The organism is Verrucosispora sp. WMMD1129 (genome assembly GCF_029581255.1).
GTDB lineage: Bacteria > Actinomycetota > Actinomycetes > Mycobacteriales > Micromonosporaceae > Micromonospora > Micromonospora sediminimaris.
On record NZ_CP120741.1, the window covers coordinates 3,951,317 to 4,064,274 of the forward strand.

The window sequence follows — 112,958 nt, forward strand, 5'->3', positions numbered from 1 at the left end:
GGACGCGCTGCTGGCCGACGCCCGGGATCGCTCGACCGGCTACCAGGTGCTGTGCTGGCGCGGGTACACCCCCGACGACCTGGCCGCCGACGTGGCGTACCTCGACGGACGGCTGCTGGCCGACGCGCCGATGGGCGATCTGGCGTGGGAGCCGGAGCAGGTCGACGCCGACCGCCTGCGCGCCACCGAGTCGGCGCTGGACGCGCGGGGCCGGCGGCGTTACCACGTCGGCGTCCGCCACGAGGCATCCGGTCGGCTGGTCGCGTGGACGCTGTTGGACGTCGGTGCCTCCGCGGACTGGCACTCGTTCCAGCAGATCACAATCGTCGACCCCGAGCACCGGGGACACCGGCTGGGCCTGCTCGCCAAGATCGAAAACTTGCGGCACCTGCTCGCCCACGAGCCGGGCGTACGAGTGATCGACACCTTCAACGCGGCAAGCAACGACCACATGATCGCCATCAACGAGCAGCTCGGTTTCCGGGTGCAGGACCGGTGGAGCAACTGGCAGCTCAACGTGTGACAGGCGAAAACCGGTGGCGGTGGCCGGGCGGTGCCGGCACGCTCACCGCCATGGACATCGCCGTCATGCCGTACGAGTCCACCGACGAGGCAGCGCTCGACGAGGCGTACCGCGTTGTCGCGGCGGCGCAGGCGGTCGACCTGCCCGATCTGCCGGTGGGAGACCGTGCCGAGTTCGGGCTCCTGGTCGCCCATCCGCCGCACGGCAACGTGATCCATCAGGCGTTGGCCCGGCGGGACGGCGAGGTGGCCGGTCATCTGCGGATGCGGCTGCCGCAACTGGAGAACACCGGCATCGCCACCGTCGAGCTGACCGTCGATCCGGCGCAGCGGCGGCGGGGAGTGGGCCGAGCACTGCTGGCGTACGCCCGGAAGGTGGCCGCCGAGCACGGCCGCGAGCGGTTGATCGGTGAGACCCCCGGGCCGCTACCCGGCGGACCGGGGCGGGAGGCGCCCGGGGCGGCCTTCGCGGCGGCGGCCGGCGCGCAGGCCGCGTTGGCAGAGGTGCGGCGTCGACTGGACACCACGCGGCTCGACCCGGCGGCCCTGACCGCCCTGCACGATGCAGCCCGCGTCCGCGCCGCCGGTTACCGGACGGTCGCCTGGCGGGGGCCGGTGGCCGAGGAGTACGTGGTCGACATCGCCAGGCTGGAGAGTCGGCTGCTCGTCGACGCGCCGATGGGGGATCTCGCGATCGAGGCGGAGCAGGTGGACGCCGCGCGGCTGCGGGAGATCGAGCGGATCCAGCGATTGCGGGGCCGACGGCGTTACCACGTCGGCGCGGTGCACGAGGCGACCGGCCGGATGGTCGCCTGGACGATGATCGACAGGGGCCCGTCGACGCCGTGGCACGCCTGGCAGGAGATCACCATCGTCGACCCCGCACACCGGGGCCATCGCCTCGGCCTGCTCGTCAAGGTCGAGAACCTTCGGCACGCACTTGCCCACGAGCCGGCCCTGACCGCGATCGACACCTGGAACGCGGCGGTCAACGATCACATGATCAGCATCAACGAGCAGCTCGGGTTCCGCCCGGTCGACGCCTGGACCGATTGGCAGCTGACCATCTGAAGTTGTGACACGCCCCTACTGATCTGAGGGCTTCGTGTTGCATGATGGCGAGCATGACGGAGACCCCGCACCCCCGCTACGACAGGCACGCCGAGACCCTCAACCGCGCGCTGACCGCGATCACGGAGCGGGGATACTGGTCCGCCTACCCGGAATCACCAAGCCCACGGGTGTACGGCGAGACCGCCACCGCCGACGGCAAGGCCGCCTTCGAGGCGTACCTGGGCGGGGACTTCCCGCTCGACCAGCCGGGTGACGGCGACCGGGTCGCCACCGAGCACAGCCCGTTCGGCGTCGCCCTGAACGTCCGCTACCCGCACGTCGACGCCGAACAACTGGTCACCGCCGCGTCAGCGGCGCTGCCCGCCTGGCGGGACGCCGGCCCGCAGACCCGGGTGGGTGTCTGTCTGGAGATCCTCGACCGGCTGCACAAGAACATCTTCGAGCTGGCCAACGCGGTGCAGTTCACAAGTGGTCAGGCTTTCGTGATGGCCTTCCAGGCCGGTGGTGCGCACGCCCTGGACCGCGCGCTGGAGGCGCTGGCCTACGCGTACGCGGAGATGACCCGGCACCCGGGCACCGCCGGCTGGGAGAAGGCCGCCGGCAAGGGCGACCCGCTGCGGATGTCCAAGACCTTCCACGTGGTGCCCCGGGGCGTGGCCCTCGTCATCGGCTGCAACACCTTCCCGACCTGGAACTCGTACCCGGGACTGTTCGCCTCGCTGGTCACCGGCAACCCGGTCGTGGTCAAGCCGCACCCGCGCGCCGTGCTGCCGCTGGCCATCACCGTGCGGTACGCCCGGGAGGTGCTCGCCGAGGCCGGCTTCGACCCGAACCTGGTGCTGCTGGCCGCCGAGGCCCCCGGCGAGAAGCTCGCCTCGACGCTGGCCCTGCACCCGGCGGTGAAGATCGTCGACTTCACCGGTTCCACCGAGTACGGCGACTGGCTGGAGGCGAACGCCCGCCAGGCGGCGGTGTACACCGAGAAGGCGGGGCTCAACACGGTGGTGATCGACTCCACCGACGACTTCGCCGGGATGTGCCGCAACCTGGGCTTCACGCTGACGCTCTACAGCGGGCAGATGTGCACCACCTCGCAGAACATCTTCATCCCCCGCGACGGCATCGACACCGACCAGGGGCACAAGAGCTTCGACGAGGTGGCCGGTGGCATCGCCGCGGCGGTCGGCAAGCTCACCGGTGACCCGGCCCGCGGGGTGGAACTGACCGGCGCGATCGTCAACGACGGGGTGCTGGAGCGGCTGAATGAGGTGACCAAGGTCGGTTCGCCGGTGCTGGAGTCGCGTACCGTCGAGCACCCCTCGTTCCCGGACGCCGTGGTGCGTACGCCGGCCATCGTGAAGTTGGACGCGGGCGACACCGAGACCTACTCGCGGGAGTGGTTCGGGCCGATCTCCTTCGCCATCGCCACCGACTCCACGGCGCACAGCCTGGAGATCCTGCGCTCGACCGTGGGCGAGAAGGGCGCCCTCACCGCGGCGGTCTACTCCACCGACGACGCGGTGCTGGACGCCACCGAGGCGGCGGCGATCGAGGTCGGGGTGCATCTGTCAGCCAACCTCACCGGCGGCGTCTTCGTGAACCAGTCAGCGGCCTTCTCCGACTTCCACGGCAGCGGAGCGAACGCGGCGGCGAACTCGGCATTGACCGACGGGGCGTACGTGGCGAACCGGTTCCGGGTCGTGCAGAGCCGCCGGCACGTCTGAGAGCTGATGCGGCTCCGGGGTCTTCCCCGGAGCCGCCCCGGGTCGGCGATCGTCCGTCGGGGTCTACGCGGCCCTGCGCATCTGGAGTTCGCGCAGGGTGGGGATGTTGGGGTGCGGGACGCGGACACCTGTGTCGACGAAACCCAGCCGCTGGTAGGCCCGGTAGGCGAGGTCGTTGCCGACCACGACCTCGAGCATCAGCTCGTTCCGTCCGCAGGCCCGGGACCAGTCCGCCACCCCACCGACCAGCTCCGCGAGCAGGCCGGTGCCCCGCCAGCTCGGAGTGATGTAGACGGCGTAGAGCACGGTCACTCCCGGCTCGGCCGGGTGTGCCATGCCACCGACGTGCCCGACGAGCCGGCCGCCCGGATCCGCCACGAACTGCGCCGTGTCGGGGCCGGCGGAGACCCGGGCGACCCGGGCGGCGTACTCGGCGTGTGGTCGGGCCGCGGCCTCGGCGATCGTCTCCAGGAAGGCCAGCGGCGCGTCCGCGAGCATCTCCAGGCGCAGCGCCCGCATGCGAGCTGTGTCGGCTGGCTCGACTCGGCGGATGACGGCCCGGCGCAGGGCCGTCCCGTCGGTGACGCTTGTCATGCCGGAATGCTTATCACAATGACGTACGACGATACGGACGACTGTAATACGCCCGATTTGTGGTCGTGCGCCGTCGTCACTCCTCGTGTAGCGTGCGATTTCGGTCACCCGTTTCAGTGGTCGTCGCCGACCGCCGAAACCGGTGGTTTCCGGGTGCCGGTTCGCTGGCGACCCGAGGTAGTGGAACGCCGTGCAGAGTGAGGAAAACACCGTGGCACAAGGCACCGTGAAGTGGTTCAACGCCGAGAAGGGCTACGGCTTCATCGCCGTCGACGGCGGGCAGGACGTCTTCGTTCACTTCTCCGCGATCGAGATGGACGGCTACAAGGCGCTGGACGACGGTCAGCGGGTGGAGTTCGAGATCGCCCAGGGCCAGAAGGGGCCACAGGCCGAGCGGGTGCGCGTCATCGCCTGAGCGCCGACCACCCACCCCCCACCGACCGATCGTCGTCGGGGTGGCGTGACCATCGCCGGAGGGGGCAGCGGTGCCGGCGCCCCACAAGGGAAGATCATGGGCCGAGCCAGCCGTCGCTGAGGAGGTCCCATGTCCGACCAGCCGCCCCCGACAGGTCCGCCCTCTCCGCCTCCGGGTGAGCCGCAGCCGCCCGCCGGATGGGTCGGTCAACCACCCCTCCCGGGCCAGCCCGCGTACGGTGCGCAGCCGGCTCATCCCATGCAGCCGTCCCACCCCGGCATGACGCCGTATCCCGGCCAGCCGTTCTACGGCTGGTACCCCCCGGGCGGCTACGGCCTCGACCCCTCCGACGCCCTGGTGACCCCGCCCGGGGCCGGGCTGGGCGGCTGGTTCGCCCGATGTGTGGGTGCCGCCCGCCGGGGGTGGCGACCCCTGCTGCCGATCCTCGTACTCACCCAGGCGCTGCCGGCCGCGGTGCTGTCGGTGCTCGTGTTGGCCGTGGACCCCTCGGCCCGCTGGGACGCCCAGCTCGCCAGCGACTCCGCCGCGCTGCCGGCGAACTTCTGGTCCGATCTCGCGACGCTCCTGGTCGTGGTGCTCGGTGGCAGCCTGCTGCTCGGTGTGGTGCAGGCCGTCGGCTGGGCCGCCGGCACCTGGGTGATCGCCCGGCAGGCGGTCGGCGAGTCGGCCGGCCTCGGTGCCGCCCTGCGCTACGGAGCGCGTCGGGCGCTCGGTCTGTGGGGCTGGACACTGCTCATCACCCTGATCATCACCTTCGGATTCTGTCTGTGCTTCCTGCCCGGCGTGTACGCGGCGTTCGCGCTGGCCCTGGCCGGCCCGGTCTACCTCTTCGAGCGGCACGATCCGCTCAGCAGGTCGCATCGAATGCTGCGTGACCGGCTGGGGCTGCTGCTCGGCCGGGTGGCGCTTGTGGGTGCCGCCGTGATCGGTTTCTCACTGGCCGCGAGCGTGCTGGAGTCGCTGGCGATCCTGCCGTTCGGCACCACTCCGTTGGACTCGCCGGGCACGGCGGTGGGCGCGGTGCTGACGATTGCGGTGGTCGCGGTGCTGACGCTGCCGGCGTACCTCGCGCAGCTGGTCGGGCTGGTCGTCACCTATGCCGAGCAGCGGGCACACGAGGGTCCGGTGAACGCCGCCCAACTGGCAGCCGAACTCGGCTGACCCGGGCCATCGTGCTTGCACTCGGCAGGGCAGAGTGCTAAACAAGTCATTGGCACTCGCATGGCGTGAGTGCCAGCTGGTCGGGACGGTGGGGCTGCGGTCGCGCTCGTGACATAACCACGGGTGGGGCACGTGGCCGGTCGTCGCGGGCTATCCGGCCCGGCCGAGGAGACGTCGCCGTCGCCAGGTGGCGACGTCCCAAGGTGCGTACACCAGACGGCCCATCCGGGGCACACACTCGGGTGGCCCGTGAGTGTCCAGGAGGACAACGCCGTATGGCCAAGATGATCGCGTTCGACGAAGAGGCGCGCCGCGGCCTCGAGCGGGGCATGAACCAGCTCGCCGACGCCGTGAAGGTGACACTCGGCCCCAAGGGCCGCAACGTCGTGCTCGAGAAGAAGTGGGGTGCCCCCACCATCACCAACGATGGTGTGAGCATCGCCAAGGAGATCGAGCTCGAGGACCCCTACGAGAAGATCGGCGCCGAGCTGGTCAAGGAGGTCGCCAAGAAGACCGACGACGTAGCCGGTGACGGCACGACGACGGCGACCGTCCTGGCCCAGGCACTCGTTCGCGAGGGCCTGCGCAACGTGGCCGCCGGTGCCAACCCGATGGCCCTGAAGCGGGGCATCGAGGCTGCGGTCGCCAACGTCTCGGAGGAGCTGCTGAAGCTCGCCAAGGACGTCGAGACCAAGGAGCAGATCGCCTCCACCGCCTCCATCTCCGCTGGTGACGCCAGCGTCGGCGAGATCATCGCCGAGGCGATGGACAAGGTCGGCAAGGAAGGCGTCATCACCGTCGAGGAGAGCAACACCTTCGGGCTGGAGCTGGAGCTCACCGAGGGTATGCGCTTCGACAAGGGCTACATCTCGGCCTACTTCATGACCGACCCGGAGCGTATGGAGGCCGTCTTCGACGACCCGTACATCCTGATCGCGAACAGCAAGATCTCGTCGGTCAAGGACCTGCTCCCGATCCTGGAGAAGGTCATGCAGGGCGGCAAGCCGCTGCTGATCATCGCCGAGGACCTGGAGGGCGAGGCCCTGGCCACGCTGGTGGTCAACAAGGTCCGTGGCACCTTCAAGTCGGTCGCCGTCAAGGCGCCGGGCTTCGGTGACCGCCGCAAGGCCATGCTGACCGACATCGCCATCCTCACCGGTGGCCAGGTCATCAGCGAGGAGGTCGGCCTCAAGCTGGACGCCGCCAGCCTCGACATGCTGGGCCGGGCCCGCAAGGTCGTGGTGACCAAGGACGAGACCACCATCGTCGACGGTGCCGGCGACGCCGAGCAGATCCAGGGTCGGGTCAACCAGATCCGGGCCGAGATCGACAAGAGCGACTCCGACTACGACCGGGAGAAGCTGCAGGAGCGGCTGGCCAAGCTGGCCGGCGGCGTTGCGGTGATCAAGGTCGGCGCGGCCACCGAGGTCGAGCTCAAGGAGCGCAAGCACCGCATCGAGGACGCGGTCCGCAACGCCAAGGCCGCCGTCGAGGAGGGCATCGTCCCGGGTGGTGGTGTCGCGCTGGTCCAGGCCGGCAAGACCGCCTTCGACAAGCTCGACCTGGCCGGCGACGAGGCGACCGGCGCGCAGATCGTGAAGATCGCGCTGGACGCCCCGCTGCGGCAGATCGCCGTGAACGCCGGCCTTGAGGGCGGCGTCGTGGTGGAGCGGGTCCGCAACCTCGACTCGGGTCACGGCCTCAACGCCGCGACCGGCGAGTACGTCGACCTGCTGGCCGCGGGCATCATCGACCCGGCCAAGGTGACCCGTTCCGCGCTGCAGAACGCCTCGTCGATCGCCGCGCTGTTCCTCACCACCGAGGCCGTCGTGGCGGACAAGCCGGAGAAGACCCCGGCCGCACCGGCTGGCCCGGGCGGCGGGGACATGGACTTCTGAGTCCAGCTCCAACGCCGGAAGGGGCGGGCCGCGTCAGCGGTCCGCCCCTTCCGCTTTGTCGGCGGTGGCCGGCCGACCCTGCGTCGGCGGTGGCGGCTGGTCGCTACGTCGGCAGTGGCCGCTGGTTCCGTCGCTTCCGCGCCCGGTCGTACGGTGGTCGGTGCTGAACCGGCTCGTCCACCAGGATGAGCGGCTCCTCGGGTGGCTCGTCCACACCGGTCATCTCGGCCAACTGCTCGGCGTCGCCGTAGTCGAGCCGGTCGATCGGCAGTTGGCCGGGGACTCCGTGGACCGCAGCCCCGGTGGTTGGTGGGGCTTGCCGGGCCTGATCGTCGTCCGTGCTCATCGCTGCCTCCTCTACCGAAACGGTAGGGGCGTGCCGAGCACCGGGATGGGCGATTGGCATTATCGGGATCTATTTGCTATTTGCGCTTTTGCGGTGGCCAAGGGCGCTACGTCCGGAAGAAGACACGTCCGGTCCGAACGCCGCTACCGCCCGAATGACGATCAGTCACGGGCCGCCGACACGGCCGCGTACGCGTCGACCAGACCGGCACCCACGATGTTCGCCGGGCCGCCACATTCGTCGGTCCGCGCCCGGGCCGGGTCGTTGGTCTCGATCGGGTCGGCCGTGTCGCGGAGGATCCGCCGCGTCCGGTCAAGGTCGCCGACGAGTTCCGGGTTGGCTGACCACATCAACGCGACCACACCAGCCACCTGTGGTGTGGCCATCGAGGTGCCGTCGAGCACGGCGTACCCGCCGCCGGGCATCGCGGAGAGGACCTCCGCCCCCGGTGCCATCAGATCCGGTTTCGTCACTCCGGCGATCGTCGGGCCACGTGAGGAGAAGGCGGTGACCCGCCGCCGGTCGTCCACCGCGCCAACGGTCAGCACGTCCGCGTACGGTGCGGGCGGGTCCTGCACGGAGCCGCAGAACGGGCCGGTGTTGCCGGCCGCCGCGACGACGAGAATCCCGGCGGCCTCCAGCGCTGCGGTGGCCGGCCGCAGCGCCGAGGGATCGCAGCCTTCGATCGGTGGGCAGCCCCACGAGTTGGTCAGGATCTCCGGCGCCCGGGCGGGCCGCCCCTGTCGGAACGGGTCGCCGCCGAGCGGGAAAGGCGCCAGCATGAACTGGAGGCAGTCGAGGTAGGCGGCCGGGTTCCCCAGATTGCGGTCGAGGTTGACGCAGCCGACCCACCGCGCGCCGGGGGCCACACCGATGCCGTCCCGCCCGACGGCGCTGCCCATCGTGTGGGTGCCGTGTCCGCTGCGGTCGGTCGGTGCCCCACTGCCGTTCCACGGGTCGAACCACGAGTCGTCGCCGCCCCGGAAACCCTGGGCCAGGGTCGGATGCCGCCCGTCCACTCCCGAGTCGGAACTGCCCACGGTCACGCCGTCGCCGGTCACGCCGAGTTCGGACCAGACCCGATCCGCGCCGATCATGGTGATGTTCCACGGTGGGCCGGACGGGGGCGGGGCGCTGCCGGTGGCGCTGTCGGCGGGCGCCGGCAACGGACGCAGTTGCTGGCTGACCAGTACCCGGGCCACCTCGGATCGGCTGGACAGCCAGGCCCGTACCGCCGGCCCACCAGCCACCTCGATCGCGTTGACGAGATAGTAGGGGGTGTGTGGCAGTCGAGCCCGCCGCAGATCGCGCCGCAGGTCGGCCTGGGTCCGGTCGGCGGTGTCGACCAACCGCCGGTAGACCTCCTCGGCGCGTGCGTCCCGGCCCGCCCGCCCTGGCTCGCCGCGCACACCGCTCAGGTCCGCCTGTTCGCGGAGCAGTACGAAGAGTCGCTCCCCGTGCAGCCCGGGCTGTCCGGCGGTCGCGCCGACCAGACCGACCGTGACCAGTAGCGTCAGGGCGCTCGCTGCGGCCAGCACCCGGCTCGGCGTGCGGGCCGATCGGCGGGCCAGCAGCAGGCCGTACCCGACCGCCAGCACCAGTCCGACGGCGAGGCCGACACCGGTCGCGGCCGCGACCCAGAACGGCACGTCGCGGTTGCCGACCAGCAGCAGGCTGACCTCCTCCGGGTCGGTGAAGGCAAGCGGGCCGAACACACCGAGCCCGACCAGCCAGGTGGTCGGCGTCCGACCGCCATCCCCGGCCGAATGGTGGGCCACGACGCCCCCGGCGATCGGTTGATCCGGCAGAACGCGGCGGGTGCCCGGGTGGGCGACACCACGTCCGGTGGCCGGCTGGCGGCTCATGGCCCGCAACGCGGCCAACGCGAAACCGGCCGGCGGCAGCGTCACCAGCAGGGGCAACTGCGCGCCGGAATGGCCGGTGCCGGCACCGATCAGCAGCAGCAAAACCCCGGCGACGAGCCCGCCCAGCAGCACCAGCCGGGCCGGTCGAGGTGGTTCGTCGGCCCCGAAGTGGCCCCAGAACCGAACGTCGAGCAGCGTCGCCGCCAGCACGCCGACGGCCACCGCAGCCAGCCCGGCGAGCACGGTCTCCAACAGCCCGCCGAGTGCGCCCCACCAGACCCAGGGCAGTAGCAGGGCGAGCCCGGCGGCCACCGCCAGCAGGGCCGCCACCGACGGCCGTCCGTCCAGTCGCGCCTGACGCCCGGTCGGGGCACCCACACGGACGTCCGATGCGGGCGGATGCGCCTGCCGCCCGGTCTCGGCTTGCCGGCCGGGGCCGAGGACGTGGGAGGGCAGCCGGGTCGTCACCACCGCCAGCAGCGCGGCCACGAGGGCCAGCGCGCCGAGGTACGCCTCGTGGTGCACCGGGGGGATCGTCCGCAGCAGCCCGAGCAGACCGAGTACGAGCGCACCGGCGAACCAGAGCCGGCCGGTGACGCGGACCGCCGCCGAGCGGGGAACGAGGGCCAACGGCAGCGTCGCGGCGGCGATCAGCAGCACGGTTAGCAGGCAGGCCACCGGCCAGAGCGGCACCAGCCGGTCCAACCCGCCGATCAGCACCACCTGGTCCACGGCCCAGCCGCCGGTCTGCGCCAGGACCGTGACCGCGACCGTCCAGCAGCCGGCGAGTACCGCCGCGACGATCGCCCAGGGGCTGGCGGTCGAGCCGGGTGTGGTGGGTTCCGCCCGCATCCGCACACAGTACGACGCAGCCGCCGCGCCGTCGGACGGATCTGGCGGGCAACGGATCCGAGGCCCCCGGGCCGGCACGTGTCGGGGGAGGACCGGGCCGGTTAACGTGGACGGGTGCGTGATCCGAACGTTCTGCGGTCCGTTGCCGGGCAGCTGTCGCCCGCCCGCCGCGCCGCCGACCTGCGTCGGCTGCGGGCCGAGCGGTTCGACGTGCTGGTGATCGGGGGTGGGGTGACCGGTGCCGGCGCGGCCGTCGACGCCGCGTCCCGGGGCCTCAAGGTGGCCCTGGTGGAGGCCCGCGACTTCGCCGCCGGCACCTCCAGCCGGTCCAGCAAGTTGATCCACGGTGGCCTGCGCTACCTGGAGCAGTTGGAGTTCGGCCTGGTGCACGAGGCGCTGACCGAGCGCGGGCTGCTGGCCACCCGGCTGGCGCCGCACCTGGTGCGGCCGGTGCCGTTCCTGGTGCCGCTCCCGGCTGGGCAGGGCGTCCGCGACCTGCCCGCCCGACTGCTGCGGCGGGCCTACTACGGTGCCGGGGTGGCCGCGTACGACGCCTTCGCCGGCCTCTTCGGCGGCGGTCGGGGCATGCCGCTGCATCGGCACCTGAGCCGGGAGGGTGCCCGCCGGGTCTTCCCGAGCCTGCGCTCGGAGGGCCTGGCCGGGGCGATCCGCTACCACGACGGGCAGGTCGACGACGCCCGCCTGGTGGTCACCCTGGCGCGCACCGCCGCCAGCCTGGGCGTGACCGTGGTGAGCAGTGCCCGGGCGGTCGGGCTGATCCGGCAGGCCCGGGAGGTCACCGGGGTCCGGGTTCGTGACCTGGAGGCGCCCGCCGGTGCACCCGAAGCCGAGTTCGAGGTACGCGCCCGTACGGTCATCGCCGCCACCGGTGTCTGGACCGACGACATGTCCCGCATGCTCAACGACGTCGGGCTGCGGCCCGGGGTCCGGGTCCGGGCGTCCAAGGGGGTGCACCTGGTGGTGCCCCGCTCGGCGATCACCGGCGAGACCGGGCTGATCCTGCGTACGGCCACCAGTGTGCTTTTCGTCATCCCGTGGGGCGGGCACTGGATCATCGGCACCACGGACACCGACTGGCGGCTGGACCGTTCGCACCCGGCGGCCTCCGCCAGCGACATCGACTATCTGCTCCGGCAGGTCAACACGGTGTTGGACCGCCCGCTGACCACCGCCGACATCGAAGGGGTCTACGCCGGGCTACGTCCGCTGCTGGCCGGTGAGGCGGACTCCACCTCGAAGCTCTCCCGGGAGCACGCCGTCATCGAGCCGATGCTCGGGCTGCTCCTGGTGGCCGGCGGCAAGTACACGACGTACCGGGTGATGGCCGCCGACGTGGTCGACCGGGCGATGCGTCGGCTCGGTGGCCAACGGGTGTCGCGTACGGCTGATCTGCCGCTGCTCGGCGCGGACGGGTACGCGGCCATGTGGCGGGACCGGGCGGACCTGGCCCGCCGCCACGGCTTGCCGGTGGGCGTGGTGGAGCATCTGCTGGAGCGCTACGGAAGCCTGACCCTCGACCTGCTCGCCCTGATCGACGCCGACCCGTTGCTGGCCTCCCCGCTGGCGGGCGCGCCGGAGTATCTCGCCGCCGAGGTGACGTACGCGGCCCGCGCCGAAGGGGCATTGCACCTGGAGGACGTGCTGACCCGGCGTACCCGGATCTCGATCGAGACCGCCCACCGGGGCCTGGAGTCGGCCGAGCACGCGGCCGAGCTGATGGGCGCGGTGCTGGGCTGGGACGCGGCTCGGCGGGCACGGGAGGTCACCCACTACCGGGGCCGGGTGGAGGCCGAGCGACAGTCCCAGCTGATGCCGGACGACGCGACCGCCGACGCCGCACGACTCGGCGCGCCGGACGTGCGCGGCTACGCTGCGGATCGGGGCGCCGACGACGGCGCGGCGGGTGTGGCCCGCTGAGATCCACTCTGGAGATCGTCGAGCATGGATATCTCTTCGACGGGTTACGCTTCCTACCTACGGTGGGGTAAGTTCCGCGAGTGATGGCGCTTTCCCGATCACGACTGGCATTCCTGCCCGGCATCGTCCTGCTGGCGGTCGCTCTCGGCGGCTGTGCGCCCTTCGGCGACAACTCCGAACCGCCCGTGGAGGCGAGTGCGCCGGCCGCCGGGCAACCCGGCGGCGCGGGGGCCACCACAACCGGAAAGGGCCGGGTCAGTCTGCTCCAGAACGACGGGGCCGACGGTCCGCTGCGCACCCTGAACGTGGAGCCGGACGGGCGTTGGGAGTGCATAGACTGTGCCGGCGACGGAGTCACCTCGACCGGCGCGTTGACCGAGGAGCAGCGGGAGCGGCTGCAGCAGCTGCTGGCCGAGCCGGACTTGGCGCGGGAGACCGACGAGGCCCGCGGCTACCGGGTCAGCTGCGTCGGCGCGCTCACCTCCAGCCTGCTGACCGCAGCCGGTCTGATCACCTCGCAGGACTGTCCGGGGGAGGAGCGACCGCCGGTGGCCGAGGAGATCCTGCTGCTGCTCACGCAGAACACGCCCGCCGAGATGGTCGGCTGAACCGCCCCGACGGTCAGAGGACCTTTCCGGGGTTGAGCAGGCCGGTCGGGTCGAGCGCCGCCTTGATCGCCTGGTGCACCCGTACGCCCACCGGACCGATCTCCCGGGCCAGCCAGTCCCGCTTCAGCAGCCCGACGCCGTGCTCACCGGTGCAGGTGCCGCCCAGGTCCAGCCCCAACCGCATGATTTCGTCGAAGGCCCGTCGGCCACGCTCCAGGCTCGCCGGATCGGCTCGGTCGACCACGATGTTGGGGTGCATGTTGCCGTCACCTGCGTGACCGACCACCCCGATCGGCACCTGGCACTCGGCCGAGATCCGGGCCACCCCGTCGAGCAGCGCGGCGAGCGCTCCCCGGGGCACCGCCAGGTCGTCGATGATCAGGCCGCCGCTGCCGCCCGGGTACGCCTCCGCGGCGTACTTCTCCATGGCCGGGTGAGCCGACCGGCGGGCCTGCAACAGCGCGGCGGCCTCCACGGCGTCGCTGGCCGCGTACACCTCCTCGGCGCCGGCCGCCTCGCAGACCGCAGCCAACTCGGCCAGGTCCGCCGCCGCTCGGGGACCGGTGTCGGCGGCGGCCAGCAGCAGCGCCTCCGCGTCGGTGCGCAACCCCATCGGCCGGTACGCCTCGATCGCCCCCAGATGGGTGCGGTCGAGCAGTTCCAGCAGGCTGGGGGAGAGTCCCTGGGCCGCGATCCGGGCCACCGCCTCGCCGGCGCCCGCGGTCGAGCCGAACACGGCCACCAGGGTCAGCGACTCCGCGGGCGCGGGTCGCAGCGCCACGGTGACCTCGGTGATCACTCCGAGGGTGCCCTCCGAGCCGACGAAGAGCCGGGTCAGGTCGTAGCCGGCCACGCCCTTGGCGGTGCGCCGCCCAGTACGCAGCACCTCGCCGGAGGCGAGCACCACCTCCAGGCCGAGCACGTACTCGGTGGTCACGCCGTACTTGACGCAGCACATGCCGCCCGCGTTGGTGGCGACGTTGCCGCCGATCGTGGACGACTCCCAGGAGCCCGGGTCGGGCGGGTACCACAGACCCTGCTCACCCACGGCGGCGGTGAGCACGGCGTTGACCACCCCGGGCTGGACGACCGCGATCCGGCTCACCGGATCGATCTCCAGGATCGCGTTCATCGAGGTGGTGCTGATCACCACCGCGCCGGCGACGGAGTTCGCCGCGCCGGCCAGCCCGGTACGGGCACCCTGCGGCACCACCGGCACGCCGTGCCGCCCGGCCGCCCGGACCACCGCGACGACCTCCTCGGTGCTGCTCGGCCGGGTCACCACCAGCGGCGTGGCCGAGGCACACAGGTCGGCCTCGTCCCGCTCGTGCCCGCGCAGCAGGTCAGGATCGGTGAGCACCGCGTCCGGCCCGAGGGCGGCACGCAGGTCGTCGAGGAGCGGGGAGGTGGCCATGCGGCCGAGGTTACGACCGGCCACTTGTGATCATCAACCTGAGTCGGCGGCGGGTACGGTGGCGGGGTGATCTACGTGGACCGGCCGGCCTGGCCGGGGCGCGGCCGGCTCTGGTCGCACCTGATCAGCGATGTCGCCCTGGCTGAACTGCACGTCTTCGCCGAGATGCTGGGCGCCCCCGGGCGAGGCTTCGACCGGGATCACTACGACATTCCCGCCGAGCGCTTCCCGATGGCTGTCTGGCTCGGTGCTCAGGTCGTACCCAGCCGCGACATCGTCCGCCTCCTGCGCGCTGCCAACCTGCGCCGCCCGAAACACCTCTCCCGCCCCACTCGCCCCTCCCGCCCGCCGCTTCCCCCGACCGCCCCCGCCGCCGATCATGCAGGCGTGGTACGCATCAAAGCGGACGAAGCATCCATAACGCCTGCCGTAACTGCATGATCGGGGCGGGGCGGGGTGGTGGGGCTTGTCAGGGGGTGAGGTGGGTCAGTTCGCGGGTGAGGTTGGTGTGGGCCGGGTGGGTCCAGCGGGCGGCCAATGCGGGAATGCGGTACAGGGAGGGCAGGGCGAGCAGGCCGGAGAGCACCCGGGCCCGGCCGGCCCGGTAGTCCGGCTCGGGCACGTGGGCGTACTCCCGGCGGATCGCGGCGGCGTACCTGTCGTACTCCGGTGGTGACGCGGCCAGCACGGCCAGGTCGGCGTCGCAGAGCAGCGCGCCGTCGGCGTCCGCCGGAGCCACCACGTGACCAGCGGTGAGCAGGACCAGTCGCTTCACCTCGGCCACCTCGGCGGGAGGCAGCCCCAACCGGGTGAGCAGGGCGTCGGCGAGCGCCGCGCTGTCCTGCTCGTTCCGGTCACCCGCCGCGCGGGGGTCGTACACCGCGTCGTGGCACCACGCGGCGAGTCGCACCAGGTCGGGTCGCGACGCGGTCGAGGCGTACCGGTCGACCACGTCGAGCACGGCGGCCAGGTGCGCGATCGTGTGGTAGTGCCGATGCGGCTCCCGCCACCGTTCGAGCAACTCCGCCCCGGCGGCGTCGACCGACGCGGGGTCACCCGCTCCGGCAGCCCGGGCGGCGGTACGCCATCGCGCGATCAACCCTGTCACCGGCCCGAGTCTGCCCGATCCCGGCGACGAGCCGTGATCCGGTGCCGCCGTCCGGAGTGATGTGCCGCTTCGGCGGGAATGTCCGGGCGTCAGGTGGGTAGTCCCGGCCATGACGGTGGCCCGGCGCGGACTTTCTCGGCTGCTGCGCCGAGACGGCGCGCGCGACGGACGGTCCGACGTCGACACGGCTCGGATCGCCGGGACCATGGCGCAGCTGCATCACCGGAGCAAGGCGACCCTGCGCGACCGCCTGCATCGGGTGCGCCTGTCACTCGGCCTGGCCGCGCAGGCGGGTCTGGCCGCCGGGCTGTCCTGGGTGGCCGCGCATGAGCTGCTGGGCAATCCGCAACCGGTCTTCGCCCCGATCTCCGCCGTCGGCACCCTGGCCGTCTCGGTGGGTCAGCGGTTCCGCCGGACCATCGAGTTGATCCTCGGGGTGGGCGTCGGGGTGTTCGTCGGCGACCTGCTGATCTATTTCCTCGGCACCGGGCCGTGGCAGCTCGGGCTGGTGGTCACCTCCGCCATCGTGCTCACCGTTTTCGCCGGGGGCAGCGTCGCCATCGTCATCCAGGCCGCGGCGACCGCGGTGCTGATCGTGACGCTCAGCCCGTCGGTGGAGGATCTGGAGATACCCCGGTTCATCGACGCGATCGTCGGCGGCAGCATCGCGCTGCTGGTCACCGCGATCCTGCTGCCGCTCAACCCGCTGCGGGTGCTCAACCGGGCGGCCCGGCCGGCGCTGGACCTGCTCGCCGCCCAGCTCGATCTCGCCGCCGACGGGCTGCGGGAGCGCGACGCGGGCAAGATCCAGAGCGCGCTGGACCGGCTGCGCGACAACAAGGAGGAGCTGGCCACCTTCTCCGAGGCGATCGAAGGTGCCAAGGAGACTGCGCTGCTCTCCCCGGCACGGTGGCATCGGCGCAGCGAACTCACCCATTACGCGGAGGCGGCCGACCCGATCGACCGGGCGATGCGCAACAGCGGCACGCTGATCCGGCGTGCGGTGACCCTGGTGGAGGACGACGAGCCGATTCCGGAACCGATGCCGGACGCCGTCGATCACCTGGCCGAGGCGGTGCGCCAGCTACAGAAGGAGTTCGCTCAGGGCGAGGAGCCTGAACAGGCCCGGGAACGGTCGCTGCGCGCCGTCAGCGAGGCCGGCCGGGCGTACGGCGACGGGGTGGGGTTCTCCGGCAGTGTGGTGGTGGCCCAGGTGCGTACCACCGCCAGTGATCTCCTGGTGGCCTCCGGCATCAGTCAGGAGGAGGCGAACCGGCTGGTGCGGCGCTCCTTCGGTGAACTGGACCGACCGGGGGCACCGGCCGGGCCGGAACCGGCCGTACAGCGGCCCACCGCACCCCCGGTCGGCTAGGCCGTGTGTCGAAGTCCCTGGCGGGGCTGCGGCGCGCCCTGGCACGTCGGCTGGCGGTGTTGCCGTCGCTCTGTCCTCGGGGTGGCCATGCGCCCGGCCCGACGGGCCGGGCATGACTACGCTGACCGCATGGCCGTCACCCCGTCCGGCGGATCACTGCCGCCGTCGCCGTCCGTGCCCGTCGCCCCAGGCGTGGAGGGTGGCGTACCCGGAATGCCGCGACGCCGCCTCAGCTGGCGACGGGCACTGGTGCTGATCGGGGTGATCATCCTGATCGCGGCCTGCGCGATCTTCATGATCTTCACGCTCGGCACCAGCCTTGGCGCAGAGGCGTTGCTGGTCGGCACCGCCGCCGCGATCCTGCCGGTCCCGGTGCTGGTGGCCTGCTTCCTCTGGCTCGACCGGTACGAACCCGAGCCGCTGAAATACCTGGTCTTCTGCTTCGCGTGGGGCGCCTTCGTCTCCACCGCCGCGTCACTGATGGTCAACGAGACGGCCGCCAACTGGTTCGACGACCAGGGGCTGCCCGTCGGGCTCACCGCCGTTCTGGTCGCGCCCTTCATCGAGGAACTGACCAAGACGCTCGGCCCGATCCTGCTGCTGGTGTTTCGGCGGCGGGAGTGGTCCGGCATCACCGACGGGCTGGTCTACTGCGGGCTCTCCGCGATCGGCTTCGCGATGGTGGAGAACATCCTCTACCTCGGCGGGCTCGGGTACGCCTCGGGCGTCGAGCAGTACGGGCCGGCGACCGGGGCGCAACAGGTCATCGCCATCTTCATCGTCCGGATCCTGCTCTTCGGGTTCGCCCATCCGCTGTTCACCTCGATGGCCGGTATCGGGCTCGGTATCGCCGCACGGTCGGCGGACCGTCGGGTGCGGTTCTTCGCCCCGGTCGCCGGGCTGCTGCTGGCGATGATGCTGCACGGGACGTGGAACCTGCTGCCGACGCTGACCCAGGCCACCGGTCAGGTGCTGATCTCGCTCTTCGGCTTCGTCGGCGTGATGGTTCCGATCTTCTTCGGCATGGTCGGCCTGGCGGTGTGGCTGCGGGCCTGGGAGGGACGGCTCACCGAGCGGGTGCTGCCGGACTACGTCCGGGCCGGTTGGCTCACGCCACCCGAGGTGGCCGCGTTGAGCAGCCTCGGTCGACGACACGCGGCCCGGGTGTGGGCCCGGCGGGTGGCCGGCGACGCCGGTCTACGGGCGATGCGTGGCTACCAGTTCGCGGCGACCCGGTTGGCGTTGCTTCGGGACGGCGCCACCCGAGGTCTGGACCGCCGCCCCGTCGACCGGGACCGGACGGCCCGGGAGGAACAGGAACTGCTCCACTCCATCGCCGCGTACCGGTCGTACTTCGTGGGCCGGGACCCGCAGTCGCCGGTCGGTGTCTGGGACGGGCACCGCTACCACCTGCGGTTCCCGGACGGTTCGCAGCGGGCGGTCGAGGCCCCCGAGGAGCCGGTGGTCCCGATCCCGGTGGTGCTCACCGCGCCGCCCCCGCCGCCCGCGTTCCCCGCCGGATACGGCCACCCCGGCTGGTACGGCCCCCGTCCCGCCGCCCCCTGGCCACCCGGCCACCGCTGACCGCCCCCGTCCGCCCGGTTCCGGCCCGGCCGGTGACCGGGGCGCCGCTCGGTGGGCTCACGTCATCAGGCTGGTGAGGAAGTCGCCGAGCCCCTGGGCCATCATCATCAGGGCCGCACCGATGGCCTTGAACATCTGTGCGGCGCCCTCCGGCCGGAACGCCATGAAGTAGATCAGAAACGCGAGGCTTCCCCAGGCCAGCACCTTTTTCACGAATACCGGCATCGTCCCTCCCCAGGCCGGTGGTGCGGCTGGCTTCCCGCCGGGGAGCGCGGCAAACGACGCGTGGGCCGTTCGAGGGGACCGAAGCCGGTCAGAGATAGAGACCTGTCGCGTTCTCCTCGATCCGCTCGGCGGCCACCGCGTGCACGTCGCGTTCGCGCAGCAGCACGTAACCACGGCCGTGCAGCTCGACCTCGGATCGGTCATCGGGGTCGAAGAGCACCCGGTCGCCGGAGACGATGGAGCGTACGTTGGGCCCGACCCCGACGGCGGTGGCCCACGCCAGGCGTTTGCCCACCGCCGCGGTGGCAGGAATCACGATGCCGGCGCTGGAACGCCGCTCGCCTTCGCTGCCCTCCATCCGCACCAGCACGCGGTCGTGCAGCAGTCGGATGGGCAGGCCGGAGTCGAGGTTCGGATCGGCGGTCACGCCGCAGACGCTACCGTGTCGTCCCCCGTGGGCCGTCGGTGGTCACCTGGTTAGCGGACCGGTCGGGCGGGGCACTGTGGGTGGCGAATTCGTCCTACCGTTGCCTGGTCGGGCGTATCCTGTCCGACCTGACGCAGTGCGCAGGCCGATCTGCCGGGAGGTGCGCTTGAGCCGCTTCGAGCGGATACGCGGACGGCTGCGTCGCGCGTACGAGTCGGGCCGGGAATCGGTCAGAGCGGGTCGCCAGAGTCCCGCCGACGTCTCGGAGCCGCCCGGCCTGGCGTCGCCGTCGAACCCTGGGCCGGTGGCACCGGCGGCGGCGACGGTGGTCGGTGCCGAGACGCCCACCGCGCTGCACAACTCCACCTCCAGTCGGGACGACGCCGACGTGCCGCACGCACTGCGGATCGCCGCCGCGTGGTGCTGGCGGCTGATCGTCATCGGCATCGTCTTCTGGGCGCTGCTGAAGCTCGTCGGCACGATCAGCATCGTGATCATCCCGTTGGCGGTGGCGCTGCTGCTGTCGGCGCTGCTGGCACCCGCGGTCGGCTGGCTGCTGCGGGCCCGCCTGCCGCGATCCCTGGCGACCGCGGTGGTGCTGGTGACCGGGCTGGCCGCGGTGATCGGCACGCTCACCCTGGTGGTCAACGAGTTCATCAAGGGCGTTCCGGAACTGACCGCGAAGTCCACCCAGGGGTTGCAGCAGATCCAGGAGTGGCTCAAGACCGGGCCGCTGCACCTGTCGGACAACGACCTCGACCGGTACATCGAGGAGACCCAGCGGTGGGTCGACAACAACACCGAGCGGTTCACCAGCGGTGCCCTCTCCACCGCGGCCACCCTGGCCGAGGTGCTGACCGGCACGGTGCTGGTCCTCTTCGCCACCTTCTTCTTCCTGCGCGACGGCAACATCATCTGGCGGTTCCTGGTCCGGCTGCTGCCCGTTGCCGCGCGTTGGAAGGTCGACGACGCCGGTCGCGCCGCCTGGGCGACGCTTGTCGCCTACGTCCGGGCGACGGTGCTGGTCGCCTTCATCGACGCCGTCGGCATCGGCATCTTCCTGGTCATCTTCGACATCCCGTTCGCCTTTCCGCTGGCCGCCCTGGTCTTCCTCGGCGCGTTCATCCCGATCGTCGGTGCGACCCTCTCCGGGGGCGTGGCGGTGCTTGTGGCGTTGGTCGACAGCGGCCCGGTCACCGCGTTGATCATTCTGGGCGTGGTGATCGGTGTGCAGCAGGTGGAGGGACACATCCTCCAGCCGCTGATCATGGGTAGGGCGGTCGCCATCCACCCGCTCGCAGTGATCATCGGTCTGGCGGCCGGCGTCGTACTCGCCGGGATCACCGGCGCGCTGGTGGCGGTGCCCATCATCGCGGTGCTCAACACGGCGGTACGCCGCCTCGCCGCCCGGCGCGTTCCGGACACCCCGCCCGACGCCGTCGTCGTCGCCGCCCGGGCACCCTGACCCGGTCCGGCGGTCGCCGGGCTGCGCCGTCGGCCGGATCAGCTCGCGGCGAGGCGGGTCAGCGCGCCCCGGGCCACTTCCGGGCGGGTCGTGTACCAGAACGGGGGCAACGAGCGGCGGAGAAACGAGCCGTAGCTGCGGGCCGTCTCCAGTCGGGAGTCGAGCACCGCCACCACGCCCCGGTCACCGCTGGCCCGGATCAACCGGCCCACGCCCTGTGCGAGCCGAACCGCCGCGATCGGGACGCTCACCGCGGCAAAGCCGGAGCCGCCCTGCGCGTCGACCGCCGCCGCCCGGGCCGCAGCGAGCGGTTCGTCGGGGCGAGGAAACGGAAGCCGGTCGATCACCACGAGCTGGCACGCGTCGCCCGGCACGTCGACGCCCTGCCACAACGACATCACCCCGAACAGGCAGCTCGACCGTTCCTCGCGGAAACGTCGGACCAGCAGCGGCAGCGTCTCCTCACCCTGAAGCAGCACCGGCAGGTCGGTCCGCGCGCGCAGCAGCTCCGCCGCCTGCTGCGCGGCCCGGCGCGAGGAGAAGAGCCCGAGCGTACGCCCACCGAGCGCGGTGACCAGCGCGAGCAGTTCCTCCCCGGCGGCCTCGGGCAGCCCGGAGGCCCCCGGGCGGGGCAGGTGGGCGGCCACGTAGAGGATGCCCTGCCGGGGATAGTCGAACGGCGAGCCAACGTCAAGTGAACGCCACCCGAGCCCGGAGTCCGTCAACCCGTCGGCGGGGTCCGGCGGGCTCGGTGTCGTAGCACCCGCCGAATCGTCCGGCGTGGACGGTCGCCGGGTGGCCTGGGCGAGGGCGGCGGCGGCCGGCGACGGTGGGCCGGGCGGAGGCGAGTCGAGGCCCAGTGCCCGGGCGACCGTGTCGAACCGCCCGCCGAGCGCGAGCGTGGCCGAGGTGGCCACCACGGTCCGCTCGTCGTAGAGGTGGGTGGCCAGGGTGCCGGCAACCGAGAGCGGCGCCACCACAAGTGCCCGCCGTCCGGTCACGTCGTTGCGCTCCACCCAGGCCACGTCGTGCTCGGCCTCCTCCAGCAACCGCTGAGCGGTGGTGGACAACTCGTCGAGGACGGCCTTGGCCTGCTGCTTGCGTACCGGGTCGGGGTCGTCGGCCTTGACGTCGCCGATGCTGTCCAGAGCGGTACGGGTGGCGGCGTCCAACAGCGTGCAGGCCTCCCGTAGCGGGCCGGGCAACCCGCTCGTGATCCGCCCGACCGGTGCCTCGGCCAACCCGACCGCGAGGGCGTCACCCGATGCGGTCAGCGCTTCGGCCGTCTCCGGGCGCAGCAGCGGCCGCGCCCGCCGGGCGGACCTGTCGATCAGTTCCGGGGTCAGCTCCGCCTGGGCCGCCGAGGAGACCCGGTCCGCCAGTTCGTGGGCCTCATCGACGACCAACAGCCGGTGCGGCGGGACGATGTGTCGGCCGGCGAGCATGTCGACCGCGAGCAGGCTGTGATTGGTCACCACGATGTCCGCTTCCCGGGCCCGGGCCCGGGAAGCCTCGGCGAAGCACTCCGCACCGTACGGGCAGCGGGACGCGCCGACGCACTCGCGGGCGGGCATGGAGACCAGCCGCCACGTCTGGTCGTCGACGCCCGGGTCCAACTCGTCGCGGTCACCGGTGTCGGTCTCCAGGGCCCAGTCCCGCAGGCGCTGAATCTGCTTGCCCAGCCGGCCGGCCTCACCGAGCCAGCGGGTGCCGCCGGGGCGCTCGGCCGGAGCGTCGAAGAGAGTGTCCTCCGGCTCGTCCGCCGTGGAGTTCTCCAGCCGGGCGAGGCAGAGGTAGTGGTGGCGGCCCTTCAGCACGGCGAACGTGGGGCGGCGTCGGAGCAACGGTTCGACGGCGTCGGCCAACCGGGGCAGGTCGTGCTCCACCAGCTGGGACTGCAACGCCAGGGTGGCGGTGGAGACCACCACAGGGCCGTCCACAGTCAACGCGGGGGCGAGGTACGCCAGGGACTTGCCGGTGCCCGTGCCGGCCTGCACCAGCAGGTGGTCACCGGTGCTGACGCATTCCTCGATCGCCGCGGTCATCCGCTGCTGGCCCGGACGGGCCGTACCGCCGGGGACGGCGCCGACCGCAGCGGACAACAGCTCGGCGCCGCCCAGCCGGTCGCTCCGCCGACGTGCCTTGTCGCGGGCGTTGCCGGTGGCGGTGGCGGTGCGGGGCGGAGTCACCGTGGCACGGTACCCGCCGGGGCGGACGCGGTCGGTACCGAGCAGGCCGTGTCGCGGTCGCGCGGCACGGAATATCGCCATGTCGTCCGGTAACTTCCCGACGGCGAGGCGTGGGCGGAATCGGCTAGGGTGCGACTCATGCCGAGCGACGTGATCCGTGTGATCTACCGCAAGTTCGACGGCAGCGCCCACCGCGACTACCCGGCCCGTCGGTTGGCCGAGGACGATCTCGGCATCTGGCTCGGCGTGCCGGCCGGCACCAGCTCGGTCTACCACGGCCGGCCGTCGGTCGAGCAGATTCCCTTCGTGCTGTTGGTGCCGCACCACGCCTGGTGGACAGGCATGTTCAACCCGCCGCCCCGCACCAGCGAGGTCTACTGCGACATCGCCAGCCCGGCCCGGTGGGAGGGCGAGGACACGGTTCATCTGATTGACCTCGACCTGGACGTGGTCCGGCGTCGCGAGACCGGCCTGGTCGAGCTGCGCGACGAGGACGAGTTCGCCGAGCACCGGGCCCGCTTCGGGTATCCCGACGACCTGGTGGTGGAGGCTGAGGCGGCGGCACGCTGGCTGTTGGGCGCGCTCGGGGATGGCACGGAGCCGTTTGCCACCTCGTACCGCAAGTGGTTGGCCCTGGTGGTCTGACCGCTGCCGGCGGGCGGACCGTCCCCGACATCCCCGGCCCCGCGCCCCGGCACGATGCGACTCCGTCGCGCGGACCGGCGGCGGGCGGGTGATGATGCTCCGATGGTGGACGACTGTGGCTTTGACGTGGTGGCGCCGAACGGCGGCGCGGTACGCGACCTGCTCCGGGTACGGCCCGGTGGCCCGGTGGACCTCGCGGAGATCGATCCCCGCTCGACTCCGGGCTTGCCCGGCCCGGAGGTGACCGGGCCGGACCGCAAGACCTGGGCCCGCCGGCAGCTCACCCGGCTGGGTGCGGGACTGGCCCGGAAGCAGGAGATGCTGTTCGCTGGCGCGAAGGCCGACCCGGGTGCCGGTCGGCGGGTGCTGCTGGTGCTCCAGGCGATGGACTGCGGTGGCAAGGACGGCACGGTCAAGCGGGTGGTCGGGGCGATGAATCCGCTCGGCGTGCACATCCGGGCGTTCGGCCCGCCGACCGTCGAGGAACTGCGGCACCACTTCCTGTGGCGGATCCGCCGGGCCCTGCCGCCGCCGGGCAGCCTGGGGGTCTTCAACCGCTCGCACTACGAGGACGTGCTGGTGCCCCGGGTCCAGGAGCGGGCGCCGGAGGAGGTCTGGCGACCCCGGTACGCGGAGATCGGCGAGTTCGAGCGGGAGTTGACCGACACCGGGGTGACCGTGGTCAAGGTCTTCCTGCACATCTCGAACGCCGAGCAGGCAGAGCGGCTGCTGGCCCGCCTCGACGATCCGACCAAACACTGGAAGTACCACCCGTCCGACGTCGACGCCCGGGCCAGGTGGGACGACTACCAGGCCGCGTACGCCGAGGTGCTCGCCAGGTGCGGTACGGACCTGGCGCCGTGGTACGTGGTGCCGGCGGACCGCAAGTGGTACCGGGACTGGGCGGTGGCGCACCTGCTGCGTGAGACGTTCGACACTCTTGATCTGGGGTATCCGCCAGCCGACTTCGACATCGAGCGGGAACGCGAGCGACTGATGGGAACCACGGGGCCGGTGAAGGTGAACGGAAGTTGAACGAGCGGTGAATGCTATCTGGCCAGGGGTGGGCCGGATAATCGCCGATCTGACGGTTCCCTAGCATTCCCCTCAGCAGGGCGCCGGAGCGACGGCCGCCACCCCTTCCACCCGACACGACGAGGTCCGTGCTGTGAGGTTTTCCTTCCGCCCCAACGAGGGCGCTTTCTACGAGCTCTTCACCAGGGCCGCGCAGAATCTGGTCCGGGGTACCGAGCTGCTCAACGAGCTGGCCCTGCCCGATGTCGAGGTGCAGTCGGTGAGCGAGCGGCTCACCGAGGTGGAGCACGACAGCGACCAGATCACCCACGATCTGTACAAGAAGATCAACTCCACCTTCGTCACCCCCTTCGACCGCGAGGACATCTACCGGCTCGGTTCGCTCCTGGACGACGTCATGGACCACCTGGAGGCGGTGGGCAACCTGCTCTACCTCTACGGGCTGACCAAGCTGCCGTCGCTGCCCCGGGAGATGCACGAGCTGGTGCACGTGCTCGACCAGCAGGCGAAGCTGACCGCCGACGCGATGCCCCGACTCAAGTCGATGAAGGATCTTGAGGATTACTGGATCGAGATCAACCGACTGGAGAACGACGGCGACCAGGCCTACCGGATGCTGCTGGTGCGGCTCTTCTCCGGTGAGTACGACGCGCTGACCGTGCTGAAGATGAAGGAGGTCGCCGACGAGCTGGAGGCCGCCTGCGACGCCTTCGAGCACGTCGCCAACACGGTCGAGACCATCGCGGTCAAGGAGTCCTGATCCTGTGAGTCCCGAGCTCATCGCCGTGCTGGCGGTGATCGGGGTGGCCCTGGTGTTCGACTACACCAACGGCTTCCACGACGCCGCCAACGCGATCGCGACAAGCATTTCCACCCGAGCGCTGACACCCCGGGTCGCCCTGGCCATGGCGGCGGTCGGCAACTTCATCGGCGCCCACTTCGGCGCCGAGGTCGCCAAGACCGTCGGCAGCGGCCTGGTCGAGCTGCCTACCGGCGTCTCCAGCCTCGGCATCGTCTTCGCCGGTGTGATCGGCGCGATCACCTGGAACCTCATCACCTGGTACTTCGGCCTGCCCTCGTCGTCCTCGCACGCCCTGATCGGTGGCCTGGTCGGCTCAACCGTGGCCGCCTCCGGCACCGTGCTCTGGACCGGCATCGGCGAGAGCGTGATCATCCCGATGATCCTGTCGCCGATGGTCGGCTTCATCCTCGGCTACATCGTGATGATCGCGGTGCAGTGGGTCTTCCGGAACGGGCACCCGGGCAAGCTCAACCGCGGTTTCCGCTGGGCACAGACCGCTTCGGCGGCGGCCATGTCGGTCGGCCACGGCATGCAGGACGCCGCCAAGACCATCGGCATCGTGGTGCTCGCCCTCTTTGTCGGTGGCTACCAGGACGATGCCACCTACATCCCGGAGTGGGCGTTCTGGACCTCGGCGGCCGTGCTGGCGGCCGGCACCTACGCCGGCGGCTGGCGGATCATCCGGACCCTGGGCCGGAAGATCATCGACCTGCGTCCGCCGGAGGGTTTCGCGGCCGAGACCGTGGCCAGCGGCGTGCTCTACTTCAACGCCCTGGTGCTTGGTGCGCCGATCTCGACCACGCACACGATCACCTCGGCGATCATGGGTGTCGGCGCCACCAAGCGGCTCTCCGCCGTGCGTTGGGGCGTGGCCGGCAACATCATCGGCGCCTGGATCCTGACCTTCCCGGCGGCCGGCTCGATCGGTGCCCTGATGTACTTCCTGGTCCGTCCCATCTTCAGCTGAGCACGGTCGAAGGGCCCCTGGGACGCCCCAGGGGCCCTTCGACAGGCCGTCAGATGTAGGAGACGCCGATCTGGGCGCGGATGTCGTCCAGCAGCCCCATGATCTCCAGGGTGGCCGAGTGCGGTACCAACGGGCTCTCGGTGAGCCCCTCGGCCAGGCACCGCTGCACCTCGATGGCCTCGTGCTGGTAGCCCGAGCCGACCAGCTCCTCGGTGATCGTCTCCGGCTCCGCGTTGCCCCGGTGGAGGGTGAACCTGTCGGGTCGGAAGAACGGCTCGGGCAGATCGATCCGACCGGTGCTGCCGGTGATCGAGGCGGTGAGCCCGGTGGCCCCCACCATGCCGCAGCTCAACGTGGCCACGGCACCGGAGTCGTAGCCGAAGACCAGGCCGGTGTTCTCGTCCGTACCCTCCGGACCCAGCTTCGCCCAGGACCGTACGTGCTGCGGCGTGCCCAGCAGCAGGTGAGCCAGGCTGATCGGGTAGACGCCGAGATCCAGCAGAGCGCCACCGCCCAGCGCCCGGGCGCGCATCCGGTGCTCGGGCGGGAAGGGGCCGGCGACGCCGAAGTCGGCCCGGACCCCGGTCAGGGTGCCGATCGCGCCGTCGGCGATCAGTTGACAGACCCGCCGGATGAGCGGGTTGCACCGCATCCACATCGCCTCCATGAGGAAGACCCCGGCGGCGCGGGCGGTGTCGACGAGTTCGGTGCTGGTGGCCAGGTCGAGGGTGAACGGCTTCTCCACCAGCACCGGCCGGCCGGCGGTGAGGCAGGTCAGGGCCGCCTCGTGGTGGGCGGCGTGCGGGGTGGCGACGTAGATCACGTCGACGTCGGCGTCCGCAGCCAGTTCCGCCCAGGAGCCGTACGCCCGTGGTACGGCATGCCGGTCCGCGAAGCGTTCCGCGGTCTCGGCGGTGCGGGAACCGACCGCGACGAGTTCGGCCCCCGGCACCAGCCGGAGGTCCTCGGCGAAGCGGGCGGCGATGTGGCCGGTGGCCAGGATGCCCCAACGAGTCATGGCGCGACGCTACCGAAGATCAGCAGAGGGCTGTACTGGGCATCCACGGGTCGGGACCAGGGCCTAGTCTCGGCGCATGACGACCGACAGTGGCTTCCCGGCTCCGCCCGCGCTGGTGGAGCACGCCCGCAGGTTCCGGGCCTCTGGCGCGGTGCCTGCGGTACCCAGGGTGGCCGCCACCGTGCTGCTGCTCCGCCCGGCCGACGAGGGCTTCGAGGTCTACCTGATCCGCCGGGTCGTGGCGATGGCGTTCGGCGGCATGTATGCCTTCCCAGGTGGTGGAGTGGACCCCTCGGACTCCACCACCCACCTGGACTGGGCGGGCCCGGCACCGAGGGACTGGGGCGTACGCCTCGGGCTGGCTCCGGCGGCGGCGCAGGCGGTGGTCTGCGCGGCGGCCCGCGAGGTCTTCGAGGAGGCGGGGGTGCTGCTCGCCGGGCCGGACGCGACGCGGGTCGTCGGCGATGTCAGCGACGACGGCTGGGAGGCTGCCCGGGCCGACCTGGAACAGCGGCGAACCGGGTTCGCCGACCTGCTCGCCGGGCGCGGGCTCACCCTCCGGTCGGACCTGCTGCTGCCGTGGAGCCGCTGGGTGACCCCGGAATTCGAGCCACGTCGGTTCGACACGTACTTCTTCGTGGCGCTGCTGCCCGAGGGACAGCGGACCCGCGACGTCTCCGGTGAGGCCGACCACACGCTGTGGATCCGGCCCGACGAGGCGGGCCGGCAGGCGGCGGCCGGCGACCTGACCATGCTCCCGCCGACCCTGGTCACCCTCGGCGAGGTGGCCGCCTGCGCCGATCTCGCCGCGGTGGCAGCGGCGGCGGCGGACCGCGACGCGGTCACCGCGATCACGCCCCGGCTGGATCTGTCCGACCCCGACCGGCCCCGGTTCCACCTGCCCTGACCGGACGGATCAGCCGAGTTGGTAGTTGACGTGGGCGGACCAGCGGGCGAAGCCGAGCCGCTCGTAGAGCGCCACCGCGCCGGTGTTCGACTCGTCGACGTACAGCATCACCCGGTCCAGTCCGCGTCGGTCGCGCAGGTACGCCAGCCCGGCCATGGTCAGGGCCCGGCCGAGCCCGCCGCCGTGCACGGCGGGCTCCACCCCGAGCACGTACACCTCGCCGATGCGGGCGGAGCCGGGTCGCTCGTGCACCTTGGTCCAGTGGAAGCCGAGCAGCCGGCCGGTCGCCGACTCGACGGCGAGCAGGAAGCCGGCCGGGTCGAACCACGGTTCGGTGAGGCGTACCCGCAGGTCATCGGCGGTCCACCGACCCTGCTCCGGATGGTCGGCGAAGGCCCGCGCGTTAAGCGTCAACCAGGCTTCCTCATCGCTGCCGGGGCGGAACGCGCGCAGCGTCACCCCGTCGGGCAGGCGCGGTTCGGGTAGCGGCGCGGCGAGCGGTCGACGTAGCTGCCAGAGGACCCGGGCGCGGTGAAATCCGAGGTCGACCGCGAGGGCAGCGGCCGAGGGGTGGTCGCCGTGCGCCCACGCCCGCAGTGGCCCGGCGGCGGTGGCCAGCACCCCCCGGGCCAGCGCCCGTCCGGTACCGCGCCGCCGGTACGCCGGGTGCACCATCAGCTCCACGCCGACGCCGCTGTCGGGGTCGGTCGTGTCGAGGTGCGCGTACCCGGTGAGCGTGCCGTCGGTGGAGCGGGCAACCAGGTGGCTCGCGGCAGCGTGCTCGTCGCGCAGGCGGAGCAGCACGTGCTCGTCCATCGGGTCCGCCCCGTCGGCGTCGCCGGCCGTCCGGGCGAGCGCCAGCACGTCGGTGATCTCCGCCGGGCCGAGTCGGTCGACGCGGCTGACCTGGTCGATGCCCGACTGGGTGCTGCTCATCGCATCACCGTAACCGCACCGGAGGTGCGCCGCCCGGAGGGACGGTTGGTACCCCCGTCACAGTCCGCGCGGTGGCAGCGCCTGAACGTCGAACCGGCCGGCCAGTTCCGGCAGGATCCGGTACAACGAGTTGACGGTGCCCTGACGGTCGCCACCCGCGTCGTGCAGCAGGACGATCGAGCCGGGTCGTACCCCGTTGAGCACGGAGGCGGCGATCCGGGTGGCGCCCGGCGCCCGCCAGTCGGACGGGTCCAGCGTCCAGTGCAGCGGTGCCATGCCGAGGTCACGGGAGACGGAGATGACCGAGTAGGTCCAGGCGCCGCCCGGCTGCCGGTACCAGGCGATCGGCGCGTCGGGCACGGCGGCGCGGATCGCCTCGCTGGTCCGCATCAGGTCGGCGCGGATCCACTCGATCGACCGGGCGCCCAGGGCGACGTCATGGTCCCAGCTGTGATTGCAGAGGGTGTGCCCCTCGGCGACGATCTGCTCGACGAGCCAGGGGTACGCCTGGGCGTTCTTGCCGACCACGCAGAAGGTGGCCGTGACGTGGTAGTCCCGCAGGATCGCGAGAACCTGAGGGGTGTAGTCGGGGTGCGGTCCGTCGTCGAAGGTGAGCGCGACACCGGCGTCGCCGGTGCTCACACGGGTGCCCATCGGGCCGAAGTTCGGGTCCTGCCCCTGCTCGTCGGTGCGCTGCGACCCGTCCGACCCGGTGTCGGGTGCGCGGGTGGCGTCGGGCTCGGCGTCGATCGGGGCCGACTGGTCCGCGTACTCGGGGTGATCGGCGCCGGTCGCGGTGACGGCGGTGTCGGTCCGCGTCGCCTCCGGCACCAGGCTTCGTCCGAGCAGGTACGCCGTGCCGAGGACCGCCGTCACCACGAGCGTGATGATCCCGACGGCCCGTGCCGCCCCCACCTGGTTACCGCCCACCAATGCCCCCCGCTGGTCAACTGGCAGTCACCATAAGGCGCACTAGTCGACCAAAAAGGGCATATAGGAAATTTAGCCCTCGACGGTGAGGGCCCGCATCGGTAGCGGCGAGTGCTCGGCAGCCTCCGACAAGGTCCGCGACGACGGCACCACGAACTTGTAACCCACCTGCCGGACTGTGCCGATCATCGACTCGTACTCGGAGCCGAGCTTGGCGCGCAGGCGACGCACGTGCACGTCGACCGTCCGAGTGCCGCCGAAGTAGTCGTAACCCCACACCTCGCGCAGCAACTGGTCGCGGGTGAACACCCGCCCCGGGTGCTGGGCGAGGAACTTCAGCAGCTCGAACTCCTTGTAGGTGAGGTCGAGCGGGCGGCCCTTGAGCTTCGCCGCGTAGGTGTCCGGATCGATCATCAGCTCGCCGGCCCGGATGGATCCGCCGGCGCCGGCGGTCGCGTTGCTCAGCCTGCCGACCGCGAGCCGCAGCCGGGCCTCCACCTCGGCGGGGCCGGCCGAGGCGAGGATGACGTCGTCGACGCCCCAGTCGGCGTTGAGTGCGATCAAGCCAGCCTCGGTGACCACCGCGACCAGCGGCACGCCGAGCCCGGTGGCGTGCAGCATCCGGCAGGTGGCCCGGGCCTCGCTCAGCTCGGAGCGGGCGTCGACCAGCACGGCGTCCGGGCTCGGGCCGGCAACCAGGGTGCGGACATCGCGGGGTGCGGTGCGGACCGAGTGCGGCAGCAGGTCCAGTGCCGGTAGCACTGCGGATGGTTCGCCTGCCCGTGCGGTCACCAACAGCAGGATCTCCACGATCACCTCCGTCCCGGCGGCCCGTTGCGGCCGCGCGCGACCAGCGGCACTCCTGCGGGGTGTGGCGCTGGGAACTTCCGTGGGTCCCGGCGTCGCTGACGGGCGGGTTTCGCCGTTGAGCGTAACCGATTGCTCGCGTACGACCCTGGCGCGGTTTCCTCTTTGCCCTATCTGCCCCTGATCGCGGCCCAGGTTTTAACGTCGCGGAAACGCTGGCACCCGCGATGTGAGGTTGGTCTGGCACGATCGGTGGGTGTTTCCCTCCAACTCGTCCGAGACCGGCCGTGACCCGTGGGCCGAGGATCCGTCCGTCCCGGGAGGCTCGGCGCCCCGTACCGGTCCGGCCGTGGAGACCGACGAGCGGCCCTCGCGTGGCCCCCGCCGCCTGCGCCGCGGCGGTTCGGCCCGCCGCGCCGACGACGAGGCGGATGCCGACGACGAGGAGGAGGAACCACCGGTCGAGGTACGCCGGCAGCTCTCCCTCGCCATCGGCGGCTTTGCCGCGCTGCTCGGTCTCGGCCTGGTCGTCGCCGCGCAGACGTCCATCCCCGGGCACCGGCTGCCCTTCACCCTCGTGGTGCTCGCCGTGCAGGCGCTGTTCGTGCTCGTCTGGACCATGGTCACCAGGCCACCGGCACTGGCGGTCGTCCTCGGGGTCGGCGCGGTGACCGCGGTGGCGGCCGACGTGGTGGCCGTACGGTCGGCTGAGGCCCGGTTGGCACCGCTGCTCTACCTCGCGGTCGGCGGGGTGCTCGCCGCGGTGCTCGGTCAACTGGTCCGACGGGTGGACCGGGTCCGGGTGACCGACTCGCTGCGGACCACCGCGACCATCGTGTTCGGAGTGGTCGCGTTGGCCACGCTCATCATGCTCAGCCGGATCCCGGCGGGCACCCAGACGATCGCCGTCTGCCTGACCGCGGCCGGCGTGGCGCTCACCGTCGCCCGGGTGACCGACGCCGTCGCGGCCTGGCCGAGGCTGGCCCCCCAGGTGCCCAGGGGGGCGGCGGGGGTGGTTGGCGGCGCGATGGTCGGCACGCTGATCAGCGCGCTTCTCGGTGGCTACCTGGTCACCCCGTTCACACCCACCCGGGCCGCGATCATCGGCCTGGTGGCGGCCGTCGTGGCCGTGCTGGCCGACCTCGCCGTGAGCTACGCCGAGGCGGGCCGGCTGATGGCCGGTGAAGTGCCGTCGGTCTGGGCCGTACGGCACGTGCAGGGGCCCCTCGGTGGCTTCGCGATGGCGGCGCCGGCCGCGTACCTGATGTGTCGGCTGGTGCTCTGACCGTCAGCGCGGCGACCGTCCGGCCGCGCGATTGAGAAATCCGGACCACGGGTACCACCGGTCCACCGCTGGCGGCATCGAGGTACGACGAGACAGGAGACGGCGTGGAGCAGGAGCAGACGTACGAACGGCGGCCGCGGCGACGTGGACGCAAGGTGCTGATCGGGTTCGTCGTCCTGCTGCTCGTGCTCGCCGGACTGATCGCCATCGCCGACCGGGTGGCGGCGAGCGTGGCTGAGCGCACCATCGCCGACGAGGTGCGCCAGCAGGTCGCCGAGCAGGGCGCGCAATCCTCGCCACCCGAGGTCGAGGTGGGTGGCTTCCCGTTCCTCACCCAGGTGCTCGACGGCCGGTACGAGCGCATCTCGATCAAGCTGCGGGACGTGCGGGCCTCGGTGCAGGGCGACGCGGTCGCACTGCCCAGTCTGGACGTCGACGCCCGAAACGTGCGGGCCTCGCTGGACACCCTGCGCACCGGCCAGGGTGAGGTCGTGGCCGAGACGGTCAACGGCACCGGCACCATCAGCTACCAGAGCCTGTCGGCCCTGCTCGATCGGGAGGGGCTGACCCTCGGTGAGCGGGACGGGCAGCTCGCCGTCACCGCCCCGGTGGACATCCTCGGCCAGCGGTTGACCGTCACCGGCACCGCCGACATCGTCGTCGGTGAGCAGGGGCAGGTGGCCCTGCAGTTCGACGACCTGGACGCCGAGGGGCTGCCGGACGTGCCGTTGGCCCGCACCCTGGTGAGCAATTTCGCCCGCAGCATCTCGGTCGACGTGCCCCTGCCGGAGTTGCCGTTCCAGCTCACCGTCCGCGAGGTCCGGCCGCAGCCGCAGGGGCTGACGGTGACCGCCGACGCACGGGACGTGCCGATCAACTCGGTCGGCTGACCACCGGCTCGGCGTCCCGGATGCTGGTCGGCCCGATAGAGATATCTGGGATCGCTGGTAGGCTCCCTGCTCATGGGGACGCTCCTCACCAAACGGCGCGCGGTCGACCTGTGCCGCGTGGCCACCTGCCTGTGTCGCCCCGTCATCTGACGGCGGGGCTGACTCGGGCCGCCTAGCGGCCAAGGCACCAGGGGCACGCGTACCTCGTTCCCGGTGCACCCCACCGGACGCCCGGCAGCGGCGCCGTCGCACGAACCCGTGATCCGTTCCGAGCTATGGGTCCCGCGCGTGGTGCGACACCTTGACATCCCGATCTCCGCGCGCTGGCTCACCATCCATCCTCACCAGGGAGTGATCTGATGAGTCGCGACACCGCACTCGTCTCGGCCGAGTGGGCCGAGAAGAACCTCGACGCCCCGGGCGTCGTCTTCGTCGAGGTCGACGAGGACACCTCGGCCTACGACTCCGGCCACATCGCCGGTGCCATCAAGCTGGACTGGAAGAACGACCTCCAGGACCCGGTCCGCCGGGACTTCGTCAACAAGACCCAGTTCGAGGCGCTGCTGTCCGAGCGGGGCATCAGCAACGACGACATCGTCGTCCTCTACGGCGGCAACAACAACTGGTTCGCCGCGTACGCGTACTGGTACTTCAAGCTCTACGGCCACCGCGACGTCAAGCTGCTCGACGGTGGTCGTAAGAAGTGGGAGCTGGACGCCCGGCCGCTGGTCACCGACGCTGTGACCCGCCCGGCGACGCAGTACGTCGCCAGCGAGCCGGACACCAGCATCCGAGCCTTCCGGGACGAGGTCGTCGACGCGATCGGCACCAAGAACCTGGTCGACGTGCGTAGCCCCGACGAGTACGCCGGCCGCCTGCTCGCCCCCGCCCACCTGCCGCAGGAGCAGGCACAGCGCGGCGGCCACATCCCGACCGCGATCAGCGTGCCGTGGTCGAAGGCGGCCAACGAGGACGGCACCTTCAAGTCCGACGACGAGCTGCGCAAGATCTACGGCGAGGCCGGGCTGGACGACGGCAAGGAGACCATCGCCTACTGCCGCATCGGCGAGCGTTCCTCGCACACCTGGTTCGTGCTCCAGGAGCTGCTCGGCCACCGCAACGTGAAGAACTACGACGGATCGTGGACCGAGTACGGCTCGCTTGTCGGTGTGCCGGTGGCGCTCGGCGATGAGCCGGGGGAGGCCTGAGATGACCGCACCCACAGCAGCAAGCACCGCCGCCGCCGGTTGCGCGGCTCCCGATCAGGCCGCCCCGCTGCCGGCCGGCCTCGACCTGGAGCGGGAGACCGTCATCACCGGGGTCGTCCGCTCCGCGGAGGGCGAGGCGGTGCCGGGCGCGTACGTCCGTCTCCTCGACTCGACAGGTGAGTTCACCGCCGAGGTGGTGACCTCACCGGCCGGCCAGTTCCGCTTCTTCGCCGCGCCCGGCGCCTGGACGTTGCGGGCACTCTCCCGTCAGGGCAACGGAGACACCACCGTGACCGCCGGTCGCGGCATCAACGAGGTGGCCGTCACCGTCACCGACTGACAGCTCTGGCTGACCCGCTCTGATCGGCCTCGTGGCCCGCATCCCTCCCAAGAGGATGCGGGCCACCCGCCGTCTGCACCCCACCCCGCCCTGAGCTGCGCACTCCCCGCGCCGCACGCCCCCCGCCGCCCCGCACGCCCCCCGCCGCCCCGCGCTGCGCGCTGCCCGCCGTGCGCTGCCCGCCGCCCGCCGCGCCCTGCGCGCTCCCCGCCCCCGCCTCCGCCCCCGCGAGGCTGAGGCAGCAACTTCGCTGATGTTGCTGCCTCGACGACGCCGGATACAGCAGTATCCCTGAAACTGCCGGGGGTTCCGGGCGCGGCGTTGCCGGGGGTTCCGGGCCGCTGGCCCGGGGGCGCTGCCCAGGGTCCGGGGGCGAGGCGTTGCCCGGGCGAGGCGCTTTCCAGGGTTCCGGGCGCGGTGTTGCCCGGGGTTCCGGGCGGGTGGGTGTTGGCGGGGGTCGGGGGCGGGGCGCCGGCCCGTGCGGGCCGGCGCCCCGCCGTGTGGGTCGGGTCAGATTCCGGTGGCTCTGGTACAGGTGGAGGCGGGCTCAAGGGCGAAGTCGAGCGTGCCGACGATGCCCGCCTCGATGCGGTGGCGCTGTACCTGCGGTACCCAGCCGTCCTTGGCCACGATGACCTCGTAGCGGCCCTTCGGCAGCCACCAGGCGTAGCGGCCGTTGCCGTCGGCCGTCAGGGTGGTTCCGGTGCCGGCCGAGATCAGGTTCACCCGTACCGTCGCCGGGATACCGACCGTGACACCGCCGCAGGTGGTGCCGGTGACGGTGCCCCGGATCTTGCCCCAGCTGGCCGGCGGCGACACGTTCATCTCCACCGAGACCGGGGTGACCGGGTAGGGGCTGTCGGAGGCGATGGCGAGTTCGCCCGCGTACCGGCCCGGTTGGGCGACGCCCGCCGCCTCGGTGGCCGTCAGGGTGACGGTCACCGTCCGCGACTCGCCCGGCGCGAGGGTGAAGGTGGCCGGGGAACTGTCCAGCCAGGGCAGGTCGGCCTCGGCTGCGCAGAGCTCCAGACCATCGAGCCGTTCGCTGTCCGCGCTGCCCACGAAGGAGCTGGGTGACCCGCCGATCTTGTACGCGCCGCAGGTGGCGGCCCCCCGGTACCGGCTGAACCGGGCGTTGGGCAGGTCACGCCAGGCGCCGGTGACCGGGTCGAAGCCGACCGTCCGGTTGGTGACCGCCGTCGAGCCGTCGGTCACCCCACCGGCCAGCACCAGCAGCCCGCCGGCCGCCGCGTACTGCGAGCCCCACAGCTCCACCGGCAGGTCCGGCAGCGGACTCCAGTTGTCGGCGGCGGGGTCGTACCGGTAGGCGTCGGTGTACTCCGTGCTGCCCGTGCCACCGGCACAGTAGACCGAGGCACCGATCCCGCCGCAGGCCAGCCACGACACCGGGTGTGGATAGGCGGCACCGGTGCTGAACGAGCCGGTGGCCGGGTCGAACACCACCAGGCCGTCGCTGTCGGTGCAGGTGGCGTCGGCGCAGCCACCCACCAGGTACACCTTGCCGCCGACCACGGCCGAGCCGGCCGCCGCGACCGGGGCCGGATTGGTCACTCCCGGCAGGGTGCTCCACGTGCCGCTGGCCGGGTCGAAGACGTCGACCGTGGCGACTGTGGCGTCATCGGCGCCCCAACCTCCGATCACGTGGAGCTTGCCGTCGACCGCTGCCGCAGCGGGCTTGGACCGTACCGTCGGCAGGTCGGGCAGGGCGGTCCAGGCACCCGGCGCAGGGTCGTACACCCATGCCTTGCGCTCGGTGCCGGTGCCACCGCCACCACCGACCGAGTAGATCTTCCCGTCCAGCCACGCGGCGGCGTTGTCGTAGATCGACGCCGGCAGCTTGGCGATCTCGGTCCACGCCTCGTCCTCGGCGGTAGCGGCCTGGGATGCCGCCCCGCCGTACGGGGTGCCGGTGCGGGCCTTGCTGATCCCCTTCATCTTCTGCTCCCGCAGCGGCGCGCCGTCGCGCCTGAGCAGTTCGAACTGACCGGCCCGTTCCAGCAGGTCGACGCTGGCCGGCGCGGTACCGCTGTTCCGAACCGTCACCCGGGTGGTGCGGCTGCTGCCGTACGGCTGATGTGACTCGATCGACGTCGGGCTGACCGTCAGCCGGCCTGCGGCGAGGGCGAAGTTGGCCCGCTTGACCCGGTCGGCGGTGACCGTCACCTCCTTGGTGACCGGCGCGTACGGGGTGCGGTCCGCAGTGAACGGGTGGGTGCCGGTGAGTCCGGAGAAGAGCCAGTAGAAGCCGTCCGGCTCGGCCGGGTCCTCGGGCGTGGCCGCCGAGACCGCCCGGTCCTCGGGACGGTGGTCGCTGGCCACCGTCACGCCGTTGAGCGGGTCACCGGTGTTGCGGTCCGTGGTGGTGCCTACCACCAGCCCGCCGGGCACCGGCGAGCATTCGCGGTTGACCACCTCCACGTCGTCCACCTGCCACCACCAGGCGAAGGTGCCCTTGAACCGGAAGCGGAACAGCGCGGAAGCGGCGTTCGCGGCCGGGTCGAGCGGTACCTCCTCGATCCGGGGGCCACGCCGGCTGGCGGTCTGGTGCCAGACGTTGGTCCAGTTGGCCCCGCCGTCGGTGGAAACGTCGATGTCGGCGGTGTCGCTGATGCCGACGGCCCGCCAGTCGCTGCGGAACCGCAGCACCGGTGCGGCCGTCGTGGACAGGTCGACCGGCGGGGCGATCAGGTCGGTGTCCTGCGTGTTGCCGGAACCGAGGGCGTCGCTGTCGATGATGGCGAAGCCGCCGGTGCCGCCGGTGAGGTTGCCTCGGGAGTCGGGATCGTCGAAGACCCAGCCGCCAGAGGCGGTGCGGTTCTCCACTCTCCAGCCGGGCGGCGCGCTCGTGCCGTCGAAGCTCTCGGTGAGCAACGGCGTACCGAACTGTGCCGTGTAGCCGGCGGCGTTGCAGGCGGCATCGACCGGTACCGCCACATTGATCTTGGTGGCGTCACCGCCGACCGCCACCTCACGGGTGACGGTGCGGTAGCCCGGGTACTGCGCGGTCACGGTCAGCCGGTACGAGGTGTTGCCGGGCAGGGTGACGGAGTACCGGCCGGTCACCGGATCGGTGAAGACCGGATCACCGGGCCGGCCCGCCACCTCGATCTTGGCGTACAGCGGCCAGCCGTGGCCGGAACCGTCGGTGACCTTTCCGCTCACCGTGACCGCCGGCGTGGCCAGCAGGGCGAAGTCCAAACTGACGGTGTCACCGTCGGGCACCGTGACGGTAGCCGACTCGTCGGCGTAACCGTAGGCGCTGACCGTGAGCGTGGTCTCGCCGGCCGGCAGGGTGAGCGCGTAGCGCCCGTCGTCGTCGGTGGTCGTGCTGCGGGTGCCGTCGGTCACCGTCGCACCGGAGAGCGGGCCGTCGTCACCGGAGTCGGTGACCACCCCGGTGACCCGGCCGACCGGTCCACGGGGTGCGTCCCGCACCGCCGCGTACGCGTCGAGCCGCCCCTCACCGAAGACGTTGTTGTCGGCCGGCGTGCCACCGCAGGTGGTGGCGTCGACATCGCGGGCCGTACGGTCCAGCAGCTCCTCGGTCGCGGCGAGGTCCCCGCGCAGCCCGGGTGCCGCCGCCCAGAGCAGCGCCACCGTGCCGGCGACGTGCGGCGCGGCCATCGACGTGCCGCTGAACGAGGCGTATCCGCCGCTGGGAACGCTGGACCGGACGCTGCTGCCGGGGGCGGCGATGTTCGGCTTCAGCGGGTCGGTTCCGGAGCCGCGCCCGGAGAAACCGGCGATCACGTTGTTCACGTCGTACGCGCCGACCGCGTACGCGTCGGTGTAGTCACCAGGTGAGCCGGCGCTGCCACAGGCCGGACCGTCGTTGCCGGAGGAGAAGACGGGGAACATGCCGGCGGCCCGCCAGGCGGCCACGGTCTGCTGGTACCAGGGGTCACCACCGTCGCCGCCCCAGGAGTTGTTCACGATGTCGGGCCGCAGGTCCGGCCGGGGATTCTGGCCGTTGGCGTCGGTGGGCGCGAGCACCCACTGGCCGGCGGCGAGCAGCGAGGCGTCGGAGCAGTCGTTCGACTCGCAGCCCTTTGCGGCGATCCACTTCGCGCCGGGGGCGACGCCGATCTGGTTGCCCGCGCCGTCGTCACCGACCATGGTGCCCATGGTGTGGGTGCCGTGGTCGTTGTTGTCACAGGGTGCGGTGCCGGCGCACACACCGGCCGGATCGAACCAGTTGTACGCGTGGTCGAAGCTGCCGCCGCCGAGGTTGCCCCGGTAGGAGCCGACGAGGGCGGCGTGGTCGTAGCGCACGCCACTGTCGATGTTCGCCACCACGACGCCCTCGCCACGGGTGCCGAACTCGTCCCACACCCGCGGTGCGCCGATGTTTGTCAGTCCCCATTCGACGGCGGCGGTGCGCGCCCGAGCGGTCTCGGTCGCGGTGGGCCGGACCAGCGGGTAGCTGCGGCTCGGTTCGATCCGGGCCACCTCGGGCCGGCGGGCGATCTCGTCGAGCAGTGCCTTGTCGCCCTCGACCCGCACCGCGTTGGCGATCCAGTACGAGGTGTGCGGCACCTTGCGATCGTCGAGCAGCGTACGCAGGTCGCGTTGGGTACGGGTGGCCGTGGTGGTGAGCAGACGGTGTACCTCGCCGGCCCGGGCGTCGGGGTCACGCAGCCGGCTGGCCTGCGCCAACGGCGCGGTGTCGGCCAGGTAGACCAGGAAGGGTGCGGTCGACGTGGCGCCGAGCTGGTCGAGCAGCGCCGGGTCGACGGCGGCCCGGTGCGCCACCGGCGGTTGAGCCGGCGCGGCGAGCGCGGGCTGGCCGGTGACGCCCAGCACGGCAGCGGTCAACACCGCCACCGCCCGCCATCGTGGCGACCGGGTGGATGGTCGTGTGAACAAGGTTCCTCCCCACGTCGTCGGTCCCGATCCGTTCGGGCCCGCACACCCGCGCGCCGCGACGCGGCTGCGCGCAGCGGCCGGGGCGATGTGGGTGGCCGGTGGTGGTGCCTCCGCCCGCTGAAAGTCATGCTCTTGCTCCGACCGTCGGTGATCAATGGACGGCGTCGGTCAGTACTCGGTCAGTGACGAGGCGCGATCCTGACAGTTAGGCTGCAACCGGGCGTCATCGGTGACCGTCACTGGCGATCGGTGGAAGTCGCAGGTCAGGGGCGCCCTGGGGGAGGCTTCGTGTCCGGTCCAGAGTTTCCGATCGTGGTCTGCGTCAGCTCCGACGCCACCGTCCGGCAGCGCGTGGTGCAGCGGCTGGAGGGCGTCGGGCCGGTGGTGATCTGCGCAGACCTCGCCCAACTGCGGGCGGTGTTCCCCGCCCCGTCGGCGGAGCCGGGAGGGACGCTCGACGAGTCTGCCGAGCGTCCTCCGGAACGACCGGCCACCTGGGGAGATCTGACGGTCGACCGGGCAGGGCACCTGGTCACCTGGCGCGGTGCACCGCTGGGGCTGACCCGTACCGAGCGGGAGTTGTTGGCCCGCCTGGTCAGTCCGCCCATCACGTTGTGGAGCTATGAGCGGCTGTTCGCCTCCGTCTGGGGCGGTGCCTACCTCGGCGACACCGCGATCCTGCACTCGGCGGTGAAGCGGCTGCGTCGCAAGCTACGGACGCTGCCCGACGGGCCGCAGGTGCAGACCGTACGCGGCGTTGGTTACCGGCTGAGCGTGCCGCCGGAGGCTGGCGACGGGCGTCCGGACGGACGGTCGCGCCAGGCGTGACACGATGGCCGGGTGAGCAACGCCGTCCACACCACCGCCCCACCGACCGGTCCCCGACCGCCGGCCGCCGGCTCCCGGTGGCCGCGCTGGCTGATCACGGTGACGGCGGTCTGGGTGGTGCTGCTGGCCGGCCTCACCTGGATGTCGTCGGCCGAGGACCCACCGACCGTCCGGGAACAGCGCACCCTCACGCAGGCCGGGCCGGTGGTCGACGGTGCGATAGGTGAAATCGTCGCGGCGGCTGACGCGGGTGTGCCGGCGCTGGTCCCAGCCGAGGTCGACCGGGGCTGTCGGATCAGCCCGTTCGCAGACGGTGCGACGCTGACCCGCGCGGTCGACCTGGCCGCGCCGGTGGGCGAGGAGCAGGCCCTGCTGCGGCAGGTCGCCGACCGGCTGCCCGCGCGGTGGCGGGCCGGTGTCCGGCTCACCCCGGACGGCCCTCGCCTGCGCGCCGACGCGGGTGAGTTCGTCACCGTGACCGGGCGGCCGGCGACCGACGGTCGGATCCGGTTCACCGTCGACACCGGCTGCCGCCCGGTGGGCGACGACTACGACAGCGCCGGGGCCGCCCCGGTCGGCCCCGAGGCCGGCGTGCTGGCTGAGGTGGTGCGTGCGCTGAACGGCCGCGTCGACGACCCGGAGTCGGTGGTGAGCGCGCCCTGCCCCGGTGGCGGCGTGGCCCGCACCATCCGCACCGTCGTCGACCCGGTGGCCACGGCGCCGCAGGCCGCACTCGCGCCGTTGGCCGGCGGCACGCCGGTGGTGGAAACCCCCGAGGTGTACGCCTACCGGCAGGACGGCGTCGCGGTGCTGGCCGATTTCCAGCCGGAGCAGGTCCTGGTCGCCGCGACGACGGGGTGCGCCGGCTGAGCCTCGCCGCTCTGCCGCCGAAGCTGAGGTCGTTCAATCCGGTCGGCGCGGCCCCTCGTCGCGGCTGCGACCCAGCGCGTCCACCCGGCCCCACCGGCCGGGAATGTCCAACAGTTCCACCCGGCCCATCCCGGCTGGCACGTACGGGTCGATGATCAGGTGCTCGCCCTGCGGTTCGAGTCCGAGCATCACCCGCAGCAGCAGCAGCGGGGTGCCCGCCGACCAGGCCTGTGGGCTGCACGCGGTCGGATACTCCACCGGGTAGTCGGTCAGATCACGTTCGTAGCCGGCGAAGGCTTCCGGAAGCCGGCCGAAGAAGTAGCGGGAGGCCGCGAACATCGACTCGCAGATCCGACCCGCCTCCTCGCGGAGACCGTACTTCCACAGACCCCACGCGATGATCGAGTTGTCGAACGGCCAGACGGTGCCGACGTGGTATCCGATGGGGTTGTAACGTCCCTGGTCGTCGGCGAGGGTACGGACGCCCCAGCCGGAGAAGAGCCGGGGACCGAGCAGGTGCTCGGCGACCCGCTGGGCCCGGGAATCGTCGACGATGCCGCTCCAGAGCAGGTGCCCGATGTTGGACGTGAGCGCGTCGACCGGGCTGCCGTCGGAGTCCAGGGCCAGCGCGTAGTACTCCTTGTCGGGCAGCCAGAAGTCCCGGTTGAAGCGTTCCTTCAACTCGGCGGCCTCACGTTCCAACCGGTCGGCGTAGACCGGGTCGTTCCAGCACAGTCGAGCCAACCGGGCACCGCGCAGCTTGGCGTCGTAGGCGTAGCCCTGCAACTCGCAGGTCGCCCGGGGGAAGCTCGGCAACCGACCGTCGGAATAGCAGATCGCGTCCCAGGAGTCCTTCCAGCACTGGTTCTCCAGGCCGATCTTGGGGTTGCGGGTCTGGTACCAGACGTACCCGGTGCCGAGCAGGTCGCCGTACGTGTCGATCCAGGTCAGCGCGGCCCGTACCGAGAACTCCAACCGTTTGACCAACTCGACGTCGCCGGTCCACCGCTCGTACTCGTCGAGCAGGATCACGAACAGGGCGGTCGAGTCGGCCGCGCCGTAGTAGGGCGAGTGTGGTTGTTCCTCGAAGCCGGCGGATTCGCCGTAGCGCAACTCGTGCAGGATCTTGCCCGGCTCCTCGTCGCGGAAGTCGTCCACGCGGTGGCCCTGGAGACCCGCCAGCATGGTCAACGTCGGTGGGATCAGCTCCGGCACGAACGGCAGCACCTGAAGCGAGGTGAAGATGCTGTCCCGGCCGAACAGCGTCATGAACCACGGCAGGCCGGCGGCCATCAGCCGGACGCCGAGCGCGATCGACTCGTACCGCAGCGCGGCCAGGTCGGTCAGGCTGCGCCGGTACGCCCCGGCCATCGGCTCGCAGTCGCAGCCCAGCTTGGGTGCCCGGGCGACGAACTCGGCGTGTTCCGCCTCGATCGCCGGCGTGGTCCGGCTGCCCGCGAAGGGCAGCAACGAGCGGACGTCCTGACCGCGGGCGCCGTAGATGACGACGTTGACGGTCAACCGGGTGGTCCACTCGCCGTGCGGCCCGATCATGATCGGGAAGGTCATGCCCCGGCGGTCGACCTGGGCGGCGGCGCTGCTCGTGATCGTCGTCTCGCGGTGGAAGGCGTCCCGCCGGTAGGTCAGCCGCAGCGAGTTCTCGCCGGGCGCGGCGGTGTTGTGCCCCTTCTTGCGCTGGGTGTCCTTGATCTCGAAGATGTCCGCGAAGTCGGAGGCCATCTCCATCCGGACGGTGAAGCTCATCTCCTGCCCGGAGTGGTTGAGCACGGTCAGTTCCTCGGCCAGGTCGCCGCTGATCGCCCGACTCCTGATCACCGAGACCTTCGCGTCCAGGAAGTGGGTCGGCTCGCCCGGCACCAGGAAGTAGCGGGTCCGGTGGGACTCGGCGTCGTCGATGGAGAGAGCGTGCAGCCGCTCACCGTCGATCAGCAGCAGCCAGGTGGACAGGAACCGGGTGTCGAAGGCGAACAGCCCGGTGGGGAAGTCCAGCGAGGGCTCGACGTCTCCACGGCGGTCGCTGACCAGGAACGTGTTGCCGTCGAGGATGCTGACCAGTTCCTTCACCGGGTCCACCTGGCGTGCTCGCGGGCGACCTCGCGTGGGTCGCGGGTGCCGGGTGCGGACGGGAAGAACAGCCGGAAGGCGAGAAACAGCACCACGTCGCCGCGAAAGGTGCTCTCGTTGCGAAGTACTGCGGAGATCGCCTGCGCGCGTCCGGTGACCAGCCGTTCGAAGAGATCGGCCCCGCAGTACCAGGTCGCGTCGCCCGGCTCCACCCCCTGGTCGACCTCCACGGCACCGGGCCGCATCCGGACCAGCCAGTGCTCGGTGCGGTGCCCCTCGGACAGGTCGATCCGCAGCGTTCCCGCGACCGGAGTGCGGAGGACTTCCGGGGCGCGGGCCGGCAGGGTCGCGAAGAACTGCTGGGTGGCCTCGGTCACACCCGAATCGTAGGCATTCGCCCGCCTTGTCGGGCGGGTTCCGCCGCCTTCCCAGGCAGCGCCCGGCGAGCCTGGCCGGGCACTGACCGGCGAGTCAGTAGACGAGCGCCTGCGCGCCCTCGGCCATCGTCTCCTCGACGAAGACAGCCGCCCCGGCGATCCGTACTCCGGGGAGCACGTCGCCGGAGTCGATGTCCCGGCGAGCGGCGCACTGGGTACAGGCCGTCACGGTGCCGGTGGCGAGGATCACGTGCAGCAGCTCGGCCAGCGGGGCGGAGTGCGGCAGTTCGAAGTTCTGCGCCCGGCCGGGCAGCGCGAACCAGGTCGACTCCCCGGTCAGCCAGAGGGAGACGGGTACCCCGGCGGCGGCTGCGGTGGCTGCCACGGTGAACGCCTGGGCGCACCGTTCCGGTGCGTCGGCGCCGGCGGTGGCCTTGACGACGAGAGTGCGGGCCATGACCGCCAGCATAGGATGACCCGGATGGTCACCGAGATCGGGTTCGTCAGCCTGCTGGTCGCCGGCCTGGGCGCGCTCGCCGGTGGCCTGGTCTATCTGGCGGTACGCATATCGAGAGGCAAGTGGTGATCCGGTGAGTGCGAGGAGTGAGCCGGTTTTGCGAGCCCCGCAGTCGCGAACGAAGGTGATCCGGTGAGCGCGAGGAGTGACGACAATCCGTTGGCGCCGCCGCCCTGGCTGAACGCGCCGCCGGTGGAGGCGTACCCCTTCGAGGAGAGTCACGACCTGCGGGTCGGCCCGAAGCTGCACCCCACGCTCGACGGCCTGCTGCCGTACATCGGGGTGTGGCGGGGGCGGGGGCGGGGCGGTTTCCCCACCATCGAGGACTTCGACTTCGCCCAGGAGATCCGGATCAGCCACGACGGGCGTCCGTTCCTGCACTACGAGTCGCGGGCGTGGATCCTCGACGAGCAGAGCCGGCCGGTGCGGCCGGCCGGCCGGGAGGTCGGCTGGTGGCGTCCGGTGCTGAACGGCGACCGGGCCACCGACGAGCTGGAGGCGCTGCTGACCACCCCGACGGGGGTGATGGAGCTGCACGTCGGCCGGCGCAAGGGCACCCAGGTGGAGTTCGTCACCGACGCGGTGGTGCGCACCTCCACCGCCAAGGAGGTCACCGCCGGCCACCGTCTCTTCGGCATCGTCGAGGGCGCCCTGCTCTACGCGCAGGACATGGCCGCCGTCGGTCAGCCGTTGTCCCCGCACCTGTCGGCCCGCCTCATCCGGGTCGCCGGCTGATCCGCTTCCGCCTCCGGCCCGCCCCGCCGGAACGCCCGGCCCGGGTCAGCCGCCGCCGGTCCCGGTTCAGGGCAGCGGGAAGTCGAGCAGCTGCTGCAACGCGCGGGTGAGCGGGCTGGGCGGCAGCGGCTCACCGTCGAGGGTGTGCACCGCGACCAGGCCGCGTACCGACGAGGTGAGCCAGACCCCCTCGGCCTTGCGCAGCTCCGTCGGGGTGACCATGCGTTCGGCGGCCCCGCAGCCGACGTCGGCGGCGTGGGCGAGCAGCCAGGCGACGGTGGTGCCGGGCAGGATGCCGGTGCGTCCGGCGGGCACCGTGCACAGCGTCTCCCCGGCCAGCCAGACGAGGTTGGCGGTCGGTCCTTCCAGGGCGTACCCGTCGGAGGAGATCCAGAGCACGTCGTCCACGCCGGCCCGGGCGGCCCAGCGCCGGGCGGCGCTGCTGGCCCCGTACGACGTGGACTTGATGCCCGCCGGCAGCCAGTCCAGTTCCGGCCGGGCCTCGGCGGGCACCCCGAGGGAGAGGGTGGCGACGCTCACCCCGTCGTGCCGGGCTCGCCGGGCCGCGGGGGCGACCTCCGACAGGGTGGCGTAAACAGTCGGCGGGCCGCCGCGCTCCGGCCCCCGGGTGCAGACCAGCCGCAGTGCGCCCTCCACCTCGGCCGGCCAGTCGGCGGCCACCTCGTCCAGCAGTTCGACCAGGGCGTCGTCCGCCGGCAGGGCCAGTTCCACGGCGGCCGCGCCGCTCCGCAGCCGGGCCAGGTGCTCCTGGCGCAGCCAGGCTCGCCCGTCACGTAGGTGCATGGTCTCGAAGAGCCCGTCACCTCGCAGCACGCCGAGATCGTCGGCGCGCAGCACCGGCTCATCGGCCGGCAGCCGCCCGCGACCCAGCACGCCGATCCGCGAGGTCACCACGGGGCCGAGCATAGTGCGGTGCCGGTCGCGCCGGGAGGTACGCGCGCGGCCGAACTATGATCGGGGGGTGTCCGAATCCTCCCTCGCGGAACTGCTCCGCGCCCGTGGGCTCCGGCTGACGGCGCAACGACAGCTGATCCTCCAGGCGGTGCTGGACCTGGGGCACGCCACCCCCGAGCAGGTGCACACCGCCGTACGCGAGGTCGCCGCCGGGGTCAACATCACCACCATCTACCGCACGCTGGAGCTGCTGGAGCGGCTCGGCCTGGTCACCCACACCCACCTCTCGCACGGGTCGCCGACCTACCACGCTGCCGGTGAGGACCAGCACGTGCACCTGGTCTGCCGCGAGTGCGGCGCGATCGACGAGATGGATCCGGAACTGATGCGTCCGCTCTCCGACCAACTGGCCGGGGAACGGGGCTTCCGGGTGGACATCGGGCACGTCTCCTTCTTCGGCTTGTGCGCGCGGTGCGGAGACGGGGAAAAGACATGATCGACATCGCGGGCGCGGTGGCCGTGGAGAGCATCGACGAGGCCAGCCGGGATCAGCCGGAGCCGGCGCACGCCGCAGCCGGGGTGCGGGGGGTGGCCGCGCACTACGGCGACCCGATGCGCGAGCAGCGCCAGTTGGACACCGAGGTCGGCCTGGTGGACCGCTCCCACCGGGGCGTCGTCGCGGTGCCGGGTGCGGAGCGCATCTCCTGGCTGCACACCCTCACCACCCAGCACCTGGCCGAGTTGGGCCCGTGGCAGGGCACCGAACTCCTCGTGCTCTCGCCGCACGGCCATCTGGAACAGCACGCCATGGTGGCCGAGGACGGCGACACCACCTGGCTCGACACCGAGCCGGGGGCGACCGCGGGACTGCTGACCTACCTGGAGAAGATGCGGTTCTTCAGCCAGGTCGACCCCCGCGATGCCACCGCCGAGCACGCGCTGCTGTCGTTGGTCGGGCCGAAGGCCGCCGAGGTGGTGGCTCTGCTCGACGTACCGCCGCTCGCCGAGCCGGACGTGGTGGGGTTGCCCGGCCCGAAGTTCCGCTCCGGCGAGCTGCCGCCCCGCCCGACCGCCCGCTACGACGTACAGCCGCTGCCGCAGGGTGGCTGGGCCCGGCGCGGTCCGCTCGGGGTGGACCTGCTGGTTCCCCGACCCGCGATGGACCAGGTTGTCACGCGGCTGCGCGACAACGGGGTGCCCCCGGTCGGGCTGTGGGCGTACGAGGCGGTGCGGGTGGCCGCTCGGCGGCCCCGGGTCGGCGTCGACACCGACCACCGGACGATCCCCGCCGAGGTGAACCTGATCGCCCCGGCCGTGCACCTGGACAAGGGCTGCTACCGGGGGCAGGAGACGGTGGCCCGGGTGCACAACATGGGCCGTCCGCCACGCCGGTTGGTGCTGCTGCACCTCGACGGGGTGGCCTCGGACCAGCTGCCGGTCGCCGGTACCCCGGTGACGCTGGACGGCCGTACGGTCGGTTTCGTCGGTACCGCGGTGCTTCATCACGAGCTGGGGCAGGTCGCGCTCGCGGTGGTCAAGCGTTCGGTGCCCGACGATGCCGCGCTCCGGGTGGGCGACAGCGTCGCCGCCATCGACCCCTCGTAGACACCGACACAGCTGGTGGCCGGGGGCGCTCTAGGATCGCCGGCATGACGACAGGGACGTTGATCACGGTTGCCCCCACCGGCGCGGAGTCGGCGAAGACCGAGGTGCCGGCGCTGCCGGTGACCCTCGACGAGCTGCTGCTCACCGCCAAGGAGTGCGAGGCGCTGGGCGCCTCCGTGATCCACGTGCACATTCGCGACGACGACGCCCGGCCGACCCTGGACCCGGGTCGGCTCCGGGCGACCGTGGCGGCGCTGCGGGAGAGCACCGACCTGATCGTGCAACTGTCCACCGGCGGCGCGGTCACCGACCCGGAGGCCGACCGGCTCGCCGTGCTGGACGCGGCCCCGGACATGGCCTCCTGCACCATGGGCACGGTCAACTTCGGTGACGAGGTGTTCCTCAACCGCTGGGAGTTCGTCGTCGACCTGCACACCAGGATGCAGGAGCGGGGCATCGTGCCGGAGTACGAGATCTTCGACCTCGGCCACCTCAGCGCCCTCCAGCGCCTGTTGGGGAAGTACGGCCTGCCGCACGGCGGTCACGTTCACGTCGACTTCGTCATGGGTGTGCCGGGAGGCATGCCGGGAACCACGGCGACGCTGGTGGCGGCCCAGCAGATGCTCCGGGATCTGCCGGAGGGCACCACGTTCTCGGCGACCGGGATCGGCCGCACCAGCCTTCCGGTGCTGCTCGCCGCGCTTTCCACCGGCGGTCACCTGCGGGTCGGGATGGAGGACACGGTCACGTACGCCAAGGGCCGCCCGGTGGAGTCGAACATGCAACTGGTCGCGCGTGCGGTCGGCTTCGCTCAGCTCGCGCAGCGTCCACCGCTGAACACCGCCGAGGCCCGCGAGCTGCTCGGCCTGTAAGGCACGAGTCGCCCGGCATCCTTTACGCCCGGAGGTGGAGTCCCAGCTCACCCCGGCGTGAGGTCGGCCGGACACCTCGGTACCGTCCACGTTGTGGGAAAGACGTACGAGGGCGGCGTTCCGCTCGCCGAGGTGGTCCGGTCCGGCTTCGTGGAGTGCGTGCACCGCGGCTCGGTGGTGGTGCTCGACAGCGCCGGTGCGTCGCTGGCCGCGGCCGGCGACGTAACCTCGCCGATCTTCCCGCGCTCGTCGAACAAGCCGATGCAGGCGGTCGGCATGCTCCGCGCCGGGCTGTCCCTCACCGAGCCTGCCGACCTGGCCATCGTCTCCGCCAGCCACGCGGGGGAGGAGTTCCACCTGGCCAGGGTCGCCGGGCTGCTCGCGGGTGCCGGGCTGAGCGAGGACGACCTGCACTGCCCGCCGGACCTGCCGGCGGGCGATCTCGCACGGATGGCGGTGCTGCGGGCCGGCGGCGGCCCTGCCCGGGTCCAGATGAACTGCTCCGGCAAGCACGCCGGGATGCTGTTGACCTGCCGTGCCGCCGGCTGGCCGCTGGAGGGTTACTGGCGGATCGAACATCCGCTCCAGCGACGGCTGCGCGCGACGGTGGAGGAGTTCACCGGCGAGGAGGCGGTGGCCGTCGGCGTCGACGGTTGCGGCGCTCCGGTGCTGTCCGCGTCGTTGACCGGACTGGCCACGGCATACCTACGGTTGGTGACGGCCGAAGGCGACACCGGGGCGGGCCTGGTGGCCGACGCGATGCGGGCGCATCCGGAGGTGGTCGGCGGTACGCAGGCGGACGACACCCGACTGATGCGTGGCGTACCCGGGCTGCTGGCGAAGATCGGCGCGGAGGGTGTCATCGCCGCGGCCCTGCCCGGCGTCGGCGCCGTGGCGCTCAAGATTGACGACGGCGCCGGCCGGGCCCGGATGCCGGTCCTGGTCTCGGCCCTGCGCCGGCTCGGCGTGGATGCGCCGGTCCTGTCGGAGTTCGCCGAGCTGCCGCTCTTCGGCGGCACCCTCCCCGTCGGCGCCACCCGCCCCTGCGACTCGTTGATCAAGAAGTTTTGGTCGGGAGTAGCGTGAAATCCGACCAAAACTTCTTGATCAACGCGGAAAGGGGGGAGTGCGGGGTTAGGGGAGGAAGGTGAGGAGTTGCTGGTTTACCTGGGTGGGGTGTTCCAGGGGGAGTAGGTGGGCGGCGTTTGCGATGTCGGGTGGGCGTATCGCGTGGGGTGCCTCGGCCACGATGCGATCGGCCAGGTGGCGGATGTCGGGCACGTCCGCCGCGCCGGCCGCGACCAGCACGGGCATGGTCAGCTCGGCGAGTCGCCCGATGGCCGGTGGGTCGAGCTCGGCCACGTCCACGGCGCTGAGCGCCAACTCGGCGGCGAGTGCGCGCTCGTCCATCGCGGTCGCGAAGGCGACCAGCTCAGGGTCGACGTCGGCGGGCTCGCGGTCCGGACCGACCACCCAGAACCGCACCTCACCTGCGGCAGTCGCGGCGAAGTCCTCCGGATCGACGTCGCCGACCAGGTGCTCCCACAGCTCGTTCGTCTGCTCTGACCATTCGTGGCCGGAGACCGCGGTGCCGAGCAGGGCCAGCGCGCTCACCCGGTGGGGGTGGGCGAGTGCGGTGTCGATCGCCACCGCCCCACCGAAGGAGCAGCCGACCAGTGCCGCGCTGGCCAGTCCGAGAGCGTCGAGCAGGCCGACCACGTCATCGTGGTGGGCGAAGGCGCTCGGTGGCAGCTCGGACTCCCCGTACCCGCGCAGGTCGAGGGCGATCACCCGGTGTCGGGTCGCGAGTGGGGCGATCTGGTCCCGCCACATCCGGCGGTCGGCGATACCGGCGTGCAGCAGGACGACCGGCGATCCGCTGCCGGCCTCGTCGTACGCCAGCAGAGCGCCATTTACCTGGATCTTGGTCACCGCAGGACGGTACGACCGGGCGGGAGCGGTGCGCAAGCCGGCGATGAGACATCGCTAACTTTGGCTAGCACTTTGCTTGCAGCTGCTAGCAGCGCGGGCTAGCGTTGAGTCATGGCCACTCCCAAGGACCTTCCCGACGTCGGCGGGTTCATTCGTGACCTGCGGCGGAACGCGAAGATTTCGCTCCGGCAACTGGCCGAGCAGGCGGGGGTCAGTAACCCCTACCTCAGCCAGATCGAGCGCGGCCTGCGCCGGCCGAGCGCGGAGGTGCTCCAGCAACTCGCCAGCGCGCTGCGGGTCTCCACTCCGGCGATGTACCTCCGGGCCGGACTGCTCGACGACAAGGAGGGGCAGGGTGTGCTGGCCGCCATCGCAGTCGATCCGGACCTGACTATGGCCCAGAAACAGTCCCTTACCCAGATCTACGAGACATTTCGCCGGGAGAATGCGCGGCTGGCCGAGGCGACCGCGACGATGCCCGGTGCGAGCGGGGAGACCGGCACCTCCGACGCAGATAACGTCACCGCCCCCGACGTGGCCAATCTGGCCGCGACCGGGCCCACCACCGCGGCGGGTACCCCGACCGAGGCGGTGCTCGAATCGGTCGCCGTGACCGAGGCAGGTTCCGCTCCCGCCCCGAACAGCACCCCACCCAGGAAGGCCGCCCGCAAGGTGGTCCGCAAGACCGCGACAGCGGTCCAGGAGGAGAAGTAACGATGAGCCAGCCGAAGACCAATCGCATCCCTGCCCCGATCTACGCTGCGGCCGGCGCTGGTGAACTGGCCCTGCAGCAGCTGCGCAAACTGCCCACCGTGGTCGGTGAGCTGCGTGACCGCGTCGTCGCCGACGGTGGGCGGGTCGTCAACGAACTCGGCGGCAAGGCCGTCGTCACCGGCTTCGAACTGCGCCAGAAGGCCAACGACACGCTGCGCAACGCCAACCGGACGGCCGAGTCGCTGCGGCAGAAGGCCGCCCCGACGACCGACCTGAACCGGCTGCGTGAGCACGCCGACCTGGCCAAGCTCCGCGATGCCGCCGATCTCAACAAGCTGCGCGATGCCGCCGACCTGCACAAGCTGCGCGAGACGGCAGACCTGGACCGGCTGCGTGAGCTGGCGACCCGGAACGCCGCCGTGGTCGTCGCCGGCGCACACGCCGCGCAGGAGCGGGCGCTGGCCGCGTACGGTGCGCTGGTCGCGCGGGGTGAGCGGGTCGTCGGCACCGGTGTGCTGGAGGTCGCCGACACGGTGAACACCGACATCGAGGCGACCGAGGCCACTACGCCGACCGAGGCCGCCAACGCGACCGCCGGGCAGACCGCGCCCGTCAAGAAGGCGGCGAACGCTGAGAAGACCGCTCCGGCTGAGGTGCCGAGCCCGGCGGAGGTGGCCGAGATCGCGGAGTCCAAGCCGGCCGCCGCGAAGAAGACCACCCGGGCGAAGTCGACCACCCGGCAGACCGCCGCCAAGCGGACCGACAGCCCGTCGGCGAAGCTGCCCCGGGGTACCAAGCGGAGCCAGTGAGTCAGCTGCCGGCGGCCCCGGGACCGTCCCATCGCCACGGATCCGGGGCCGCCGGCATAAGCTTGCCGTCATGGCCAACGCCGCGCCGATCTTCGTTTTCGACGTCCGCTACGTGATCGAGCTGATCCTGTTCGTCTTCGCACTGATCGTGCAGGGGGTGGCTCTCGTGCACGCAGTCACGCAACGCTCCGATGCCTTCCCGGCGATCGGGACCCTGCCGAAGGGCGGCTGGATCGCGATCCTGGCGGTCACTCTCCTGCTCACCCTGCTCACCCGCTCCACCCTCAGCATCTTCGGGCTGATCGGTGTGGCGGCGGCTCTGATCTATCTGCTCGACGTCCGGGTCGGACTACGTGACCTAGGCGACAACAGAGGGTCCTGGTGAGATCTTTCCGGTGGCCACCACCGCCGGACGGCGGGCCACGCAGCTGGGGTCCCGGCCCGGGTGCCCCGCGGACCGGCCGACCGCCGTTACCCGACCCGGAAACGGAACTGGTCGCCACCCCGCACGGCGTACGTCTGGAGCGGCTGGTCACCGGTGTTGGTGACCCGGTCACCGTCTTCGCGCACGGGCTGGCCAACGGCATCGCCACCACCCGACCCTTCGGCAGCGGGGTCACCGGTCGCCGGGTCTTCTTCCAGTTCCGTGGCCACGGCCGTTCCGACGCGCCCGACGGGCCGTGGAGCTACCTGGACCTGGCCCGCGATTTGCGGGCGATAGCCGACCTCAGCGGCGCGACGCGCGCCTTCGGGGCCAGCCTGGGCGCCGGTGCGCTGTGCCGCCTGCTCGCCGAGAGCCCGGAGCGGTTCGAGCGGCTCGTCTTCTTCCTCCCCGCCGCGCTCGACCGGCCGCGCGGACCGGTCGCCCGGGCGCGGCTGACCGAACTGCTGGCGGCTGTGGAGAGCGGGGACGCCTCGGCGGTGGCGGAAGCCGTCTCCACCGAGCTGCCGCCGGCTGTACGCAACACGCCGGCCGGCTGGGCGTATCTGCGGCAACGGCTGGACCACCTGCTGCGCGACGGCCTCGCCGCCGGGCTGATCGACCTGCCGGAGCAGGCGCCACTGCCCGACGCCGGCGTGCTCGCCCGGGTGACCGCGCCGGCACTGGTCATCGCCGCCGAGGGCGACGACCTGCATCCGGTGGAGGTGGCCGAACAACTCGCCGCCACGTTGCCCCGGGCCACCCTGCACCGCTACGACCGCCCCGGTGTCCTCTGGACGGAGCGCGCCGACCTCCGCAGCCGGATCTCCGACTTCCTCAACGGCTAGCCCGTCGCGTGCCACCTAGAGCCTGTGTCGAAGTCGGTCACAGCCACTCGCTGATCGCGGCGACGTGCACGGTGGCTTCGTAACGCACGGCGAGCTTGTCGAATCGGGTGGCCACGGCGCGGTTGCGCTTGAGCCGGTTGATGCCGCATTCCACGGCGTGACGCTGCTTGTACCGCTCGGGATCGAAGGCCGGTGGACGGCCGCCCTTGGACCCCAGCTTGCGCCGGTTGGTGTCCTGGTCGGCCTTCGAGGGGATCGTCGCGGCGATGCCGCGACGGCGCAGGTAGCGGCGGTTGGCCTTCGACGTGTACGCCTTGTCGGCCAGGACCCGGTCCGGGCGGGTCCTGGGCCGGCCGGCGCCGAGACGGGGCACTCGGATCCCGTCGAGCACCGCCCTGAACTGCGGGCTGTCCCCGCGCTGCCCAGCGGTCAACACGATCGACAACGGCTTCTGCCCCTGCTCGCAGGCCAGATGCAGCTTTGTGGTCAGCCCACCGCGCGACCGGCCGAGCGCGTGATCGGTCGGCTCGACCGTGACCCCGCCCGGCGGCTCGGCCTGCAGATCCCCCTTTTACGCGCCCCAGCGGCGTGCTGATGAGCCCGGGCGACCGTCGAGTCCACCGACACGTCCCAGACCACGCGCCCGGCCGCATCAGCCACAGCCTGCAACACGGTCAGGATCTTCACCCAGGTTCCATCACGCTGCCAACGCCGGAACAGCCCATACGCCGCGGCCCAGGATCCGTAGCACTCCGGAACATCCCGCCACGGCGCACCGACCCTTATCCGCCACCTGATCCCATCAATGAGCTGCCGTTTCGTCCACGTCGACGGCCGACCTGGCCTACGCCCCGCAGGCAGCAGCGGCTCCAGCGCCACCCACTCTGCGTCGGTCAGGTCATGCCGCCTCGCCACCGCTAGGGTGTCCACGAGGTCTCCGGTGTTCGGGTTCTGCTTGGTCGCTGAACCAGATACCGGAGACCTCGCTACATCTCGAACACCGACACGCGAAGATCCTCAACCAACAACTCAAGCCCTGGCACCGACTTCGACACAGGCTCTAGCGCCCCTGCCCGCCACCCGTGGGATGCGGCATGCCGCGGCATCCGGCGTGCGGGAGGGCGCGACATGCGGTATGTCGGGGCATCCGGCGGGCGGTAGGACCCGGGATGCCGCAACTCGCGAGCCGGATTGTGGCCCTCCCGGATCGATCAGCCGGCCCTGTCGCGACGAGTCGCGAATACCTGCCACCAGATGGCAGGTATTGCTGGCAGCGTGGAGCGCATGACTAAACCGCTGATCGGAAAGGTGGCGCTGGTCGCCGGGGCCACTCGGGGGGCCGGCCGGCAGATCGCCGTGCAACTAGGCGCCGCAGGTGCCACCGTTTACGCGACCGGCCGCAGCAGCCGCGCCGGCCGTTCCGAACTGGACCGCCCGGAAACCATCGAGGAGACCGCCGAACTGGTCACCGCGGCCGGCGGCACCGGCATCCCGGTCCGGGTCGACCACCTGGTACCCGACGAGGTGCAGGCCCTGGTCGCGCGAATCGACGCCGAGCAGGGCAAGCTTGACGTGCTGGTGAACGACGTGTGGGGTGCCGACCCCTTGATCACCTGGGAGAAGCCGGTGTGGGAGCAGTCGCTCGACGCCGGCTTCCGGATGCTGCGGCTGGCGGTGCACACCCACGTGATCACCAGCCACTTCGCGTTGCCCCTGCTGATCCGCCGGCCCGGCGGACTGGTGGTGGAGATCGGTGACGGTACGAAGGCGTACAACGAGGAGAACTACCGGCTGTCGGTCTTCTACGACCTGGCCAAGACCTCGGTCAACCGGCTCGCCTTCAGTTGGGCCCACGAGGTCAGGCCGCACGGCGGTACGGCGGTCGCGCTCACCCCGGGCTGGATGCGCTCCGAGGCGATGTTGGAGCACTTCGGCGTCACCGAGGACAACTGGCGCGATGGCGCGGCCAAGGACCCGCACTTCCTCATCTCGGAGACTCCGACGTTCGTGGGTCGAGCCGTCGCCGCGCTCGCCGCCGACCCGGACCGGGCACGCTGGAACGGTCGGTCCGTCTCCGCCGGAGAACTGGCCAAGGTGTACGGCTTCACCGACGTCGACGGCTCCCAACCGGACGCCTTCCGCTACCTCAGTGAGGTGGTCGACGCCGGCAAACCCGCCGACACCACGGGTTACCGCTGATCCTCCCGCCCCGGCATCCGCCCGTCTGAGCGGCCCGACCGGCGTACACCCGACCGGCCGTACTACGCCGGCCGGTCGGGGAACCGGTCGTCGGCGGTGGAGTACAGGGCGGCGGCGCTCATCGCCGCCTCGGCCAGCCGCGACCGTAGCTCCGGCGGCTCGATCACCTCCACCTCCGGCCCCAGCGCGAGCAGTTGGGTGTACGCCACCTCGACGGACTCGACGGGCAGGCGGGTCACCACCCAACCCTGCCCGTCGGGTTCGCCCGCGGCGGCGACCGCCACCTCGTACACGAAGGGGGCGTCGGCGAGGAAGCGGAGCCGGCGCAGTCCAGCGGGGCTCAACCGGATCGTCACCTCGACCCGGAGCATGCTTCGCAGGAACGCCTCGGCCTGCTCCCGCCAGTACCCCGCCAGGTCGAAGCCGGCGTCCCGGTCGAAGGTCTCCGTCCCCACCTCGACGTGGGTGACCCGGTCCACCCGGTACGTGCGGTACGCGTCGTCGACCCGGGCCACGAGATACCAGACCCCGCTCTTGAGGACCAGCCCGTACGGGTGCGGCTCCCGCTCGACCTCGCGGTCGCCGCGGCGGTAGCGCAGCCGCACCACCCGGTCCCGCCAGACCGCGCCGGCCAGGTCGCTCAGCCACGGCGGCGGCCCGGTCTCCCGGAACCAGCCGGGCACGTCCAGGTGGAACCGCTGGCCGGTGCGCGCGGGGGCGTCGCGCAGGCTCGGCGGTAGCGCCGCGAGGAGCTTCAGTTCCGCCGCCGCAACGGCGTCGGCGAGACCCATGTCACCGGCCGGGCCGGGCAACCCGGCCAGGAAGAGCGCCTCCGCCTCGTCCCGGGTCATCCCGGTCAGCCGGGTCCGGTAGCCGCCGAGCAGCCGGTAGCCGCCGGCCCGTCCCCGGTCGGCGTAGATCGGCACCCCGGCGGCGGAGAGCGCCAGCACGTCCCGGTAGACCGTCCGCTCGGAGACCTCCAACTCGCGGGCCAGTTCCGCCGCCGTCAGCGCCTCACGGGTCTGCAACAGCAGCAGCAGGGAGAGCAATCGCGACGCCCGCATCGACGCTCACCGGCCACCGGGGGTCAGCAACCCCCGGTCGTACGCGACGGCCACCGCGGCGGCCCGGTCGTTGACCCCGAGCTTGGCGTAGACGTGCAGCAGGTGGGTCTTCACCGTGGCCTCGCTGATGAACAGGCGCGCCGCGGCCTCGCGGTTCGACGATCCCCGGGCGACCAGGGTGAGCACCTCCAACTCACGCTGGCTCAGCGGTTCCTCGGCCGGTTGGCGTGGCGTCCGGAGGCGACCCATCAACCGGCCGGCCACGCTTGGCGCGAGCACCGACTCGCCTCGGGCGGCGGCCCGTACCGCCCGGACCAGTTCGTCGCGGGGCGCGTCCTTGAGCAGGTATCCGGTGGCGCCGGCCTCGATCGCCGGGAGCACGTCCGCGTCCGTGTCGTACGTGGTCAGTACCAGCACCTTCGCCGGGCTGTCCGTCGCGACGAGGCGACCGATCGCGGTCACCCCGTCCACCCCCGGCATCCGCAGGTCCATCAGCACCACGTCGGGGTGGTGCCGGGCGGCCATCGTCAGCGCCTCGGCGCCGTCCGCCGCCTCGCCGACCACCTCGAATCCAGGGTCGCCGGCGAACATGCCGCGCAGTCCGTCCCGCACCACTGGATGATCATCCACGATGAGCAGGCGTACCGGATCGGTCATGCGGCGGCTCCGGGCAGGGCCGGCACGGAGGCCGAGACGGCGGTCCCGCCACCCGGTTCGGACTCGACGGCGACCTGGCCACCGACCCGGTTGACCCGCTGCCGCATTGCGGTCAGGCCGTAGCTTCCGTCCTGATCCGGGGTGGTCGACTGGTTGGCCACGTCGAATCCCGATCCGTCGTCGCGGACGTCGAGGGTGACCACGTCCGACATGTACGACAGGGTGAGCCCGACCCGGGACGCGCCGGCGTGCCGGGCCACGTTGCTCAACGCCTCCTGCGCCGCCCGCAGCAGCGTCACCTCGATCTCCGGGTGCAGTGGGCGGGGCGTCCCGGTGGTGCTGACGCTGGCCGTCACCCCGTGCACTGCCGACCAGCGTTCACCCAGCTCGGAGAGCGCGTCGGGAAGGCGGGCCGTCTCCAGCGGCTCGGGGCGCAGCGCCCGGACCGACCGGCGGGCTTCGGTGAGGCTCTCCCGGGCCAGCGCCAGGGCGTTGTCCATGTGGCGTCGCCAGTCGGCGGAGCGGTCGCGGGTCTGCTCGGCCGCCTCCAGCTGGGTGATGATGCCGGTCAGGCCCTGGGCCAAGGTGTCGTGGATCTCCTGAGCCATCCGCTGCCGCTCGTCCAGTACGCCGGCCTCGCGGGCCTGGGTGAGGAGCTGGGCGTGCAGTCCTTCGTTCTCCCGCACCGTCTCGGCGAGCTGGCGGTTGGCGGCGGCGAGTTCGGCAACCAACCGCTTACGCCTGGCGTCCTCCCGCTCACCGACCAGGTTGAACCAGCTCACCGCACCGGCCAGGACCAGGTTGACAAGCACCAACACCAGCCACAGCGGCCAGTTCGACCACGAGGACGGCAGACCGCCGCCCTGCGCGGTGGCCACCAGCACGGCTGTCGCGGCCATACCGGCGAACCGCCATCGTCCGTTGAGCACGAGGAAGGCGTGCAGAAATCCGACCCAGGCGAAGAAGCCGTACCACGGGCTCGCGGCCACCAAAACGGCGGCGAAGGCGAGCAGCCCGACGTAGTAGACCGCCATCGACCGCTGCTGTCCCTGCCACTGAGGAGACAGCACGACATACCAGGTGACCCAGCAGGCGGTCAGCCCGGCGATCACCAAGGTGAGCGGCATCGGCAGCCCACGCGGTGCCGGCGCGAAGGCGGCCAGCAGCGAGCCCACGAGCAGGCCGCCGTAGGGCAGCACCCGGTGCAGCCGCGCCTCCCGCGCCCGCCAGTGGGTTAGCCAGTCGTCGGCGGGCAGGGTGTCGTCGCGGCTGGCCGCCGAGCGGTCCCCGCCGTAGGTCATCCCGTCCCCGCTCACCATGCGCTCACTCCCAGCGGAACAGCCTCGCCGCAGCGGCGCCGGCCGCCACGGCGATCACGGCCATTATCCCCAGGTGCAGCGGGTGCGGTGCGGTGCCGGTCCAGGCGTCGAGCAGCGCCTGGACCCCGGGCGGGGTGTAGGCGCCGATGTCGGCGAGGAAGTCGGGCAGCAGGAACCGGGGCAGGTACACCCCGCCGAAGAACATCGTCACCATGAACAGTGGTACCGCCAGCGCCTGGGCCGCCTTGGCGGTGGGCGCGACCGCCGCCACCAGCAGCCCCACCGCGAGCAGAGCGGCCGTACCCAGGACGAGCGCCACCGCGAACCCGAGCGGGTGCTGCGGCAACGGGGTGCCGAACGCCAGTCGGGCGATCACCGCGAGGAGCACCGCGCTGGCCAGGATGCCCACCAGGGCCAGCACGAGTTGAGCGGTCAGCAGCGCCAGCGGACTTGCCGGGGTGGTGGCCAGCCGGCGCAGGATGCCGCGCTCCCGGTAGGTGGCCAGCACGGTGGGCAGGGCGTTGATGCCAACCATGGCCAGCGTGACGACCAGCAGCGAGGGGGTGAAGTACGTGACGAAGGACTGGTTGCCGAATTCGGGGCTGGGTTCCCGAAGCGACGGAATCAGCCCGAGCACCACCAGGATCAGGGTGGGCAGGGCGACGGTGAGCATCAGCGTCGGAATGTCCCGTAGGTAGAGCTTTGCTTCAGTCCTGAGGATCTGGCCGAAGGCGTGCATCGTGTCCCCTCAGTCGACGAACCGGCGCCCGGTCAGCTCGACGAACGCGTCGTCAAGCGTGGCCTGCTCCAGCCGTAGTTCGGCGGCGGTGATCTGGTGGCGGGCGAGCACCGAGGTGACCGCGTGCAGCACGTCACCGGTGCCGGTCACCACGATCTGGCTGCCGCTGCGTGTCACGGTCGTGACCTGCGGCAGGCCGGTCAGCAGCCGGTCGTCCAGTGGAGTGGACGGGCGGAACCGGATGCGCTGCTCGGGTGCTACGGCCGAAACCAGCCCGGCCGGGGTGTCCAGGGCCACCACCCGCCCCTTGTCGATCACCGCGAGGCGGTCACAGAGCCGCTCGGCCTCCTCCATGAAGTGGGTGACCAGCAGGATGGTCACCCCGCGATCCCGGACCCGCTCGATCAGACCCCAGGTGTCCCGGCGTGCCTGCGGATCCAACCCGGTGGTCAACTCGTCCAGAATGGCGATCCGCGGGTTGCCGACCAGCGCCAACGCGATTGAGAGCCGCTGCTTCTGACCGCCGGATAGCTTCTCGTACGGGGTGTTCCGCTTCTCGTCGAGGCCCAACTCGCCGATGAGCTGTGTCGGGTCGGCCGGCTCGCGGTAGAACGACGCGTAGAGCTCCAACGCCTCGGCCACCCGGAGCCGGTCGGGCAACTGGCTCTCCTGAAGTTGCACCCCCACCAGCTGGCGCAGCCGGGTGGCGTCCCGGCGAGGGTCGAGCCCGAGGACCGACACCCCGCCCCCGTCTGGGACGCGCAGCCCGGCGACACACTCCACAGTGGTGGTCTTGCCGGCGCCGTTCGGGCCGAGTACGCCGAAGATCTCGCCGGCCTCGACGTCGAAGGACACGTCCGCCACCGCCACCGTCTCGCCGTACCGCTTGTGCAGGCTGGTCACCTCGATGACCGGCATGGCAGCCGCCTCTCGTCGTCGGTTCCGGGTACCGCTCAAGCGTCGCGGGAGGCGGCCGGCGACGAATCGACCGGCTGTAGGTGACCTTGGTCAGCTCCGGTTGATTCCGGCGATCCGTCAACCGGTGGATGCGCCGACGAGTGACTACGCTCCTGGACGTGCACGCATCCGAGCTTCCCTCCACCGCCGTGGGCGCGGGCCGCCGCTTCGTCGGCGGGGCCACGCTGCTCCTGCGGGGCATCGGCCTGTACGTACGCAGCCCAGGTCTGATGCTGCTCGGCGTCGTCCCGGCGCTGATCTCCGGGGCGATCTTCGCGACCGCGTACGCTCTCCTGGTCTTCTTCGTCGGCGACCTGGCCGCTGCGGCCACTCCGTTCGCCGACGACTGGGCGGCGACACCGCGCAGCGTGGTCCGGGTGATCGCCGCGCTGGCCTTCCTCGGTCTCGGTGGCCTGCTCACCGTTCTCACCTTCACGGCAGTCACCCTGGTCATCGGCGATCCCTTCTACGAGAAGATCTCCGAGCGGGTCGAGCGGCGCTACGGCGGTACGCCGGACGAGGTCGAGGTCCCGTTCTGGCCGTCGCTGCGTCGCAGCGCCGCCGACTCGCTCCGGCTGGTCGCCCTGGCGGCGTTGTTCGGCGTGCCGTTGTTCGCCGCCGGTTTCATTCCGGTGGTCGGGCAGACCGTGGTGCCGGTCATCGGCGCGTTGGTGGGCGGCTGGCTGCTCGCCGTGGAGCTGACCGGCGCGCCCTTCTCCCGGCGCGGCAAGCGACTGCCGCACCGGCGCGCGGCACTGAAGGTGGACCGACCCACCTCACTCGGCTTCGGAGTCGCGGTCTTCGTCTGCTTCCTGATCCCACTCGGCGCGGTACTGCTGATGCCGGCCGCGGTGGCCGGCGCCACCCTGCTGGCCCGCCGCTCCCTCGGCCAACCCATCACGGAGGGCTGACATGCACATCGCCCTGGTAGCGGGAGACATCACCACCGAACAGGTGGACGTGGTGGTGAACGCGGCGAACTCGTCGCTGCTGGGCGGCGGGGGAGTCGACGGCGCCATCCACCGCCGGGGCGGACCGGCGATCCTCGCTGAGTGCCGCGCGCTGCGCGCCTCGCGCTACGGGCGGGGCCTGCCGACCGGACAGGCGGTGGCCACCACGGCAGGTGACCTGCCGGCGCGTTGGGTGGTGCACACCGTCGGCCCGGTCTGGTCGGACACCGAGGACCGTGCCGCGCTGCTGCGCGCCTGCTACACCAACAGCCTCGCTGTCGCGGACGAACTGGGCGCGGCAAGCATCGCCTTCCCGCTGATCTCCGCCGGGGTCTACGGCTGGCCGGTCGAGGACGCCGTCCGTCAGGCCCTGTCGGTGCTGCGCGCGGCAACCCCGACGAACATCACCGTGGCTCGGCTGGTGCTCTTCGGCGCCGACACCCACGCGATCGCCGAGCGGGTGTACGCGGAGGGTTAGCGCATCTCGCGTACGCAGGACCACTGCCTGGCCACCCGCCGGTAGCCGAGCCGGTCGTTGACCGCCAGCATCGCCGCGTTCGCCGCGTCGTTTCCGGTGTACGCGACGGTGACGCCGCGCGCCGCCGCCCGGTGTAGTGCGGCCAGCTTCGCCAACCGGGCCAGCCCTCGGCCGCGGAAGTCCGGCACGGTGCCGGTGTAGTCCGACCACATTCGTGCGCCGTCCCGCTTCACCAGGCTGATCGCCACCAACTCGCCGTCGACCTCGGCGCCCATGCTGGCCTCCCGGTCCAGCCCGACGTTGTCCCAGGTGTCGGCGCACCAGGTGGCATATCCGATGGCGTCGGAAGTCACGTCACCCGGCTCGTCGGCGCTGGCCAGCACGTCCACCCGGTGGACCCGGCGGGGGTCGACCTCGGCCAGCGGGACCAGCCGGACATCGTCAGGGACCGGTGGCAGCGGTGGCAGCGCGTGCAGCTCCAGAGCCGAGAAGTGCTCCTGCCGACTCGGGATGAAGCCGTGCCGGCGGGCGAACGGCAGCGCCTCCGGCAGCGTACGGCCCCGTAGCCGGTTCAGGCCGAGCGGCGCGAGGTGCTCCAGCGCCCGGCCCAGCAGTGCCCCGCCGATCCCGCGTCGCCGCTGGTCCGGGTGTACGTGCAGCAGGGACACCTCGCCGACGGCTGCGCTGGTGTTGGTGTTGCGGGACGCCGACACCCAACCGATGACCTGCCCGTCGACCTCGGCGACGAAACCGCCCCAGTGCTGCTCCGCCGGTGGCGTCGAGATCAGCTGCCGGGTGGACGCGACACCCCGGATCAGGAAGGGAAACACGAGGGTACGCAGCGCCACCACGGCTGGGGCGTCGTCGGGATGTGCGGGACGGATCAGCGCGGACGGTTCAGGCATGCGCGGCAGGCTAACCAAACCCCACGGATCTCCGCGCCCGCTTTCCCACCCCTACCTCCGCTACGCCCGACGCAGCACCCAGGCGGTGGGTACGTTTCTTGTCGCCCGGGCGACAAGAAACGTACCCGGGTTCAGGCGGATTCGCGGATGATCAGCTCGGTGGGCAGGATGAGCGCCGGTTCGACGTCCTCCCCAGCGGCGAGGCGGAGCAGCAGCCGGGTGCCCTGCCGACCCAGCTCCACTATCGGTTGCCGGACGGTGGTCAACGGCGGATCGGTGTACGCGGCGGTCTCGATGTCGTCGAAGCCGATCACCGCCACGTCCTCGGGTACCCGACGTCCCGCCTCGCGGAGCGTACGCAGGGCGGCGTGGGCCATCAGGTCCGACGCGGCGAAGACGGCGTCCAGGTCGGGGTGGGCGGCGAGCAACTCCCGCATCGCCGCCGCTCCGGACTCGCGGGTGAAATCGCCGACCGCCACCATCTCGGGCAGCCCGGCGGCGGCGACGGTGTCCCGGTAGCCGGCCAGCCGCTCGATGCCGGCGACCATGTCCTGCGGTCCGGCGATGGTGGCGATCCGACGCCGGCCGCTGTCGATCAGGTGCCGTACCGCCCGGGTGACCCCGCCGACCTGGTCGACGTCGATGTACGGCACGTCCGCCCCGTCGAGCGGTCGGCCGCTGCACACCACCGGGATGCCCAGCGCGGCCAGTCGGGCGGGCAGCGGATCTGCCCCGTGCAGCGAGGCGAACAGCACCCCGTCGACGTGCCGACCTGTGGTGTACCGGGCGACCCGTTCATGCCCGGCCGGCGACCCGGCCAGCATCAGCACCAGCTGCTTGTCGGCGGCCTCCAACTCCTGTGCCGCGCCCCGGATGATCCCCGGGAACACCTGGTCGTCGGAGAAGACCCGGGTGGCCTCCTCCGGCATCACCAGGGCGATCGAGTCGGTCCGCTGGGTGACCAGGGTGCGTGCGGCCAGGTTCGGCACGTACCCAAGCTCGGCGACCGCCTGACGGACCGCCTCCTGGATCGGCTCGGCGACCGTGGTCGAGCCGTTGACCACCCGGGAGACGGTGGCCCGGGACACACCGGCCCGTCGTGCCACCGCTTCCAGAGTGGGCCGTTGCGCCCCCGTCATCGGAGAAACCACCACCTCGTCACAGCCCGTTCCGGGAGATCACCTCCTGGTACCACCGGGCGCTGGACTTCGGTGTACGCCGCTGAGTGAGGTAGTCGACGTGCACGATGCCGAATCGCTTACGGTACCCCTCGGCCCACTCGAAGTTGTCAAGCAATGACCATACGAGATAGCCGCGCAGGTCGACGCCCCGGGCGATGGCCTCGTGCGCGGCGCGCAGGTGGCCGTCGAGGTAGGCGATCCGGTCCGAGTCCTGGAGCGGGGTCGTCGGGTCGGCGGTCTTGTCCGGGAAAGCCGCGCCGTTCTCGGTGATCAGCAGCGGTACCGCCGGGTAGTCGGTGGCGATGCGCTCCAGCAGCCGGGTCAGTCCGGCCGGCTCGATCATCCAGCCCATGTCGGTGAGCGGCCCGACCGGTGCCAGGAACTGCACCTGTCCCTCGGTGCCGGGGTACGCCCCGCCACCACCGGCACCGTCCGTCCGGCCGGCGACGTAGGTGGGCGCGTAGTAGTTGATCCCGAGCAGGTCGATCGGCGCCGCGATGATCTTCTCGTCGTTGTCCTGCACAAAGGTGGGTTCGACGAACCGCGCCACATGCTCCCGGATGTCGTCCGGGTACCCGCCGACCAGCAGCGGATCGAGGAAGATCCGGTTGTGCAGGCCGTCGACCAGGCGTGCGGCGGCGGCGTCGGCCGCGCTGTTGGGATCGGCCGGGCGTACGTCGGCGGGATTGAGCGTGACGCCGACCCGGCCGGCGCCGGCCGCGCGCAACGCCTGGGTCGCCAGGCCGTGCGCCAGCAGCAGATGGTGTACCGCGCTGAAGGCCGCGCCCGGATCCTGCACCCCGGGGGCGTGCACACCGTTGCCGTAGCCGAGGTACGCCGAGCACCACGGCTCGTTGAGCGTGGTCCAGGTGCCGACCCGGTCACCGAGGCGGGCGTACAACGCGGAGGCGTAGGTGGCGAAGTGCTCGGCGGTGTCCCGGCTGGTCCAACCGCCGCGATCCTGAAGGGTCTGCGGCAGATCCCAGTGGTAGAGCGTGATGATCGGATCGATGCCCCGGCCCAGCAGCGCGTCCGTCAGCCGGTCGTAGAAGTCAAGGCCGCGCGGGTTGACCGGGCCACTGCCGTCGGGCTGGATGCGGGGCCAGGAAACCGAGAAGCGGTACGCCTGCAAACCCAGCTCCGCCATCAGCGCGACGTCGTCGGCGTACCTGTGGTAGTGGTCGCAGGCGACGTCGCCGGTGTGGCCGGCGTGCACCTTGCCCGGCGTACGGCTGAAGGTGTCCCAGATCGACTCACCGCGCCCGTCGTCGCGGGCCGCCCCCTCGATCTGGTACGCCGCAGTGGCCGCACCCCAGAGAAAGTTGTCCGGAAATCTCAACTCAGTCACGCCTTGACCGCACCTTCCATGATCCCGCCGATGATCTGGCGGCCGAACAGGACGAATACCAGCAGCAGGGGCAGCGTGGCGATGGCCGTGCCGGTGAAGACCTGGGACATGTCCTGGTAGTAGCCGTCAGACAGGGCCCGCAACGATAGCTGCACGGTGGGATTCTCCGGGTCGTTGAGCACCGCGTACGGCCAGAGGAAGTCGTTCCAGGTGGTCATGAAGGTGAGCAGGCCGAGGACGGCGGCGGCCGGCCGCAGCGCCGGCACCACCACGTTCCAGTAGATGCGGGCGGTGCCGCAACCGTCCACCCGGGCTGCCTCGATCAGCTCGCTGCTGACCGCCTGCCCGGCGTACTGCCGCATCATGAACACCCCGAAACCGGTGACCAGTGCGGGCATGATCACCGCCGGCAGCCGGTCGTTCAGGTTGAACTTCGTCATCAGGATGTACAACGGAATCACGCCCAGTTGGGTGGGCACCATCATCGTGGCAATGATGATCATCAAAAGTGCGTTGCTGCCCCGGAACCGCAGCTTGGCGAAGGCGAACCCGGCGAGGGTGGAGAAGAACACCACGGAGGCGGTGACCGTGATCGCGACGATCGCCGAGTTGATCAGACCGGTCAGGAAGTAGGCGTCGGTGTTGGCGAACAGCCGGGAGATGTTGGCCCCCAGGTTGCCGCCGGGCGTCACCGGCGGTGGCAGCTGGCCCATCGCATCGCTGGACCGGCTGGCCACCACGAACATCCAGTAGATCGGAAAGACCGACAGGACCCCGGCGGCGACGAGTGCGAAGTAGGTGAGCGGGCTCGCCCGCCACAACTGGCTCATCGCGCCACCTCGCTTCGTTCGGCGTCCCGATGAGCTTTACCAGCACTGAGCCGAATTGTTCGCTCGCTGCGCTCGCTCACCCGCGCCACCTCGCTGCGCTCGCTCATCGGGAGCCTCCCTTCCGCTTGCCGGTGTCCGGCCGGGCGCCGGCGCCGAGCCGGCGGATGATCAGTACGTTGATCGCCGCGACGATGGCGATCAGGGCGAAGAGCAGCCAGGCGACCGCCGACCCGTAGCCGAAGTTGTAGTACGGCGCGAAGGCGTTCTCGAACATGTACATGGTCATCGTCTGCGACTCGCGAAGCGGCCCGCCCCGGATCGCGTTGGTGCCGGAATGGAACAGCCGGGGCTCGGTGAACAGTTGCAGGCCGCCGATGGTGGAGATGATGACGCAGAAGATGATCGTCGGCTTGAGCAGCGGCACAGTGATGGTCCAGAACTGCCGGGCCCGGTTCGCGCCGTCGATCGCCGCCGCCTCGTAGAGGTCGCGGGGGATGGCCTGCATGGCGGCCAGGAAGATCAGCGCGTTGTAGCCGGTCCAGCGCCAGTCGACCATCGTCGAGATGGCCACCCAGGAGGCGAACCGGTTGGATTTCCACTCGATGCCGTCGACGCCGACCAGGTCGAGCAGCCAGTTGACCATGCCGAACTCACGGCCGAACAGCACGCCGAACACGATCGCCACGGCTGCCGTGGAGGTGACGTTGGGCACCAGCACCGCCATCCGCCAACCGGTACGCATCCGCAGCTGCCGGTTGAGCAGGTTCGCCAGCCAGAGCGCGGCGAGCAGCTGGGGGAGCGTGCTGATGACGAAGATGCCGAGGGTGTTGACCACCGAGTGCCAGAAGTCGCTGTCCGCCAGCAGCCGGGTGTAGTTGTCCGCGCCGATGAATGTGGGATTGCTGCCGAGCAGGTCCCAGTCGTGCAGGGAGACCCAGAAGGTGTACGCCAGCGGCCAGGCCCCGAAGATCGCGAAGATCACGAAGAACGGGGCGATGTAGAGGTAGGGCGAGTACTTCGCGTCGATCCGGCTCAGCCGGCCGGCCCGGGACGGGCGGCTGTCCCGCGGCGCCGGTCTGGCCGGCGGTCGCGCGTCGAGCTGCAACGCCATGACCCGTTGACTCCTTTCCACGCCCCCGCCCCGCGCCGGCCCAGGGCGAGCCGCCGTACGCGTACGACGCGGCGGACCTGGACCGGCGGCGGGGATGGGGCCGTCGGGCCGGTTACTTGGCGGCGGCCTTCTTGGCGTTGTTGATCGCGTCCTGCCAGCCCTGGTCGGGGCTACGCTGGCCCAGCTCGACGGTGCGGACCGCGTTCTCCACCTCGGTGCGGACGGCCTGGTTCTTCGGGCCCATGTAGACCGGCTTCAGGGTCTTCGCGCCCTCGCCGAAGATCTTGCCGACCGGTGCGTCGGAGAAGTACGCGTTGGTGGCCTCGGTGATGGCGGGGTCGTCCAGCGCCTGCGGCGAGGACGGCAGGGGACCCTTGGCCTTGAAGGCGCCGATGTGACCCTCGGCGCTGGTCAGGAACTTGACCAGCTTGACCGCCTCGTCCTGGTGCTTGCTCTGCTGCGGCACCGCCAGGTGCGAGCCGCCCCAGTTGCCACCGTTGCCCGGCACCCGGGCGATGTCCCACTTGCCCTTGGCCTCCGGCCCGGCGTTGCCCTCGATCACGCCGGTCATCCAGGCGGGGCAGGCGATGGTGGCGAACTTGGCCTGCTTGAAGGCGGAGACCCATTCCTCGGACCAGGAACCGTACTTGCCGGACAGGCCGGCGTTGACGATGTTCATGGTGATGTCCCAGGCCTGCTTGACCGCCGGGTTGGTGTCGACCACCAGGTTGTCGCTGGTGTCGTAGTAGTGGTAGCCCTGCGCGTTGCCGGCCGTCTGGAGCACGATGGTGTTGAAGGTGTTGGTGGCCGCGTCCAGGAACGACGCGCCGGTGTTGGCGGCCTTGAACTTCTCGCCGGTGGCGATGTAGTCCTCCCAGGTCGGCCAGAGTGCGGAGACCTGCTCACGGTCGGTCGGCAGGCCCGCCTTCTCGAACAGGTCGGTGCGGTAGCACATGGCCATGCCGCCCACGTCGGTGCCGAGCCCGATCAGCTTCTGGCCGTCGGCGGTGAGCCCCTGGTTCCACTTCCACTCCAGGAAGTTGCCCTTGAGGTCGGCGGCGCCGTGGTCGAGCAGGTTCACGAAGTTGTCCGGGTTGGCCTTGTACTCGACCATCAGGCCCTCTTCGATGGCCACGACGTCACCGGCGCCCTTGCCCGCGGCGAGCCACTGGGTCAGCTTCGGTGAGTACTCGTCGAGGTTGCCGCCGGTGCCCCGCTCGACGATCTTGATGTTCGGGTTGGCGTCCATGTACTGCTGGTAGAGCTGCTCGTAGCCGAACTGCCCGAAGACGTCGACGGTGAGCGTTATCTTGCCGTCCCCGGCGGCCTCGTCGCCGCCGCCGCAGCCGCTGCTGACGAGCAGGACGCCGGTGGCGGCCAGAGCGACCGCCGCGAGGCGGTGACGCGGGAATGTGCCCATTGTCTGATGACCCCTCTCAGGTCGGGGTGGTGGTAGAAGGTTCTGAGAGCGCTCTCTCGTAGCCTGCGGTCCGCCCCGGGACCGTGTCAAGAGAGCGCTCTCTCAGCCTCCATCACAGAATGGCCACAACCGGACCGCCGCCCACCCGCACTGATTGATCATGAGGTTGGCGGCAACCGGAGAGATCAACTGCCGCCCAACCTCATGATCGACGAGGGTGGGCGGGGGTCAGCCGGTGCGTACGCCGTCGAGCAGGGTGCGGTCGCCGGAGACGGTCAGGGTGTCGAAGCTGACCCGGCCCCAGAGCGCCAGCAGCAGGTCGCTGGCGGTGCCGGTGACCTGCACCCGGGCATGGTGATCGTCGTGGTCGAGGATGGTGCCGGTGTCGAGCAGGGCCACCCCCTCGCCGCGCAGCCGCAGATACCACTCCTGGTCGGCGTCGGTGGCGGTCAACCGGACCACGCCCGCCCACGGGCCGCCCGACCTGCGGCGGCCCGCCGGCAGCCAGGTGTCCAGCACCTCGCTCACCCCGTCGGCCGCGAGCTTGGCCTCGACCGGCTCACCTGCGGCAATGGCGAGCTGGGCGTCCCAGCGGTGCACCGCCGTCTCATGGGCCATCCGACGTGGCCAGAAGCCCGCCTTCTTCGGCTGCGGAGCCCAGTTCCAAGCCGGCGCCTCCGGGTCGAGGGAGTCGAAGAGCGCCATCAGTTCGTCGTACGCCTGCTGCCACTGCTGCACGGCGGTGACGTCCGCCGCCGGCTCGACCGGCTGTGACCGGCTCTGCTGTGGTGCCGACGGGTCGCCTGAGCCGGCCACGGCATGCACCCACCGGTAGACGCCGGCGAGATGGCGGGTCAGGTCGGTCACGGTCCAACCGGGGCAGGACAGCACAGGTGTCTCGGGCGGTGCCTCGGCCACCGCGGCGGCGAACGCCGGGCCCTCCGCCCGGAGCGCGCCGATCCAGAAATCCTTGGTGCCGTGCAATCTGCTCATCGCCATCCTCCCGGGGGTGACCGGGCCACCAGTGGGTGCCACGGCTACCCCTCAGCCTAGGGTGAGAGGCGTGTCTGACGTCTACGCCCAGCCGACAGCCGCCGCGCAACCCGCCAGCACGGACGATCTGGCGCAATACACCACATTGTGCCTGGGTGGGCCCGCCGGCCGGGTGGTCAGCGCCACAAACGCCGACGAGATCGTCAGCCGGGTACGCGAGGCGGGCGCCGAGATCCTCCTGATCGCCGGCGGTAGCAACGTGGTGATCGGTGACGGTGGCTTCCCCGGCACGGTGGTGCTCGTCCGCTCCCGGGGGCTGCGGGTGCTCACCGAGGACGAGCAGACCGTGACGGTACGGGTCGAGGCCGGCGAGCCGTGGGACGACCTGGTCGCCGCGACGGTACGCAACGGCTGGTCAGGGCTGGAGTGCCTGTCCGGCATCCCCGGCTCGACCGGTGCCACGCCGATCCAGAACGTCGGGGCGTACGGGCAGGAGGTCGCCGAGACCATCACCGCCGTGCAGGTCTACGACCGGACGGCCGGCGCGGTCGGGCGGGTCGAGGCCGCCGACTGCGGCTTCGCCTACCGGTCCAGCATCTTCAAGTACAACGAGCGCTGGGTGGTGCTCTCGGTGGACTTCCGGCTGGCCCGTTCGCCGCTGTCCGGCCCGGTGCGCTACGCGGAGCTGGCCCGGGCGCTCGGCGTCGAGGTCGGTGACCGGGTGCCACTGGACCAGGCCCGGTCCACGGTGCTGGGACTGCGCGCGGGCAAGGGCATGGTGCTCGACGCGGGCGACCCCGACACCCGCTCCGTCGGCTCGTTCTTCACCAATCCGGTCCTCGACGCCGCCGCGTACGAACAGTTGCGGCAGCGGGCCAACGGGCTGGGTGAGCCGCCGGCGTGGCCCGGTGCCGGCGGCGTGGTCAAGGTCAGCGCCGCCTGGCTGATCGACAAGGCCGGTTTCGGCAAGGGGTATCCCGGCCCCGAGGGCACGGCCATCTCCACCAAGCACACCCTCGCCCTGACCAACCCCACCGGCAACGCCAGCACCAAGGCCCTGCTCACCCTGGCCCGCGAGATCCGCGACGGCGTCCAGTCCCGCTTCGGCGTAACCCTCCACCCCGAACCCGTCCTCATCAACTGCACCCTCTGACCGGGTTGATCAAGAAGTTTGCGTCAGCTTCCGCGCGGAAGCTGACGCAAACTTCTTGATCAACTCCGTGTCCGCCGGGCTCGTTCAGGTGGGGGAGACTGCGGGCCAGGGGACGGTGAGGTGGCCGTGGCGCCAGTGGCGGGGGCGGCCGAGGACGGGCCAGCCCTGGGCGCGGACAGCCGACACGGTGTGCAACCAACGTTGGCGCGGGCCAAAGGGGGCGTAGCCAGCAGCGGCCCGCCAGGCGTCGTCCAGGGCCCGGATCAGGTCGTGGATCCGCTCGCCCGGTACGTTGCGGTGGATCAGCGCCTTGGGTAACCGTTCGGCCAGCTCGGCCGGACTTTCCAGCGTCGTCAGCCGAGCGGACAGGGTCAGCGAGCGCGGTCCGTCGGCATCGAGCAGCACCCACCCGCCGAGGCGTCCCAGTTCGTCGCAGGTCCCCTCCATTAGCAGCCCACCCCGCGCCAGCCGGGCGCACATCGTGGCCCACGCGTCGGCCACTTCGCTCTCGTCGTACTGGCGCAGCACGTTGAACGCGCGGACCAGGGTGGGACGCAGACCGGCCAGCTCGAAGCCGCCCCGGGCGAAGGTGAGCCCGGGTGGGTCGGCGGCGGGCTGCGCGTCGGCGACGCGTACCGGATCGATCTCCAGCCCGACCACCCGCACGTCCGGGCGGACCCGGGCGGCGAGCCGGTCCCGCAGCTCCACCGCGGTCACCGGGGTCGCGCCGTAGCCGAGGTCCACCACAAGCGGGTCTGGCGCGGCGCGCAGCGGATCAGCGCAGGTCTCCACGACCCAGTTGTCGACCCGGCGGAGCCGGTTGGGATTCGTGGTTCCCCGGGTCGCCGCGCCGAGCGGCCGGGACGCCGGCGTCACCGTCAGCCCGTCCGGTGCACCTTGTGCTGGGCGGCCTGGGCCAGCGGCCGGACCACGAGACTGTCCACGTTGACGTGCTGCGGTCTGGTGGCGCACCAGGCGATGCAGTCGGCGACGTCCTCGGCGAGCAGCGGCTCCGCGACCCCGGCGTAGACCGCCTCCGCCCGCTCGACGTCCCCGTTGAAGCGGGTCAACGAGAACTCGTCGGTCTTCACCATGCCCGGGTCGATTTCGATCACCCGCACCGGGCGCCCGCACAACTCCAGCCGCAACGTGCCCGCGATCGCGGTCTGTGCGTGCTTGGCTGCGGTGTAGCCGCCCCCACCCTCGTAGACGGTGAAGCCGGCGGTCGACGAGACGACGACGACGGTGCCGGACCCGGAACTCTCCAGCGCTGGCAACAGCGCCTGGGTGACCCGCAGCGTGCCGAGCACATTGACGTCGTACATCCACTGCCAGTCACCGACCGCGCCGGACTCCACCGGATCCAGCCCACGTGCCCCGCCCGCGTTGTTCACCAGGAGGGTCACCGGCCCGCCGGCCTGCTGCGCGGCCCGGGCGAGGTCGGCCACCGACCCGTCGGAGGTGACGTCACAGCGCACCGCGGTGGCGGAACCGCCGGCTGCGGTGATCTCCGCGACCAGTTCGGCCAGGCGGTCGGTACGCCGCGCCGCGGCGAGCACGTGGAACCCCTCGTCCGCGAGCCGCCGGGCGGTGGCGGCGCCGATCCCGCTGGATGCTCCGGTGACGATCGCGACACGACTCATCCGGCCATTCTCGCCCCCCGCCATCGGATGGCGGGCGGCACGGTCGCCATGAGGTCGGTCACGCCCGAAGGCCTGCCCGACGTATTACCCGTCGCCGATCGGGAAGATGACATCCGGCGCGGAGTGTTGACGCAGAAGCGCCGGTCGTGCGGGGACGGCATCAACCGTGGCAAAGGGAGCGGAAGTGGCGGAAGAGCACACCGGTGTCGGTCGTCAGCGAGGTTCCCTGCCGTGGCCGCGTCCCCGGCGGATCGCGACACTGTCGGTACACACCTCACCGTTGCACCAGCCGGGCACCGGGGACGCGGGCGGCATGAACGTCTACATCCTGGAGGTGTCCCGGCGACTGGCCGAGGCGAACGTCGAGGTCGAGATCTTCACCCGGGCCACCTCGGGCGACCTGCCGCCGGTGGTGGAGGTGGCCCCCGGAGTGCACGTCCGGCACGTGATGGCCGGCCCGCTGGAGGGCCTGACCAAGGAGGAACTGCCCGGCCAGCTCTGCGCGTTCACCGCGGGCGTGCTGCGCGCCGAGGCGGCCCGCCCGCCGGGCCACTACGACCTCATCCACTCCCACTACTGGCTCTCCGGGCAGGTCGGCTGGCTGGCCAAGGACCGCTGGGGGGTGCCGCTGGTGCACACCGCGCACACCCTCGCCAAGGTGAAGAACGCGCAGCTCGCTGCCGGTGACCGGCCGGAGCCGAAGGCGCGCGTGATCGGTGAGGAGCAGGTGGTCGCGGAGGCGGACCGGCTGGTGGCGAACACCCGGGTCGAGGCGCGGGACCTGATCGGCCGGTACGACGCGGACCCCACTCGGGTGACGGTGGTCGAGCCCGGGGTGGATCTGGAGCGGTTCCGTCCCGCTGTCGGCGACCGGGACGCGGCGACCACCGCCGCCCGGGTTCGGCTGGGCCTGCCGACCCGTGGTCATCTGGTCGCCTTCGTCGGGCGGATCCAGCCGCTGAAGGCGCCCGACGTTCTCATCCGCTCGATCGCCGCCCTCCGGGCGCGGGATCCCGAGCTGGCCCGTGAGGTGGCGGTGGTGATCTGCGGCGGGCCCAGCGGCACCGGGCTGGACCGGCCAACCGCGCTTATCGAACTGGCCGCCTCGCTCGGCGTCACCGACCGAGTGCACTTCCTGCCGCCGCGCACCGGAGTGGAACTGCCCCTGCTGTACCAGGCGGCCGACCTGGTCGCGGTGCCGTCGTACAACGAATCCTTCGGCCTGGTCGCACTGGAGGCCCAGGCCTGCGGTACGCCCGTCGTGGCCGCCGCCGTCGGCGGACTGGTCACCGCGGTGCGTGACCAGGTCAGCGGGGTGCTGGTGCGCGGACACGACCCGGCGGACTGGGCGGGTACGCTGGCCCGCCTGTTGCCCGACCGGGCCCGACGGGCGGAGTTGTCCGCCGGTGCCGCCCGGCATGCCCGAGCCTTCTCCTGGCATCGCACGGCCGCCGGCCTGCTCAGCGTCTACGGTGAGGCGATCGCCGACAACCGGGCCGGCCTCACCGCAGAACTCACCGCCTCTTGCTGTTGACCGCCGGACTGGCTCGGCCCACCGGTCCGGTCCCTCCCGGCGACGCGATGGTGATCGTCGTAGAGTTGGCCGGATGAGCGACCTCGGTGCACTGATCGAGTCCGTCTGCGCGGAGCGTGACCTCGCCTGCGAGTCCACCGGCCCGGGGTCGTACGCGGTGACCCTGCCCGGTACGCACAAGCTCAAGACGATCTGCAACCTGATCGTCGGTGAGCACGCGCTGCGGATCGAGGCGTTCGTGATGCGTCAGCCGGACGAGCGGCGCGAGGAGCTGTGGGCCTGGTTGTTGCAGCGCAACGCCAAGATGTACGCGGTGTCGTTCTCCATCGACGCGGTCGGTGACGTCTACCTCACCGGCCGGGTCAACCCGGACGGTGTCGACGCCGACGAGTTGGATCGGCTGCTCGGCGCGGTACTGACCTACGCCGACGAGTCCTTCGACACGATGCTGGAGATCGGCTTCGGCAGCTCGATCCGGCGCGAGTGGGAGTGGCGGGTGAATCGCGGTGAGTCGACCGCCAACCTGGCCGCCTTCGCGCACCTGTTCGAGCCCTCGGAGGCCGCCCGGTCGGCTCCGCCGGCAGCCGGGAACTCGGACGCCTCTTGACGGCAGCGGGAGGTTCGGACCGCTCCTGACGGGTAAGCCGCTGCGCGCGGTGCGGCGTTGGGACCCGCCGCGCCGAGACGGCGAGTGGCGAGGAGCGTGAGCATCCATGGCTCAGCGAAGCAGCTCGGGTCGCGGCGGGACCGCGACCAGGACCAGGCGGCAGGGCGGCAACCAGACCCCGAACACGCCACGGATCTCCGAGTCGGAGATCTCCCGCATGCGGGTGGACGACATTCGGGGACAGCTGCGGCGACACGGGGTCTCCGGCATCTCGGCCCTGCGTAAGCCAGAACTGGTGAAGACACTGGCGAAGACGCTGCGATCCAGCGGCGCCGGGCGCCGCAGCAGCGGCCCGGCCGGCCGGGCCGGCGCCACGAAGGCGTCCGGCACGAGACAGGCGGCTTCCGGCCGGACGGCACCGGGACGGGCCAAGGCGGCACCGGGACGGGCCAAGGCGGCGCCGGGACGGGCCAAGGCGGCAGCACCGGCGAAACGGGCTGCTCCGGCGCGCAAGGCGACCGGCGCGGCGGCCAGGTCGACCGCCGGCACCGCCCGCAAGGCGACAAGTGCGGCGCGCAGGTCCGAGACGGGTACGGCGCGGAAGAGCACGGCCGGAGCGCGGAAATCGGCCCCGCGCAAATCGGCCCCGAGCGGCACGACGACCACCCGCGCCCGTAAGGCGGTACCCACCCGCCGTCCGGCCGAGGCTCGGCCGGCCCGTGGTGGCGCGGCCCGGACCGGTCGGTCGACGTCGCGGTCGGTCCGGTCGTCGCAGCTGATCTCCTCGCTCCAGGACCGGCCGGAGCGCCCCGGCCGCAGCCTGGTGACCACCAACCATGACGTCATTCGGCGGTGGGCCCGGGAGCGGGGCGCCAAGCCGGCGACGATCAGCGGTACCGAGCGCGCGGGTCGGGCCGGGGTGCTGACGTTCAACATTCCGGGTTACCGGGAGAGCAGCCGGATCCGCGAGATCACCTGGGACGAGTGGTTTCACACCTTCGACCTGCGCCGGCTGAACCTGATCTACCAGGAGCAGATGCGGGACGGCCGGCAGAGCAATTTCTTCCGGACCGAATCACCCGATCGTGAGGATGGGTGAGAGGTTTGCGGGAATAGCACTCGGGTACCCGCAGTTGGCCTTGACCGAGGGCCTAAGCGCCGTCTCCAAGGGGATCGCGCTGTGACGGGCGAGACAGCCGCTCAGGTTGAATCGCGAGGTCGGGCCGCACTAGCTTTATTGCACCGCGTCACGCTCGGTACCGTTCGGGGGAGCGGCGGATCGATCAGATCTGTGCAGCCGGGCGAGACGCGGGGGACGGGTGGACCGACACCGTTGGGGGACGGTGGCCCACCTGTTTGGACCGGCGGCGCGAGCGGGCGTCGCTTACGGGGGTGAGTGCCGCCCGCCGCCGCCGGTCGTACGACGTGAAATGCCCGGCACGACTTCGTGCCGGGCATTACGCGTGTTTTGACCATCGGGGGGATTCGTGGTGGTCGAGGTCTAGCGGAATGGGGAGGACCCTGTCCATGATCTGAGTTCTCACACAAAGATCATCAATGGGCAGGGTCCTCGATGAGGAGCGTAACGGCTACTGGTGCCGGTGGCGGCGAGCTGGACCGGATCTTGTTGGATTCGTGGCGGCGGGAGTTGTACGAGGGTGTCCTCGCGTCCCGGTCGCGGACGTTGTTCACGCTGGTCGACGAGTTGGCCGCCGATCAGGGCCGGTGTGGCTGTCCGGCGCATCTGTCGCTGGGCACCGTCACCGGGCACGCCGCGGCGTACCGGGCGTTACGCGACGGCGAGATCGACACCGGCCGGGCGTTGCGGGCGGCGTGCCGGATCGCCGCGCGGTCCGGCCTGCCCCGGGTGTACGCCGTCGACACCACCGCGTGGCCACGGCCGAACGCCACCACCAGCCCGGACCGGCAGCCGCAGTACACCCCGGGCGGCCCGCGCGGCGCGGCCCAGATCAAGACCGGGTGGCGGTATCAGCATGTCGTCCGGTTGACCCTGACCCCGGACTCGTGGGTTGTGCCGGTCCTGGCCGACCGGATCGCCTCCGACGACGACCTGGTCGAGGTCACCGTGGACCACATCGCTCGGGTCTGCGCCCAGGACGGCGCCTGCCCGGCCGATCCGTCGCTGTTCCTGCTGGACTCCGGCTACCCCGCGGCCCGGATCACCCATCTGCTGCGCGAACGCGGGATTCCCGCGGATGTCCTGGTCAGGCTGGCGACCTCGCAGACCATGTGGACCAGACCCGAACGCCGGGCCGCGCACCCCCTCGGCGGCCGGCCCCGCCGCCACGGGTTCCGCCTGGCCCTGCGCCAACCCGACCTGCACCCGGATGCCGGTGTCAGCGGACCACTCGACATCTACGGCACCGTCACCGTCCGAGCCTGGCACCAGGTCCACCCCAAACTCACCCGCGCCAGCCGAGGCTTCGAAGACCAGCCCACCCTCCCGATCGTCGAGGGCAGCGTCTTACTCGCCCGGGTCCAGCACCTGCGCCCCAGCCGCCGCGCGGGCGACCTCGCACTCTGGTACTCCGGTACCCGCCGTGACCTGCTCACCCTGGTCATGACCTACCTGGCCCGCTTCGACATCGAGCACTACTTCCGATACCTGAAGACCACCGCCCACGCCCCGGACTTCCACCCCCGCCAGCCCGGCACCCTGACCACCTGGCTCCGCCTGCACTCCTACGCCTACCTGCACCTGTTCTGCGCCCGCACCCACCTGACCCACCACCGGCTGCCCTGGGAACCCACCACCACCACGACACCGACCCCCGGCCAGACCCGCCGCCAGGTTTCGCCCGCTCTGCGCAACGCCTGGCAACCACCAGGCCACCCGAAACCCGGCCACCCCGGCCCCGGACGCCCCGCCGGAAAACGCCGCAAACGCCGCACCCGATACCCCGTCATCCGCAAGAACGCCATCCACAAGGGCAAGTAACAGCCCTCACCCACACCACCACGAACACACCCACACCACACCGCCAGACCACCCTGCCCACAGAACGGTCAAAACACGAGGAAATGCCCGGCACGACTTCGTGCCGGGCATTACGCGTGGGCTCAGGAATGCCCGGCCAGCGACGGCTCGGCCCGTTCGCCCTGACCACGCAGGGTGGCCACGCGTCGCTCCCGCGCCGGCCCGGCGAGCAGGTGCGCACCGGCGGCCAACAGACCCAGTGCGCCGACCAGCAGCCAGTGCCCGTCGCCCCAGCGTTGCAGGCTGAAGCCGCCGAGCGTCGGCGCGATGAAGGACGCTGCCGGGAAGGCCAGGTAGAACACCGACTGGTAGCGGGCCCGCAGCGCCGGTGGCGCCAGGTCCGCGTTGATCTGTGCGTTGGGTGGCGCGGCCAGCATCGAGCCGACCGTCCAGACCAGGCAGGCGCCCAGGTAGAACACGAGGTCGTCGGCGACGGCGAGCGCGCCGAAGCCGACGGCGAGCAGCGCCGTCGACAGGGCCAGCACGTGGGCCTTCCGGTGCCGGTCGATGAGCCGGGGTACGAACAACTGCCCGAGCACGATCAGGACGCCACCGAGGGCCACCACCGCGCCGTACGACGACGGCCCCAACCCGTCGGCCCGCATGGCCAAGGGCATGATCGTCGACGCCTGCATGGTCAGTACGGCGAGGACGAAGGTCAGCCCGACGAAGACCAGGAAGTGCCGATCGGTCAGCGCGGTGTGCAGCCCCGGGCGACGCGGGCGGCGGGGGCCGGCGGCCGGACTCGCCCGCATCTGCCGACGGGCCAGCGTCTCCGGGACCTTCCAGGCGATCAGCGCGGCGGTCGCCACCGTGGCGACCGCGTCGACCAGGAAGAGGGCCACGTAGCTTGCCTCGGCCAGCAGACCGGCCAGCAGCGACGCGACGGCCATGCCGAGGTTGAACGCCCAGAACTGCAGGTTGAAGGCGCGGGACCGGCGATGTTCCGGTACCACGTCGACGATCGCGGCCACGAAGGCCGGGCTCGGCATGGAGTGCGTGACCCCGACCAGCAGGGCAAGTGCCGCGATCACGCCCAGGTGCTGGCTGAGCGCCAGCGCGACCATCAGGGCGGCGGTGACCAGGTGAGCTGCCACCAGGGTCGAGCGTCGACCCCACCGGTCGGCGAGAACCCCACCGAGCAGCACCCCGACCGCGCCACCCGCGCCGTACGCGCCCACCACCACGCCGGCCAGTGACTCGCTGGCGCCCCGGGCCGCGGTCAGGTAGAGCGACAAAAAGAGCATCGCGAACGCCCCGGCCCGGTTGATCAGCAGGCCGACCCAGAGGTACCAGAAGGTCGTGGGCAGGCCACCCGCGGTGTCGGTCAGCCAGCGACGAAGCGCCCCGGCCGGCACCCCGACCTTGCCAATCTGTTCGGACACCTAACAGATCTTGCCCGGGCTGATCGGCGGGTGGGACGCGGGGTGGCGGGGTTCACCCCCGGGAGGTGGCCACCGGCTCGGCCGCCTGCGGTGCGGCGGGCTGCGGTGCGGTCGACTGCACCGTCACCACCGGGGCGGTGCCAGCGGTACGCAACGCGACGGCACGCCGTTCCCGCGCGGGCCCGGAGAGCAGGTGGCCCACCGCCATCACCAGCCCGATCGCCGCACAGGCCGCCCAGAGGGTCGCGTTGCCGGCCTGCTCCCGCACCAGTCCGCCGAGGATCGGCGCCGCCGCTCCGGCGAGCTGCCAGGAGAGCGAGAAGACGCCCTGGTAGCGACCACGCAGCTGGGTGGGGGAGAGTTCGGCGATGAGGGTGGCGTTGGACGGCGAGTTGAGCATCTCGCCGAGGGTCCAGATCAGCACCGTCAGCCCGTAGAACCAGGCGACGTCGGCGAACGCGGTCAGCCCGAAGCCCACGCCCATCACCACCGCGGCCAGGGCGAGCACGTGTGAGCGGTTGCGCCCCTTGATCAGCCGGGGCACGAAGAGTTGACCGGCCACGATCAGCACGCCGTTGAGCGCGATCACCGATCCGTACGTGGCGGGGCTCAGGCCGGAGTCGGCCATCGCGATCGGCAGCATCGAGATGTGCTGGAGGAACACCAGCGCCCCGAGGAGGTTCAGCGCGACGAAGCCGAGGAACACCCGGTCGGTCAGGATGGTCCGCAGGGCTCTGGCCGGCACGCCGCCGCGTGGCATGCCGACGGTGACCGTCCGGGTCTCCTTGACCTTCACGAAGATGATCAGTGCGGTGACCACCGTGGTGGCCGCGTTGACCACGAAGAGCAGCAGGTAACCGGCCTGCGCGGCGAACCCGGCGAGCACGGCGGCGCAGGCGAACCCGAGGTTGATCGCCCAGTAGTTGAGCGAGAAGGCGCGCAGCCGGTCCCGCTCCGGCACCACGTCGATCATCATGGCGCCGAACGCGGGGCGGGCCGCCTCGGCGAAGAGGCCGAGCAGCAACGCCCCCGCCGCGACCGTCCACAGGTCACGGGCGAAGCCCATGGCGAGCATCATGGTCGCGGCGCCGAGATGGGCGGTGAGCAGGGTCGGCCGGCGACCCCACCGGTCGGTCAGGGTGCCGCCGGCGGTGGTGCCGACCGCGCCGCCGACGCCCCAGGCGCCGAGCACCAGCCCGGCCTGCGAGGCGGAGAAGCCGCGTTCCTGGGTCAGGTAGATGGCGAGGAAGACCAGGACGAACGAGCCGAGTCGATTGATCAGCGTGCCCGTCCAGAGGTACCAGAACGTCCTCGGTAGCCCACCTGTGGTGTCCCGGAACCAACCCCGCATCGCGCGCACGCCCGCGCCCCCGTTTCCGTAATGCCTGTTGCTCTTTTGGATCCTTACCAACCTAGTGGCGTGCCGGAATCAAGGTCACCTGTATTTCCACGTGGTGGTCGTCACCACCCTTCCCGCGCGGGCCATTGCGGGTTGCGGCAGGATGATCGGCATGACAGCTAGCGAGGGGCCCACCGTCGGGACGCTGGTCCTGCTGCGGCACGGCGAGAGCGACTGGAACGCCAAGAACCTCTTCACCGGCTGGGTCGACGTCGACCTGACCGCGAAGGGGGAGGACGAGGCGCGCCGCGGCGGCGAGCTGCTGCGCGAGCACGGCCTGCTGCCGGACGTGGTGCACACGAGCGTGATGCGCCGCGCCATCCGGACCGCCGAGTTGGCGCTGAACGCCGCCGACCGGCACTGGATCGCGGTGCGCCGGTCGTGGCGGCTGAACGAGCGTCACTACGGGGCGTTGCAGGGCAAGAACAAGAAGCAGACCCTGGATGAGTACGGCGAGGAGCAGTTCATGCTCTGGCGCCGGTCGTACGACACCCCGCCGCCGCCGATCGAGGACGACGACGAGTGGTCGCAGGTGGGTGATCCGCGTTATGCGCTGCTGCCGACCGAACTGATGCCGCGTACCGAGTGCCTCAAGGACGTCGTCGAGCGGATGCTGCCGTACTGGTACGACTCGATCGTGCCGGACATCCTGGCCGGCCGTACGGTGCTGGTGGCCGCGCATGGCAACTCGTTGCGGGCGCTGGTCAAGCACCTGGACCAGATCAGTGACGAGGCCATCGCGAAGCTCAACATCCCCACCGGAATCCCGCTGCGCTACGACCTGGACCCGCTGCTGCGTCCCCAGACGCTGGGCGGCACCTACCTCGACCCGGAGGCCGCCAAGGCGGCCGCCGCCGCCGTCGCCAACCAGGGCCGCTGAGCCGACCGAGGACTTCGAGACGGACCCGAGGGGCCCCGGCGCTGGCCGGGGCCCCTCGCCGTGCTCAGGGGGAGGTTACGGGTTCGCCGGTGATCAGGTAGACCACGTGTTCGGCGCTGTTGACCGCGTGGTCGGCGAAGCGCTCGTAGAAGCGACCGAGCAGAGTGGCGTCGATCGCGGTCTCCACCCCGTACGGCCAGTCCGCGCCGAGCAGCACCCCGAACAACCCCTTGTGCAGCTCGTCCATCGCGTCGTCGTCGCCGTCCAGTTCCGCGGCGAGGTCGGCGTCAGGGTGGGCCAGCACCGAGGCGATCTTCTCGGCCATCCGGTCGGCGATGCCCGCCATGTCGGTGAAGACCGGGCGCAGCTCCGCCGGAACGGCCGGCGACGGGTGCCGGCGCAGCGCGGTCTTGGCCACGTGGTCGGCCAGGTCTCCCATCCGCTCCAGATCGGCGGCCACGTGCAGTGCAGTGATCATGGCGCGTAGGTCGGAGGCGACCGGTGCCTGGCGGGCCAGCAGGTCGCAGACGCGCTCCTCCACCTGGCGGTACAGCCCGTCGATCTCCGCGTCCCGCTCGATCACGGACTCGGCCGCCCGACGGTCGGCGGTGAGCAGGGCCCGGGTCGCCTGCCGCAGTGCCGCCCGAACTCCCTCGGCCATCTCGACCAGCAGTTGGCTGACGGCCTCAAGTTCGGCCCGGAACTCGTCGCGCATTGTCACGTCCTGTCCGTCGGTGCCGGCGAGCCCGCCGGCAGGATTTCCGCAGGTGCGCCGTCAAGCTATGACGCCCGGGCGGATCGGAGGTGAACGCCGATGAACTACGCCGGACGCGCGAGTGAACTTTCCCGGAAGTGAGAGTGCTTCGTCCTGTTCTGGGCGATAGCCAGGTTAACAATGACCATACGATCGCCGAGTGACGTGGGCGGTGACGGTGGGCGTGGCTGCGGCCCTGGTGGTCGGGGTGGCCGTCGGCCTGTGGTTGTCCCGGTTCGGTAAGGGGAGGCTCGCGATCGTCGACGAAGTGCAGGTCGGGCTCGGCCGCCGCGCGATCGATTCGCTGCGCGCGGGGGTCGTGGTGCTCGACGCGGACGATGTGCCCGTACTGGTCAATCCGGCGGCGCGGGCGATGGGACTGCTGCGGACCGGTGGGCGGCCGGGTTCGATCATGGCGCATCCGCTGATTCGTACCCTGGCCGGGCAGGTACGGCGCACCGGCGTGCGGCGCGAGATCGAGCTCGACCTGCCCCGAGGCCGCGACAACGCCGGGGAGAACCCGCTCGGCGTGCACCTGCGAGCGATGGGGCTGGGCAACGGCTACATCGCGGTGGAGGCGGCCGACGTGACCGAGTCGCACCGGTTGGCGAGGGTGCGCCGAGACTTCGTGGCCAACGTCAGTCACGAACTGAAGACCCCGATCGGCGCGTTGCAACTGCTCGCCGAGGCACTGCTGGACGCCACCGAGCCGGCCGACGAGGGGCGTCCGGATCTCTCCGAGGACCTGATCGCCGCCCGGCGGTTCGCCGAACGTATCCAGCACGAGTCGACCCGGTTGGGGCGGTTGGTGCAGGAGTTGCTGGAGCTGACCCGACTCCAGGGTGCCGAACCGCAGCCGGCCCCCGAGCCGGTCGGGGTGGACTGGGTGATCTCCGAGGTGATCGATCGCACCCGGACCGCCGCCGCCGCCCGCCGGATCGAGGTCACCGTCGAAGCGGAGCGGGGCCTGACCGTGTACGGCAGCGACAACCAACTCGCCACCGCGGTGGCGAACCTGGTGGAGAACGCCCTCAACTACTCCGGCGAGGACACGACGGTACGCATCGCCGCCCGGGCCGCCGGAGAGCAGGTGGAGATCGCGGTCACCGACCAGGGCATCGGCATCGCCCCCACCGACGTCGACCGCATCTTCGAGCGGTTCTACCGCGCCGATCAGGCGCGCTCGCGGGCAACCGGCGGCACCGGCCTCGGGCTGGCGATCGTCAAGCACATCGCGAGCAACCATGGCGGTCGGGTGGAGGTGGCGAGCACTCTTGGTGGTGGGTCGACGTTCACTCTCCGGCTGCCCGCTCGCCCGCCGGACGACCTGCTGGCGACACTGCCGCCTGCTGGGATCGAGCCCGGTCCGACCGATGAAAGGAAACGCCGTTGAGTCGCGTTCTGGTGGTCGAGGACGAGGAGTCGTTCTCGGACGCACTGTCGTACATGCTCCGCAAGGAGGGGTTCGAGGTTTCCGTGGCCGCCACGGGGACGTCGGCTCTCACCGAGTTCGACCGGACCGGTGCCGACATCGTCCTGCTCGACCTGATGCTGCCGGAGATGTCCGGTACCGAGGTCTGCCGGCAGCTGCGCCAGCGCTCGCACGTGCCGATCATCATGGTCACCGCTCGGGACAGTGAGATCGACAAGGTGGTCGGCCTGGAGATCGGGGCGGACGACTACGTGACCAAGCCGTACTCTCCCCGGGAACTGGTCGCCCGGATTCGCGCGGTGCTGCGCCGGCAGAGCCCGGAGGCACCCGAGTCGGGCGCGCCGACGCTCGCCGCCGGGCCGGTCCGGATGGACATCGAGCGGCACGTGGTGACCGTGGACGGCGGCGCGGTGCAGCTGCCGCTCAAGGAGTTCGAGCTGCTCGAACTGCTGCTGCGCAACGCGGGCCGGGTGCTCACCCGGGGCCAGTTGATCGACCGCGTCTGGGGTGCCGACTACGTAGGCGACACGAAGACGCTCGACGTGCACGTGAAGCGGCTGCGCTCGAAGATCGAACCGGAGCCCTCCACCCCGCGCCACATCGTCACGGTGCGCGGTCTCGGCTACAAGTTCGAGCCCTGATCGGGCCGATCCGCACCCGCTCCTGACCGCCGTCGTTGGTGACGGCCTGTCACGACCTGGCGTAAGTGCGTTGCGTAACGGCGCAGCCGCCTGTCCGGTGCACTGTTCCGCTCCTTTGCTCTGCTTACACATACGCACAGCTCGGTGACCAGGATTTATGCGGTCGCCCTCGCGGCTGATTGTCGTGACGCCGACCACGCAGAGCTACCTGTGCGTATAGGTAAGCAGAGCAAAGGCGGCGAGGGAGTTGGTCGGGCCGGGTGCCGATAGTTACCCGTGTGAGGATTGCTTCGGCGCGCGGCCAGGCCCGCGCGGCAAGCGACTTCGCGGCCGCCCGCGTCAGGCGCCGTCGGCAGGGTGCGGGGCGACGAGGCCCTGCCGGGTCCGCTTCGCGCACAGATCGGCCAGCCTGGCGTACGCCGGCTCGCCGATGAGCGCGGTCAACTCCGGGGCGTACGACAGGTACATCGGGTCGGCCCCGACGTGCGCGTCGGTGGAGGAGGTGCACCACCAGTCGAGGTCGTGCCCACCGGCACCCCAGCCACGCCGATCGAACTCGGCCAGCGTGGACACCAGCACCTTCGTGTTGTCCGGCCGCTTCACCCACTCCTGATCACGGCGGATCGGCAGCTGCCAGCACACGTCCGGCTTGTACTCCAGCGGATGCGCCCCGTCGCGCAGCGCCTGGGCGTGCAGCGCGCAGCCGCTCCCGCCCGGGAAGTCCGCGTCGTTGAGGAAGACGCAGGGCCCGTCCGCTCCCTGGGTGGCGGTCCGCCGGGCCGGGTTCTTGCCGTCGACGGTGTCGTTCTCGGTCCAGTTCTTGAACCCACGCCGATAGTGCTGCCAGGTCTGCGGGGTCAGCCGCTTCACCGCGGCCCGTACCCGCGACTCGTCGTCGGAGTCGGTGAAGAACGCGCCGTGCGAGCAACAACCGTCGGCCGACCGACCGGCGATGATGCCGTGGCAGCCCCGGCCGAAGATGCACGTCCACCGGGACAGCAACCAGGTGAGGTCGGCCCGGATCAGATGCCGCTCGTCCGCCGGGTCGACGAACTCGATCCACTCCCGGGGGAAGTCCAGCGGCACCTCCCGGCTGCGCGGGTCGGTCGGGTCGTCCACCAGCACGCGGAGTTCGATCTGCCCTGTCACCCGGCCAGCGTACGCGCGGTGCGGCGGGCAGGTCGCCGAGTGACGCGAACCGGGTGGGCCTAGAGTTCTTCCATGCGACTGGGTGTCCTCGACGTCGGTTCCAACACGGTGCACCTGCTGGTGGTCGACGCCCACCGCGGCGCGCACCCGTGGCCGGCGCATTCGGAGAAGGCCGTGCTGCGTCTCGCCGAGCAGATCGGCCCGGACGGCGCGCTCCGCGAGGCCGGCGCGGACGCCCTGGTCGAGGCGGTCGAGGCGGCGCGTACGTCGGCTGCCGGCCTGGAGGTGGACGACCTGATCGCCTTCGCCACCTCCGCGGTGCGTGACGCCACCAACGCGGCCGACGTCCTGACCCGGGTGCGGGACTCCACCGGCGTACGGCTGGAGGTGCTCTCGGGCGCCGACGAGGCGCGGATGACCTTCCTCGCGGTCCGGCGGTGGTTCGGTTGGTCCGCCGGGCGGCTGCTGGTGCTGGACATCGGTGGCGGCTCGCTGGAGATCGCGGCCGGCATCGACGAGGACCCGGACGTCGCGGTGTCGCTGCCCCTGGGCGCCGGTCGGCTGACCCGCGAACGGCTCGGGGTGGATCCGGAAAGCACCGTCCCGCCCGCACCGGAGACGGTGGAGGAACTGCGGCAGTACGTCGACGCCCACCTCGATCCGGTGGTCGAGCGGATGACCGAGGTGGGTTGGGAACGGCCGGTGGCCACCTCCAAGACCTTCCGTACGCTCGCCCGGCTCGCCGGTGCGGCACCCAGCGGTGCCGGGCTCTGGGCCCGACGCCGACTCACCCGGTCCGGGCTGCGACAGGTGCTCGGCTTTATCCGGCACATCCCACCGGCGCAGCTCGTCGAGTTGGAGGGGGTCAGCGCCGGGCGTGCCCACCAGCTGCTGGCCGGTGCCGTGGTCGCCGAGTCGGTGATGCGTCGACTCGGCGTGGACTCCCTGGACGTGTGTCCGTGGGCACTGCGGGAGGGCGTGATTCTCAGCCGGATGGATCGACTGGCTCCGGTGTGATCCCCGTCGTCCTCGCTGTCCGGTTTACGTACTCTCGTCAGGGTGTCTGAACGCGCGGCGGCTACCCTCGGTGGTGTGACTTCCCGCGTCCCGGTGCTCCTGTCCAGTTCCTCGGTCTTCCCTGAGCGGACCGCGGCGGCGTTTCAGCTGGCCGCGACCCACGGCTACGACGGACTTGAGGTGATGGTGTGGACCGACGCGGTCAGCCAGGACGCGGGCGCGCTGCGCGGACTCTCCGATCACTACGGGGTGCCGGTGCTCTCCGTGCACGCTCCGTGTCTGCTGGTCACGCAGCGGGTGTGGAGCCCTGATCCGTGGGAGCGGCTCCGCCGGGCGGCGGTGCTCGCTGAGACGCTTGAAGCGCCGACCGTCGTGGTGCACCCGCCGTTCACCTGGCAGCGGGATTACGCGCGAGGCTTCGCCGAGGGGCTGGACCGGGTGGCCGGCGAGTTCGGTGGTCTGCGGTTCGCGGTGGAGAACATGTACCCGGTACGGATGGCCGGCCGCCAGTTCGTCCCGTACGTGCCCGGTTGGGATCCCACCGAAGCCGGTTACGCCTCGTACACCCTCGACCTGTCGCACTGCGCGGCCTCGCACACCGACGCGTTGGCGATGGCCGACCGGATGGGCGACGGTCTGGCGCACGTGCACCTCGGTGACGGCACCGGCGAGGGACGCGACGAGCACCTGGTGCCGGGACGCGGCAACCAGCCCTGCGCCGAGCTGCTGCGCTCGTTGGCCGGGCGGGGCTTCACCGGCTCGGTGGCGGTGGAGGTGACCACCCGGGGCGCGAAGAGCCGGCAGGTCCGCGAGGCGGATCTGCGCGAGGCGCTGGCGTTCGCCCGTCAGCACCTCAGCACGCCGTCCCCGGTCGACGCCTGAGCATCGGTTCCGACCGTCCCGGCACGCCAGGTCAGGAAACCGGTGTCAGCGGGTCCGGCTGGCTGGGCACGGCGGCCCGCTTGCGGGCCCGGTGGGCGGCCACGTGCGAGCGGGTGGCGCAGCGCTCCGAGCAGAACCGCCGGCAGCAGTTCGATGAGGTGTCCAGGTAGACGTTGCCGCAGCGGTCGTCGGCGCAGACGCCGAATCGGGCGCTGCCGTACTCGCACAGCCACACCGACAGGCCCCACACCGCGCCGGCCAGATACTCCGAACTGACCGATGCACCCCGGCTGGTCACGTGCATGTGCCAGTCACTGGAGTCGTGCCCCGAGATGCGCGGCTGCACCGGGAATGCCTCCAGCAGGGAGTTCAACTCGCCCACCGCCTCGACGTCCCGCCCCGAGGTGCCGTACTCGAAGACGTCGCGCAGTCGCTTCTGCGCGCGCCGGAAGGTCGGCAGGTCCCGTTCCGCGACCTCGTGGCGCATCCACTCCTGGTCGTCGCAGAAGATGGCGCGCAGATCGTCGAGGTCGTCCAGGCGCGCGTTGACGAGGTCAACCCCGGTCCGGGCGTACGCGTCGAAGTTCACGCCCCAACGGTAGACGACTCAACCCGGGCGTGGCGCATCGATGTAGTGCGGCAGGAACCGCGCGTAGCCGTCGGTGATCAGGCTCGCGCTCTCCCGCAGCCCGACCCCCGCCGACTCCCCGTCGACGATCCAACTGCCCAGCACGAGGTGGCTCCCGGCGAATTCGGGCAACGCCCGGAACTCCTGGTAGCAGAAGCCCTCGTCGCCGTAGTCACCCGGATTGCTGATCTCCTCGCCGGGGGTGACGATCCGCACCGCGGCCCCCTCCCGACCGAGCAGCGGCTTGGCCACGTACTCGGGCATCCCGCGCGGCGAGTCCAGGTACGCCGGCAACAGCAGCTCGTGCCCCGGGTACAGCTCCCAGAGCACGGCCAGCAGCGCCTTGTTGGACAAGAGCAGCTTCCAGGCCGGCTCGATCCAGGTGGTCGGGGTGCCCGGCTCCAGCGCCAGCGGGCCGTACGGCTCGGCGAGCATCCACTCCCACGGATAAAGCTTGAAGCAGGTGGTGACCGGGCGGTCGGCGGTGTCGACGAAACGTCGGCCGTCCCAACCGAGATCCTGAATCGGCAGCAGCTCGACGTCCAGCCCCGCCTGGCGGGCGGTCTCGGCCAGGTAGCCGGCGGTCATGTGGTCCTCGCCGGTCTCCTCCTCGTTCGACCAGACCACGTGCACCCGCCGGTCGTGCAGCCCGGCACCGATCTTCGCCCAGCTGCCGACGAGCCGTTCGTGCAGGCTGTTCCACTGGTCCAGGTCCGGTCGGGTGTGTTCCAGCCAGTACCACTGGATGATGCTCGCCTCGACCAGCGCGGTCGGGGTGTCGGCGTTGTACTCCAGCAGCTTCGGCGGCCAACTGCCGTCGTACCAGAGGTCGAAACGGCCGTAGAGGGTCGGTGGCGTCTCCCGCAGCGAGCGGGCGACCGCCTCGGCCGCCCACTCGGGGATGCCGAACTCGGCGTACCGGTTGCGCGCCACCACGTGTTCGGCGGCGGCCACCGACATCCGGTGCAGTTCCTCGGTGGCCTCCTCCAGCCGCAGCACCTCGTCCAGCTCGAAGGCGTACGCGGCGGTCTCGTCCCAGTACGACATCACTCCGCCGTCGGGCAGTTCCGTGTCGACGTAGACCAGGCCCTGCTCACGGATGGTGGTGTCCCAGTCGGGGCGCGGTGTGGTCGGTTCGCGACGCACGTTCAGCCGCCGCAGGAGGCGAGGTGGGTGCCGAAGCCGCCCCGGTCGGGCACGGCCGCGCCGACCGGCTCGGGCGCGGCCCGACCGACGCTGGTCTCGGCGGCGGGGGCAGGCACCCGCAGGGCCAGGGCCACCGTCTCGCCGCCGCCGGTCGGGCCGAGGGCGCAGTCGTCATCGTCGTCGTCGGAGGTCATGTTGCAGCCGGAGAGGGCGAGCGCCAGAGCGGTGATCGCGCCGAGCTGTACGGAGGCCGATCGGAGTCGGCGGCGAGGGCGTTGTTCCACGACATGGTTGTAACCGATGAACGCCATCCCGTCCGCCCCGGGCCCGGGGCGGACGGGGAACGTACCTGGCGGTCGGGTGGGCGTTACGCTCGGCTCATGCTCCGTTCCGTCATCCTCGCCGCCTCCCGGTCATCCCGGGTCGAGCGGCTCGTCGCGACGGCCCCGTTCTCCCGGGACGTCGTCCGCCGGTTCGTCGCCGGCGCCAAGACCGACGACGCGTTGCGCGCGACCCGCGAACTCGTCGACGACGGTCTCGCGGTCACCCTCGACAATCTCGGCGAGGACACCGTCACCGGTGAACAGGCAAACGCCACCCGGGACGAGTACCTCACACTGCTGCGAATGCTCGCCGAGGCGAAGCTGGCGCCCGCCGCGGAGGTGAGTGTGAAGCTCTCCGCGCTCGGCCAGGCGTTCGACGAGCAACTCGCCTACGACAACGCCCGGGCGATCTGCGCCGCCGCCGAGGCGGCGGGCACCACGGTCACCCTCGACATGGAGGACCACACCACCACCGACTCGACCCTGGACATCCTGACCAAGCTCCGTAAGGACCACCCGTCGACCGGGGCGGTGTTGCAGGCATACCTGCGGCGTACCGAGTCCGACTGCCGGGAGTTGGCGTCGGCCGGGTCACGGGTGCGGCTGTGCAAGGGCGCGTACCGGGAGCCGGAGTCGGTGGCTTACCAGTCGGCCCGCGAGGTCGACAAGTCGTACGTCCGGTGCCTCAACATCCTGATGTCCGGCGACGGCTATCCGATGCTGGCCACCCACGATCCGCGTCTGATCGCCATCGGCGAGGACCGGGCGCGCTGGTTCGACCGTGGCCCTGACCGCTTCGAGTTCCAGATGCTGTACGGCATCCGGCCGGAGGAGCAGGCCCGCCTGGTCGGCGAGGGCTACACGGTGCGCACCTACGTGCCCTACGGCGACGACTGGTACGGCTATCTGATGCGCCGTCTCGCCGAGCGCCCCGCCAACCTGGCCTTCTTCGCCCGCGCGCTCGCCTCCAAGAAGTAACCCCTCGCCCGCACCCGTACCGCCGATCGACCCGGTCGGCGGTACGCGGCGCAGCCTTGACGTCGTCGGCTAATGCCATTAGCCTTCTGGCTATGACAGCTAGCTTGGTGGAGCGTGCCGGCGGCCGGATCGCGTACGAGGTGCACGGGCAGGGGCCGCTTGTGGTGCTCTCGCACGGCATGGGAGAGAACCGGCACTCCTACCGGCATCTGATTCCGCTGCTGGTGGCGGCGGGCTACCGGGTCGCCTCGATCGACGTACGCGGGCACGGTGACTCCAGCGCCGACTGGCCGTCGTACGCTCCGGCGGAGGTGGGTGGCGACCTGCTCGCGGTGGTTCGCGACCTCGGTGGCGGTCCGGCCGTCCTGGTCGGCAACTCGTCGAGCGGCGCGGCCGTGGTCTTCGCCGCCGCCGACGCACCGGACCTGGTCAACGGCATCGTGCTGGTCGGCGCGTTCGTCAACCAGCCGGAGAACAACCCCTTCATCCGGCTGGCCCAGAGCGTGGTGCTGCGCAGTCCACGGTTGTTCGGCCTGTTCCACCGCACGCTCTTCCCGGTGCACCGGCCGGCCGACGACGCGGAGTACCGCCGGCAACTGGTGACGGCACTGCGTCGCCCCGGCCGGATGGTGCCCGTGCGGGGCGTCATCCACCCGGTGCAGCCGCACTGGACGGCCCGTGCCCCGCAGGTGCGTCAGCCGGTGCTGGTGCTGATGGGCACGAAGGACCCCGACTTCCCCGACCCGGGTGCCGAGGCGCGGGCCGCCCGGCGGCTCTTTCCGGTCGCCGAGGCGCGGATGCTCACCGACGCCGGGCACTACCCGCACGCCGACCGTCCAGAGGCGATGGCGAACGAACTGGTCGGCTTCCTGGCGGCGGCCAACCGTGCCTAGGGCCGGGCTCAACGCGCAGATCGTGGTGCGCGAGGCGGCCCGGCTGGTCGACGAGGTTGGGTATCACCGGCTCACCCTCGCCGCGCTGGCGAACCGGCTCGGCGTGGCGCTGCCCAGCCTCTACAAGCACATCAAGGGTGCCGAGGCGCTCGCGCAGCAACTGTCCGCGCTGGCCACCGCCGAGATAGCCGAGGAGATGACCACCGCCGCCGCCGGTCGGAGCGGTGAGGACGCACTGCGGGCCGTCGCCACCGCCTACCGTTCGTACGCCCGGCGGCACCCCGGTCGCTATCCCGCCACCCAACGGGTACCGGATCCGGCCGACCCGGCGCACCTGGCTGCCGGGGAGCGGGCGGTCGGCGTCGTCTACGCCATCCTGCGGGGTTACGGCATCGACGGTGACGCCGCGGTGGACGGGGTCCGGATGTTCCGGGCAGCCGTGCACGGTTTCGTCTCGCTGGAGGCGGCCGGCGACTTCGGGCTGCCGCGCGAACTCGACAGTTCCTTCGACCAGATGATCGCCGCGCTGGGCGTGGCGTTCCGTTCCTGGCCCGCGCCCGGCCCTGCCTGAACGTACGAACCGTGGCAACGGCCGGATGATCACTCTTCCGTCGGCACCACCACAGGCCTTACCCTGCGCCGGTGAATCACGGGGGCCCTGAGGGCGACGAACAGCCAGCGCCGACCGGTGCGACACCGGACGAGGTGACGGCGCAGCCGGCACAACTCCCGGCGGTGGGGGTGCCGCCCGTCGGCCCGACTCCCGACAGTCGGCCGCGTCGCCGATGGCCACTGTGGGCCGCGGTGGTCGCGGTGGTGCTGACGCTGAGCGTCGGCGTACCGGTGGTGCTGCTGACCGGCGGAGTGTCCGATGTCGAGGTCGGTGAGCCGGCGACCGCCGCCTCACCGACGGAGAACCCGACCACCGTCGCCGCCCGACAGGTCGCCGAACGGATCACCGCGCAACTCGACAAACAGGCCGCCGCGCTGCTCGGCGGCGACCGGTCCGGGTTCGCCGCGATCGCGTCTTCAGCCGTACGCCCAGATCTGCGCCGTCGGTTCGACGCGCTCAGGGCGCTGCGGGTCACGCACTGGCAGGGACGCCCGAGTGGCCTGCCCACCTCCGCGGGTCGGGCAGGCGAATGGCGGGTGTCGATCGAGTTCCAGTACTGCTTCGTCGTACCGAACTGTCATCCGAGCCCGGTGGCGGTCGAGACCCGGTGGCGTGACGGCGCGGAACCCCGGCTGCTGACCTTTCCGAAGTCGAAGTCCTCGGCGTATGTGAACGGCCGCTACAACGGTCAGCCCGGCGTCCTGCCCTGGGAGGTCAGCAAGCTTGCCGTCCTGGTCGGCAAGCGCGTGATGGTGGCCAGTACCCCGGCTCACCGGGATCGGTTGCCGGGACTGCTGAAGCGGGCCGAGGCGGCGGCGAAGGTGGCCGACAGCTACGTCGTGGCCGGTGCGCCACCTGACCTGTACCGCGTCTTCTATGCCGGGCCGAAAGAGTGGGACCGGTGGTACGGCGGTGACCAACCGGAATGGGGTGCCGGGTACGCGGTGAACGTCGGCGGCGGTCACCACGAGGTGGTGCTGGCGCCCGAGACGCTCGGTTACGGTCCCGGGCTGGACGAGGTGCTTCGCCACGAGTTGGCCCACGCCGCCTCGCTGCCCGACAAGAGCTACTGGGACGAGTCGGCGTGGTGGCTGATCGAAGGGTTGGCCGAGCACGCGGGTGCGGATGGCCAGCCGGTCGCCCGGTACGAGGGACTGGTACCCACCCGAGGGCTGGTGAAAGGCGACTGGGACGGCAAGCTCGACAAGCTCCTACCCGCCGACGACGCGTCCGACGAGGAGGTAGCAGGCACCTACGGGATCGCGTACCTCGCCTTCCGGCATCTGGTCGACCGCTTCGGCGAGGAACGGGCCTTCGCCTTCTTCAAAGCGGTGGTCCACGACCTGCGGCTACCGGCGCAGACCACCGAGGAGATCTTTGATGAGTCCTGGGCGAGCCTGCGCAAGGAGTGCGTCGCGTACATCCGCAAGGCCGTGCGGTGACCGGCATGACAGGTTCAGAGGTTCCTGCTGATCCGCCGGTTCCGGCACCCGGGCGACCTCAGCGGCGTTGGGGACTGTGGGCCGCGCTGCTTGTGGTCGTTTTGCTGGTGGCTTGCAGCCTGCCGGCGGTGACGGTACTGATGATCGGGTCCGGTCGCGAGGGCGCCGACGGCGCATCGAGCGAGTCGGCCGACCCGACCGAGAACCCGACCACTGCGGCAGCCCGGCAGCTCGCCGAGCGGATCGGCGCGCAGCTGAACCGTCAGGCGGCCGCCCTGCTCGACGGGGACCGGGCCGGGTTTCTGGCGATCGCCGAAACCGCAGCCGCGCGCACCGAGCTGCGCCGCCGGTACGACTCGCTCAGAGCGCTGCGGGTGGCCCGTTGGGTGGCCAGCCCGAGCGGCCTGCCCACCAGGGCGGGCGAGGCGGGCGAGTGGCGGATGCGTGTCTCGATGAACTACTGCTTCGTCACCGCCTCGTGCCAGCTCAGCCCGATGGTTGTCGACACCAGGTGGAGCGACGGGCCGGAGCCGCGGCTGCTGGAGATCGAGAGGTCAAAGCCCTTCCCGGACGTGCTCGGCCAAGCCAGCGGTCAGCCCGGCAACGTGCCCTGGGAGATCAGCGAGTTGACCGTGGTGGTGGGCAAACGAACTCTCGTGGCGACCGTACGGGAGCATCGCGAGTTGCTGCCGATCCTGCTGCTGCAGGCCGAGGCGGCAGCCAGGGTGGCAGATCGGTACGCGGTGGACGGCACGCCGCCGGACCGGTATCGGGTCTTCTATGCCGGCAAGAAGGAATGGCAGAGCTGGTACGGCGGCGAACAGCCCGAATGGGGGATCGGTACGGCGATAGGCATCGGCGGCGGCCACCACGAGGTCGTACTCGGGCCGGACAGCCTGTACTACGGCCCCTACCTCGACCAGGTGCTCCGGCACGAGTTCACCCACGCGGCGACGATGCACGACGGCTACTGGGAGGATTCGGCCTGGTGGCTGGTTGACGGGTTGGCCGAGTACGCGGCGGCGAACGGTCAACCGATTGCCCGTTACCCCGCGCTCGCCGAAACCCGGCGGCTGGTGCGTGGCGACTGGGACGGCAGGTTCGACGACCTCTACCCGACTGCCGAATTCTCGGGCGAAGAGGTGAACGGAACGTACGGCATCGCGTATCTCGCCGTGGGGTACTTCATGGAGCGGTTCGGTGCTGAGCGGTTGCTCCCCTTCTTCAAAGCTGTGGTGCACCAAGGCCGTCGACCTGCCCAGACTTCCGAGGAATTGCTGGGCGTGCCCTGGTCCGAGCTGCACAAGGAGTGCGTCGCGTACATCCGCAAGGCCGTGCGCTGACCTGGTGCCCTGGCAGGGTCGACATCGACAGGGGCTCGTAGCATGTGTCGCGTGCGCCGCCCCGACTCGCCGCGGCTGCCAGCCCCGCGGCTCCGCCTGCTCACCGTCCTGCTCGCCGTCACCGTCCTGACCCTCACCACCGCCGCCTCCTGCGGTGGCGACGAACCGTCGATCACGCTCGCCGCCGCGGCACGGGCCGCCGTGGCGGAGGAGATCGACGCCCCCGCCACTGTCGTCGCGCGGGCGGCGGCCACCCTGACCGCCCCGGCCGACGGCACGTTGGCCCGCCTCCGGGTGCAGCCGGGCCAGCGGGTCAAGCGGGGCCAGGTGCTCGCCGTGATCAGCTCACCGTCGGCCCGGGAACGGCTGCGCCAGGCGCGCAGCGCCCTGGCCGCCGCGAAGCGCGCCGGTGCCGGCGGTGGCGGCGGCAACCTCGCCGGTTCGCTGCGTGTCACCGACCGCGCCGCCGACGAGACGCACGCCGCCGCCCGTGCCGCGGCGGCGAAGATCAGCGATCCAAAACTCCGGAAGGCGTTGCTCACCCAGGTCGAGGCGGCACAGCGACGGTACGACTCGGCGGCCCGGGCCGCCGACCAGGCGGTACGGGAGGTGCAACGCGGCGTCCGGAACCTGAACTCCGCCGTCGGCGCGCTCGCCACCGCCCAACGACTTCAGGCCCAGCAGGCGTACGACCTGGCCAAGGCGACCGTCGACGCGTTGACCCTGCGCGCGCCGATCGCCGGGGTCGTGCAACCTGGCGGAGTCAGCACCGGCGGTGGCTCGGCGGGGGCGCTCGCCGGGCTGCTGGAGTCGGGCGGGGTGCCGGCGGGGCTCGACCCGGGGGCCCTCGGCGCGCCGGCCGGCCCGCCGCCCGGGGTGGACACCGCGATCCCGGTGGGTGGTCGGGTCAGCGCCGGCACCCCGGTGCTGACCGTGGTGGACACCCGCGACCTGGGCCTGCTCGCCGAGGTCGACGAGACGGACGTGCTGCTGGTCCGGCCCGGGCTCACCGGGACCGTCGAACTGGACGCCGTCACCGGTGCCACCTACGAGGCGACGGTCCGCTCGATCGACGTGCTACCCACCACGTCGGCGCGGGGCGGGGTGAGCTACCGGGTGCGACTCGCCCTCGGCGCCGGCCGCTACGGCGAGGCCGAGCCGGCGCCCGCGCCGCGGCCCGGGATGAACGCGGTGCTGCGGCTGCGGGTCCGGGAGGAGGCGGACGCGGTGACCGTGCCCGCGTCGGCACTCTTCTCGGTCGACGGCCGGGACACCGTGTGGCTGGTCCGCGACGGCCGTGCCGACCGGGCGGTGGTCACCGTCGGCGTGCAGGGCCAGGACCTGGTGCAGATCGTCGACGGGGTGCAGGCCGGCGACCGGATCGTCGTCCGGGGTACCGACCAGGTCCGCGAGGGCCAGGAGATCGGGTGAGCCGGGCACCGGCGATCGAGGCTTTCGACGTGTCCCGGACGTACGAGTTGGACGGGGTCTCCGTGCCCGCCCTGCGGGGGGTGTCGCTGACCGTCGCGGCTGGGGACTACGTGGCGCTGACCGGGCCCTCCGGGTCCGGGAAGTCCACGCTGATGCACCTGCTCGGCGGCCTGGACCGGCCCAGCGGCGGCCGGCTGGTGATCGGTGGCCGGGAGGTGGGCACGCTCTCCGCCCCGGAACTGGCCCGGCTGCGCAACGAGACCATCGGCTTCGTGTTCCAGGCGTTCCACCTGCTGCCGCGTACCTCGGCGGTGGACAACGTGGCGTTGCCGCTGGTGTACCGGGGGGTGGGCGCGCGCCAGCGGCGTGAGCGCGCCGCCGCGATGCTGGGACGGGTCGGCCTGGGGCACCGGTTGCACCACCGGCCGAACCAGCTCTCCGGCGGTGAGCAGCAGCGGGTCGCCATCGCGCGGGCGCTGGTCACGGACCCGACGGTGCTGCTGGCCGACGAGCCGACCGGCAACCTGGACAGCACCACCGGCGCCGCCGTGCTGGAACTGCTGGAACGGCTCAACGTCGAGTCCGGGGTGGCGCTGGTGATGGTCACCCACGACGCGGAGGTGGCGGCCCGGGCCCGGCGACGGGTCGCGATGCGGGACGGCGTGGTCGTCACCGACAGCGCGACGGACGGCGGGGGCGGCGCGTGAGGCTGGCCGAGGCGTGGCGGGTGGCGTGGGACGCGCTGCGTGCGAACCGGATGCGCAGCGCCCTCACCATGCTCGGGGTGGTCATCGGGGTGGCCTCCGTGGTGCTGCTGGTGGCCATCGGGACCGGCACCAAGCAGCGGGTGGAACAGCAGGTGGAGGGCCTCGGCTCCAACCTGCTGCTGGTCGTGCCGGGGCGGCTGGACGTGGGCAGTGCGCCGGCGCTCTCCCCGCTCACCCTTCAGGACGTGGACGCGGTCGGCCGGGTGGTCGGTGATCCGAACCGGGTGGCCGTGACGGTCGCCTCGGGTGCGACCGTGCGGGCCGGCAACCGGGAGGACTTCACCACCGTCCAGGGGGTGTTGGAGACGACCCCCACCGTTTTCGCCCGGGAACTGGCCCGCGGGCGGTACCTGACCCGATCCGACGTGGACACCGGCCGGCGGGTCGCGGTGCTCGGCGACTCGGTGGCCCGGTCCCTCTTCCCGGATCGGGAGGCGGTCGGCCAGCAGATCAACGTGGCCGGCGTCCGCTTCCGGGTGATCGGCGTCTTCGTCCCGCTCGGGCAGAGCCTCGGCGTCGACCGGGACGACGAGGTGCACGTACCGGTGACGGCGGCGCAACGGCTCTACGGCACCCAGCGGGTCGACGCCATCGCGGTGAAGGCACCGGACCGGGAACGAATCGACGAACTGGGCGAGCGGATCGTGGCCGAGCTGAACGGTCGGCACCCCGGCACCGAGTTCAGTGCCGTCACTCAGGAGCAGATCCTCGGTGTGCTGGGCGACATCCTCGGCATCCTGACCGGCGTACTGGCCGCCATCGCGGGCATCTCGCTGCTGGTCGGCGGGGTCGGCGTTTCCAACATCATGCTGGTCTCGGTCCGGGAACGGACCCGGGAGATCGGGCTGCGCAAGGCGGTTGGCGCCCGTCCCCGGGACATCGGCGTTCAGTTCCTGCTGGAGGCGGTGCTGCTGACCTCCGTCGGTGGACTCACCGGGATGGCCCTCGGGGTGGGCGGCGCACTGCTGGTGGCCGCCGTCTCACCCATACCGGCGGCGGTGACCTGGTGGTCGCTGGCGCTGGCGTTCGGCGTCTCGGCAGCTGTCGGCATCGTCTTCGGGGTGGTACCCGCGCAGCGGGCCGGTCGGCTCGACCCGGTGGTGGCCCTGCGCACCGAGTGACATCCCCGATACCCGCGGCCGAGGTTGATCGTTGCCGAAATCCCGGGTACGGCACCCGACCAGGGGTTTTTCGTCACCAGGCCGACCCCGATCCATGATCAGTTGCAGGAAGGGATCGCGCCGGTCACAGCCGTCCCGCTACCGTACTGGTAACACGCGCGTCGCCGGCCGCGCGGGAGGACCCGTGTGGCGGCACGCGCCGGGCATGGGATGGGTCGGGTGAGCCATGGCCGGGTCGCAGTCCGACGGTCGGCTGTCGGAGGTCAAGTTCCTGACTGTCGCGGAGGTGGCGACGGTCATGCGGGTGTCGAAGATGACGGTCTACCGCCTGGTGCACAGCGGTGAGCTGACCGCCGTACGGGTGGGCAGGTCGTTCCGGGTGCCGGAGCACGCGGTGCACGAGTACCTGCGCGGCGCCTTCCAGGAGACCGCCTGACCCCTGGTGCGGCCGGGTCAGGTGGCCCGGCGGAAGGGGCATCGAGCGGGGGCGCGTTGGTCCTGCTGACGCAGTCCCGCTACGCTGGACTCCGATCGTGACCGCTGGTGCGCTCCGCCGCCCTTCCCGCCGGTCCGATCCCTGTCCGCAAGCGGTCGCTGACGCCACGGGTTCGTGGTGTCCTCCCGGTCGCGCCGCACGTTGCATCGAAAGGCTGTCGTATGGGCTCGGTGGTCAAGAAGCGCCGCAAGCGCATGGCTAAGAAGAAGCACCGCAAGCTGCTGCGCAAGACCCGCGTCCAGCGTCGCCGTCTCGGCAAGTGACCGATGCCGGGCCTGGTCCCGGCATTCGTCCCTCGCCAACTGTCGACCCTCGGAGGCTCAGGTGATCAGGCCGTGGCTGCCCCGGCTCGGTCCCACCTGCCGGGGTAGGTGCCAGACATGACCCCCGGTGGCTCCCAGAGCCCTCCGGGGGTCGTCGTCGTGACCGGGGTCAGCCGCTATCTCGGCGCGCACGTCGCCGCCCGGCTCGCCGACGACCCGCGGATCGACCGGGTCATCGGCATCGACCTGCCGGAGCCGGGGCCCGACATCGACGTCCTGCTCGACCGGGTGGAGCGGATCCGGGTCGACGCCGGCTCGGTCGGTGGCCTCCTCGCCGACCTCGACGTGGACACCGTGGTGCATCTGGCCCTGGTCAGCTCCCCGGATCCGCAGCACGGTGGCCGGGCGGCGATGAAAGAGCAGAACGTCATCGGCACCATGCAACTGCTCGCCGCATGCCAGCGCGCACCACGGTTGCGCAAGATCGTGATCCGCTCCTCCACTGCGGCCTACGGTGCCTCGTTCCGTGATCCGGCCGTCTTCACCGAGGAGACCGAGCCGCGCGAGGTGCCGCGGGGCGGCTTCGGTCGCGACATCCTCGACATCGAGGGGTACGTCCGAGGCTTCCGTCGTCGACGCGGTGACGTCACCGCCACCGTGCTGCGCTTCGCGCCGTTCATCGGCTCGACGGCGGACACCACGCTCACCCGCTACTTCGCGCAACCGGTGGTGCCCACCATCTTCGGCCGGGACGCCCGACTGCAGTTCCTGCACTTCGAGGACGCGCTGGAGGTGCTGCACCGGTCAGTGGTCGAGGATCATTCCGGCACCTTCAACGTCGCGGGGCCGGGGGTGCTCGCGTTGTCGCAGGCGATCCGCCGAGCCGGGCGGGTCGCCGTGCCGGTGCTGGAGCCGGGCCTGTCCGGCGCTGTCGCGCTCGCCCGGGTGATGGGGTTCGGCCGTTACGGTCTCGACCAGGTCGACCTCTTCGTGCACGGCCGGGTGGTGGACATCTCCCGGCTGGAACGGGAGTTCGCCTTCACACCCCGCTCGACCGCCGCCGCCTTCGACGATTTCATCCGGGCGCACCACGGGCGTGCCGTGGTGACCCGGGACCAGTTGGCCGCCGCCGAACAGTTGGTGCTGAACAACATCCGGCAGGTGCGCGCCGCCGTCCGGGAGCGGTCGTGACCGAGCCCGAGGAACGGCATGACGAGGGGGCCTCGACGACCGGTACGTGGTGCCGGCGCCGGTGAGCCCCGATGCGGACCCGGCGCGGCGCAACGGGCACCGCCCGGGCGTACCGGACCAGGCGGGCGGCGACGTCTGGGACCGCCGGGTCGCCACCGGACTGGCCTTCCTGCGGCGACGGCTGGCCGGCGACTACGAGGTGGACGAGTTCGGCTTCGACCGTGACCTGACCTCGGCGGTCTTCCATCCGCTGCTGCGCCGGCTCTACCGTGACTGGTTCCGCACCGAGGTCACCGGCCTGGAGAACGTGCCGGCGGATGGGGCGGGACTCATCGTCGGCAACCACTCCGGCACCGTGGCCCTGGACGCGTTGATGCTCTCCACCGCGCTGCACCACGAGCATCCCGAGCACCGCTACCTGCGGCTGCTCGGTGCGGATCTGGTCTTCCGGATGCCGGTGGTCTCCGAGATCGCCCGTAAGACCGGCGGCACGATGGCGTGCAACCCGGACGCCGAGCGGCTCATGCGCCACGGCGAACTGGTGGGTGTCTTCCCGGAGGGTTTCAAGGGCATCGGCAAGTTGTACGCGGAACGGTACAAACTGCAACGCTTCGGGCGGGGTGGTTTTGTCTCGGCGGCGCTGCGCACCGGCACCCCGATCATTCCGGCGGCGATCGTCGGCGGCGAGGAGATCTACCCGATGCTCGCCGACATCAAGCCACTGGCCCGGCTGCTCAAGCTTCCGTACTTTCCCGTGACACCCACCTTCCCCTGGCTCGGGCCGCTGGGCATGGTGCCGTTGCCGAGTAAGTGGCTGATCGAGTTCTGCCCGCCGATCCCGACTGAGCACCTGATGGATTCGGCGGACGACCCGCTTGTCGTGTTCAACCTTGCCGACCAGGTACGGGAGACCATCCAGCAGACCCTGCACCAGTTGCTGAAGCGTCGACCCGACCCGTTCGGTCCCTGACCGACCGCGACAGTGACCGGCTGCCCGACGCCGTGCCGACTTCCCGGCAGGCTCGCGGTGCCCGCCCGGTCAGGAGCAGACGGCGGGGATCGGGCCGAGTGTGTCGCTGGTGACGGTGAGCTCCTGACCACAGGCGATGGCGGCGCGCATGGCGTCGGCCCGCTCGGCGACGGACTCGAGCAGCGCCAGCGATTCGCTGGTGCGCGCCCGGTCGATCCGGGAGCCCCGGCCTTCCAACGCGTTGAGCGAACGTCGCTGGTCGGTGAGAAAGGCGTCGACCGCGGCCAGCGCCGCAGGGTCCGAACGCTGGGCGGCCGCTCCGGTGAGCAGGCGTACGCCCTGCCGGGTGTCCGCGTCCATGTCGTCCAACACGGCGCTGTAGCCGCTCGGGTTGCTCCGCAACGTGGCCGCCTCGGCCAGTCGGGTGCGGGCGAAGTCGAGGAAGAGCTGACCCCGGCTGATCTCGGAACTGGTGAGCGCGAGTTGCGCCCGTTCGGTGCCTCGCTTCATGCCGTACAGCGCGTCACCGGGCACCGCGTTCTCGCTGGCCGCCGAGATGCCGGAAACGGCCACCGCACCGGCGGCGATGCCGATCAGGATCGCACCGCGGGCGCGGGCCCGGCGGGCAGTCACCGCGGGCAGTAGCGACCCACGACTGGAAGCTGCCTTCTCGGCCGGCCGGGCCGCGGCAGGCGTCCCGATGCCCTCGCGAGCAGCGGTGGCCAGCAACATGGCCCGCAGGCCGGTGCGGAATTCCGGGTCGACCTCGGCCGCCGGCGGGTTGACGCCGAGGTGACGACCGAGCGTCACGAGCGGCGCGAGCCGGTCGTCGTCCCTGGATCGCACGTGATGACGTCGGCCGCCGTTTGCTTCGTCGAGAAGCTGCGCGAAGCGCTCGGCGCGCCGACGGGAGAAGAGGGCGTTGTCCACCGTGGCACCTCCTCTCGCTGGTCACGGCCGGTCGGCCGTGTTCACCGCCAGCGACCGATGATCCCGTGACATCACGGCGGAGGGCCGTCGTCGGCTCCGTCGCAGATCATCCGAGGACCCCGTGGGTTCCCGACCTGTCACCGGTCGCACCCGGAGAAACGCGCCGTGCCGGGGGCGGGTTACGGCCCGGCCGGTGCCGAAATTACGCAAAGTGATCGCTGTCAGGTCGAGAATGCTCGGGATTCGGCCGGGCCGGACGACCCTCGTCGCGGTGCCGGGGAGGTCACGGCTGGAATCCGTCCGGGAGCAGCCGGGCCAGGGCCCGCACCGCCCGGTACTGCAACGCCTTGATCGCGCCCTCGTTCTTGCCCATCGCCCGGGCGGTCTCGGCAACCGAGAAGCCCTGGAGAAAGCGGAGCACGATGCACTCCTGCTGCTCGGGGTTGAGGCGTTTCACCGCACTCAACAGGGCGACGTTTGTGATGTGCTCCACCACCGCCGCCTCCGGGCTGCCCTCGGGACCGCGATCCTCCCGGTCGGCGTCGAGGACATCGCCGGTGGTCACCTCCAGCCGGTACCGGCCGGACTTGAAGTGGTCGGCGACCAGGTTGCGCGCGATGGTGACCAGCCAGGCGCCGAGGTCGCGGCCCTGCCAGGTGAAGCTGCCGATCCGCTTGAGTGCGCGTAGGAAGGTGTCCGAGGTGAGATCCTCGGCGAGTTGTCGATTGCCGACCCGGAAGTAGACGAACCGAAAAACGGTGTCCACGTAGCGGTCGTAGATCAGCCCGAACGCCTCGGCCTCACCGGCCTGGGCGCGTTCGACGAGAGCCCAGACCTCGGTCGCCGGATCGGAGGGATCCGGACGGCTCGGGAACCCGGTCGAGGTGCCGGTGGTCTCGGGTACCGCCGGAAGGATCGCCGTCTCGGTGGTGGACACCTCGGTGACCGGTGCATCCCCGCTGCGCCGGGCCTGGGCCGGCATCGTCGGCCGGTTCGGGGAGGCGACCCGGCCGCCAGCGGGTTTGGCGTTTCCCCCGGGCACGGGTGGTCGATGCGGCGGCTCGTTCTGATGTGGCCGGCTGCCCACCCGACGCGCGGTACCGTCGCCCCGGACTGCGAGGTTGGCCGACGCGTCCGGGGCACTGTGGGCGCCGCCGCGCTCGTTGATCGGAGTGCGGGCGGCCGGACCGGTCAGGCCGACCGGACGTTCGGCGAAGCCGAAGGTGGTCATCGCGCCGCCTCCGTTCCGCCGGTGGCCGGCGGGCTGGCGACGGCCGGTCGCCCGGTCGTCGCCCCGTCGGGCAGGTTGGCTCCGGGGTGTGCCGACGGGCGGCAGATCCCCTTGAGGTGCTGGTCCAATGCGCTCAACGGCACGGGGGCCTCCTCGGGCTGAGGGGTGTCGACTCACGGCAAATGGGGTGAGCCGACCCGAGTGATGATAGGGCCAACGTCACCCGCGCGTGGCAAGTCCGTTACACAGGGCCGAAGTATTTCCCGACGTGTCGCCGACCTGGCGGACCGGTTGTCCGTCGGGTGTGGTTGACAACCGGCGGTTCGGCTGATCCCCAGTGGAGCCGCTGTTCGTGCTGGTGAGGGGGCGGATCGACGGTCGGCGTCCCGGGCCGGTGGAGGCTGGTGCCGGAACCGGAGCGGGACACCTGCGGTGCGTTGTCGTCGCGGCCGTGCCGCACCGTCGGTGACGTGGTCCGGTTCCGTGCACGGGACTCACCGGGCCCTGCGGGACGGCTGACGCGTTCCTCCGGGTGCGGCCGGTGGTTCGCGGGCGTGGCCGTGCGGATCCGGCTGTGCCAGACTCAGCCACCGTGCAGGATCCTGACTCGGTTTCCGGTCCCAACCTCGCCGACCGTCTCCGCCGGGCGGCGGAGCTGTACGCCGGCAAGCCCGCACTGCACTGGCAGGATCGGACGATCACCTGGTCCGAACTGGACGAGGCGGTGAGTGGTACGGCCCGGGCGCTTGCCGACGCGCTGCCGGGGGCCGATGCGACCGGGCCCGGCGCGCGAGTCGCCGTGGCGCTGCCCAACGTGCCGGATTTCGTGATCAGCCTGCTCGGTGCGTTGCGGGCCGGCATGACAGCGGTACCCGTGAACCCCGGCCTGACCGCCCGCGAGCTGCAACACGTCCTGGCGGACTCGGGAGCATCGGTGCTGATCGCTACCGAGCGGATCCGGGCTCTGGTCGGGGAGCTGGATCTGCCCGCGTTGGTGGCGGTACACACCAGCGCGCCGACCGCCGGAGGCGACCGGAGGTTTCCGGTCCGGGGCGCCGACGACCTGGCGGTGCTGCTCTACACCTCGGGCACCTCGGGGTGGCCGAAGGGCGCCATGCTCTCGCACGGGGCGTTGGCGGCCAACCACGAGCAGGTCGACCGGATCGAGCCGCCGGTCGTCGGCCCCGACGACAGGGTGCTGCTGGCCCTGCCGCTCTTTCACGCCTACGGGCTGAATGCCGGGCTGGGCGCGGTGATCCACCACGGTGCGACCGGGGTGCTCGTCGACGATCCGGGCACCGACGCGGCGCTCACCGAGATCGCCCGGCACCAGGTGAGCGTGCTGGTGGGCGTACCGTCGATGGTGCAGACCTGGTCCCGGGCGGACGCCGAAAGCCTCGCCGCGGCGATGACCGCGGTGCGGATCGTGGTCTGCGGCGCGGCGCCGCTGGAGCCGGCCGACGCGGCCCGCTTCACCGAGGCCGCCGGCCGTCCGGTGCACGTCGGGTACGGCCTGACCGAGACCGCGCCGGTGCTCACCTCGACCCTGGTCGGCGGCGAACCCCGGCCCGGATCGATCGGCCGTCCCTTGCCCGGCGTGCAGGTGCGGCTGGTCGGGGCGGACGGTACGGAGTTGTGGCGCGACGGGATCGCCGCGCCCGACGACGACCCGGACGAGATGGATCTCACCGATCCGGCTACGGGCACCGATCCGGGTCAACTCGTGGTCCGCGGCGCGAATCTGTTCTCGGGATACTGGCCGGACGGCGCGGGCGGACCGGATGCCGACGGTTGGTGGGCGACCGGCGACGTCGCGTACGCCGATGCCGATGGCGATCTCTACCTGGTCGACCGGGTCGGTGAGCTGATCCTGGTCAACGGCTTCAACGTGTACCCGCACGAGGTGGAACTGGTGTTGTCGGCGCATCCGGCGGTGGCGGAGTCCGCCGTAGTGGGCGTGCCGCACCCGAGGACCGGAGAGACTGTCCGGGCGTACGTGGTGCCGATGCCGCGGGCCACGGTGGCCGGTACCGAGCTGATCGCCCACTGCACGCGTAATCTGGCCAGATTCAAGTGCCCGACCGAGGTCGAGTTCGTCGATGTGCTGCCGCGCTCGGTGATCGGGAAGGTACGCAAGACCCTGCTCGGTACGACGGAGGAGACCGATGCGTGAACCCCGCCTGACGCTGATCACCCGCCCCGGCTGTCACCTCTGCGAGGACGCCAAGGCGGCGCTCGACCGGGTGGTCGCGGTCACCGGCGACCGGTGGACCGAACGGGACGTCAGCGGTGACGTGGAGCTGGAACGTGAGTACGGCGACCGGCTGCCGGTGGTGCTCCTCGACGGCCGGGAGCACGGCTACTGGCGGGTCGAGGAGGAACGGCTGCTGCGCGACCTGACCACCCCGCAGCTCTGAGCCCCTCGCGCCCTCCCGCGGCCGGATAGGGTGCGGCGATGACCCCTGCGAGCCCCCATCTGGTGTGGGACTGGAACGGCACCCTGCTCAACGATCTCAGCCTCGTGGTGGCCTGCACCAATGCGGTGTTCGCCAGCGAGGGCGGGCCGAGCGTCACCCCCGACGAGCACCGGGTCCGGTTCCGCCGGCCGATCGCCGACTACTACGCGGAGGTGCTCGGTCGCGCGGTGGACGACGACGCCTTCGGCCGGCTGGACAAGATCTTCCACGACGCGTACCGGGTGGGTCTGACCACCTGTGAGCTGGCGCACGACGCCGTGGAGGCGATGGCGGCCTGGTCGGGCAGCCAGTCTTTGTTGTCGATGTGGTTCCACGACGAGTTGGTACCCACCGTCGAGACGTACGGTCTGACCGGCCGGTTCGCCCGGGTCGACGGGCTGCGGGCGCAGGTGGGCGGCGACCGCAAGGCAGAGTCACTGGCACGGCATCTGGACGCGTTGGGCGTCGACGGCCGGTCGGTGGTGCTGATCGGCGACTCGCTCGACGACGCCGACGCGGCCCGCTCCGTCGGTGGCCGCGCCGTCCTCTACACCGGCGGGTTCACTGACCGCGCCCGACTGCTCGCCTCCGGCCATCCCGTCGCCGACACGCTCACCGAGGCCGTGACCCTCGCCACCGATCCCACCGCCAAACCGCGCTGATCATGAAGTTTGTGGCCCGCCAAATCGGCGTGTCGGGGCGATAACCTCATCATCGGCCAATTGGAATGGGAGCCAGGGGCTGCGTGTGATTGGTCAGAGAAGTCGGGATTGAGCGATAATCGCGCGGGTGCCTATGGCGAGGTGGTGATCGATCTTGTGGGATGGAGGGGCCGGTGGGGGCGCGGGCCGTGCCAGCAAGATCGCGATTTGTGCACGTCTTCACAAGCGCCTACTCTGTAATTCCGACGCGCCCTGCTAGCACAGCCGGCAACATCGGTCGCCAGCGGGAGTCCCGAAACGGCCGGCCGGTGGAGTTGGTCGAGGATCGCACCGCACGGAGTCTCATGAGTCAGCACCGTCACCCTGGCGCGCCCGGTCGCGCAGGTGCCGTACCGGCGCTCCCGGATCTGCCGGAGGCGACGGTGGCCCGGCTCCCCGAATATCTTCGTGCCCTGCACAACCTCGCCGAAACCGGTCACGAGACGGTTTCCAGTGAAGGATTGGCCAACGCCGCCGGCGTCAACTCGGCCAAGCTCCGCAAGGACCTCTCCCAGCTCGGCTCGTACGGCACCCGGGGCGTCGGCTACGACGTCGGGCTGCTGATCGACCAGATCGAGTACGTGCTCGGGCTCACCCAGCGTCGGGCCGTCGCCCTGGTAGGGGTGGGTAACCTCGGTCACGCCCTGGCCGGCTACGACGGCTTCGCCAGCCGCGGGTTCCGGATCGCCGCCCTCTTCGACGCCGATCAGGAGCGGGTCGGCGAGGAGATCAACGGCCTGGTCGTGCAGCACATCGACGAACTGCCCCGGGTCGCCGCCGAGGAATCCATCGCGATCGGTGTCATCGCCACCCCGGCAACCGCCGCGCAACGGGTGGCGGATCAGTTGGTCGCGGTCGGCGTGACGAGCATCCTGAATTTCGCCCCGTGCGTACTCTCGGTCCCCGAGGGGGTCGACGTGCGCAAGGTCGACCTGGCCATCGAGTTGCAGATCCTGTCGTTCCACGAGCACCGCAAGGCATCCCTGACCGCGCTTCCCGCCGCCGGTGGGTCCGCCCTCACCGCCCTGCCGGGTGGTCTCGCGGTCACCGAGAGCCAGGAGGCGATCGGCACGTGAAACTCCTCGTCGTGGGCGCGTCGTACCGCACCGCACCGGTCGCCACCCTGGAACGACTCGCGGTGTCACCCAGCGGGCTCGACCGCACCCTGGGGCGCCTGGTCGCGCAGCCGTACGTGAGCGAGGCCGTCCTCGTCTCCACCTGCAACCGGGTGGAGGTCTACGCGGCGGTGTCCGGCTTCCACGGCGGCCTCGGCGACATCTGTGCCATCCTCGCCGAGCAGGCGGGCTGCCAGCCGGCCGCGCTGGCCAACCACCTCTACGTGCACTTCGACTCGGCCGCGGTGGATCACGTCTTCCGGGTCGCCGCCGGGCTGGACTCGATGGTGATCGGCGAGGCGCAGATTCTCGGGCAGCTCCGGGACGCGTACCACTGGGCAAGTGCGGCCGACACCGCCGGGCGGCTGCTGCACGAGCTGATGCAGCAGGCCCTGCGGGTCGGCAAGCGGGCTCACTCGGAGACCGGCATCGACCGCGCCGGCCAGAGTGTGGTCACCGCCGCGCTGGGGCTCGCCGCCGGACACCTCGACGACGACCTCACCGGCCGACCCGCGCTGATCGTCGGAGCCGGGGCGATGGGCTCGCTGGGCGTGGCGACACTGTCCCGGCTCGGTGCCGGGCCGCTGACCGTGGCGAACCGCAGCACCGACCGCGCCGTCCGGCTGGCCGAGTCGTACGGTGCCGGTGCGCGACCGATGGCCGAGCTGGCCGAGACGCTCTCCACTGTGGACATCGTGGTGGCCGCCACCGCCTCCACCGAGCCGGTCCTCACCCGCGAGGTGGTCGCCGCCGCGGCGGCCGACCGCGACCCCGGGCGTGGCCCGCTGGTCCTGCTCGACCTCGCGGTACCGCGAGACGTCGGCCCCGGCGTCGCCGAGCTGCCCGGCGTCGAGGTGATCGACATCGACCGGATGGCGGCACTGCTCGCCGACGGTCCGGTCGCCGCGGACGCCGCCGCCGTCGAGCGGATCGTGGCCGGCGAGGTCGAGTCCTTCCTCAGTTGGCTGCGCGGCGCCGACGTCGCCCCGACCGTCGCGGCCCTGCGCGGACGGGCCGACGACGTGGTCACCGCCGAACTGCGCCGGCTCGCGCAACGCCGTCCCGACCTCAGCGACGACCAGCGCGCCGAGGTGGCGCGTACCGTGCACCGAGTGGTCCAGCGGCTGCTGCACCAGCCGACCGTCCGGGTCCGTCAGCTCGCCGCCGAACCCGGCGGTGACCAGTACACCGCCCTGCTGCGGGAACTGTTCGATCTCGAGGTTCCGCAGACCTCGCCGGTGGACACCGTGCCCGACATCACCCCACCGACCGGAGGCGAGCGATGAACGAGGCCCCGCTGCGCCTCGGTACCCGGGGCAGCAAGCTGGCGATGGCCCAGTCGGGCCACGTCGCCGAGGCGCTGACGGCCCGTACCGGACGCCCCGTCGAGCTGGTCGAGGTGGTCACCGCCGGTGACCGGTCCAGCGCGCCGGTGCACCGGCTCGGGGTCGGCGTCTTCGTCTCCGCGCTGCGTGACGCACTGGTCGCCGGGACGATCGACTTCGCGGTGCACTCGTACAAGGACCTGCCCACCGCGACCGCGGCGGGGCTGCACATCGCTGCGGTGCCGCCACGACAGGATCCGCGCGACGCGCTGATCGCCCGCGACGGCAGGACTCTCGCCGAACTTCCACCCGGCGCGGTTGTCGGCACCGGTGCGCTGCGCCGGATCGCCCAGCTGCACGCGTTGGGCATGCCCCTGTCGGTCACCCCGATCCGGGGCAACATCGACACCCGGCTTGCCCGGGTGCTGGGCCCGGACGCCGACCTCGACGCCGTCGTCCTGGCCCGAGCGGGCCTGGCCCGCATCGACCGGAGCGACGTCATCACCGAGACGCTCGACCCGATGCTGATGCTGCCGGCACCCGCGCAGGGTGCCCTGGCGGTCGAATGTCGGGTCGACGACCCGGATCTGGTCGAACTGCTCGCCCTGCTCGACCATGCGCCGTCCCGTGCCGCGGTCACCGCGGAACGGGCGATGCTGGCCACCCTGGAGGCCGGATGCTCCGCTCCGGTCGCCGCCTACGCCGAACTCGCCGAAGGCGAGAACGGCGATGAGATCTACCTGCGCGGAGCGGTGATCAGCCCGGACGGTACCCACGAGGTCCGGCTGTCCCGCACCGGTACGCCCGCCGACGCGGCGGAGATCGGTAAGGCACTCGCCGCCGAACTCCTCGACCTCGGCGCCGACTCGATCCTCGGCCCGCAAGGACACGACGGCCCGGGGACCCAGCAATTTGGGAGCACAGAATGACCCGCACCCGTAAGCCCGTAGGCCGCATCGCGTTCGTCGGGGCAGGACCCGGCGACCCGGGCCTGCTGACCCGCCGGGCGCACGACGCCCTGGTCGACGCCGACCAGGTGGTGTACGACCGGGGAGTCCCCGAGTCGCTGCTCGACGTCGTCCGGGCCGAGGCCAGCTCCGATGCCCAGTTCACCCCGGCCGAGGGCGCGCCGGGCGACGTGGCCAAGATCCTGATCTCGGCGGCCCGTTCCGGGCAGAACGCGGTGCACCTGGTGGCCGGCGACCCGTTCGGCCACGACTCGGTGGTCAAGGAGGTGCAGGCGGTGGCACGTACCGCCGCGCACTTCGAGGTGGTTCCCGGCGTCGGCCAGGCCGAGGGAGTGGCCACCTACGCGGGCGTGCCGCTGCCGGGCGTACGCACCGCCGCCGACGTCGAGGACGTCAGTGCCCTGGACTTCGACGCGCTGGCCGCGGCCGTGCAGCGCGGTTCGCTGGCGCTGGCGGTCGACGCCGGCGATCTGGCCGCGATCCGGGACGGGCTGCTCGCCGCCGGCGTGGACGGCGGCACCGACGTCGGGGTGACCGGGGACGGCACCGGGGAGACGCAGTACACCACCACGTCGACCGTGGACTCCTTCGTCGCGGCGGCACTCGGCTTCACCGGCCGGGTCGTGCTGACCGTCGGTGACGGCGTGGGCCAGCGGGACAAGCTCAGCTGGTGGGAGAACCGCCCGCTGTACGGGTGGAAGGTGCTGGTGCCCCGCACCAAGGAGCAGGCCGGCGCGATGAGCGCCCGGCTGCGTGCGTACGGGGCGATTCCCTGTGAGGTGCCGACCATCGCGGTCGAGCCGCCGCGTACCCCCGCCCAGATGGAGCGGGCGGTCAAGGGCCTGGTCGACGGCAGGTACGCCTGGGTGATCTTCACGTCGGTCAACGCGGTACGGGCGGTCTGGGAGAAGTTCGCCGAGCACGGGCTGGACGCCCGGCACTTCGGCGGCGTCAAGATCGCCTGCATCGGCGACGCCACCGCCGACGCCGTCCGCGCCTTCGGTATCCAGCCGGAGCTGATCCCCTCCGGTGAGCAGTCCTCCGAGGGGCTGCTGGCCGAGTTCTCGCCGCACGACGAGGTGCTCGATCCGGTCGGCCGGGTGCTGCTACCGCGTGCCGACATCGCCACCGAGACGCTCGCCGCCGGGCTCACCGAGCGCGGCTGGGAGGTCGACGACGTGACCGCGTACCGGACGGTCCGGGCCGCTCCGCCGCCCGCCGAGATCCGGGACGCGATCAAGTCGGGTGGGTTCGACGCGGTGCTGTTCACCTCGTCCTCCACGGTGCGGAATTTGGTCGGCATCGCCGGCAAGCCGCACACGCGTACCGTTGTTGCTGTCATCGGGCCCAAGACGGCGGAGACCGCGACGGAGTTCGGCCTGCGGGTCGACGTCCAGCCCCCGCACGCCTCGGTGCCCGATCTGGTGGAGGCGCTCGCCGGCTACGCCGTCGAGCTGCGGGAGAAGCTCGCCGCGATGCCGGCGAAGCAGCGCCGTGGTTCGAAGGTCCAGGGGCCGACCGCGCTGAGGTTCCGGTAGCCGTCTCGGCTCCGGCTGGTCGTCAGGGAGGGTTCGTGTCGTACCCAGAGATCCGGCCCCGCCGGCTGCGCCGCACCGCGGCGATGCGTCGGCTGGTCTCCGAGACCCGCGTCGACCCGGCCGAGCTGGTCGTGCCGATGTTCGTCAAGGAGGGGCTGACCGAGCCGCGCGCCATCGCCTCGCTGCCGGGTGTGCTCCAGCACTCGCGCGACTCGCTGCGCAAGGCGGCGGTGGAGGCGGTGCAGGCCGGCGTCGGCGGGATCATGCTGTTCGGCGTGCCGGCGTCACGCGACGAACGCGGCTCCGGCGGCATCGACCCGGACGGCATCCTCAACGTCGCCATCCGTGACGTGGTCGCCGAGGTGGGCGACGCCACGGTGGTGATGAGCGACCTCTGCCTGGACGAGTTCACCTCGCACGGGCACTGCGGGCTGCTCACCCCGGCCGGTGAGGTGGACAACGACGCCACTCTCGGCGCGTACGCCGAGATGGCGGTGGCCCAGGCCGCCGCCGGGGTCGGGGTGGTCGGGCCGTCCGGGATGATGGACGGCCAGGTCGGGGTGGTACGCCGGGCACTCGACGCGGCCGGTCACACCGACGTGGCCGTGCTCGCGTACGCCGTGAAGTACGCCTCGGCCTTCTTCGGCCCCTTCCGTGACGCGGTGGAGTCGGCGCTGGAGGGGGACCGACGGGCCTACCAGCAGGATCCGGCCAACCTGCGCGAGTCGCTGCGCGAGGTCGCGCTGGACGTCGCCGAGGGCGCCGACATGGTGATGGTCAAGCCGGGGCTGCCGTACCTCGACGTGGTGTCGGCGGTCCGCGCCGCCGTGGACGTGCCCGTGGCGGCCTACCAGGTCTCCGGCGAGTACGCGATGGTCGAGGCGGCTGCCGCGAACGGCTGGGTCGACCGGGAGCGGGTGATGTTGGAGACCCTCACCTCGATCCGCCGCGCCGGTGCCCAGATCATCCTCACCTACTGGGCCGTCGAGGCTGCCCAACTGCTCCGCCAGCGCTACTGACCCTGCTCGACACCCCTGCTCGCCTCTCCCCGCACGCCGCAATGCTGACGGCTGGGCGGCTGGGCGGCTGGGCGGCGGCCTGTTCACGCCGGCACCCGTCAGCACTGGTCGACCAGCGTCTCGGCCACAGCTGTCACTCTGAGTGTTTCTCCTCCACCCCCACAGTTGTCCCTGCCCATCCTTTGCTCTGCTTCAACCCACGCACAGCTTGCGGAGGGTAGTCGTCGGCGGATGGCGCGTTGAGGACTCGGCCTCGCTCAGCTGCTGGTCAGAGAGGGTTGCGTGGGTTGAAGCAGAGCAAAGGGCGTGGAGGTGCTAGTAGGAAGGTCGGAGGGAGGAGCCCTTTCGGTCACTCAAGGTGATCGTCGCTCACGGTGGCGGTCGTCTGCCTGGTGCGGGGTCAGTGGATGCCGCGGGGCTTGATATCCACAGGTTTTTCCACAGGGGTTGCTGCCCTGGTTCGTGCAGCGGCAAGGTCGGGGCATGTCCACCGTCTTCGAGCCGCCGGACCTCGGCCCCACCGTCGGTCCCTTTCCCATCGCCGGTCTGGTGCGACGTGCCCGTCGGATCGTCGGGCTCAGCCAGTTGCGGATGGCCCGGTTCGCCAAGGTCGCCCCGTCGACCGTCGCGCGGGTCGAGGCGGGCAGCCTGACACCGAGCCTGGCGGTGCTGGAGCGGCTGCTGGCTGCGGCCGGGCTATACCTCGTGGCCGTCGACCAGGAGGGGCGGGTCGTGCTGCCGATGGAGGTCTGGGACGACACCCGGGACGGAGCCGATCGCCGCTACCCGGCTCACCTGAACACCATTCTCGATCCGGAACCGGGTGAATGGTGGGCGGACATCTACGGGCTGGCCCGACCGCCGGAGACCTACCACCGTTCCCGGGCCGATCGGGAGGCGCGGCGACGCCGCAGTCAGTGGGAGGTGCGGGTGGCCAGATACCGGAACGTGCCGCCTCCGCCCGACCCACGGACCTGGTACCGGGACTGACCGCCGGAGGGCCGCCCGGTCAGCGCGTGGTGTCGATCCGGTGGACCAGCTCGGCGACGTCGATGCTGTATTCGCACCAGTCCCGGTCGGTGCGGTAACCCAACTCGGCGTTGACCTTGAGCATGGCCTCGTTGGCCTGCGCGTTCCAGGTCTGCACCTCGGTCAGCTGCGGCTCGGCCGAACGCAGCTCCAACAGCATCCGAGCCTTGATCGCGCGGTCGATGCCGTAGCCCTGGTGATCCTGCACCACGATCGTGTCGTACTGGTCGGCGCGGGTCGGATGCTGAGCCGGCACGACCACCTCGGTCAGGCCGGCCACCTCACCGGTCTGCTCGTGCAGCGCGAGCACGATGTACGGCTTCATGCCCCGTCGGTGCAGGCAGTCGAGGCTGTCCCGGAGCCGCTGCGGATCGTACGAACTGGGCCGTAGCTCGCCGTCCTCGATGTCCCGGATCTCGGCCTTGGCCC

Annotated in this window: 110 protein-coding genes and 2 pseudogenes (2 of these 112 running past the window's edge); 68 read left to right on the top strand and 44 right to left on the bottom strand. The window is 71.4% G+C overall.

What is annotated here, in order from left to right; translation table 11 throughout:
• The 3 genes in view from O7624_RS18340 to paaN are tightly spaced (at most 53 nt apart) and all read left to right on the top strand, a layout consistent with a single transcriptional unit that may run on beyond the window.
• Positions 1-523, top strand: the 3' portion of a protein-coding gene (locus tag O7624_RS18340) for a GNAT family protein (RefSeq protein WP_282236678.1). It extends 497 nt beyond the left edge of the window; 523 of the gene's 1,020 nt are visible here — the last part of the coding sequence; its start codon lies off the left edge, out of view; it ends in the stop codon at positions 521-523.
• A 50-nt stretch (positions 524-573) separates the two neighbouring features.
• Positions 574-1,593, top strand: a complete 1,020-nt coding sequence (locus O7624_RS18345) for a GNAT family N-acetyltransferase (RefSeq protein WP_282236679.1) — start codon at positions 574-576, stop codon at positions 1,591-1,593.
• Positions 1,594-1,646: 53 nt separating this feature from the next.
• Positions 1,647-3,320, top strand: a complete 1,674-nt coding sequence (gene paaN / locus O7624_RS18350) for a phenylacetic acid degradation protein PaaN (RefSeq protein ID WP_282236680.1) — start codon at positions 1,647-1,649, stop codon at positions 3,318-3,320.
• A 63-nt stretch (positions 3,321-3,383) separates the two neighbouring features.
• Here paaN and O7624_RS18355 read toward each other — a convergent pair whose 3' ends face one another.
• A complete protein-coding gene (locus O7624_RS18355) occupies positions 3,384-3,914 on the bottom strand; it encodes a GNAT family N-acetyltransferase (protein ID WP_282236681.1) in 531 nt (176 codons plus the stop codon).
• Between the two features lie 211 nt (positions 3,915-4,125).
• Here O7624_RS18355 and O7624_RS18360 point away from each other — a divergent pair, with 211 nt between their 5' ends.
• From O7624_RS18360 to groL, 3 genes are all read left to right on the top strand, one after another.
• A complete protein-coding gene (locus O7624_RS18360) occupies positions 4,126-4,329 on the top strand; it encodes a cold-shock protein (protein WP_013288855.1) in 204 nt (67 codons plus the stop codon).
• A 258-nt stretch (positions 4,330-4,587) separates the two neighbouring features.
• Positions 4,588-5,511: a hypothetical protein gene (locus tag O7624_RS18365; RefSeq protein ID WP_282236682.1), complete on the top strand. Its 924-nt coding sequence runs from the start codon at positions 4,588-4,590 to the stop codon at positions 5,509-5,511.
• Positions 5,512-5,786: 275 nt separating this feature from the next.
• A complete protein-coding gene (groL, locus tag O7624_RS18370; protein ID WP_093403361.1) occupies positions 5,787-7,409 on the top strand; it encodes a chaperonin GroEL in 1,623 nt (540 codons plus the stop codon).
• Between the two features lie 103 nt (positions 7,410-7,512).
• Here the strand turns inward: groL and O7624_RS18375 are convergent, their stop codons facing one another.
• The gene (locus O7624_RS18375) at positions 7,513-7,755 is read right to left on the bottom strand and encodes a hypothetical protein (RefSeq protein WP_282236683.1); all 243 of its coding nucleotides are present in this window, start codon (positions 7,753-7,755) and stop codon (positions 7,513-7,515) included.
• A 161-nt stretch (positions 7,756-7,916) separates the two neighbouring features.
• Positions 7,917-10,472 carry a S8 family serine peptidase gene (locus tag O7624_RS18380; protein WP_282236684.1) on the bottom strand — a complete coding sequence of 852 codons (2,556 nt, stop codon included), beginning with the start codon at positions 10,470-10,472 and terminating at the stop codon, positions 7,917-7,919.
• A 114-nt stretch (positions 10,473-10,586) separates the two neighbouring features.
• On the opposite strand from O7624_RS18380, the gene O7624_RS18385 reads away from it, so the two are divergent.
• Positions 10,587-12,410, top strand: coding sequence for a glycerol-3-phosphate dehydrogenase/oxidase (locus O7624_RS18385; protein WP_282236685.1), 1,824 nt, complete (start codon positions 10,587-10,589; stop codon positions 12,408-12,410).
• Positions 12,411-12,493: 83 nt separating this feature from the next.
• On the top strand, positions 12,494-13,018 hold the full coding sequence (locus O7624_RS18390; protein ID WP_170863397.1) for a hypothetical protein: 525 nt from the start codon (positions 12,494-12,496) through the stop codon (positions 13,016-13,018).
• 13 nt (positions 13,019-13,031) lie between these two features.
• Here the strand turns inward: O7624_RS18390 and O7624_RS18395 are convergent, their stop codons facing one another.
• Entirely contained in the window at positions 13,032-14,432 is a 1,401-nt protein-coding gene (locus tag O7624_RS18395; RefSeq protein ID WP_282236686.1) for an FAD-linked oxidase C-terminal domain-containing protein, read from the bottom strand.
• 66 nt (positions 14,433-14,498) lie between these two features.
• On the opposite strand from O7624_RS18395, the gene O7624_RS18400 reads away from it, so the two are divergent.
• Complete coding sequence (locus O7624_RS18400; protein ID WP_282236687.1) at positions 14,499-14,873, top strand: DUF4031 domain-containing protein; 375 nt, start codon at positions 14,499-14,501, stop codon at positions 14,871-14,873.
• Positions 14,874-14,901: 28 nt separating this feature from the next.
• Here O7624_RS18400 and O7624_RS18405 read toward each other — a convergent pair whose 3' ends face one another.
• A complete protein-coding gene (locus O7624_RS18405) occupies positions 14,902-15,540 on the bottom strand; it encodes a metal-dependent phosphohydrolase (protein ID WP_282236688.1) in 639 nt (212 codons plus the stop codon).
• A 115-nt stretch (positions 15,541-15,655) separates the two neighbouring features.
• On the opposite strand from O7624_RS18405, the gene O7624_RS18410 reads away from it, so the two are divergent.
• Both O7624_RS18410 and O7624_RS18415 read left to right on the top strand, forming a co-directional pair.
• Positions 15,656-16,912 (top strand): FUSC family protein, encoded by a 1,257-nt coding sequence (locus O7624_RS18410; protein WP_282240677.1) that lies wholly within the window; start codon positions 15,656-15,658, stop codon positions 16,910-16,912.
• Between the two features lie 87 nt (positions 16,913-16,999).
• Positions 17,000-18,496: a PrsW family intramembrane metalloprotease gene (locus O7624_RS18415; protein WP_282240678.1), complete on the top strand. Its 1,497-nt coding sequence runs from the start codon at positions 17,000-17,002 to the stop codon at positions 18,494-18,496.
• 57 nt (positions 18,497-18,553) lie between these two features.
• Here the strand turns inward: O7624_RS18415 and O7624_RS18420 are convergent, their stop codons facing one another.
• Positions 18,554-18,721 (bottom strand): hypothetical protein, encoded by a 168-nt coding sequence (locus tag O7624_RS18420; RefSeq protein ID WP_166458800.1) that lies wholly within the window; start codon positions 18,719-18,721, stop codon positions 18,554-18,556.
• Between the two features lie 88 nt (positions 18,722-18,809).
• Entirely contained in the window at positions 18,810-19,148 is a 339-nt protein-coding gene (locus O7624_RS18425; RefSeq protein WP_093403375.1) for a co-chaperone GroES, read from the bottom strand.
• 166 nt (positions 19,149-19,314) lie between these two features.
• Here O7624_RS18425 and O7624_RS18430 point away from each other — a divergent pair, with 166 nt between their 5' ends.
• On the top strand, positions 19,315-20,613 hold the full coding sequence (locus tag O7624_RS18430) for an AI-2E family transporter (protein WP_282236689.1): 1,299 nt from the start codon (positions 19,315-19,317) through the stop codon (positions 20,611-20,613).
• Between the two features lie 38 nt (positions 20,614-20,651).
• Here O7624_RS18430 and O7624_RS18435 read toward each other — a convergent pair whose 3' ends face one another.
• Entirely contained in the window at positions 20,652-22,802 is a 2,151-nt protein-coding gene (locus tag O7624_RS18435) for an ATP-dependent DNA helicase (protein WP_282236690.1), read from the bottom strand.
• 138 nt (positions 22,803-22,940) lie between these two features.
• On the opposite strand from O7624_RS18435, the gene O7624_RS18440 reads away from it, so the two are divergent.
• The 4 genes from O7624_RS18440 (at position 22,941) to O7624_RS18455 (ending at position 26,251) form a co-directional block, all read left to right on the top strand.
• A complete protein-coding gene (locus O7624_RS18440; protein WP_210941193.1) occupies positions 22,941-23,447 on the top strand; it encodes a DUF402 domain-containing protein in 507 nt (168 codons plus the stop codon).
• A gap of 102 nt (positions 23,448-23,549) precedes the next feature.
• Complete coding sequence (locus O7624_RS18445; RefSeq protein ID WP_282236691.1) at positions 23,550-24,482, top strand: PPK2 family polyphosphate kinase; 933 nt, start codon at positions 23,550-23,552, stop codon at positions 24,480-24,482.
• Positions 24,483-24,615: 133 nt separating this feature from the next.
• Positions 24,616-25,242, top strand: a complete 627-nt coding sequence (locus tag O7624_RS18450; RefSeq protein WP_093403380.1) for a DUF47 family protein — start codon at positions 24,616-24,618, stop codon at positions 25,240-25,242.
• Positions 25,243-25,246: 4 nt separating this feature from the next.
• Positions 25,247-26,251, top strand: a complete 1,005-nt coding sequence (locus tag O7624_RS18455) for an inorganic phosphate transporter (RefSeq protein WP_093403382.1) — start codon at positions 25,247-25,249, stop codon at positions 26,249-26,251.
• Positions 26,252-26,300: 49 nt separating this feature from the next.
• On the opposite strand, the gene O7624_RS18460 is transcribed toward O7624_RS18455, so the two are convergent.
• The gene (locus O7624_RS18460) at positions 26,301-27,269 is read right to left on the bottom strand and encodes a Gfo/Idh/MocA family oxidoreductase (RefSeq protein WP_282236692.1); all 969 of its coding nucleotides are present in this window, start codon (positions 27,267-27,269) and stop codon (positions 26,301-26,303) included.
• A 76-nt stretch (positions 27,270-27,345) separates the two neighbouring features.
• Between O7624_RS18460 and O7624_RS18465 the strand changes: the two genes are divergently transcribed.
• Positions 27,346-28,176: an NUDIX domain-containing protein gene (locus O7624_RS18465; RefSeq protein ID WP_282236693.1), complete on the top strand. Its 831-nt coding sequence runs from the start codon at positions 27,346-27,348 to the stop codon at positions 28,174-28,176.
• A gap of 9 nt (positions 28,177-28,185) precedes the next feature.
• Here the strand turns inward: O7624_RS18465 and mshD are convergent, their stop codons facing one another.
• The 3 genes from mshD to O7624_RS18480 all read right to left on the bottom strand — a co-directional run bounded on the left by mshD (position 28,186) and on the right by O7624_RS18480 (position 30,852).
• Positions 28,186-29,112: a mycothiol synthase gene (gene mshD, locus O7624_RS18470; protein WP_282236694.1), complete on the bottom strand. Its 927-nt coding sequence runs from the start codon at positions 29,110-29,112 to the stop codon at positions 28,186-28,188.
• 57 nt (positions 29,113-29,169) lie between these two features.
• The gene (locus O7624_RS18475) at positions 29,170-30,042 is read right to left on the bottom strand and encodes a polysaccharide deacetylase family protein (RefSeq protein WP_282236695.1); all 873 of its coding nucleotides are present in this window, start codon (positions 30,040-30,042) and stop codon (positions 29,170-29,172) included.
• 72 nt (positions 30,043-30,114) lie between these two features.
• Complete coding sequence (locus O7624_RS18480; protein ID WP_093403700.1) at positions 30,115-30,852, bottom strand: response regulator transcription factor; 738 nt, start codon at positions 30,850-30,852, stop codon at positions 30,115-30,117.
• A 253-nt stretch (positions 30,853-31,105) separates the two neighbouring features.
• Here O7624_RS18480 and O7624_RS18485 point away from each other — a divergent pair, with 253 nt between their 5' ends.
• From O7624_RS18485 to O7624_RS18500, 5 genes are all read left to right on the top strand, one after another.
• Positions 31,106-32,134, top strand: coding sequence for a hypothetical protein (locus tag O7624_RS18485; RefSeq protein ID WP_282236696.1), 1,029 nt, complete (start codon positions 31,106-31,108; stop codon positions 32,132-32,134).
• A 104-nt stretch (positions 32,135-32,238) separates the two neighbouring features.
• Positions 32,239-33,024: a DUF2993 domain-containing protein gene (locus O7624_RS18490; protein WP_093403390.1), complete on the top strand. Its 786-nt coding sequence runs from the start codon at positions 32,239-32,241 to the stop codon at positions 33,022-33,024.
• Between the two features lie 72 nt (positions 33,025-33,096).
• Complete coding sequence (locus O7624_RS30685) at positions 33,097-33,174, top strand: Ms5788A family Cys-rich leader peptide (RefSeq protein ID WP_311202345.1); 78 nt, start codon at positions 33,097-33,099, stop codon at positions 33,172-33,174.
• A 209-nt stretch (positions 33,175-33,383) separates the two neighbouring features.
• The gene (locus O7624_RS18495) at positions 33,384-34,232 is read left to right on the top strand and encodes a sulfurtransferase (RefSeq protein WP_093403392.1); all 849 of its coding nucleotides are present in this window, start codon (positions 33,384-33,386) and stop codon (positions 34,230-34,232) included.
• A 1-nt stretch (position 34,233) separates the two neighbouring features.
• Positions 34,234-34,572: a DUF1416 domain-containing protein gene (locus tag O7624_RS18500; RefSeq protein WP_093403394.1), complete on the top strand. Its 339-nt coding sequence runs from the start codon at positions 34,234-34,236 to the stop codon at positions 34,570-34,572.
• A gap of 510 nt (positions 34,573-35,082) precedes the next feature.
• On the opposite strand, the gene O7624_RS18505 is transcribed toward O7624_RS18500, so the two are convergent.
• Positions 35,083-39,417, bottom strand: a complete 4,335-nt coding sequence (locus tag O7624_RS18505; protein WP_282236697.1) for a S8 family serine peptidase — start codon at positions 39,415-39,417, stop codon at positions 35,083-35,085.
• A gap of 330 nt (positions 39,418-39,747) precedes the next feature.
• Here O7624_RS18505 and O7624_RS18510 point away from each other — a divergent pair, with 330 nt between their 5' ends.
• Together O7624_RS18510 and O7624_RS18515 are read left to right on the top strand one after the other, a co-directional pair.
• Entirely contained in the window at positions 39,748-40,287 is a 540-nt protein-coding gene (locus O7624_RS18510; RefSeq protein ID WP_282236698.1) for a winged helix-turn-helix domain-containing protein, read from the top strand.
• Positions 40,288-40,299: 12 nt separating this feature from the next.
• A complete protein-coding gene (locus tag O7624_RS18515; protein WP_282236699.1) occupies positions 40,300-41,157 on the top strand; it encodes a hypothetical protein in 858 nt (285 codons plus the stop codon).
• 33 nt (positions 41,158-41,190) lie between these two features.
• On the opposite strand, the gene O7624_RS18520 is transcribed toward O7624_RS18515, so the two are convergent.
• The 3 genes from O7624_RS18520 to O7624_RS18530 form a co-directional block, all read right to left on the bottom strand.
• Positions 41,191-43,242, bottom strand: coding sequence for a glycogen debranching N-terminal domain-containing protein (locus O7624_RS18520; RefSeq protein WP_282236700.1), 2,052 nt, complete (start codon positions 43,240-43,242; stop codon positions 41,191-41,193).
• Positions 43,239-43,619 (bottom strand): SCP2 sterol-binding domain-containing protein, encoded by a 381-nt coding sequence (locus tag O7624_RS18525; protein WP_093403401.1) that lies wholly within the window; start codon positions 43,617-43,619, stop codon positions 43,239-43,241. The genes O7624_RS18520 and O7624_RS18525 overlap by 4 nt, the downstream gene beginning before the upstream one ends.
• Before the next feature lie 94 nt (positions 43,620-43,713).
• Positions 43,714-44,088 (bottom strand): DsrE family protein, encoded by a 375-nt coding sequence (locus tag O7624_RS18530; RefSeq protein ID WP_093403402.1) that lies wholly within the window; start codon positions 44,086-44,088, stop codon positions 43,714-43,716.
• Positions 44,089-44,100: 12 nt separating this feature from the next.
• Here O7624_RS18530 and mtfM point away from each other — a divergent pair, with 12 nt between their 5' ends.
• On the top strand, positions 44,101-44,205 hold the full coding sequence (gene mtfM / locus O7624_RS18535) for a small membrane protein MtfM (RefSeq protein WP_046570768.1): 105 nt from the start codon (positions 44,101-44,103) through the stop codon (positions 44,203-44,205).
• Positions 44,206-44,268: 63 nt separating this feature from the next.
• Positions 44,269-44,871 carry an FABP family protein gene (locus O7624_RS18540; RefSeq protein ID WP_282236701.1) on the top strand — a complete coding sequence of 201 codons (603 nt, stop codon included), beginning with the start codon at positions 44,269-44,271 and terminating at the stop codon, positions 44,869-44,871.
• A 66-nt stretch (positions 44,872-44,937) separates the two neighbouring features.
• Here the strand turns inward: O7624_RS18540 and O7624_RS18545 are convergent, their stop codons facing one another.
• Positions 44,938-45,786: an aminotransferase class IV gene (locus tag O7624_RS18545; protein WP_282236702.1), complete on the bottom strand. Its 849-nt coding sequence runs from the start codon at positions 45,784-45,786 to the stop codon at positions 44,938-44,940.
• Positions 45,787-45,853: 67 nt separating this feature from the next.
• On the opposite strand from O7624_RS18545, the gene O7624_RS18550 reads away from it, so the two are divergent.
• From O7624_RS18550 to O7624_RS18565, 4 genes are all read left to right on the top strand, one after another.
• Positions 45,854-46,282: a Fur family transcriptional regulator gene (locus O7624_RS18550; RefSeq protein ID WP_093403408.1), complete on the top strand. Its 429-nt coding sequence runs from the start codon at positions 45,854-45,856 to the stop codon at positions 46,280-46,282.
• Positions 46,279-47,391, top strand: coding sequence for a folate-binding protein (locus O7624_RS18555; RefSeq protein WP_282236703.1), 1,113 nt, complete (start codon positions 46,279-46,281; stop codon positions 47,389-47,391). Before O7624_RS18550 ends, O7624_RS18555 begins: the two co-directional genes overlap by 4 nt.
• 44 nt (positions 47,392-47,435) lie before the next feature.
• Positions 47,436-48,263 carry a 3-keto-5-aminohexanoate cleavage protein gene (locus O7624_RS18560; RefSeq protein WP_282236704.1) on the top strand — a complete coding sequence of 276 codons (828 nt, stop codon included), beginning with the start codon at positions 47,436-47,438 and terminating at the stop codon, positions 48,261-48,263.
• A gap of 93 nt (positions 48,264-48,356) precedes the next feature.
• Positions 48,357-49,349: an asparaginase gene (locus O7624_RS18565; RefSeq protein ID WP_282236705.1), complete on the top strand. Its 993-nt coding sequence runs from the start codon at positions 48,357-48,359 to the stop codon at positions 49,347-49,349.
• A gap of 48 nt (positions 49,350-49,397) precedes the next feature.
• On the opposite strand, the gene O7624_RS18570 is transcribed toward O7624_RS18565, so the two are convergent.
• Positions 49,398-50,195: an alpha/beta hydrolase gene (locus O7624_RS18570; RefSeq protein ID WP_282236706.1), complete on the bottom strand. Its 798-nt coding sequence runs from the start codon at positions 50,193-50,195 to the stop codon at positions 49,398-49,400.
• 111 nt (positions 50,196-50,306) lie between these two features.
• On the opposite strand from O7624_RS18570, the gene O7624_RS18575 reads away from it, so the two are divergent.
• From O7624_RS18575 to O7624_RS18590, 4 genes are all read left to right on the top strand, one after another.
• On the top strand, positions 50,307-50,909 hold the full coding sequence (locus tag O7624_RS18575) for a helix-turn-helix transcriptional regulator (RefSeq protein ID WP_093403416.1): 603 nt from the start codon (positions 50,307-50,309) through the stop codon (positions 50,907-50,909).
• Positions 50,910-50,911: 2 nt separating this feature from the next.
• Positions 50,912-51,718 (top strand): hypothetical protein, encoded by an 807-nt coding sequence (locus O7624_RS18580; protein ID WP_282236707.1) that lies wholly within the window; start codon positions 50,912-50,914, stop codon positions 51,716-51,718.
• 70 nt (positions 51,719-51,788) lie between these two features.
• Positions 51,789-52,103, top strand: coding sequence for a DUF2516 family protein (locus tag O7624_RS18585; protein ID WP_093403419.1), 315 nt, complete (start codon positions 51,789-51,791; stop codon positions 52,101-52,103).
• Complete coding sequence (locus tag O7624_RS18590) at positions 52,100-52,987, top strand: alpha/beta hydrolase (RefSeq protein WP_093403420.1); 888 nt, start codon at positions 52,100-52,102, stop codon at positions 52,985-52,987. Before O7624_RS18585 ends, O7624_RS18590 begins: the two co-directional genes overlap by 4 nt.
• A gap of 37 nt (positions 52,988-53,024) precedes the next feature.
• On the opposite strand, the pseudogene O7624_RS18595 reads toward O7624_RS18590, so the two are convergent.
• A pseudogene (locus tag O7624_RS18595) lies at positions 53,025-53,917 on the bottom strand (IS5 family transposase).
• Between the two features lie 354 nt (positions 53,918-54,271).
• Here O7624_RS18595 and O7624_RS18600 point away from each other — a divergent pair.
• Entirely contained in the window at positions 54,272-55,186 is a 915-nt protein-coding gene (locus O7624_RS18600; RefSeq protein ID WP_093403422.1) for an SDR family oxidoreductase, read from the top strand.
• A gap of 62 nt (positions 55,187-55,248) precedes the next feature.
• Here the strand turns inward: O7624_RS18600 and O7624_RS18605 are convergent, their stop codons facing one another.
• Genes O7624_RS18605 through O7624_RS18625 form a run of 5 tightly spaced genes read right to left on the bottom strand, consistent with a single transcriptional unit; the run spans position 55,249 to position 59,883 of the window.
• Positions 55,249-56,250, bottom strand: coding sequence for a WYL domain-containing protein (locus O7624_RS18605; RefSeq protein ID WP_282236708.1), 1,002 nt, complete (start codon positions 56,248-56,250; stop codon positions 55,249-55,251).
• A gap of 6 nt (positions 56,251-56,256) precedes the next feature.
• Positions 56,257-56,907 carry a response regulator transcription factor gene (locus O7624_RS18610; protein WP_282236709.1) on the bottom strand — a complete coding sequence of 217 codons (651 nt, stop codon included), beginning with the start codon at positions 56,905-56,907 and terminating at the stop codon, positions 56,257-56,259.
• Positions 56,904-58,226, bottom strand: coding sequence for a sensor histidine kinase (locus tag O7624_RS18615; RefSeq protein ID WP_282236710.1), 1,323 nt, complete (start codon positions 58,224-58,226; stop codon positions 56,904-56,906). Before O7624_RS18615 ends, O7624_RS18610 begins: the two co-directional genes overlap by 4 nt.
• Positions 58,227-58,230: 4 nt before the next feature.
• Positions 58,231-58,965: an ABC transporter permease gene (locus O7624_RS18620; RefSeq protein ID WP_093403426.1), complete on the bottom strand. Its 735-nt coding sequence runs from the start codon at positions 58,963-58,965 to the stop codon at positions 58,231-58,233.
• Positions 58,966-58,974: 9 nt separating this feature from the next.
• Positions 58,975-59,883 carry an ABC transporter ATP-binding protein gene (locus O7624_RS18625; protein ID WP_282236711.1) on the bottom strand — a complete coding sequence of 303 codons (909 nt, stop codon included), beginning with the start codon at positions 59,881-59,883 and terminating at the stop codon, positions 58,975-58,977.
• A 158-nt stretch (positions 59,884-60,041) separates the two neighbouring features.
• Between O7624_RS18625 and O7624_RS18630 the strand changes: the two genes are divergently transcribed.
• The gene (locus O7624_RS18630; RefSeq protein ID WP_170863398.1) at positions 60,042-60,833 is read left to right on the top strand and encodes an EI24 domain-containing protein; all 792 of its coding nucleotides are present in this window, start codon (positions 60,042-60,044) and stop codon (positions 60,831-60,833) included.
• Position 60,834: 1 nt separating this feature from the next.
• Positions 60,835-61,350, top strand: a complete 516-nt coding sequence (locus tag O7624_RS18635) for an O-acetyl-ADP-ribose deacetylase (RefSeq protein ID WP_282236712.1) — start codon at positions 60,835-60,837, stop codon at positions 61,348-61,350.
• Here the strand turns inward: O7624_RS18635 and O7624_RS18640 are convergent.
• The 7 genes from O7624_RS18640 to O7624_RS18670 form a co-directional block, all read right to left on the bottom strand.
• Positions 61,347-62,255 carry a GNAT family N-acetyltransferase gene (locus tag O7624_RS18640; protein WP_282236713.1) on the bottom strand — a complete coding sequence of 303 codons (909 nt, stop codon included), beginning with the start codon at positions 62,253-62,255 and terminating at the stop codon, positions 61,347-61,349. The two genes, O7624_RS18635 and O7624_RS18640, sit on opposite strands and share 4 nt — an antisense overlap.
• Before the next feature lie 131 nt (positions 62,256-62,386).
• Positions 62,387-63,394 carry a LacI family DNA-binding transcriptional regulator gene (locus O7624_RS18645; RefSeq protein ID WP_282236714.1) on the bottom strand — a complete coding sequence of 336 codons (1,008 nt, stop codon included), beginning with the start codon at positions 63,392-63,394 and terminating at the stop codon, positions 62,387-62,389.
• A 19-nt stretch (positions 63,395-63,413) separates the two neighbouring features.
• A complete protein-coding gene (locus O7624_RS18650; RefSeq protein ID WP_282236715.1) occupies positions 63,414-64,784 on the bottom strand; it encodes a GH1 family beta-glucosidase in 1,371 nt (456 codons plus the stop codon).
• The gene (locus O7624_RS18655; protein WP_093403439.1) at positions 64,781-65,614 is read right to left on the bottom strand and encodes a carbohydrate ABC transporter permease; all 834 of its coding nucleotides are present in this window, start codon (positions 65,612-65,614) and stop codon (positions 64,781-64,783) included. The genes O7624_RS18650 and O7624_RS18655 overlap by 4 nt, the downstream gene beginning before the upstream one ends.
• A 103-nt stretch (positions 65,615-65,717) precedes the next feature.
• Complete coding sequence (locus O7624_RS18660) at positions 65,718-66,725, bottom strand: sugar ABC transporter permease (protein WP_282236716.1); 1,008 nt, start codon at positions 66,723-66,725, stop codon at positions 65,718-65,720.
• A gap of 112 nt (positions 66,726-66,837) precedes the next feature.
• Entirely contained in the window at positions 66,838-68,145 is a 1,308-nt protein-coding gene (locus O7624_RS18665) for an extracellular solute-binding protein (protein ID WP_282236717.1), read from the bottom strand.
• Between the two features lie 228 nt (positions 68,146-68,373).
• On the bottom strand, positions 68,374-69,138 hold the full coding sequence (locus O7624_RS18670) for a maleylpyruvate isomerase family mycothiol-dependent enzyme (protein ID WP_093403706.1): 765 nt from the start codon (positions 69,136-69,138) through the stop codon (positions 68,374-68,376).
• A 70-nt stretch (positions 69,139-69,208) separates the two neighbouring features.
• On the opposite strand from O7624_RS18670, the gene O7624_RS18675 reads away from it, so the two are divergent.
• The gene (locus O7624_RS18675; protein ID WP_282236718.1) at positions 69,209-70,291 is read left to right on the top strand and encodes a UDP-N-acetylmuramate dehydrogenase; all 1,083 of its coding nucleotides are present in this window, start codon (positions 69,209-69,211) and stop codon (positions 70,289-70,291) included.
• Positions 70,292-70,375: 84 nt separating this feature from the next.
• Here O7624_RS18675 and O7624_RS18680 read toward each other — a convergent pair whose 3' ends face one another.
• Together O7624_RS18680 and O7624_RS18685 are read right to left on the bottom strand one after the other, a co-directional pair.
• Complete coding sequence (locus O7624_RS18680) at positions 70,376-71,173, bottom strand: class I SAM-dependent methyltransferase (protein WP_282240679.1); 798 nt, start codon at positions 71,171-71,173, stop codon at positions 70,376-70,378.
• Positions 71,170-71,934, bottom strand: a complete 765-nt coding sequence (locus O7624_RS18685; protein ID WP_282236719.1) for an SDR family oxidoreductase — start codon at positions 71,932-71,934, stop codon at positions 71,170-71,172. Before O7624_RS18685 ends, O7624_RS18680 begins: the two co-directional genes overlap by 4 nt.
• 184 nt (positions 71,935-72,118) lie before the next feature.
• Between O7624_RS18685 and mshA the strand changes: the two genes are divergently transcribed.
• The 4 genes and pseudogenes from mshA to O7624_RS18710 all read left to right on the top strand — a co-directional run bounded on the left by mshA (position 72,119) and on the right by O7624_RS18710 (position 77,034).
• Positions 72,119-73,468 carry a D-inositol-3-phosphate glycosyltransferase gene (mshA, locus tag O7624_RS18690; protein WP_282236720.1) on the top strand — a complete coding sequence of 450 codons (1,350 nt, stop codon included), beginning with the start codon at positions 72,119-72,121 and terminating at the stop codon, positions 73,466-73,468.
• 73 nt (positions 73,469-73,541) lie between these two features.
• Positions 73,542-74,104: pseudogene (locus O7624_RS18695) on the top strand (YbjN domain-containing protein).
• A 188-nt stretch (positions 74,105-74,292) separates the two neighbouring features.
• The gene (locus O7624_RS30690) at positions 74,293-75,174 is read left to right on the top strand and encodes a hypothetical protein (protein ID WP_348774991.1); all 882 of its coding nucleotides are present in this window, start codon (positions 74,293-74,295) and stop codon (positions 75,172-75,174) included.
• Positions 75,175-75,648: 474 nt separating this feature from the next.
• A complete protein-coding gene (locus tag O7624_RS18710; protein ID WP_282236606.1) occupies positions 75,649-77,034 on the top strand; it encodes a transposase in 1,386 nt (461 codons plus the stop codon).
• Positions 77,035-77,156: 122 nt separating this feature from the next.
• Here the strand turns inward: O7624_RS18710 and O7624_RS18715 are convergent, their stop codons facing one another.
• Both O7624_RS18715 and O7624_RS18720 read right to left on the bottom strand, forming a co-directional pair.
• A complete protein-coding gene (locus tag O7624_RS18715) occupies positions 77,157-78,458 on the bottom strand; it encodes an MFS transporter (protein ID WP_282236724.1) in 1,302 nt (433 codons plus the stop codon).
• Positions 78,459-78,510: 52 nt separating this feature from the next.
• Entirely contained in the window at positions 78,511-79,818 is a 1,308-nt protein-coding gene (locus O7624_RS18720; protein ID WP_282236725.1) for an MFS transporter, read from the bottom strand.
• Positions 79,819-79,969: 151 nt separating this feature from the next.
• On the opposite strand from O7624_RS18720, the gene O7624_RS18725 reads away from it, so the two are divergent.
• The gene (locus O7624_RS18725; protein WP_093403711.1) at positions 79,970-80,737 is read left to right on the top strand and encodes a phosphoglyceromutase; all 768 of its coding nucleotides are present in this window, start codon (positions 79,970-79,972) and stop codon (positions 80,735-80,737) included.
• Positions 80,738-80,801: 64 nt separating this feature from the next.
• Here the strand turns inward: O7624_RS18725 and phoU are convergent, their stop codons facing one another.
• On the bottom strand, positions 80,802-81,452 hold the full coding sequence (gene phoU / locus O7624_RS18730) for a phosphate signaling complex protein PhoU (RefSeq protein ID WP_282240680.1): 651 nt from the start codon (positions 81,450-81,452) through the stop codon (positions 80,802-80,804).
• Between the two features lie 199 nt (positions 81,453-81,651).
• Between phoU and O7624_RS18735 the strand changes: the two genes are divergently transcribed.
• A complete protein-coding gene (locus O7624_RS18735; protein ID WP_282236726.1) occupies positions 81,652-82,884 on the top strand; it encodes an ATP-binding protein in 1,233 nt (410 codons plus the stop codon).
• Positions 82,881-83,564, top strand: coding sequence for a response regulator transcription factor (locus O7624_RS18740; RefSeq protein ID WP_093403456.1), 684 nt, complete (start codon positions 82,881-82,883; stop codon positions 83,562-83,564). The genes O7624_RS18735 and O7624_RS18740 overlap by 4 nt, the downstream gene beginning before the upstream one ends.
• 339 nt (positions 83,565-83,903) lie before the next feature.
• Here O7624_RS18740 and O7624_RS18745 read toward each other — a convergent pair whose 3' ends face one another.
• The gene (locus O7624_RS18745; protein WP_282236727.1) at positions 83,904-84,713 is read right to left on the bottom strand and encodes a hypothetical protein; all 810 of its coding nucleotides are present in this window, start codon (positions 84,711-84,713) and stop codon (positions 83,904-83,906) included.
• A 72-nt stretch (positions 84,714-84,785) separates the two neighbouring features.
• Here O7624_RS18745 and O7624_RS18750 point away from each other — a divergent pair, with 72 nt between their 5' ends.
• Entirely contained in the window at positions 84,786-85,730 is a 945-nt protein-coding gene (locus tag O7624_RS18750) for a Ppx/GppA phosphatase family protein (protein ID WP_282236728.1), read from the top strand.
• Positions 85,731-85,805: 75 nt separating this feature from the next.
• Positions 85,806-86,612, top strand: coding sequence for a sugar phosphate isomerase/epimerase (locus tag O7624_RS18755; protein WP_170863399.1), 807 nt, complete (start codon positions 85,806-85,808; stop codon positions 86,610-86,612).
• A gap of 31 nt (positions 86,613-86,643) precedes the next feature.
• Here O7624_RS18755 and O7624_RS18760 read toward each other — a convergent pair whose 3' ends face one another.
• From O7624_RS18760 to O7624_RS18770, 3 genes are read right to left on the bottom strand one after another with little or no spacing between them, the layout of a single operon-like run.
• Positions 86,644-87,201, bottom strand: coding sequence for a CGNR zinc finger domain-containing protein (locus O7624_RS18760; protein WP_093403462.1), 558 nt, complete (start codon positions 87,199-87,201; stop codon positions 86,644-86,646).
• 18 nt (positions 87,202-87,219) lie between these two features.
• Positions 87,220-88,386 carry a glutathionylspermidine synthase family protein gene (locus O7624_RS18765; protein ID WP_282236729.1) on the bottom strand — a complete coding sequence of 389 codons (1,167 nt, stop codon included), beginning with the start codon at positions 88,384-88,386 and terminating at the stop codon, positions 87,220-87,222.
• Between the two features lie 2 nt (positions 88,387-88,388).
• Positions 88,389-88,697, bottom strand: a complete 309-nt coding sequence (locus tag O7624_RS18770; RefSeq protein WP_232511193.1) for a hypothetical protein — start codon at positions 88,695-88,697, stop codon at positions 88,389-88,391.
• Between the two features lie 69 nt (positions 88,698-88,766).
• Between O7624_RS18770 and O7624_RS18775 the strand changes: the two genes are divergently transcribed.
• The 12 genes from O7624_RS18775 (at position 88,767) to O7624_RS18830 (ending at position 100,217) form a co-directional block, all read left to right on the top strand.
• On the top strand, positions 88,767-89,687 hold the full coding sequence (locus O7624_RS18775) for a proline dehydrogenase family protein (protein ID WP_282236730.1): 921 nt from the start codon (positions 88,767-88,769) through the stop codon (positions 89,685-89,687).
• 92 nt (positions 89,688-89,779) lie between these two features.
• Entirely contained in the window at positions 89,780-90,580 is an 801-nt protein-coding gene (locus O7624_RS18780) for an alpha/beta hydrolase (RefSeq protein WP_282236731.1), read from the top strand.
• Positions 90,573-91,151, top strand: coding sequence for a TetR/AcrR family transcriptional regulator (locus O7624_RS18785; RefSeq protein WP_282236732.1), 579 nt, complete (start codon positions 90,573-90,575; stop codon positions 91,149-91,151). Before O7624_RS18780 ends, O7624_RS18785 begins: the two co-directional genes overlap by 8 nt.
• Before the next feature lie 71 nt (positions 91,152-91,222).
• The gene (locus O7624_RS18790) at positions 91,223-92,635 is read left to right on the top strand and encodes a hypothetical protein (RefSeq protein ID WP_282236733.1); all 1,413 of its coding nucleotides are present in this window, start codon (positions 91,223-91,225) and stop codon (positions 92,633-92,635) included.
• Between the two features lie 128 nt (positions 92,636-92,763).
• Positions 92,764-93,978: a hypothetical protein gene (locus O7624_RS18795; protein WP_282236734.1), complete on the top strand. Its 1,215-nt coding sequence runs from the start codon at positions 92,764-92,766 to the stop codon at positions 93,976-93,978.
• Positions 93,979-94,020: 42 nt separating this feature from the next.
• Positions 94,021-95,409 (top strand): HlyD family efflux transporter periplasmic adaptor subunit, encoded by a 1,389-nt coding sequence (locus O7624_RS18800; RefSeq protein ID WP_282236735.1) that lies wholly within the window; start codon positions 94,021-94,023, stop codon positions 95,407-95,409.
• Positions 95,406-96,116: an ABC transporter ATP-binding protein gene (locus tag O7624_RS18805; protein ID WP_093403472.1), complete on the top strand. Its 711-nt coding sequence runs from the start codon at positions 95,406-95,408 to the stop codon at positions 96,114-96,116. Before O7624_RS18800 ends, O7624_RS18805 begins: the two co-directional genes overlap by 4 nt.
• The gene (locus O7624_RS18810; RefSeq protein WP_093403473.1) at positions 96,113-97,297 is read left to right on the top strand and encodes an ABC transporter permease; all 1,185 of its coding nucleotides are present in this window, start codon (positions 96,113-96,115) and stop codon (positions 97,295-97,297) included. Before O7624_RS18805 ends, O7624_RS18810 begins: the two co-directional genes overlap by 4 nt.
• A 226-nt stretch (positions 97,298-97,523) precedes the next feature.
• On the top strand, positions 97,524-97,733 hold the full coding sequence (locus tag O7624_RS18815; protein ID WP_007465625.1) for a helix-turn-helix domain-containing protein: 210 nt from the start codon (positions 97,524-97,526) through the stop codon (positions 97,731-97,733).
• Positions 97,734-97,954: 221 nt separating this feature from the next.
• Positions 97,955-98,056: an AURKAIP1/COX24 domain-containing protein gene (locus O7624_RS18820; RefSeq protein WP_007465623.1), complete on the top strand. Its 102-nt coding sequence runs from the start codon at positions 97,955-97,957 to the stop codon at positions 98,054-98,056.
• Positions 98,057-98,173: 117 nt separating this feature from the next.
• Positions 98,174-99,247 carry an NAD-dependent epimerase/dehydratase family protein gene (locus O7624_RS18825; protein WP_210937827.1) on the top strand — a complete coding sequence of 358 codons (1,074 nt, stop codon included), beginning with the start codon at positions 98,174-98,176 and terminating at the stop codon, positions 99,245-99,247.
• Positions 99,248-99,407: 160 nt separating this feature from the next.
• On the top strand, positions 99,408-100,217 hold the full coding sequence (locus tag O7624_RS18830) for a lysophospholipid acyltransferase family protein (RefSeq protein WP_282240681.1): 810 nt from the start codon (positions 99,408-99,410) through the stop codon (positions 100,215-100,217).
• Positions 100,218-100,286: 69 nt separating this feature from the next.
• Here the strand turns inward: O7624_RS18830 and O7624_RS18835 are convergent, their stop codons facing one another.
• The 3 genes from O7624_RS18835 to O7624_RS18845 all read right to left on the bottom strand — a co-directional run bounded on the left by O7624_RS18835 (position 100,287) and on the right by O7624_RS18845 (position 102,521).
• A complete protein-coding gene (locus O7624_RS18835) occupies positions 100,287-101,147 on the bottom strand; it encodes a DUF5667 domain-containing protein (protein WP_282236736.1) in 861 nt (286 codons plus the stop codon).
• A 283-nt stretch (positions 101,148-101,430) separates the two neighbouring features.
• Positions 101,431-102,378 carry an ECF subfamily RNA polymerase sigma factor, BldN family gene (locus O7624_RS18840; RefSeq protein ID WP_093403478.1) on the bottom strand — a complete coding sequence of 316 codons (948 nt, stop codon included), beginning with the start codon at positions 102,376-102,378 and terminating at the stop codon, positions 101,431-101,433.
• The gene (locus O7624_RS18845; protein ID WP_282236737.1) at positions 102,375-102,521 is read right to left on the bottom strand and encodes a hypothetical protein; all 147 of its coding nucleotides are present in this window, start codon (positions 102,519-102,521) and stop codon (positions 102,375-102,377) included. Before O7624_RS18845 ends, O7624_RS18840 begins: the two co-directional genes overlap by 4 nt.
• A 449-nt stretch (positions 102,522-102,970) precedes the next feature.
• Here O7624_RS18845 and O7624_RS18850 point away from each other — a divergent pair, with 449 nt between their 5' ends.
• The 9 genes from O7624_RS18850 to O7624_RS18890 all read left to right on the top strand — a co-directional run bounded on the left by O7624_RS18850 (position 102,971) and on the right by O7624_RS18890 (position 112,490).
• Positions 102,971-104,551, top strand: a complete 1,581-nt coding sequence (locus O7624_RS18850) for an AMP-binding protein (protein WP_282236738.1) — start codon at positions 102,971-102,973, stop codon at positions 104,549-104,551.
• Positions 104,544-104,795 (top strand): glutaredoxin family protein, encoded by a 252-nt coding sequence (locus O7624_RS18855; protein ID WP_093403479.1) that lies wholly within the window; start codon positions 104,544-104,546, stop codon positions 104,793-104,795. The genes O7624_RS18850 and O7624_RS18855 overlap by 8 nt, the downstream gene beginning before the upstream one ends.
• 38 nt (positions 104,796-104,833) lie before the next feature.
• A complete protein-coding gene (locus O7624_RS18860; RefSeq protein ID WP_282236739.1) occupies positions 104,834-105,496 on the top strand; it encodes an HAD hydrolase-like protein in 663 nt (220 codons plus the stop codon).
• A gap of 344 nt (positions 105,497-105,840) precedes the next feature.
• The gene (locus O7624_RS18865) at positions 105,841-106,611 is read left to right on the top strand and encodes a redox-sensing transcriptional repressor Rex (RefSeq protein WP_093403720.1); all 771 of its coding nucleotides are present in this window, start codon (positions 105,841-105,843) and stop codon (positions 106,609-106,611) included.
• Complete coding sequence (locus tag O7624_RS18870; RefSeq protein ID WP_093403482.1) at positions 106,608-107,936, top strand: glutamyl-tRNA reductase; 1,329 nt, start codon at positions 106,608-106,610, stop codon at positions 107,934-107,936. The genes O7624_RS18865 and O7624_RS18870 overlap by 4 nt, the downstream gene beginning before the upstream one ends.
• Complete coding sequence (hemC, locus tag O7624_RS18875; RefSeq protein WP_093403484.1) at positions 107,933-108,904, top strand: hydroxymethylbilane synthase; 972 nt, start codon at positions 107,933-107,935, stop codon at positions 108,902-108,904. Before O7624_RS18870 ends, hemC begins: the two co-directional genes overlap by 4 nt.
• Positions 108,901-110,481, top strand: coding sequence for a uroporphyrinogen-III synthase (locus O7624_RS18880; RefSeq protein WP_093403485.1), 1,581 nt, complete (start codon positions 108,901-108,903; stop codon positions 110,479-110,481). Before hemC ends, O7624_RS18880 begins: the two co-directional genes overlap by 4 nt.
• 35 nt (positions 110,482-110,516) lie before the next feature.
• The gene (hemB, locus tag O7624_RS18885; protein WP_282236740.1) at positions 110,517-111,500 is read left to right on the top strand and encodes a porphobilinogen synthase; all 984 of its coding nucleotides are present in this window, start codon (positions 110,517-110,519) and stop codon (positions 111,498-111,500) included.
• A 483-nt stretch (positions 111,501-111,983) separates the two neighbouring features.
• Positions 111,984-112,490 carry a helix-turn-helix transcriptional regulator gene (locus O7624_RS18890; RefSeq protein WP_282236741.1) on the top strand — a complete coding sequence of 169 codons (507 nt, stop codon included), beginning with the start codon at positions 111,984-111,986 and terminating at the stop codon, positions 112,488-112,490.
• Positions 112,491-112,509: 19 nt separating this feature from the next.
• On the opposite strand, the gene O7624_RS18895 is transcribed toward O7624_RS18890, so the two are convergent.
• Positions 112,510-112,958, bottom strand: partial view of a GNAT family N-acetyltransferase gene (locus tag O7624_RS18895; protein ID WP_093403488.1) — the final stretch only. The gene runs 568 nt beyond the window's last position; 449 of the gene's 1,017 nt are visible here — the last part of the coding sequence; its start codon lies beyond the right edge, outside the window; it ends in the stop codon at positions 112,510-112,512.

Coding starts and splice junctions, on each gene's coding strand:
- O7624_RS18345 (WP_282236679.1), top strand. CDS start 574: ATGGACATCGCCGTCATGCCGTACGAGTCCACCGACGAGGCAGCGCTC.
- paaN (WP_282236680.1), top strand. CDS start 1,647: ATGACGGAGACCCCGCACCCCCGCTACGACAGGCACGCCGAGACCCTC.
- O7624_RS18355 (WP_282236681.1), bottom strand. CDS start 3,914: ATGACAAGCGTCACCGACGGGACGGCCCTGCGCCGGGCCGTCATCCGC.
- O7624_RS18365 (WP_282236682.1), top strand. CDS start 4,588: ATGCAGCCGTCCCACCCCGGCATGACGCCGTATCCCGGCCAGCCGTTC.
- groL (WP_093403361.1), top strand. CDS start 5,787: ATGGCCAAGATGATCGCGTTCGACGAAGAGGCGCGCCGCGGCCTCGAG.
- O7624_RS18375 (WP_282236683.1), bottom strand. CDS start 7,755: ATGAGCACGGACGACGATCAGGCCCGGCAAGCCCCACCAACCACCGGG.
- O7624_RS18380 (WP_282236684.1), bottom strand. CDS start 10,472: ATGCGGGCGGAACCCACCACACCCGGCTCGACCGCCAGCCCCTGGGCG.
- O7624_RS18390 (WP_170863397.1), top strand. CDS start 12,494: ATGGCGCTTTCCCGATCACGACTGGCATTCCTGCCCGGCATCGTCCTG.
- O7624_RS18395 (WP_282236686.1), bottom strand. CDS start 14,432: ATGGCCACCTCCCCGCTCCTCGACGACCTGCGTGCCGCCCTCGGGCCG.
- O7624_RS18415 (WP_282240678.1), top strand. CDS start 17,000: ATGCGCCCGGCCCGACGGGCCGGGCATGACTACGCTGACCGCATGGCC.
- O7624_RS18420 (WP_166458800.1), bottom strand. CDS start 18,721: ATGCCGGTATTCGTGAAAAAGGTGCTGGCCTGGGGAAGCCTCGCGTTT.
- O7624_RS18440 (WP_210941193.1), top strand. CDS start 22,941: ATGCCGAGCGACGTGATCCGTGTGATCTACCGCAAGTTCGACGGCAGC.
- O7624_RS18445 (WP_282236691.1), top strand. CDS start 23,550: ATGGTGGACGACTGTGGCTTTGACGTGGTGGCGCCGAACGGCGGCGCG.
- O7624_RS18460 (WP_282236692.1), bottom strand. CDS start 27,269: ATGACTCGTTGGGGCATCCTGGCCACCGGCCACATCGCCGCCCGCTTC.
- O7624_RS18465 (WP_282236693.1), top strand. CDS start 27,346: ATGACGACCGACAGTGGCTTCCCGGCTCCGCCCGCGCTGGTGGAGCAC.
- mshD (WP_282236694.1), bottom strand. CDS start 29,112: ATGAGCAGCACCCAGTCGGGCATCGACCAGGTCAGCCGCGTCGACCGA.
- O7624_RS30685 (WP_311202345.1), top strand. CDS start 33,097: ATGGGGACGCTCCTCACCAAACGGCGCGCGGTCGACCTGTGCCGCGTG.
- O7624_RS18495 (WP_093403392.1), top strand. CDS start 33,384: ATGAGTCGCGACACCGCACTCGTCTCGGCCGAGTGGGCCGAGAAGAAC.
- O7624_RS18500 (WP_093403394.1), top strand. CDS start 34,234: ATGACCGCACCCACAGCAGCAAGCACCGCCGCCGCCGGTTGCGCGGCT.
- O7624_RS18530 (WP_093403402.1), bottom strand. CDS start 44,088: ATGCTGGCGGTCATGGCCCGCACTCTCGTCGTCAAGGCCACCGCCGGC.
- mtfM (WP_046570768.1), top strand. CDS start 44,101: ATGGTCACCGAGATCGGGTTCGTCAGCCTGCTGGTCGCCGGCCTGGGC.
- O7624_RS18555 (WP_282236703.1), top strand. CDS start 46,279: ATGATCGACATCGCGGGCGCGGTGGCCGTGGAGAGCATCGACGAGGCC.
- O7624_RS18560 (WP_282236704.1), top strand. CDS start 47,436: ATGACGACAGGGACGTTGATCACGGTTGCCCCCACCGGCGCGGAGTCG.
- O7624_RS18575 (WP_093403416.1), top strand. CDS start 50,307: ATGGCCACTCCCAAGGACCTTCCCGACGTCGGCGGGTTCATTCGTGAC.
- O7624_RS18580 (WP_282236707.1), top strand. CDS start 50,912: ATGAGCCAGCCGAAGACCAATCGCATCCCTGCCCCGATCTACGCTGCG.
- O7624_RS18585 (WP_093403419.1), top strand. CDS start 51,789: ATGGCCAACGCCGCGCCGATCTTCGTTTTCGACGTCCGCTACGTGATC.
- O7624_RS18600 (WP_093403422.1), top strand. CDS start 54,272: ATGACTAAACCGCTGATCGGAAAGGTGGCGCTGGTCGCCGGGGCCACT.
- O7624_RS18605 (WP_282236708.1), bottom strand. CDS start 56,250: ATGCGGGCGTCGCGATTGCTCTCCCTGCTGCTGCTGTTGCAGACCCGT.
- O7624_RS18610 (WP_282236709.1), bottom strand. CDS start 56,907: ATGACCGATCCGGTACGCCTGCTCATCGTGGATGATCATCCAGTGGTG.
- O7624_RS18615 (WP_282236710.1), bottom strand. CDS start 58,226: ATGGTGAGCGGGGACGGGATGACCTACGGCGGGGACCGCTCGGCGGCC.
- O7624_RS18620 (WP_093403426.1), bottom strand. CDS start 58,965: ATGCACGCCTTCGGCCAGATCCTCAGGACTGAAGCAAAGCTCTACCTA.
- O7624_RS18625 (WP_282236711.1), bottom strand. CDS start 59,883: ATGCCGGTCATCGAGGTGACCAGCCTGCACAAGCGGTACGGCGAGACG.
- O7624_RS18635 (WP_282236712.1), top strand. CDS start 60,835: ATGCACATCGCCCTGGTAGCGGGAGACATCACCACCGAACAGGTGGAC.
- O7624_RS18640 (WP_282236713.1), bottom strand. CDS start 62,255: ATGCCTGAACCGTCCGCGCTGATCCGTCCCGCACATCCCGACGACGCC.
- O7624_RS18645 (WP_282236714.1), bottom strand. CDS start 63,394: ATGACGGGGGCGCAACGGCCCACTCTGGAAGCGGTGGCACGACGGGCC.
- O7624_RS18655 (WP_093403439.1), bottom strand. CDS start 65,614: ATGAGCCAGTTGTGGCGGGCGAGCCCGCTCACCTACTTCGCACTCGTC.
- O7624_RS18660 (WP_282236716.1), bottom strand. CDS start 66,725: ATGGCGTTGCAGCTCGACGCGCGACCGCCGGCCAGACCGGCGCCGCGG.
- O7624_RS18665 (WP_282236717.1), bottom strand. CDS start 68,145: ATGGGCACATTCCCGCGTCACCGCCTCGCGGCGGTCGCTCTGGCCGCC.
- O7624_RS18670 (WP_093403706.1), bottom strand. CDS start 69,138: ATGAGCAGATTGCACGGCACCAAGGATTTCTGGATCGGCGCGCTCCGG.
- O7624_RS18685 (WP_282236719.1), bottom strand. CDS start 71,934: ATGAGTCGTGTCGCGATCGTCACCGGAGCATCCAGCGGGATCGGCGCC.
- O7624_RS30690 (WP_348774991.1), top strand. CDS start 74,293: ATGCGGGTGGACGACATTCGGGGACAGCTGCGGCGACACGGGGTCTCC.
- O7624_RS18710 (WP_282236606.1), top strand. CDS start 75,649: ATGAGGAGCGTAACGGCTACTGGTGCCGGTGGCGGCGAGCTGGACCGG.
- O7624_RS18725 (WP_093403711.1), top strand. CDS start 79,970: ATGACAGCTAGCGAGGGGCCCACCGTCGGGACGCTGGTCCTGCTGCGG.
- phoU (WP_282240680.1), bottom strand. CDS start 81,452: ATGCGCGACGAGTTCCGGGCCGAACTTGAGGCCGTCAGCCAACTGCTG.
- O7624_RS18750 (WP_282236728.1), top strand. CDS start 84,786: ATGCGACTGGGTGTCCTCGACGTCGGTTCCAACACGGTGCACCTGCTG.
- O7624_RS18770 (WP_232511193.1), bottom strand. CDS start 88,697: ATGGCGTTCATCGGTTACAACCATGTCGTGGAACAACGCCCTCGCCGC.
- O7624_RS18775 (WP_282236730.1), top strand. CDS start 88,767: ATGCTCCGTTCCGTCATCCTCGCCGCCTCCCGGTCATCCCGGGTCGAG.
- O7624_RS18780 (WP_282236731.1), top strand. CDS start 89,780: ATGACAGCTAGCTTGGTGGAGCGTGCCGGCGGCCGGATCGCGTACGAG.
- O7624_RS18800 (WP_282236735.1), top strand. CDS start 94,021: ATGTGTCGCGTGCGCCGCCCCGACTCGCCGCGGCTGCCAGCCCCGCGG.
- O7624_RS18815 (WP_007465625.1), top strand. CDS start 97,524: ATGGCCGGGTCGCAGTCCGACGGTCGGCTGTCGGAGGTCAAGTTCCTG.
- O7624_RS18820 (WP_007465623.1), top strand. CDS start 97,955: ATGGGCTCGGTGGTCAAGAAGCGCCGCAAGCGCATGGCTAAGAAGAAG.
- O7624_RS18825 (WP_210937827.1), top strand. CDS start 98,174: ATGACCCCCGGTGGCTCCCAGAGCCCTCCGGGGGTCGTCGTCGTGACC.
- O7624_RS18840 (WP_093403478.1), bottom strand. CDS start 102,378: ATGACCACCTTCGGCTTCGCCGAACGTCCGGTCGGCCTGACCGGTCCG.
- O7624_RS18855 (WP_093403479.1), top strand. CDS start 104,544: ATGCGTGAACCCCGCCTGACGCTGATCACCCGCCCCGGCTGTCACCTC.
- O7624_RS18860 (WP_282236739.1), top strand. CDS start 104,834: ATGACCCCTGCGAGCCCCCATCTGGTGTGGGACTGGAACGGCACCCTG.
- O7624_RS18865 (WP_093403720.1), top strand. CDS start 105,841: ATGAGTCAGCACCGTCACCCTGGCGCGCCCGGTCGCGCAGGTGCCGTA.
- hemC (WP_093403484.1), top strand. CDS start 107,933: ATGAACGAGGCCCCGCTGCGCCTCGGTACCCGGGGCAGCAAGCTGGCG.
- O7624_RS18880 (WP_093403485.1), top strand. CDS start 108,901: ATGACCCGCACCCGTAAGCCCGTAGGCCGCATCGCGTTCGTCGGGGCA.
- O7624_RS18890 (WP_282236741.1), top strand. CDS start 111,984: ATGTCCACCGTCTTCGAGCCGCCGGACCTCGGCCCCACCGTCGGTCCC.